The following is a 115,343-nucleotide window of genomic DNA, read 5'->3' as shown; positions in this document are numbered from 1 at the left end:
GAGAGGTCAAAAAAATAGAAGGTGAGTTTTTTTTAGAACTTGACAATATAAAAGATATAATGCACAAGATAAAAGGATTTTCGCACATAAAGATAATATGGTGGTTTGACAAGTTTGATAAGAGTAAATATAGAAAATCAACCGAATGCAATACACCATATGAAGGTAAAAGGAGGATGGGAGTATTTGCAACAAGATCTCCAGTTAGACCAAATCCACTAGCCTCGACAGTTGCCAAAGTTTTTGAAGTAGATAAAGAAAATAGACGTATTAAAATTTCTCAAATTGATTCATTTGATAAAACACCTATAATAGACATAATACCTTATATCCCAGCAAATAATAGAGTAAAAGATTGCAAGGTACCTCAGTGGCTTGAACATTGGCCAAAATGGATAGACGATAGAGGCTTTATAAATAGTGAGGATATACAAATCGAGGAATCAGATATCAAAAAGTTAAGCAAATACCTATCAATACAAAATACACTTACTAATGATGAAACATTAAATGTAGTGAATGAAAATGAATACAATAACACGAATGAAATAATTGTAAGAGGTGTAAAACAAAATAACTTAAAAAATATAAGCTGTAACATTCCTAAAAATAAGATGACTGTTGTTACTGGTGTTAGCGGAAGTGGTAAATCAAGTTTGGTTTTTGATACTATTTATGCTGAAAGCCAAAGAAGATTTATGGATAGTATGCGAAATTCTCAGAAAAATTTATTTAATCAGATGGAAAAACCAGACTATGATCAAATAGAAGGATTAACACCATCTATCGCAATTAAGCAAAAAACAATAACAAGAAATCCTAGATCTACAGTAGGGACACTAACAGATATTTATGATTATTTAAAGCTACTATATGCAAATATTGGAACAAGACATTGCCCGGAGTGTGGCAGAGCGATAACTCCGTTAAAAGCTGAGGAGATAGTGGATATATTGTTTGGACTCAGAGAAGGGATTGCTTATAGTATATATCCATTTAATGATGATAATAAAATAGCAAGCTTTATAGCTTGTGACGATGAGGACTACAAAGGTAATATAAGAAAAGTAGTTAAAAAAGCACTTGAAATCGGTAAAGGTGCTTTAGTAGTCAAAATAAACGATAAAGAAAAGTATATGCTACAAACAAGAGAAATCTGTTATCATTGCGAGAAGATTTTCTTTAAATTAACTACATCAAGTTTTAGTTTTAATAATCCAGAGAGTATGTGTCCTGTATGTAAAGGTTTAGGAGTAAAACTAGAGGTAGATGAAGGGCTGATAGTGTCTAAGCCAGAGTCGTCTATTCTAGATGGGGCATCTACTTGGTGGGGAAATTTAAGAAAGTATAGGCAAAAACCAAATGCTAACTGGATGAAAGGTGAAGTGTTGGCACTAGCCAAAGATATGGATATAGATTTAGAACTTCCATGGAATAAACTTCCCAACGATTTTAAAAAACAAGCCTTATATGGAAGTAATAATAGAAAAGTGAGTCTTAAATATGAAAACTCAAATGGAAGAAAAGGAGAAATAAGTAGACCAGTAGAAGGTGCATACAATGCTATAAAAAGATTATTCATAGATAATAATACAGATACTGGTTTCATGAAAGAAAGTATATGCGATGAATGTTTAGGAGAGAGACTATCAAAGGAAGGTAGACTAGTGACAATCGGAGAGCATAGGTTTCCAAAGGTAGTTGCTATGACTATTACCCAGCTTAAAAACTGGATAGAGAATTTGCCAAGTAAATTAACAGATAAGGACAAAAAGGTAGCAACACCCATATTAAGAGAGTTAAAAAATAGGCTAGATAATTTAATAGAAGTAGGAGTTTCTTATTTGACACTTGATAGATCTGCTTCAACATTGTCTGGAGGAGAGGCTCAAAGAATAAGACTTGCAACACAATTAGCTAGTGGTATAACTAATATATTATATGTTTTAGATGAGCCGTCAATAGGATTACATCCTAGAGACCATGAAAAACTTGTTAATATAATGCATAAAATAAGAGACAGGGGAAATACACTGTTAGTTGTAGAGCATGATGCATATACCATGCTAAGTGCAGACAAAATTATAGAGATAGGGCCAGGAGCAGGAATTCATGGAGGTAAGTTGATAGCTGAAGGTTCAGTAAGTGAAATAGTAAGCAATGAAAAATCTAGCACAGGTAGATACTTGAGGATTTTAGAAAATAAAAATGATACTATTAAAGTTCCTATAAGTAATAATTACAAAATGATAAAAATAAAAAAAGCACATCACAATAATCTAAAAAATATAGATGTGAGTATCCCTTTAGGTGCATTGACCTGTGTGACAGGAGTAAGCGGGTCAGGAAAAAGTAGTTTAGTGTCAAAGACGTTGTATCCAGCTATACAGAAACATTTAAGTGAATCAACCATCTATGAATATGATGGGTTAAAAGGTATAGAAGGTATAGAAGATATTGATAAGATAATAAGTATTACTCAGCATCCTATAGGAAGAACACCACGCTCTAATCCTGCAACATATACAGGTGTTTTTGATGAAATTAGGAGGGTATTCGTTTCTTTAGAAGAATCAAAAAAACAAGGGTACAAACAAAGTAAGTTTAGTTTTAATAGCAAGGCTGGTCAATGTCAAGCATGTAAGGGAAAAGGTGGAGAATACGTGCAAATGCATTTCATGCCAGATATCTGGGTGAAATGTTCAGTATGTAAAGGAAAAAGATTTAACGAAGAAGTACTAAAAGTGAAATATAAGGGAAATAGCATAGCAGATGTACTAGATTTAAGTATTGAGCAGTCATATGAAATATTTAAAGATGATATAAAGATATCTAAGATACTAGGTACACTTTGTGATGTAGGGCTAGGTTATATTAAGCTAGGACAAAGTGCATTAACACTCTCGGGTGGAGAAGCACAGAGAGTAAAACTAGCAAAAGAACTCAGCAAATCAGATACAGGAAAGACTATATATTTACTTGATGAACCAACGACAGGACTTCACTACTTCGATGTACAAAATTTGATTAAGATATTAAAGAATATAGTAAAAGCAGGTAACACAGTTATAGTAATAGAGCACAATATAGACATGATAAAAAATTCAGATTGGATTGTTGACTTAGGTCCTGAAGGTGGAGATTCGGGGGGATATGTAATAGCACAGGGAACGCCACAAGAAATCAAAAAAGTTAAAAAAAGCTATACGGGACAATTTATCTAAGAAATTAGTCATAAAAAATGAGGTGTCTTAAAAAGATATCTCATTTTTTATATTCTACATAGTAGTAATTATTTAGCTTTTTCAATAATATTATTTGTAATAAGGGATAAAAGGAGGGTAATTTATGAGAAGAAAGAAAATATATTTTATACCACTTAAAAAAGTATACATATTTGTATTGGTAGTAGTTATTATGACTGTATGTATATTTAGCTATTTTAGATATAACATGACAAAATCAGTATTTAACCCAAAAGATGAATTATTTTATAAAGGAACAAGCAATGATAACACTATAGCACTGACTTGTAATGTTGACTGGGGAGAAGAACATATACCCACTATGCTAAATATATTGAAGCAAAAAGATTTAAAGATAACTTTTTTTGTAACAGGTATGTGGGCAAAGAAAAACCCACAGGTGCTAAAAAGTATATATAATGAAGGTCATGAGATAGGTAATCATGGATATTTTCACGAAAAGTATGGAAATATGAGCTATGAACAAAATATTAAAGAGATAAAAAAAGCAGAAAAGATAATAGAAGATATAATAGGGATTAAACCAAAGTTTTTCGCTCCTCCATCAGGACATTATAGTAATAACACGATAAAAGCGGCTAATAAGCTAGACTATAAAGTTATAATGTGGAGCATTGATACTATAGATTGGAGAAAAGGTAGTACTAAAAACGTTATAGTACAGAGAGTTTTAAAAAAAGCGTGCAATTCTGGTATAGTTTTGATGCATCCAAAGCCAGAAACTATAAAAGCACTTCCTACAATCATAGATCAATTAAAAGCAAGGGGATACAAACTAGGAAATGTAAGTGATGTACTGAAATAAGTAAATCGTTTGCCTTGAAAATTTACAGATAATGATTTATAATTAACTGTGTCTAGAAACGAGTAAGGGAGATAAGGATGTATAATAAAATAACTTTAGATAATGGACTGAGAGTAGTTATAGAAGAGATACCTCATGTTCGTTCAGTAACAATAGGTCTATGGATAAAAGCTGGTTCTGTTAATGAGAGCGAGAAGAACAACGGTATAACTCATTTTATTGAGCATATGTTGTTTAAGGGTACAAAAAAAAGAACAGCTAAACAACTCGCTCAAACAATAGACGATATAGGAGGACAACTAAACGCATTTACTGCAAAAGAATGTACTTGCTATTATACTAGAGTTCTTGACAATCATATAGATATAGCAGTAGATGTACTTAGTGATATGTTGTTCAATTCTAAATTTGATGAAGAAGATATAAAAAAAGAAAAAAAAGTAGTACTAGAAGAAATAAATATGTATGATGACACTCCAGAAGAAATAGTTCACGATTTAATATCAAAATCTATATACAGTAATCATTCATTAGGTTTTCCAATACTAGGACAAGCAAAAAATTTAGAGGATTTGACAAGAAATCAGATAATAGATTATTTTCATGATAACTATATACCCGAGAATGCAGTATTAACCATTGTCGGTAATATAAGAAGCTCTAAAGGTATAGAGTTAATTAAGCAGTATTTTGGGCATTGGAAAGGAAATAAAAAAGGAAGTATTATCAACACACAGGAAGCGATATTTAACACTAACGCTTTATATGAGCAGAGAGAAACAGAGCAGCTACATTTATGTATGGGTATGCAGGGTATACCATTAGGGGATAAGTACTATTATGCAATGATGGTTCTCAATAACATATTTGGTGGCTGTATGAGTTCTAGGTTATTTCAAAAAGTAAGAGAAGATAAAGGTTTAGCATATTCTATTTACTCATACCCATTGCTTTACAGTAACACAGGTGCATTTATTATATATGCCGGCATCAATCCTAAGTACATGATAGATGTAGTAGAAACTATACTCAAAGAAATAAAAACAATTAAAAAGAATCTTATAGAAGACAGCTTACTACAAAGATCAAAAGAGCAACTAAAAGGTAACTATATAATGGACTATGAAAGTATGTACAGTAGAATGATGAGCATGGGGAAAACAGAGTTACTTTTAGGACGAATAGTTCCGCTTTCAAAAGGATTAGAAAAAATAGATAAAGTAACTTTAGATGATATAAAGTACATTATTGATTTGATATCTGATGAGAATAAACGTAACGTATCATACGTAGGAAACTTAGATGATGAAAAGAGTGAAAAATTATTGAGTATGGTACCAATAGCACAAGAAGCATAATATACTTAAGCAATAAAAAGACAATCTACTAATGGAGAGTCTTTTTTTTTATAACATAATCTTAATTGATATTATCATAAATGATAATAGGGTTTACTGGCTTATAGTTTTTATAAAAACCATAGGATAATGTATATTTGAAAAATTTGCTTCATAATATTTAATATACAAGCTTATATGTAGAAAGGAGGAAAAACATGAGATTAAGTAAAATGGCAGGTAAAGAGATACTCAATATTTTTAGTGGTAGTAGGCTAGGCATTATAGGTAATTCAGATTTGTTGATTGACGAGAAAACTGGCAAGATCATATCATTATTAGTGCCTGACAATGGAGGTCAATTTATCATGTTTAATGATAAATCAGAAATAGAAATACCATGGAATGCTATAGAAAAAATAGGAAATGACATGATTATTATAGACATGGAAGATACACCATAATACAACAATAAATATGAACCAAAACCCCCTCTAGAAGATATTATATATATTAGGATGACTATTCTGATAATATATGATGTAGTGTAAGAGAGGGGAAATTATGAAAATAATTGTTCAGAAGTTTGGTGGTTCATCTCTAGTAGACAAAGAGAAAAGAGAACATGCAATAGACAGGATATTGCAAAGATATAAAGAAGGTTATAGTATTGTAGTGGTTGTATCAGCGATGGGTAGAAGAGGTGATAATTATTCAACAGATTCATTGCTTGATTTAATAAATGAAGACAGTAAAGATCTTAGAAGTAAAGATTTATTAATGTCTTGTGGAGAAGTAATTTCAGCAGTTGTACTAACTAATATGTTAAATGAAAGCAAGTTACCTGCTACTGCCTTTACAGGAGGACAGGCAGGAATTATAACAGATGCTTGCTACTCGAAGGCAGAGGTGCTTTATATCAATACCAACAGAATAGTTAAGTGTCTACAAAAGGGTCGTATTGCAGTAGTCACAGGTTTTCAAGGTATGACTAAAGACAGAGAAATTACAACACTAGGTAGAGGAGGAAGTGATACGTCAGCTGTACTTCTAGGAGAAGCTTTGGGTAGTGAGTTAGTGGAGATTTATACAGATGTTGATGGTGTCCTTACAGCTGATCCAAAAATAGTATCAGACGCTAGAGTGATAAGGACAATATGTTACAACGAATTATATCAATTAGCTGAAGATGGTGCAAAAGTCATACATCCAAAGGCAGTAGAAATAGCTAGAAATAAAAATATGAGGATACTAATAAGAAATACTGTCAAGGATGATGTTGGAACACTAGTTACAAATTCCTTAAATTCAGATTATTATAGTGATGATAAAAAAATCATAAGCGCATTAACACATAAATCTAATAAGGTGCAAATAACAATCTTTACAGAGCAAAGCAAAGATATGGTTAACAAGCTTATGAAAGAAATTGCCCAAGAGGGCATAAGTATAGATTTGATTAATTTCTTTATAGAAAAAATAATATTTACAGTTTGCTTAGATGATTTAGAGAAATTAAAGAAAATATTAAAAAATAAAGACTATAAATATAATATTGTGAGTAACCTGAGCAAACTTAGTATTATAGGTCATAGAATGTGCGGAGAACCAGGCGTAATGCAAAGAATAGCAAAAGCTCTTTATGGTGAAAAAATAGATATATTACAAACCTCAGATTCACACACTACGATTTGGTGTTTAATAGATACTAAATACGTAAACAAAGCTATTAATGCACTGCATAAAGAATTTGAATTAAACATTGATGATTAGTATAAAATATATTATCCTGCAAAAACTAAATTAAACTAATGTCCTAAAAAGGATAATATAATTTGATGAGGTGTTGTATGCAAAATAATGAGTATGGATTTAACAATAATGAACAGGATAATGATAACAACGAAAATCAAGATTTAAGAGAAGAGAAACAGCGATCCAACAATATAAAAGATTTTGGAAATCAAGAACTTCCAATGCCACCAGAAGATATACACTTTATTTCGATAATAGGAGAAATAGAAGGGCATATGGTTTCACAACCCCAAAAAAAGGCTACAAAATATGAACACATCATACCACAACTATTGGCAGCTGAAAGAGATCCTAAAATTAAAGGGATTTTGATATTGATTAATACTGTTGGAGGAGATGTAGAAGCGGGATTAGCACTTTCTGAGATGATAAATAGTATGACTAAACCAAAAGTCTCTTTAGTTTTAGGTGGTGGGCATAGCATAGGCGTACCACTAGCAACATCTTCGGATTATTCGTTTATTGTTCCAACAGCAACTATGACTCTTCATCCAATCAGAATGAATGGGTTAGTTATTGGAGTACCACAGACATTCAGATATTTTCAAAAGATGCAACAGAGAATATTAGATTTTATACTCAGGACATCTAGAATACCAAGAGAATCACTTAGACATCTTATGTATGAAACTGATGAGATTGCAAATGATGTGGGGACTATTCTTATTGGACATGAAGCAGTAGAATGTGGCTTGATTGATGCTGTAGGCGGATTAAGCAATGCAATAGACAAATTGTATGAACTAATAGGAGAATAGGCTCTATTTAAGTTGGGTATATAGATAAAAGTGCTTATTTGTGTTATAATTACTCGTAGGTCGCCAAAGATAGCAAGTAAAATATATATAGATATACTATCTTTGGCAATCTAAGCTTCTGAGGGTAAAGACAAGCACTCTAAATTGTAGGAGGTTTAATATGACTGTATTACAGGCGATATTGCTTGGTGTATGCCAAGGAATTTCTGAATTTTTGCCAATAAGTAGTTCGGGTCATCTAGTTTTACTTCAAAGTTTATTTAATATAACGGAGGGAAGTGTGTTATTTACAGTAATGCTCCACTTTGGCTCGCTTGCTTCAATATTAATATTTTATCACAAAGATGTACTTAAGCTTATAGCTGAATTTATTAAAATGATTGGTGAGCTTTTAACTGGAAAAGGGCTGAACTTAGATAATCCATACAGAAAATTAGATATATTATTAATAGTAGGTAGTGTTCCTACAGCAATAATGGGTGTATTGTTTAAGGATTTCTTTGAGAGCTTATATTCATCTGTGTTCAGCGTTGGGATAGCACTTATTATCACAGGATGTATATTGATGATAAGCGAAAAAATGGCAACAGGGAAAAAAGACATAAAACAATTTAGATACATAGATGCAGTGATTATAGGGACACTTCAAGGATTCGCTATAACACCGGGAATATCAAGATCAGGTTCTACTATAGTAGGAGGATTATTACTAGGGCTTAATAAGGAGTTAGCTACTAAATTTTCATTCTTCTTAGCATTACCAAGTATATTTGGGGCTACTATATTAAAAGTAGGAGATGCTGTGGCTAAAGGTATTGCTATAGATATTCCTATAATAGTCGGTACAATTGTATCAACAGTAGTAGGGTTATTTGCTATTAAGTTTTTGATAACGCTATTAAAAAAAGGGAAACTATATTATTTTTCATATTATTTATGGATAATAGGAGGTTTAATAATTATATATAATTTAGCCCGATAAAAATCAATGAAGGATTTTAGATGAAAGACAAAGAAATACTCATATATGAGGTGGTTTTAAGTGAGCAATTTAGACAAAACTGTAAAAACTAAAAAAAGCAGATCTAAAAGCAAGAATACAAAAAATAAGAATAGTCCGAAGACAAAAAATACTCCAAAGAAAAAAAAGACCTTTAGTAATGAAGCTGTTGGGATAATAGGCATATTTATAGGACTATTATTTTATGTGTTTTTAATAAGTAACTCAGTAGGGTACATAGGAGAAATTACTAAAAAATATATTTGGTTACTGACAGGTTTTGGTGGGTACTTCATACCAATGATAATTATAATAACAGGTATCTTAGTATTAGCAAATAAAATTGATAGTTTTAAGAAAAGTCTAGTGCTGTTGTTTTTGATTTTTCTTTGCTATTTAATGATTATGGATATAACGGCCTTTGGAGATAATACGTCTTTAGGATTTTCAGAAAAAATAAAAGTAGCTAAAGAGGCTGGTATAAACCTAAAAGGTGGAGGAATAGTAGGTGGGATACTGTCTTATGCATTGGTCAATCTATTTGGTGTTATAGGTACATTTGTAGTATTATCATGCATAATAATAGTTACATTTATAACACTTACAAATGTCAGTTTAGTAAAAATATCTAGAGGCTTTTTTAAGACTTTAGGTAGAATGTTTAAGAGGATATATGATTCTATACTAGACTTTGTATTTGTGTACGAAGAAGTGCCAGACAATATAATAGAGGCAAATGTTGTAGATGATGCTACCGATAAAATAGATACAGAGCCAAGTAAAATAGAGCAAATTACAGAAATAGAAAAGAAAATTGAAATACTTGATTATACAAAGGACATGCCTAAGTTCGATATGTTAGCAGAAAATGCTAAAAATAACATAAATAATAATAAGCCACAAATACCAAAGGCTAGTGAAGACAAAGATAAAACAGTAGTTATCAATCCTGCTAATAGTACTAACATCTATGATAACTACCAAAAACCAGATATAGAGTTTTTGGAAAAAACGGATATAAATCATAGTGATTCACACCAAAAATCTATATTAAGCAACGCTAATAAATTAGAAACTACACTTAAAAATTTTGGGGTAGATGCAAAAGTTAAGCAGATAAATAGAGGACCAACAATAACTAGATACGAATTACAACCTGCTCCTGGCATCAAGGTAAGCAAGATTGTAAATTTAGCCAATGATATAGCCCTAAGCTTAGCGGCAAGTGGGGTTAGGATAGAAGCACCGATACCAGGTAAAGCAGCAGTAGGAATAGAAGTGCCGAATAAAGTAAAAGATAGTGTTAGAATAAGAGATGTGATAGAATCAAAAGAGTTCAAATCAGCAGAGGGTAAACTTAGCATAGCGCTAGGAAAGGATATAGCAGGTAAATCCATAATAGCAAATATAGAAAAAATGCCACACATGCTGATTGCAGGAGCTACTGGTTCTGGTAAGAGTGTATGTGTAAATACACTTATAGCGAGTATACTTTATAAAGCTAAGCCAAATGAAGTAAAATTAATGATGATAGATCCAAAGGTAGTAGAGCTTAGTATATACAATGGTATACCTCACTTGTTAATACCAGTAGTTACAGATCCTAAAAAAGCTGCAAGTGCTTTAAATTGGGCAGTAACAGAAATGATAAATAGATATAATAGTTTTGCTGAAAATGGAGTAAGAGATATCAAAAGCTACAACCAAAAAATGAAAGATACAGAAACAGAAAATATGCCACAAATAGTAATAATAATAGATGAGTTAGCCGACTTGATGATGGCTTCGCCAACAGAGGTAGAAGATAGTATATGTAGATTAGCACAAATGGCTAGAGCAGCAGGGATACATCTTATAGTTGCTACACAAAGACCATCGGTTGATGTAATAACAGGAACTATAAAAGCAAATATACCTTCGAGGTTGTCATTTGCAGTGTCTTCGCAATCAGATTCTAGAATAATACTAGATATGAATGGAGCTGAAAAGCTACTTGGTAAAGGAGATATGCTTTATTATCCTGTAGGTTCAGCAAAGCCAATGAGAGTTCAGTGTTCATATATTGATGATAAAGAAGTAGAAAAGATAGTAGAATTTCTAAAAAAACAAGGGCAAGAGGAATACAAAGAAGAAATAATCAAAGATATAGAAACTAATATAGCGTTGCCAGTAAATGAGGATGCAGACGAATTACTTCCAAAAGCTATAGAATTAGTTATAAATGAAGGTCAAGCTTCAATATCCTACATCCAAAGAAAGCTAAGAGTCGGCTATGCAAGAGCAGCTAGAATAGTCGATGAAATGGAAGAGAGAGGAATAGTAGGACCAAAAGAAGGTAGTAAGCCAAGAAAAGTATTGGTTAGTAAAGAAGAGTATGCAGAAAGTGATGCATAAGGACTGTTCACTGTAAAACAGTCAGGGGGTGTCTTAAGAGACACCCCCTTTGGAATGTATTAAGGATAAGACAGATACAATAAAAAAGCAGGTGAAAAAAATGTTGAACAAAGTTCTAATTAGTGAAGTAATTGATAAAGATGATATCGTCTATATTGATGTAAGAAGCCCAAAAGAATATGAGGAGGATCATGTACCAGGAGCATACAACATGCCTATATTTACAGATGAAGAACGTGAAGAAATAGGATATATATATAAACAAGTTGATGCAGAAAAAGCTAAAGAATTGGGGCTAAAATATGCTGCATCTAGGCTATATGATTATTACATGAAGATTAAAGAAATAACAGGTAAAAATAAAAAGGTTGCAATTTACTGTTTTAGAGGTGGAATGAGGAGTAACTCTATAGCTCAAGTTTTAAGTATGATGGGTTTAGAAGTGAATTTAATAATTGGCGGATATAAAAGCTATAGAAAATATGTAAGTGATTGGTTAAGCAAATATAACAAGGATATAAAACTAGTAGTATTGCATGGATATACAGGGGTAGCAAAAACTAAAATATTAAATATCTTAGAGCAAAAAGGATATCCTGTTTTAAATATAGAGAAAATGGCTAGAAATAGTGGATCAGTATTTGGCTCAATAGCATTTGACAAAGACTCTAGTTCTCAGAAATATTTTGAATCAAAGCTCTATAGTGCATTAAAAGAAATGGATAGTGACTATTATTTTACTGAGAGCGAAAGTAAGAGAATAGGTAAGGTAGTAATGCCAGAGTTTTTATATGACAAATTAATAAATGGTAAACACATATTGTTAAAGACGGATATAAATAACAGAGTACAAGTTGCATTAGAGGATTATATTAAAGATGATGAAAATAATGAAGAATTATTGATATCTGCTATAAGCAAGTTGAAAAATAAACTTGGTGCTAATAACTTGTCAGAGTATATAAACAGAATAAAAAGCAAAGATTACGAATATGTTATTAAAGAACTCATGCAAAAATATTATGACCCTTTGTATGATTATTCGATTGATAAAATTGAACAATATGATAAAATAGTTATGTATGATAAAATAGACGATGCGATAAAACAGCTAGAACTATATGCAAGTGAATATAGGCTTTAGAGAGGAGATATGTAAGTGAATTTAACAGCAGCATTGTTGTCATTAGGATGTTCTAGGAATACAATAGATTCAGAAATAATGATAGGGATATTAAAGGACAACAATATACAGATGGTAGATGACATGTCTTTAGCAAATGTTATAATAATAAACACATGTGGCTTTATACACGATGCTAAAGAAGAATCAATAGATGAAATAATAGAGGCTACAGAGCTTAAACAAGAGGGAAAATGTAAACATCTTATAGTATGTGGTTGTTTAGCTCAAAGATATAAAGATGAATTAATGAAAGAAATACCTGAAATAGACGCAATAATAGGAACAGGTAACATAACTGAGATATATAAGGTAATATCAAAGTTGCAAAATGCAGGTAAGTATTTTAATATAGATAACATAAATTCGCAGTACCCAGAAAATTGCAAGAGAGAACTATTAACACCTAATCAATATGCTTATTTAAAGATTTCACAAGGGTGTAATAATCATTGTACTTATTGTATTATACCAAAGCTTAGAGGGAAATATAGAAGTAGAAGCATAGAAGATATAGTAAGTGAAGCTAAATCCTTAGTCGACAGTGGTGTCAAAGAAATTATACTTACAGCAGAAGACACAGGTAAATATGGTATAGACATATATGGAGAGTGCAAACTGGATGGTTTGCTAGATGAGCTAAATAAAATAGAAGGATTAAATTGGATTAGACTACTATATATATACCCAGAAACATTTACAGACGGTTTGATAGATAGTATAAAAAGGAACGATAAAGTATTAAATTATGTAGATATACCTTTACAGCATATAAACAATAGAATATTGAGCAGAATGAACAGGAAGACAACTAAAGAGGATATTTGCAGATTAATTAAGAAGCTAAGAAGCCAGATTAGTGATATAATAATCAGGACTACTTTTATTACTGGATTTCCATCAGAAACAAAAAAGGAGCATGAAGAAGTTGTTCAGTTTATTAAAGAATATAGATTTGACAGATTAGGAGTATTTGTTTATTCTAAAGAAGAAGGAACAAAAGCTTCACTTTTTGATGGTCAAATAGACGAAGAAACTAAAAAAGACCGTTATAATGAAATAATGGAGATTCAGATGAATATATCAGATGAGCTCAACAATAAAAAAGTAGGAAATATATATAAAGTGCTTATAGAAGAAGAAATAAATGGAGAGAATCTGTATGTAGGAAGAACATATATGGATTGTCCAGATATAGATGGAGTAGTATATGTTAACACAAAGGAAAAACTGGCAATAGGCCAATTCGTTGATGTCAAAATAATAGAACACTTTGAATACGATTTGAAGGGAGTAATACCATATGAACTTAGCTAATAAATTAACCATAGCAAGGATTTTTTTAGTACCAATCTTCATGTTTTTTCTTTTAGTTAATATTCCATATGGAGATATAATAGCGGTATGTTTATTTATACTTGCGGCTCTTACAGATAGTTTAGATGGATATATTGCTAGAAGTAGAAATCAGGTAACTAAATTTGGTAAATTCATGGACCCTTTAGCAGATAAATTATTAGTTTCAGCTGCTCTTATATCTTTACTTGAAATGGGTAAAGTTTCAGCATGGGTAGTAATGACTATTATAGCTAGAGAATTCGCAATAACAGGATTTAGAGTTCTTGCAGCTTCAGAAGGAATAACAATCTCAGCAAGTTGGTGGGGAAAGATAAAGACTATAACACAGATAACAGCTATTATAGTACTTTTACTTGATAACTATCCATTTAGACTAATAGGAGTACCTTTTGACAATATAGCAGTAGCATTAGCGGTAATATTTACAATTATATCAGGAGTTGACTATATTTATAACAATAGAAAAGTACTTAGCTCTCATTCAAACAAGACTAATAACTAGGAGGTCAGCGATGAAAGGTGAGATTATAAATGTAGGTACAGAAATACTACTAGGAAATATATATAATACACATTCAAAATATCTATCTGAAAAGCTTTCTAGCTTAGGGATAGATATTTATTATCATACAAGTGTAGGAGATAATCCGGGAAGAATAAAAGAAACACTTAAGACATCATTAGATAGATCAAATTTGGTGATACTCACAGGTGGGCTTGGGCCAACCAAAGATGATGTTACCAAAGAATGTGTTGCAGAGCTTTTAGATAAAAGACTTATATTTGATAAAAATGTCATGGATGATATAGATAAATTCTTTAAAAATAGAAGAAAAAAATATGTAGACTCAGTGAAAAAACAATCTTATATCATAGAAGGCAGTAAAGTACTAAAAAATGAAGTTGGAACGGCACCTGGGTTGTTTTTAGAAGAGAATAGAAAAACTATAATCATATTACCTGGTCCACCAAAGGAATTAGAAAATGTGTTTATTAAAGCAGAAAAAATACTAGCGAGTAGAGCTGACAATATTATAAAATCAAAAACACTAAGATTTACAGGTATAGGAGAATCGGATTTAGAAGAAAAAATTATAGATTTGATAGAAAATCAAACAAACCCTACAATAGCACCATATGTAAAAGAAGGTCATGTAGAAATAAGAGTTACAGCAAAAGCAAATGGAGTAAAACAGGCTGAGGATATGCTTGAAGATACTATCAAACAAATAGAAGATAAAATAGGAAGATACTTATTCAGCAAAGAAGATGAATCAATAGAAGAAGTGGTATACAAGTTGCTAAAAGAAAGAGGACTTAAGATAGGTTTTTGTGAGTCATGCACAGGAGGGCTAATAAGTAGTAGATTAACAAGAATATCAGGTTCATCAGCTGTGTTTGATAGAGGAATAGTAACATACAGCAACACTGCTAAAATCGAAGAAGTGAATGTAAACCATAAAGATTTAGAGGAATATGGGGCAGTAAGCAAACAAGTTGCACTTTCTATGGCAAAAGGACTTTACAATAAAAGCGATATAGACATAGCAGTTTCAGTTACTGGTATAGCAGGTCCAACAGGAGGAACAGATAAAAAACCAGTGGGATTAGTTTATTTTGGAGTAGCATCAAAAGATGTAGAGTACACCACAAAACGAATATTTATAGGCACAAGAGATAGAATCCAAAATAAAACAGCAAATACCGCATTTGAACTTGTGATAAAGTTACTTAAAGAGGATTTATAAAATTATGAGCGATTTTTCTCATAATTTTTTGTTGTACAGTTATTAGACTTATAAGTATTGCGATATAAGGGGGGAAGCAATGCATAGTATAAATGATTATTGCTGGTGTGGTAGTAAAAGGAGCTACAAAGAATGTCATATGGAATTTGATCAAAGATTGAAAGCTTTAAAAAAAAGAAACATTATAGTTCCATCTAGAAAGCTTATTAAAAATGCTAGGCAGATACAGGGAATAAAGAAATGTGGGATTGTAAATAGCGGATTGCTTGATATGGTTGGTAAAAACATAAGAGAAGGAATAAGTACAGAGTGGCTCAATCAGCTAGCATATAAATATACCATTAGTAAAGGAGCTAGACCAGGAGTATTGAATTTTGAGGGATACCCAAAAAGTATATGCACGTCTATAAACAATGTAGTATGTCATGGCATACCAAGCAAAAAAGATATATTAAAAAGTGGAGATATAATAAATGTAGATGTGACTACAGAGTTAAGTGGATATTACACAGATGCATCTAGAATGTATAGAATAGGAGAAATAAGTAAAGAAGCAGAAAAACTAGTAAGAGTAACAAGGGAGTGTTTATATAAAGGTATAGAAGTTGTAAAACCATGGAAAAGTTTTATTGGAGATATAGGTTATGAAGTACAAAAACATGCACGGGCTAATGGGTTTACTGTAGCAAGAGAATTCGGTGGGCATGGAGTAGGATTAGCTGTTCACGAAGATCCATTTGTATTTCATTTTGGTAGAAAAAGAACGGGTATGATACTTGTTCCAGGTATGGTATTTACTATAGAGCCTATATTAAACAGTGGAGGAAATAGAGTGTGTATTGATGAAAAAGACAAATGGACAGTAAGGACTAAAGATGGCTCGCTTTCAGCACAGTGGGAACATACCTTATTAGTTACTGAGGATGGAGTAGAGATAATTTCAATGTAGCTAGAAAATTTGCTTGAAAAGTGTATCCATTTTAGATATTATATTTTAGATTGATATTTATTTACAAAAAAGATTGACCGAGTAAAAGAAGTAGTATATAATGTACATAGAACGTCTGTTCGAGAAATAGAAAAGGTGGTGAACCAGTAAAACTGGGTTTATTATGTTAGAGAAAAATAAAGCATTAGAGATGGCGTTAAGTCAAATTGAAAAACAGTTTGGAAAAGGTTCTATAATGAAATTAGGAGAAGATTCAGTACTTAATGTTGAATCAATTTCAACAGGAGCACTTCAACTTGATATAGCATTGGGAATAGGTGGAGTACCAAAAGGTAGAGTAGTAGAGATATATGGACCAGAATCTTCTGGTAAAACTACAGTAGCTTTACATATAGTTGCTGAGAGCCAAAAAAACGGAGGAACAGCAGCATTTATAGATGCAGAGCACGCATTAGATCCAGTGTATGCTAGAAATTTAGGAGTAAAGACAGAGGATTTAATAGTATCACAACCAGATACAGGAGAGCAAGCACTAGAAATTGCAGAAGCACTTGTTAGAAGTGGCGCAGTAGATGTAATAGTAATAGATTCGGTTGCTGCATTAGTACCAAAAGCAGAGATAGACGGTGAAATGGGAGATAGTCATGTAGGTCTGCAAGCTAGATTGATGTCTCAAGCACTTAGAAAATTAGCAGGTGCTATAAAAAAATCTAATACAGTTGCTATATTTATTAACCAGTTAAGAGAGAAAGTAGGAGTGATGTTTGGTAATCCAGAGACTACTACAGGTGGTAGAGCGTTGAAGTTCTATTCATCAGTTAGACTTGATGTAAGAAGAATAGAGACTCTCAAGAGAGCAAATGAAATGATCGGAAACAGAACAAAAGTAAAGGTAGTTAAGAATAAAGTTGCTCCGCCATTTAGGATAGCAGAGTTTGATATAATATATGGAAAAGGTATATCGCAGGAAGGTTGTATATTAGATGCAGCAGTTGAAACTGATATAGTTAAAAAATCCGGTTCATGGTATAGCTATGATGACAATAAATTAGGTCAAGGTAGAGACAATGCAAAGCTATTCCTTGCAGAAAACAAAGATTTAATGGATGAAATAGAGTATAAGGTAAGGAAAAAGCACGGATTGTTAGAAGAAGATGCTGAAACAGAAAATAATCAAATAAATGCTGAATAAAATAATCTCCTATTGGCTAATAATTAGCTAATAGGAGTTTTTTGGAGGAAAACATGAAAGTTACTAACATAGAGAATAATGAGGTAGAAAATTTAATCTATATTGACGATGAATACAAGTATACATTGAATGAAGAAGTGATTAAGGAATATCAACTTTATGTAGGTAGAAAAGTAGGTTACATGGAGGATATGTACATACAAAAAAAGTCACTTGATTATGAGGCTATAAATAAATCCATCAAGAAGCTATCCTATAGACTTAGAACTAAAAAAGAAATGAGCATTTATTTAAAAGAGGCAGGTTATTCAAAACAATTAGTAGATAGAGTCGTAGCCAAATTAACTGAGATGGGGTATATAGATGATTTGAAATATTGCGAGGTCTATATATCATATTATATAAACAATAAGCTTAAAAGCAAAGCTGTGGCGTTATCCGAGCTAAAAAACAAAGGTGTTAGTAGTGATATAATAAGGAAAGTGTTAAACAGTGTAGACATAGATGATACGAAATCACTTTTAGCTATATTAAAGAAAAAGGTAAAAAATGCTGAGCAGTTAAAAGATAAAAACTATAGAGACAAGATAAAAGCGTATCTCTACAGAAAAGGATTTAATTTAAATCAAATAAATAAGACTATAAATCAGTTAATAGATGATTATTAAAATTTATGATGTTCAAATTAATATTTATTAAATAATTATAGTTTTTTTATCATAAATATATAGTAAACAAAGACATATTAAAGATTGGTAGTTTATTAACAAGAAATAATTGTTTACACTAGCCTTATACCACATAACAGCAGACTTGACAGAAGTCTGTAAAAGTATTAAAATAAAGACGGTATCAGCTTTTAAATATAATTATAATTTATTATATTTATTTATTATTTTAATAGCCGGGTAAGCTCGGTTATATTTGAATTTAGATTATTTATATATAAAATTAACACATATATACAGGGAAAATAATGATGAATCGCTAACATAAATATAAATGTCATTGTATCATAAATACAATAATTAAAAGTAACTGGATTATTATGATAATAAATCATTTCATATAAACTTTAATTTATTCAGCTATTTTATATAATTCATTCTTATAACACGCAATTTTATCAAATATTCTCTGAAAATAAAATAATGTTAAGATTATAAATAGTCAGTTCAATACTATACTTATTAATATGTTTATGTAAATGCAAGAATAATCGAATAATTTAATAGAAAAGGAGGTGCTAGTTAGATTGTTAGAAATGTTGGCAGGAGGATTAATAGGAGCAGTTGTAGGAGTATTCCTTGGTATATATATAAGAAAAAATATTGCTGAAAATAAAGTTATGACAGCAGAAGAACAAGCGAAAAGAATAGTTGAAGATAGCTATAACAAAGCTGAAACAATCAAAAAAGAGTATATATTAGAAGGAAAAGAAGAGGTTCATAAACTTAGAACCGAAATGGAAAGAGAAAATAGAAACAGAAGAAATGAATTACAAAAGCTCGAAAGAAGACTTATTCATAAAGAAGAAGTTTTAGATAGAAAATCTGAATCAGTAGAGAAAAAAGATGACTTCTTATCTAAAAAAATTAAGACTTTTGAAGAAAAAGAAGCTCAAATTAAAGTATTGTATCAGCAACAGGTTGAAAAGCTAGAGAAATTATCAAGCTTAACATCAGAAGAAGCAAGAGAGCTATTGCTAAATGATGTTAAGAAAGAGATAAGTCACGAAGTAGCAGTGTTGATAAAAGAAACGGAAAATAATGCTAAGCTTGAAGCTGACAAGAGAGCGAAAGAAATAGTATCCTATGCGATACAAAAATGCGCTGCAGACCATGTTGCAGAAAGTACTGTTTCAGTAGTTGCTCTTCCTAACGATGAAATGAAAGGTAGAATCATAGGAAGAGAAGGTAGAAATATTAGAACATTAGAGACAGCTACAGGTATAGACTTAATTATTGATGATACTCCAGAAGCAGTTATACTATCAGGATTCGATCCAATTAGACGAGAAGTAGCTAGAATTGCTTTAGAAAAATTAATTGCGGATGGTAGGATTCATCCAGCAAGAATTGAAGAAATGGTTGAAAAAGCAAGAAAAGAAGTTGATAACCATATAAGAGAAGTTGGAGAACAAGCAACATTTGATACTGGAATGCACGGTATACACCCAGAACTGGTTAAACTACTAGGTAGGTTGAAGTTTAGAACAAGTTATGGACAGAATGTATTAAAGCATTCGATGGAAGTTTCTCATTTAGCAGGTATAATGGCTGCTGAGATAGGTGCAGACGTTAAGATAGCTAAAAGAGCAGGATTGTTACACGATATAGGTAAGGCTGTAGACCATGAAGTAGAAGGACCACATGTTAGTATCGGAGTTGATTTATGTAGAAAATACAGAGAGTCAAAAGCTGTTATACATGCGGTTGCTGCACATCATGGTGATATAGAACCAAAGACAATAGAAGCTGTTCTAGTTCAAGCTGCTGATGCTATTTCGGCTGCAAGACCTGGGGCAAGAAGAGAAACACTAGAGTCTTATATTAAGAGATTAGAAAAGCTAGAAGAAATAGCTAATTCGTTTGAAGGTGTAGATAAGTCATTCGCTATACAGGCTGGACGAGAGATAAGAATAATAGTAGATTCTGAGATGATTAGTGATTTAGATATTATTCATGTTTCAAGAGATATTGTAAAACGTATAGAAGATGAGCTAGAATATCCTGGTCAAATAAAAGTAAACGTGATTAGAGAAACAAGAGCGATTGAATATGCTAAGTAGTATATATTAATTGCAACCAAGAAATTTTAAAATTAGACAGCTAAAAGGGTGTCCTTGAAAAATCAGGGAGCCCTTTTTTTAAAATAAACATATATGCAAAAAGTAAAGTATTCTAAAGCATATGATTATTAGTCGTTTACCATATCAACAAATTATACCAAAAAGTATCAAAATACCACCAATAGGCTATTTTACAACGACAAATTATACTAAAATTCATTAATAATCACAATAAAAATAAGATTTATATATTTATTTCTTATTTTTTTATCAATGAAGGAGGATTTTAACAGATTTTTGTTGAATTGTAATATTAGTTTATATATAATATATAATTTTAAAAGGGGGCTTTTATTAATGAATGTATTAAAGGTGTCAGCAAAATCAAGTCCAAATTCTGTAGCGGGAGCATTGGCAGGTGTTTTACGCGAAAAAGGATCAGCAGAGATCCAAGCGATAGGGGCAGGTGCTCTAAACCAGGCAGTGAAAGCAGTAGCGATAGCAAGAGGGTTTGTCGCTCCTAGTGGTGTTGATTTAATTTGTATTCCAGCGTTTACAGATATTCAAATTGACGGTGAAGAAAGAACTGCCATAAAATTAATCGTAGAACCAAGATAAAGCTGTAACTTGGGATATTTGGATGATATGCTAAGAACTAATATTAAATTACTAAAAAATATTAAAAGCATTAATCTCTGAATTTTCATAAAACTTAGAATTATTTGTAATTTAAGTTAATGATTACAGAAAATATATCAAAATAAAAAAAGAGCGATTATCGCTCTTTTTTATTCTTGGAGGGAAGGAAAGCTGTGTTAAGTTCCCTGTAGAATGCTTGAAATTACATATTAACATGAATATAAAAATACCTAAAGTAGAGTTAGAGCGAGCTGTGTATAAAGACTTAGACGCTATACGTACTTGCATAAAGGTAAAGAGGTTAGTGAGATGTTAGGTGTTATGAGCTACCTGCTGAGAATTATTTAAAGACAGAAAAAGCATATGCTATAAAATATTAAATGAAAATAAAGAGTTTATTGGAATAATAGAGTTTTTTTTTAATATCTCATGGAAGAACAGAAGAGCAGAGTTAAGTATTCTTATCGAATCAGAGGAAAGAGGAAAGGGTTATGGATATGAGGTAATAAAAAGTATACTAGATATTGGTTTTGGAGAATTAGGATTTAATAGAATATGGTTAAGAGTATTAAAGTATAATAGCCAAGCTGTTAAGTGTTATATTAATGCTGGCTTTTTGGAAGAAGGTGTATGTAGAGGAGAAAGTATGAGATTTGGTAAATTTAAAGATCAATTACAAATGAGTATATTGCCAAAAGGACTGGATATATGAGTAAATATAGTCTTAATTTATATACTTGCCTAAACGAAGAACGAATATGAAATAAAATAAAAGAAGGATGATTATGATACGGAGGTGGATAAAAGGTGGATAACAAAAATTGTATTGATAAACGCAAAAGATTAGAAGAAAATAATTTTAGCTACAAAATTACTAAGGATAACAAAGTAATGATCTATTGGAAAAACCAACGAATTATGATTCTTACAGGAAAAAAGGCATTAAAATTAATAGCTGAATTAAATAATACCGATGAATATGGAAAACAACTTTTATTGGCAAAGGCTACTGGAAACTTTAAACATGGTAATGAGAAGGTTTCAAAAAATAGTCATAAAAATAGGAAATATTGAGTAGAATAAGCTGTCGAATGTATAAACAGTTATTTACACAAGTTGGCTGTTTGAAATGACAAATACATAGTTTAAAAAAGGCTGTTCATCGTAAACATTTAATAAACAGCCTATCTATTATTTATCTTACTACAATATTAATTATCTTATTAGGTACATAAATTTCTTTAACAATTGATTTACCTTCAATTTTGCTTGCAATGGCTTCTTTTGCTTGCTTTAAGATAGCTTCTTTTGCCCCATCTTTCTCCACTGATATAGTTTCTTTTACCTTACCGTTTATTTGTACTGGTATATCAATCATATCATCTTGAATCTTTGATTCATCATATTTTGGCCAACTATTTTCAAATACACTTTTTTCATTACCTAATCTATTCCATAATTCTTCCGATATATGTGGCGAGAATGGCGCTAGCAATATTACTAACGTCTGGATTGTCTCCTTATCTATATATCCTTCTTTCTTTTTTATATGATTGAGTTCATTTGTAAATTCCATAAATCCACTTACTACAGTATTCAAACGGAGTGTATCTAATCTTTTTGTTATTTGGCAAACCATTTGGTTTCGAACTTTTATCATTTCTTTTGTTGCAGTACCTACATTTTCGTTATTAACAACCAAATTCCACACTTTATTTATGAATCTGTGAACTCCTTCGATTCCTCTATCATCCCATTCAGAATCTAACTCTGGTGGCCCTACAAATAATTCATACATTCTTAATGAATCACAACCGTATTTATCAACTAACTCATCAGGTGATACTACATTACCTTTTGATTTAGCCATCTTAGCACCATTTTTTAAAATCATACCTTGATTGAATAGTTTTTTAAATGGTTCGTTAAACTCAATTACGCCTATATCATTTAAAAACTTAGTATAGAATCTTGCATACAATAAGTGAAGTACTGCATGTTCTATTCCACCAACGTACATATCAACTGGAAGCCATTCTTTTGCTTTATCTGGTGATACTATTTGTTCTTTATTTTTATGGTCTATATATCTTAAGAAGTACCACGATGAACCAGCCCATTGAGGCATGGTGTTAGTCTCATATTTACCCATTTCTCCACACTCAGGACATGGAGTGTTAACCCATTCTTCAATACCTGCAAGAGGTGACTCACCAGTACCTGTAGGTTGATAAGATTCAACATCTGGTAACTTAACAGGCAATTGTTCTTCTGGAACTGGAACAGTTCCACACTTAGGGCAGTGTATAATAGGTATAGGCTCTCCCCAGTATCTTTGTCTAGAGAATACCCAGTCTCTTAATTTATAATTAACTTTCTTGTTGCCTATTCCATGTTCTTCTAGATAATTTGCAACAGCTTCTTTTGCATCGACTGATTTCATATTATTAAAGACATCAGAGTTAACCATTATACCTTCGTCGGTATAAGCTTCTTCTAACTCAGTTAACTCTTCACCTTCTTTTGCTATTACTTGAATTATAGGTAAATCGTATTTCTTAGCAAATGCAAAGTCTCTATAATCATGAGCAGGAACACACATAATTGCACCTGTACCATAATCAGCTAATACATAATCTGATATCCAGATTGGTATTTTTGCGCCGTTAAGTGGGTTTATAGCATAGCTTCCTGTAAATACACCCGTTTTATCTTTGTCTGCCATTCTATCAACTGATGACTTTGTAGATGCCTTATATACGTATTCTTCAACTTTTTCTTTATTATCCCCAGTTGTGATAGTAGCAACATCTTCATGTTCAGGTGCTAATACCATAAAAGTTGCTCCATATAACGTATCAGGACGAGTGGTAAATACACTGATAGAATTATCAAATCCCTCAATTTTAAAATCAAGTTCAGCCCCATAGCTTTTTCCAATCCAGTCAGCTTGCATTTTCTTAACCTTTTCTGGCCAATCTAAAGTATCTAAATCGTTAAGTAATCTTTCCGCATATGCAGTGATTTTCAGCATCCATTGACGTAAGTTTTTCTTAGTAACTACAGACCCACATCTTTCACAGCCACCATTTACAACTTCTTCATTAGCTAAACCTGTTTTACATGAAGGACACCAGTTAATAGGCATTTGCTTTTCGTATGCAAGACCTGCTTTAAACATCTTTACAAAAATCCATTGTGTCCATTTATAGTAATTAGGATCAGTAGTATTGATTTCTTTATCCCAATCATATATTGCACTAATTTCATTCAATTGCCTTCTAAAATTCTTTATATTTTCTTTAGTAGCTATACTTGGATGAACTCCTCGTTTTATTGCATAATTCTCAGCTGGTAAGCCGAATGCATCCCATCCCATTGGATGGAGTACATAATTACCTTGTAGTATCTTATATCTACTCCAAACATCACTTAATACATATCCTCTCCAGTGTCCTACATGAAGACCACTACCAGATGGGTATGGAAACATGTCTAAACAGTAATACTTTTTCTTGCCGGGTTCATCTTTATTAACTGGTTTTTTATCCCAAATACCTTTCCATTTTTGTTCAATTTCCTTATGGTTGTAGATATTACTCACATTAATTCCTCCTAATAAAAAATAATTAATACATTAAAAAAACCTTCGTCTGATTTAGAGACGAAAGGTTTATTCCGTGGTACCACTCTAGTTTATTTAATAGAATAATATATTATTTCTATAAATACACTTAACTCTTTAACGGTGAGTCCGTCTTAGCCTAATAATATTCAGCTAAGAAACTCTAAGGCGAGTTCGGTATTGTCGCTTACTGTTTTACACCAACCAACAGCTCTCTAAAAAGCTCCATAGCACCTACTACTCCTATTCATTGTCTTTAAATTATAATATTAATTGGTATTCTAACATATTACACAGTTAAAATCAAGTATATAGAGCTAGGCTAAATATGATAACTGTATATGAAAGAGTATTTCCAAAACTTAATAGTTTATATTCATGAGTATGGAAGGAATGGCTTATGTTGAAGACTTGACAAAATAAAAGTATTATGAATAGGCAAGTAGGGAAGAGGCCATTATCATATGATAAAATGCTTATCTTAAAACAAAATGATATCAGAGTATTATAAAAAGATTCTTTAATATCTTCATATGTCTTAATCTACTTATCATACTTGCTGATGTAAGAAATTTAGTTTGCTAATTCAAATATGGAAATCTGTTTATCAATTATGATAATTATTATCATTTACATTTTTGGATATATATTGTAAAATATAATCAGTATTAAATATAACGGTTAAAGAAGGTGTGATAATGAAACAATCTTTAAGTGACGTACCTGAAACATTACTTATTCCACTTTGGGCTAGAGCTATCGAAACCAAAAGAGAGGACCCAATAATAAAAGATGAAAAAGCTATTGAGATGATGCAAAAAATTGATTATGATTTCTCAAAATTCTATGGTTCATGGATGTCTCAAACAGGTGTAGCAGTTAGGACGCAAATATTTGACGCAGAGGTTACAAAATTTATTAATGAACATCCATATGCCAATATAATCAATATTGGTTGTGGTCTAGATACTAGGTATTTTAGAGTTGATAATGGTACAATTAATTGGTACGATATTGATTTACCAGAGCCTATAAGGCTAAGAAAAAATTTTTTTACTGAGACATCTAGACATAAAATGATAGGTAAATCTGTTTTTGACTTTTCTTGGATAGATTATATAGATGACATAACTAAAGACACTTTATTTATTACCGAAGGGATACTAATGTATTTTTCCGAAAATGATATACATGTCCTAATGAACAAAATGTCTGAAAAATTCACAGGAGCTACTATACTTTTTGACATTATGGCTCCATTTTATATTAAAAATAGTAAAAAACATGATACTGTTTCTAAAACTGGAGCAGTATTTAAGTGGGGGATAAAAACTGGAAAAGAAATGGAACAAATAAATTCAGATATCAGATTTCTGAAAGAATGGAGTATTTTTGATTTTCATAAAAATCGTTGGAAATTTATAAGGTGGTTATATCTTATACCTTACTTAAAGAATAATTTTAATTGCAGGATTATAAAAATAACTGTGTAAATATAGATTGATTTATATATAAATGAGAGAACTAGTAATACAGGTTCTCTCTTATTCTTAAGTTACAGCTTTTTATATTATAGCTTATAAAAATATTATAAGTAAACAATACAATAAGCTACGAAGCACCAATGGCTTATAAATCAATAGATGAGATCATTAATAATGTTGTATATAAATAAACCATATGAATTTTTCTGGCATAACTTTAGGAGTATTAAAACTTAATCTTTAGCTATACAAATATTCTATATTGTATTAAACTATGATTAGATAACTAATAAAACATAAGGGGCTGTTACAATGATATACGAATTAGAGAAAAATCAATTTGATAAAATAGCTCATTTACTGGAAAATGAACTAATTAATTTAGAAGTTATTGCTGTTGCAAGGGGTTATAATCCTGGTTGGATTTTTGTTGACAATATACAGTCACCCAAAACAGCTATGATTTGGTCAAGAGGTATTGAAGGATTTTACTTCATAGGTGATGCAAATAATACTGATTTTAATAGCTCTGTTAATGACTTTATAGATAAAGTAATAACTCAGAGGGCCAACAAGCTAGGTTTAAATACTTTTGAATTTAGTGGTACTAGCAAAGAATGGGACAAAACATTAAAAAGAGTTTTTCATAGTAGAAATATGTATGAATCTAAACAATATGTATATAAACACAACGGCTTACAAGAGTGTACTATAAAAGAATACGACCTTACTGTAGAATATATCATGAAAAGGGTAGATAAAGAATTACTAGATGATAGTAACTATGATATGTCTTTTGTAAAAGATGCTATACTTGAGTGGTGGGATAGTTTTGAAGACTTCTTAAACAATGGAGTAGGCTTTTGCATTATTCATGATAATAAAGCAGTATGTTCATGTGTAACTAGTTTTACTGATGGTGCAAGCATGGAATCTCATATAGTTACACATGAGAGTTACCGAAAAAAAGGTCTAGCAACTGTGGCTGTAAATGAATATCTTAGAGAATGTAAAATCATCAATATTAATCCTTATTGGGATTGCATGCAAAAAAATTATGGCTCTAGGGCTTTAGCTGAAAAATTAGGCTATACTCTTTCTTTTGAGTATGCATTATATGAATTTGACTTAAAATAATAACCAAGGGTAACCCTTGGTTATTTATCATTTTAGATAAGGAGTTGGTTATTTTGAAAAATAACGATATTAAAGTATTTGCAGGTAGTTCAGGCTATGATTTTGCACAAGGAATTTGTAATCATCTAAATTTAGAACTTGGTAAGTCAAAAGTTATCACTTTTTCAGAAGGCAATATTTATGTGAAAGTAGAAGAAACTGTAAGAGATAGAGATGTTTATTTAGTCCAGTCGATAGGTTTAAAATCAAATGATGAATTCACAGAAATATTATTTTGGATAGATGCCTTTAAACGAGCAAGTGCTAAATCAGTAACTTTGATAATGCCTTATTTCGCTTATGCTAAAGGAGACAAAAAAGACGAGCCTAGAGTTTCAATTAGAGCAAGGGTATGTGCTGAATGTATTGAGTTAGCAGGAGTTGACAGAGTTGTTACTATGGATTTACATAGTCCTCAAATACAAGGCTTTTTTAAAAAACCTGTTGACCACTTATTAGCACTTCCCATACTATGCGAGTATATTAAATCTTTGGACATCCCAAATTTAGTCGTTGTATCTCCCGATGCTGGTTTTGCTAAAGAGGCAAGAAAATATGCTAGATATCTAGATACATCTATAGCTATTGGAGATAAGGAACGTACTGACCACGATGAAAAAGCAAAGATTATGGAAATAGTTGGAGAGATAGATGGTAAAAATGCACTTATAGTAGATGACTTTAGCATATCTGGCAGTACGTTAATAGATATTTCAAAAGAATTAAAAAGACGAGGTGCTAAGAAAATCATGGTATGTCTATCTCACATATTACTTAATGAAAAAGGTGTAAAAAAACTTGAGGACAGTGATATAGAGTTACTTATATCTACAGATTCTATATTAAATCCATATATTATCAATAGTAATAAAATCAAGATAGTATCTGTTGCTCCATTATTTGCTGAGACAATAAGAAGAATACATCAAAGTGAGTCTGTAAGTCCACTATTTGATAAAGTCCCAGATGAAGTACTTACTAAAGAAAAATAAATAGCATTAGTTAAAGTGATATTTTTGATAAAACCTATAGTATACTTATTTGTATTAATTATTAGTTATAGGTTGATTTGGCACTTCAATCAGTTAAAATTATCAGAGTCGCAATAATAGGGAGGAATAGATTTGAATATAAAAATAAGGAAAGAAAATAATATGGATTATGCTAGTGTTAAGGAAGTAATAAAATCTGCTTTTTATAGAGAAAGTATAGACTTAACGTTTAATGAATGGACATTAGTAGAAAACATAAGAAATAGTACTTCTTATATTAACGAGTTATCTTTAGTTGCAGTAATAGAAAATGAAATTGTTGGTCATATATTATTTACTCCATTAAAAATTCATAGTTACTCAGACATACATGATTCATTAGCATTAGCTCCTGTATCTGTACATAAACAGTATCAAAATATGGGTATAGGTAAACTTCTTGTTGAAGAGGGAATTAGTACTGCCAAAAAACTTGGATATAACTCTATAATAGTGATGGGTCATCCAAATTACTATATGAAATTTGGCTTTGAGCTAGCTTCAATATATGGTATTGGGATAAATAATAATTTAGATAGCAAATATCTTTTTGCATTAGAGTTATCAAAAAATTCTTTAATGAATGTTAATGGAAATATTAAGTACTGTAAAGAATTCTATAATAAAAAAGGGGAGTTGTTATAATAAAAAAGCCAAATGAGACTTAATAAGTTTCATTTGGCTTTTTAACACTCCTAATAAACTACTTTATTTTCTTTTTTGTATTATATATTCAATATACCCCTGCTTTATTTTATTACCTTCATAAATTCTCTCATATAGTCTATATTCTTTTGCTAAAATATCCACATCTGTGAAGTATTTTTCAGCTTCATTAATATCGAAATACGTATGTATTACTTCATGCTCTCCTTCACTTTGGAGAAACTCTCCTTGTCCCAATTCTTGACCTTCTCCATAACCGAAATCATCTATCGATAGAAAATTAATATAGCATAATCCTTCTGGTTGCAAAACTCTTTTCATCTCATCTATAGCTGTTTTTATATCAGCTTTTTTCATGTGGAAAATAGTGTTGTACGAATATACCACGCCAAAAGTTTCATCTTCAAAAGGTATAGCTCTCAAATCTCCTTTTGTCATGTTAAGCTTTATATTATGTTGTTTAGAAAATACATTTGCTTTTTCAATTTGTTTTTCACTTAGCTCTATTCCAAATGTTTCATATCCATGTTCATAAAAAAGACCAAGTGGAGGGCAATTACCTCCAGCACCACAGTCAAGTACTTTTTTTTCTATGTCTGCTTTATTGCAATAAATTAAGAATCTGTATAGCTGAGTTTGCCTATAAATCATACATAAATACCTCCTTCAAAATCGTATTTCAAAAGCAATCTGCACCTTTTTAATTATTGCACTAAGCTTATCTTATTATATTGTTGTACTTATTACTAGTCTTATATTTTCTTTGTATTTATGATATAATATATATAGAAAAAACAGTATCTCATAGTATTTATTAGTGATATATGTTATGATAAATAAAGATTTTTTCATACCTTAACAATTTTCATGCAAATATATAGTCGTATCTTTACTTCCTTTATATGTAATTTTTTTTACTTTTGTATTATCTTTTATCTTTTTACCACATTTATAACAAATGTAGTTCGATTTTTTGAGTTGCACAATAGAAACTTCTTTTTCCATATGGTTGTATTTATTCCAACTTTTCCATCCTGTTTTACATAATAAACTTCTATTATCAAAGTCTGCATAAACCCATCTTAGTAGTCTATGAAAATGAAAAGGATACTTGGTGTATGTAATAAATGCTCTAGGAAGTCCTAAAGATATAGTATAATCTTCAAATGCTTTTTCTATCTTAGATTGTAATGGTTCACCTATTTTTACACTATTATAAGTATATTGGTTTTTCTTCATCCATTTTCTTAGATTGTCAAACATATAACCTCTACAAACATCAATAATCTCTTCTTTTGTTACATTTAGTTTATTAAACATATCTTCCACTATATGAATTACATAGTTTAGGTATTCTTTCTTATTAAACATATCACCCATGTAGTATTTTATAGGTATAAAACCGTACTCAAATTCACCAGTTTCAACTCTTATCATGCCTATACATGTTCCACCTATCAAACTCCCGCTTCCTGCATCATCTATCTGTATCAACTAAATTCACCTCGTTATATTTATACCAATGTAAACAAACATATTATTATTATAGTCATAATAAAACATAAAATACTACATTCTACTTGGTATTCGTTTCAATTTTTACCACTAAATAATTGCAAGTTATAATTTCATATTGGCTTATATTATTCATAAATATTAAATGCAAGAAAATAAAAACAGTCCTTCATTTTAATAAAATCGTTTTCCTAATAAATGTATTACGATTTATTTTTTTTAAAATGTTGTCTTAATACCAAGTATTATAAAATAATTTGGGTGGTACAATTAAATAAAATATATCCTTTTATTAAAAGTTTAAAAAATAATATAGAAAAGTATTATTAAAACATATCTTAAATCATATTACTAGTTTTAGTTAATAAAATTAATTCATGTAATTATACTGGTTTATGAGCTTAAGTACAAAACTACAAAAAAATATTTATTTCAACAATATTATTTTATTTATAGAATTTGATTTATAATATGCATTGTTTGAAATTAATCTTGCATGTGATGTTTCAATTTTAAAATAATATGAAATAAAACTTGCAAAATGTACTATCTTTTGTTATTATCTAATTATCCAAAGAAGATATAAAAGGGGGGCCTAATATGTCCGCACAAAAAAGTAAGCAATTAGTGATAAAGCCTGAATGGTGTAAAGGGTGTGGCATTTGTATAAGTTTTTGTCCAAAAAATGTTTTAGCTCTAAATGAAAAAGATAAGATAGAAATTAAAAATATTGAAGATTGTACGAAATGCGGTTTATGTGAACTACGTTGTCCTGATTATGCTATATACTTAAAGGAGGATAAATAATGAGTAAAAATGTTAAACTGATGCAAGGAAATGAAGCGTGTGTGGAAGGTGCTTTAGCAGCTGGAATGACGTTCTACGCTGGTTATCCAATCACTCCTTCAACTGAAATAGCTGAAATATCCTCTTTAAAATTACCCCAAATAGGTGGTAAATTTATTCAAATGGAAGATGAAATCGCTGGTATGGCGGCTACGATAGGTGGTTCTTTAGCAGGATTAAAGTCAATGACTGCTACAAGTGGCCCTGGGTTTTCTCTAAAACAAGAAAACATAGGTTATGCTTGTATAGCTGAAATACCATGTGTTATTGTAAATGTTCAGCGTGGAGGTCCAAGTACTGGTTTACCAACATCTCCTTCACAAGGTGATGTTATGCAAGCTAAGTGGGGAACTCATGGAGATCATCCTGTAATTGCACTTTCTCCAAGCTCCGTAAAGGAAACATTTGATTTAACGGTTAAATGCTTTAACTATGCTGAAAAATATAGAACTCCTGTGATATTATTGTTAGATGAAGTAGTAGCTCATATGAGAGAAAGAATCGAAATTCCTGATGCTAGCGAAATAGAAGTAGTTGATAGAAAAAAACCAAAGAAAAACTTAGATACATATAATCCTTATGAGATTGTTGATGATACTCTAATTCCACCTATGGCAGCATACGGAGAGGGATATCGCTTCCATGTAACTGGGTTATCTCACAATATCACTGGTTTCCCTAGCAATGATAGTGTAATCGCTGAAAATTTATTAAATAGATTAATGGATAAAATAAGTAATAATATAGATGATTTAAGTATATATGAAAATTATAAAATGGAAGATGCCGAAGTTGTAATTGTAGCATATGGTTCTACAGCTAGATCTGCTAAAAGTGCTGTAGATGCTGCAAGAAAAGAAGGTTTAAAAGTTGGTTTATTTAGACCTATGACAATATGGCCATTCTTAGCTAAACAAATTGAAGAAATCGATTCAAAAGTTAAGAATATTGTAGTTGCTGAAATGAATTTAGGTCAATATTCACTAGAAGTTGAAAGAGTATGTAAATCTGCTAAAGTATCTCACTATGGAAAAGTTAACGGTGAGCTTATTACTCCTGATGAAATATTAACAGCAGTAAAGGAGGCTTTATAATGTCAAGTGAATTAATCAGTAAATATTTTAGAATGGATAACCTTCCACATATATGGTGTCCTGGCTGTGGTCATGGAATACTTATGCGTGGGATTGTAAAAGCTATAGATAATCTTGGTTTAAACAAAGATGATGTTTGTATAGTTTCTGGTATAGGATGTTCTTCAAGAGCTCCTGGTTATATGGATTTTAACACACTTCATACAACTCATGGTCGTGCACTAGCATTTGCTACAGGTATCAAACTTGCAAATCCAAAACTTGAAGTTATAGTAGTAACTGGAGATGGTGATGCATCTGCAATCGGTGGTAATCACTTAATCCATGCAGCTAGAAGAAATATCGGAATAACTACTGTAGTATTCAATAACTCTATATATGGAATGACTGGTGGACAATATTCTCCTACAACGCCAACTGGTGATAAAGGAACTACTGCTCCTTATGGAAATATAGATAATAACTTTGATTTATGTAAATTAGCCCAGGCAGCTGGAGCAACTTATACAGCACGTTCTACAGCTTATCATGCAAATATGATAATTAAGCAAGTTGAGAACGGTATTAAAAATAAAGGATTTTCATTCATTGAAGCAATCAGTGTTTGTCCTACTTACTATGGTCGAAAAAACAAAAAAGGCGATGCTGTAATGATGATGCAGTACTTAAAAGATTCTGCTGTAAATATCAACAAAGCTAAAAATATGAACGAAGAAGAATTAGCTGGTAAGTTTGTAATAGGTGAATTTACAAACAATAGTAAACCTGAGTATACTGATCAATATCAAAATATTATTAATAGATTACAAGGGGAGCGATAGTATGGCAAATCAAAAAGAAATTAGATTAAGTGGTTCTGGCGGTCAAGGACTTATATTAGCAGGAATTATACTTGCTGAGGCTGCAATTTTAGACGGTAAAAATACTATACAATCTCAATCATATGGTCCTGAAGCTAGAGGTGGAGCTAGTAAAGCGGAAGTTATAATTAGTGACAATGAGATCAATTACCCAAAAGTTAGAGAATGTGACTTAATGCTTTCGTTGACACAAGTAGCATGTGATAAATATATTTCTCAACTAAACACAGGTGGTATCTTAATAATAGATGATTCTATTGAAACTCCTAATAGAGATGATGTTACAATATATAAATTACCTATTATTAAAACAGCTGTTAACGATATAGGGAAAAGCATGGTTGCAAATATCGTTGCATTAGGGGCTGTAAACGGCATATCAAGTATTGTAAATGAAGAGTCTTTAAAGTCAGCTATACTAAATAGAGTGCCTAAAGGAACAGAAAATTTAAACGAAAACGCATTTAAAGCTGGATTACAGATGGCAAAAGCATTATAATATATATTATATATTATAATGATAAGGGTTGATGTAAAATGAAAAGTACTAATATATTGAAATTGATTCAAGCTAAGTACAATATACTGAGTAAAGGACAAAAGCTCATTGCAGAATATATATCAGATAACTATGATAAAGCAGCATTTATGACAGCTTCAAAGCTAGGGATAACAGTAGGAGTTAGTGAATCTACTGTAGTCCGTTTTGCTATAGCTTTAGGCTTTTCTGGATATCCAAAACTTCAAGAGTCATTGCAAGAGCTTATAAAAAACAAGTTAACTACCGTTCAAAGGTTGAATATGACGGATGAATTATCTAATACTAAGAAATTATATAAAGAAATCCTAAGAGCTGATATGGAGAATATAAAATCAACTATAGATTCTTTAGATGAAGTAACATTTAATAAAGTAGTTGAAAAAATTTGTACAGCCGAAAAAGTTTATGTTTTGGGACTTAGAAGTTCTTCTACTTTAGCAGCATACTTTGGATTTTATTTAGGGTTTATACTTAAAAATGTCAAAGTAGTTGTTTTTGGTACTAGCGATGTTTTTGAACAACTATTGAAGGTAGACAAAAATGACGTGGTAATCGGTATAGGATATCCAAGATATTCTCGTAAGACGCTGGAAGCACTTAAATATATTAGAGAACAAAATTGTGAAATAGTCGGCATTACAGACAGCTACGTTTCACCTATATCAAATTTGGCAGACTACACATTAGTTGCTTCAAGTAATCTCGTTTCATTAGTCGATTCTCTTGTTGCTCCAATGAGTCTGATTAATTCACTGATTATAGCCATAGCAAACAAAAATAAAGAAGAAGTTAGCCGATATTTTACCAAGTTAGAACAAATATGGGATAAATATAATATTTATGATGGTAAAGAGAAATTTTCTCTTTAATAAACAAGGGCGTCTTTAATCATAAGATAGCCCTTGCTTTATATTTAATGCGTATATTAACCTTGATAATATTATACTTGAGGTATGTGGCAATTTAATATATAATTAACAAGAGAGTAAAATTTGATGGACTAATTTGTTATAATAATTGAATATAATATCAAAATATAAACTACTATATATTAGTGGTTTAAGCTTTGTAAAAACATTTTTAGTTTTAAGGAGCGATGCAATGAAAAATATAACAATTGCAGTAGATGGTCCTGCTGGTGCAGGCAAAAGTACTATTGCAAAGATAATAGCTGAAAAACTTAATGTAAATTATATAGATACTGGTGCAATGTATAGAGCTTTTACTTATCTAATTATTTCTAAAAACATTAATTTCGATGCTAAAGACAAAATACAGCATGAACTAAAAAATGCTAAAATTGAATTTAAAAACAATCATATCTACCTAAACGATAATATTATAGATGATGAAATAAGGGCTGATATTATCAATAAAAACGTTTCTAAGTTAGCTAAGTTAGCTTATGTAAGAGAACATTTGGTATTTTTACAAAAGGCTATAGCTGATAAAGGGAATGTAATAATGGATGGCAGAGATATAGGTACAAAAGTAATACCTAATGCTAAGTATAAATTCTTTATTACTGCATCACTAGAAGAAAGAGGTAAAAGAAGATATAAACAAATTATAAAAAAAACTCCGGGTATAGTTCTAGATGAGTTAATAAAGGACATAGCAAGAAGAGATAGTATAGATTCGACTAGAGAAGCTTCTCCTTTACTCAAAGCTGATGACGCTATAGAAATCGACACAACTTACAAAACTCTAGATGAAGTCGTATCAATTATAGTGGATTACATTATGAAAGGGGAAAGCTAATGAGCTTCTACGGGGTTTGTAAAAATATAGCTTGGGGACTTAGCAAAATTATTTTTAGAGTCGAAGTAAAAAACGCTGATAAAATTCCTAACGAAGGAAATTTAATTATATGCGGTAATCATATAAGCTTATTAGACCCTGTAATAGTAGCAACTATATGTCCAAGACAGATTAAGTATATGGCAAAAAAAGAACTGTTTAATATTTTTCTACTCAGAAAAGCTTTTAGGTGGTTGGGGGCTTTCCCAGTGGATAGATCAAAAGCTGATATCTCTGCTGTGAAAAATGCTCTTAAGATATTAAAGAACAAAGAAGTCCTTGGCATCTTTCCAGAGGGTACAAGAGTTAAAAGCCAAGATATCAATAATGCAAAAGCAGGTATATCTATGATAGCTATCAAATCTAAATCCCCTATAGTTCCTGTTTTTATTGATACCAAATATAGATTGTTTGGTAAAATAAGAGTAACTGTAGGTGACCCTATTGATTTTAAAGAGTATTATAGTAAGAGGCTAACTAATGATGAATATAAGAACTTAAGTATTGATGTAATGGACAAACTTTATTCCTTAAAAAATTAAACCAAGGAGTGTTTATTTTGAAAATTATTCTAGCTGACGTTTATGGTTTTTGTTACGGAGTCGAAAGGTCAATAGAAATGGCGTTAGATACAGTCAAAACATATGGTAGTATATATTCTCTCGGCTCATTAATTCATAACGAGCAAGCTATTAATTATTTACAAAAGCAAGGTGTAAATATAGTAGATTGTATAGATAATATTAGCGATACTAAGCTAATAATAAGAGCACATGGCGTACCATTAGATGTATATGAAAAAGCAAAAACTTTAAATATACAAATATATGATTTTACCTGTCCTTTTGTTAGAAAAATTCAAAAGAAAGTCAATAAATATCATTCTGAAGGATATACGATAGTAATAATCGGTGATCCTAAACACCCAGAGGTTATTGGCACAAAAGGATGGTGTAATAATGAAGCTTATGTGGTAAATTCTAAAGATGATATTGATGTTATACCAAAATGTGATAAAATATGTATTGTGGCTCAAACAACCATTAGGGTAGATAAATTTGAATCACTAGTTCAAATCTTGTCTGAAAAGGGGGAAGATGTAAAGGTATTTAATACCATTTGCAATGCAACTAGTTTAAGACAAAAAGCATGTTTGGACGTTGCTAAAAAAGTTGATGCTATGATAGTAATTGGTGGATACCATAGTTCTAACACAGCTAAATTAGTGTCTGTTGCTAGAGAGCACTGTAAAACTTATCATATTGAAACGGTTGATGATCTTAACATCGATGAATTTAAAGATTTAAGTACTATAGGAATAACAGCAGGCGCATCAACGCCTGACTGGATTATTAAGGAGGTTATTGCAAAAATGAATAATTCAGAGGAAATGAAGAACATAATGGAAGAATACGAAAAATCCTTTGTTGAATTAAGTAGAGGAGATGTAGTTGAAGGTACTGTTATTACAGTAAACAAAAACGAAATCATGGTTAATATTGGATATAAAGCAGATGGGATCCTTCCTAGAGAAGAGTATTCAAATGATCCATCTATAGATATAAATGAGGAAGTTAAAGCTGGTGATGCAATAAAAGTATTAATAATGAAGTTCGACGATGGAGATGGCAATGTATTGTTATCCAAAAAAAGAGTTGACGAAATTCAAGGTTGGGAAGATTTAAGTACAGTTTATGAAAACGAAGAAATAGTTGAAGCTAAAGTTGTAGAAAGTGTTAAAGGCGGACTAATGGTAGTTGTTAATAATATAAAAGCATTTTTACCTGCTTCGCATGCTTCAAGCAGATTTATGTCTGACTTATCTTCTTTAGTTGGTACTGTATTTAATGTAAAAATCATTGATTTAAATAAAGCCAAAAAGAGATTAGTAGTATCTAGAAAAGTTGTAGAGCAAAAAGAAATAGAAGCTAAATTGGAACAAATATGGTCAGGTATAGAGAAAGATGCTGTGCTAAAAGGTGAAGTTAAGAGAATCTCAGATTTTGGTGCATTTGTTGATATCGGTGGGATAGACGGACTTATCCATATATCAGAAATGTCATGGGGAAGAATTAAACACCCTAGTGAAGTTGTAAGCATAGGAGACCAAGTTGAAGTAATAATATTAGACTTTGATAAAGCTAAGCAAAGAATATCTTTAGGTTTAAAACAACTTAAAAAACATCCTTGGAACAATGCTACAGAAAACTACAAAATAGGTGATGTAGTTGAAGGTACAGTAGTTAAACTATTAGATTTTGGTGCATTTGTAGAAATAGAGCCTGGACTTGATGGACTTGTTCATATATCTGAAATAAGTAATAAGCACATTGCTAAGCCTTCAGACGAATTAAAATCAGGCCAAAAAGTAGAAGTTAGAATACTTGATATTAAACCAGAAGATAAGAAGTTAAGCCTAAGTATAAAAAAAGTTGATGAGCCTGTAGAAGAGAAAACTACTGAAAATAAACCTAAAAGAAAAAAGGTAGAAGTTGATAATTCTTATAGAGAAGAATGTGATGTTTGCATAGGTGATATATTAACAGATAAAGATGCAGAGTAGATTATAATCACTAGATTTTATTTAATTTATTTTTATTATTATATAAATATTGTTATCATTTAAAATTGTGGCTTTTAGCCATAGTTTTTTTTTGGTACAATATTATTATATAATTATTACATACTTATACAAAGGGGTTAATATTATGGATAAATATGAAGAGTTTAAGAAAAACGTTTATAAGCTTATTAAGCTTGATTTGTCATCTTATAAAGAAAAACAAATGAAAAGAAGAATTACGTCATTAGTAACTAGGAATAATTATAAAGATTTTGACGACTATTTTTTGGCTTTAAAAAAGGATGAAAAATTATTTAACCAATTTCTAAACTACTTGACTATTAATGTATCAGAATTTTATAGAAATGAAAATCAATGGGATATACTAGAGAAAAATATACTTCCTGATTTAGTTAAGAATAATAAAAAACTAAAGATATGGAGTAGTGCTTGCTCAACAGGAGAAGAACCTTATTCTCTTGTTATGCTAATGACACGTTTTTATAAACTTGAAGATATAACAGTCTATGCAACAGATATAGACGTAGAAATTATGGAAAAAGCAAAAATAGGTATATATAATGAAAAAAGTATAAAAAGTTTGCCAAAAGAATTTGTTATAAAATATTTTGAAAAGTTAGGTTCAAATTATAAAATTAAAGATGAAATTAAAGATAGAGTTAAATTTTCAAGGATTAATTTATTAGAAGATAAGTTCTTAACAAATTGCCATCTAGTAACTTGTAGAAACGTAATGATATACTTTACTGGGCAGGCAAAAGATATCATGTATCATAAATTTAGAGAATCTCTTACAAACGATGGAGTGTTCTTTGTTGGTAGTACAGAGCAAATAATCAAACCAAATGAGTATAAGCTTAAACCTATAAAAACGTTCTTTTATACTAGAGCATGATTTTATTACGTAGTTATGTAGTCTTATTGAATGTAATAATAATCCATAATTTTCATATATTAAAAGGAAATTAGATCATCAGTGGGGAATACACTAAAAAATATATATTTTCGGGGTGGTCAAATGTATGATAAAAATAAGATATATAAAATTACGGATATGTCTAGAATAACTGGCTATGATAAGCATGTATTAAGATATTACGAAAAAGAGTTCAACATAGATGTGCCTAGAAATAGCGCAAAGCATCGTTATTACACTTTTAAAGAAATTGATTTATATTTGAGGATTAAAGAATTACAGGAGACAGGGTATACTAATAAACAAATTAAGCTAATAATTGAATCGCCAGAAGTGTTATTAAAACAATCAAGTAATGAAACAGCTGTTACTGTAGCTAATGAAACTGCCTCAATAAGTCAATTACAAGATCTATCTAATTTTATAAAAAATGAAATAAAGGAAGCTCTTTTAGAAAGCCAAAAGCACAATATGAAAACTATAAACAAATTGAATGACAAAATAGAAGCGTTGACTAATGAAATAAAGAGCAAAGAACGAGACGTACTTTTAAGTGAAAATGCTAAACTCAAAATGAAAGTAAAGTCAAAGTCCTATGAAGTTGCGGATTTAAGAGAAAAATTGAAAAGAGTAGAACACAAAAAAGGTTTTCTAAAAAGATTGTTTTCATAATTTAGGAGGAAAAAATGCAATTAGATATTATACTTAAGAAAAAAACTGGCAAACCCCTTTATATACAACTATATAGTAAAATTAGAGAACTGATTCTAGATGGTACATTGAAACCTCATACGAAGTTACCCCCAATAAGAAAATTAGCAGATAAACTAGAAATCAATAATGTGACAGTTGTTAATGCATATAAATTATTACAAGAAAACAACCTCGTATATAAAAAAGTTGGTAGTGGTACATATATTAAAGATACAAATATATTTAGTAGCGACTATATTAGCTCAGATTCAGATGATGTAAAAACAATATACAATTTTGCGAGTACTACTCCTGATTCTGATTTATTTCCAGTTGAGGATTTTAAAACTGTTTTAAACAGTATACTAAGCAGAGATAAAGGTAATGCATTTATTTGCAGTCAATCTCAAGGTTTTGAAAGCTTGAGAATATCTATAAAAAAGTTCTTATACAAATCTAAGATATTTACAGATATCAGTAATATTCAAATAGTATCTGGCGCACAGCAGGGGATAGATATAATATCAAAAGCATTGGTTAATTACGGAGATATCGTATTTTGTGAATCACCAACTTATGCAGGAGCGATTGCAGCTTTTAAATCAAGAGGGGCGAAGATTATTGATATAAATTTAGAGAACGATGGTTTAGATATGAGAACATTAGAAAATAACCTAATGAATTTTAACCCTAAATTCATATATATAATGCCTAATTTTCAAAACCCAACAGGTGTATCTTATAGTAAAGAAAAAAAAGCCCAACTTCTTAACCTAGCAAAGAAATATAATACTTATATAGTAGAAGATGATTTTGCAAGAGATGTTAATTATAATAGTAAAGCGAAAGCCCTACCAATTAAATCAATAGATACTGACAATAGGGTTATTTATATAAAAAGCTTTTCAAAAACACTTATGCCTGGTTTAAGATTGGGATTTATCATATTACCATTAGAAATATATTCCGATGTAATAACCGCAAAGCAAACATCTGATATATCCACATCAGGATTAATACAAAGATGCCTAGATTTATATCTTAGAAAAGGTCTTTGGGAAAAGCATGTACTAAATATGAATAATATCTACTGCAATAAATATAAAATCATGATAGGAGCACTTGAAAAGTATATGCCTAAATCAATTAAATACAATATTCCAAATGGAGGGTTAGGGTTTTGGATTACCATGCCAGAAGGCTTTTCATCAATAAAACTAAACGAAATATGCATCAGACATGGAATAACTATAGTTCCTGGTTATAATTTCTATGTAAATAGGCAAGATAGCAATAATTTTAGATTGAGCATAGCATCTATAAAAGAAGAATTGATAGAAAAAGGTATAAAAAAGCTTGCAGAATTAATAGATGATTTTATACAAAAACCAAGCAATCAATATACTAATAATAATTTTATTTATTCATAACAAATAAAAAAAAGAGACGTTAGTCTCTTTTAGTTTTTTCATTATAAAATATTATTTATTGCATTTACAACCACACTTACACTTTACACTTGTATAGACTTTAAGTCCTTCTTCTAGAATATTCATAGCTGTTTTTAAAGACTCTTGGTTTAGAACATAAGACAATCTAACTTCATTCTTTCCTAAGCCTTTAGTAGCATAAAATCCTTCTGCTGGTGCAAGCATAACTGTTTCGTTATTTACATCAAAGTCTTTTAGTAGCCATACAACAAAATCTTCAGCATCTTCAACAGGAAGTTGTGCTATGATATAAAAAGCACCATGTGGTTTTTTACAATTAACACCTTCCATATTGCTAAGTGCATTATATACTATATCTCTTCTTTGTTTATATTCTTCTACAACTTCTATAAAATAATCATCTGAAACATCTACTAAACTAGCAGCTCCGATTTGCTCAACAGTAGCTACACATAATCTGCTTTGGCATAATTTTAATATTTGCTTAATCAAATCTTTATTTTTACTTGCTATTGATCCTATTCTAGCACCACAAGCACTATAACGTTTGGAGACACTGTCAGTTATTATAACTCTATCTGCAATATCTTCAAATTTAGCAAAACTCATATACTCAAAACCATCGTAAACAAATTCTCTATAAACTTCATCTGAAATAATATAGAAATCGTTTTCCTTAGCTATATCTCTGAGCATTTCCATTTCTTTTATAGTGTATATACAGCCAGTAGGATTCCCTGGATTAGACATCATTATTGCTTTAGTCTTAGGTGTTATCAATTTTTCAATTTCTTCTTTAGGTGGTAAATGGAATCCTTCTTCAGCCTTAGTAGTAATAGGTACAACTTTTATACCAGCCATGTTACCAAATCCATTATAGTTAGTATAAAAAGGTTCAGGAACTAGTATTTCATCACCTCTATCACATGTAGCTATAATAGAGAACAATAATGCTTCGCTTCCACCATTAGTGATAAGCATTTCATCCTGTTCAAAATCAATACCATATTTTTTATAATACTTTCTAAAGCTATCTATTAGCTTTGGTAGTCCCTGAGAGAAACTATAAGCGAGAACGTTTTCGTCAAAGTTCTTAATTGACTCAAAGAAAGTCTCTGGAGTCTTAATATCTGGCTGACCTATATTTAAGTGGTAAACCTTTTTACCTTTATTTTTAGCTTCAACAGCAATTGGCACAAGCTTTCTAATAGGGGACTCTTGCATAGAAGTAATTCTGTTTGAAAAATTCATTATATCGCCTCCTTAACAATAATTGTTAATCATATCACTATTATGATAACATATACTTAAATAAAAATAAACACAAATTATAATATTTAGCCTAAATTAATCATAGAAAATTAGTAACTATACAGTATCCTTCTAAATACAATGCTTACATCAGTTTTTCACCGTACTACCCAGTACGCTAAAATAAAATAAAAATGAAAGGAGATAACAAATGAAAGATAAAAGAACTTTGCTGATAATTGTTATAATCTTATACATAGTTTTAAGTGCTGTAGATAGATTTGTGATAAAGTTACCAACTATCGCATTTATACCTTTTGCCATTTTATTAGTTATTTTAATTATCGTTGCGTTGATAAGATATAAAACTAGATGATTTGTTTTTATGCTATTTATTTGTCTCCTGCAGAAAGTAGGAGACGATGTTTTTTTAAAATATACTTTTCTTTATCGTATTTTTTTGTTACTTTTCTATACTTACCCCAAGGTAATCTTTTTATCATATTATTTTTATAAACAACCCATGTCAATATTATAAATTATCATCTATCAAATATGATATTTAGTATGCCCTGTATACTGTATATCATATTTTCTATTTTTTATTACAATATGCAATATTACATATTATTACAGTTAAATATGTTTATATTTGTTACAATTCACAATAATTTATAAAATTATATACAATAAGGAAAGTATATGGTATAATAAATTAAATTTGGTAATTATATTCTATAAATTATAAATAATAATATATTTTTTAAATTTTATTAATTTTGGAATTATTACTATTTTGTAAATTATTAATGAGAGGAGGAATAGTTTATGGCTGATTGGTGTGCTGGATGCGCTGGCTGTGCTGGCTGTGCATTATGTAAACCAAATCCAAGTTGTAGTTCATGTAGTGGATGTGGTGGATGTATTATTACACCAACTCCAGATGCTGAAATCGCAATCACTGGAGTAGCAGCATCTGCAGCAGCTTATGCCGCAGGAGCTGCAGGAGCTGCAGGATTATTTGCTTGGTAGGTGAGATATTTTTTTACGGTTAAATTTGTTTGGGACAACCTGTGTTGTCCCATTCCTATCAAATATTTACGAGGTGAAAATATATGGAAAATGGTTTTAATTTAATGTTGCATAAAGAAGAGTATGTCAAAAATAAAGAAATTGATGAAATACATGTTTTACCTATTGGGGCTTTGATATATAAAGCTGATACAGAAATGGCAAATAGACTTATGGAATACAATATGTTTAGAGTTGATTCTTGCTATAGAGATATGATTTTGGATGCTCTAAAAGGAGTAAAAGTGCAGGAACTTATAGAAAAATATGGTTACGAGTATGTGAAAATCAAACTAACTCATGCATATTTTAGTAAATTAATTGAATTTACACCTGATAAAAATGATATTGGTAAAGAATTTGAATTGACAGGAAGTAATAAGTTTTTCTATCCACCACACTTGGCCATAGAACTTACAGATGTTTGTAATTTAGCATGTAAGCATTGTTATAGAGAAGCAGGGTATAGTGGAAAGTTCATAGACTTTGAATCATTAAAAACAACTATATTGCAATTAAAAGATAAAGGATTAAAGCTAGTTGAAGTTACTGGAGGGGAACCAACTTTACATCCTCAATTTAATGAAATTGTTCAATTTTTATGCGATAATTTGTCACTAGTAGCAATTTTGACAAATGGAACAAATATTACAGGCGAGATGATGAAAGTATTTAAGAAAAATAAGAATAAATTAATGTTTAATATTAGCTTAGATAGTTCTAGTCCTGTATTTCATGATAAATTTCGTGGAAAGAAAGGAGCATGGGAGACTACAGTAAATGCATTAAAAGATATTTCTGCTATTCCTGCAATGACTAGAATTGCAATGAGTGTTACGCCAGAGAATATGTTTGATATCGAAAATACAATTAAAGTTGCACAAGAAAATGGTGCTAAAAGTGTAGCTTGGGAAGTAAGTAATACAAACGGAAGAGGTAGTAGTATTTCTTGGGGTAGAGTTTCAAAGAATAATTATAATAATTTTGTTCGACAATCTAAAGCATTACAAATAAAATATCATGAAATGATAACATTTATCCCACCTAAATGCACACGTTTAATGCAACAAGGTCGTGACAACTGTGGTGCTGGATGGAGGACTTATGCGCTAGATCCATATGGTAATTTAAGAGCATGTGTAAATGCAAATAATGCAATGTTTAATTTAGGAAATGTTTTTTCGGAAGGATCTGATGTTTTTGAAAGCGAAATAATGTTAGAGCTTGCTAAAGTTGGTGTTCCCAGATACCAAACTTGTAAAAATTGCAAAACTTTTTCATACTGTCAAGGCTGTTTTATAAAGGGCATTGACGGAGCTTTAAACAATGAGAACTGTAGTTGGGAAGGAAAGAAATTGCTTAAATTTATAGATATAGAAAAATATAAAGCTATAGATGTACAAAACTGTATTATGCAAAGATCATTGCGTCAATAAATTAGGTGGAGGAAATGATATGATATATGAAAGTTTAGCATCAATAACAATAAATTGTACAGATAAATGTAATATGGATTGCTCATACTGTGAATTCCATGATGGGAAAAACGAATTAGATATCGAAAAAATTCAATCGATTTATAAGGATACTGTTACTTTGCAAAGTAACTATATTGTAATAGCAGGGGGAGAACCTTTGTTACATCCAGAAATTATGGAAATAATAAATGAAGCAAAGTATTATGGATTATTCACTTACTTATTTACAAATGGTAAAAATTTAACCCCACAAATTATAGAAAATTTAAAAAGCACTGGTTTAGTTGCAATAAGACTTACCTTAGATAGTGTTAATGAAGAAATACAAGATAAGGTCAAAGGAAAAGGAGCTTATGCAGGTATTGTTAATGCAATTAATATGCTAGAGGATTCCGGGATTGGAGTTAATATTAATGTTCCTATTACCGAATATAATATCAGTGAGATAGATGATATAGTGGAATTTTGTATAAAAAACAAAATTAGGAGTTTGAGGCTATCACCATTGACAAGTAGTTCAAAAGAAGAGTGCGAAGCAGTATTAAAGAAAATTATTGAGACACACAGACGATTTTATCAATATATACATTATGAAGATTTTGCTGAGTTTAAAGACTATGGTGATTTCATGAAAATTATTAAAAAATTAAATTGCCCTGGTGGGCTAATATCAGTTAATATTAACCCAGATGGTAATATAACAAAATGTCCATATGTAACTGAATCATTTGGAAATATTAATGAAGAAAAACTGCTAGATGTATGGATGAAAAATTATGAAAAAACACAGTTAAATAATACTGCCTGTCCTATCATGAATTTTGACACTGTAGATTTGTTTAGATCATTAGAAAAGTATTTTGATAAAGACGATACAGACAGATGTCTATCTGCTTGGATAGCACAGTTAAATGGTAAAAAGAAAACTTGTTTCAGAGATATGCCTTGTTGGTATTTTGTCTTTAATAGCAAATAGAGGTGAATATATGACTATATTAGAATTTAAAAATGTTTCTAAATCAATTTCAAAAAAAAATATAATAAGTGATGTCTCATTTCAAGTAGAACATGGAAATGTATTTGGATTATTAGGTCCAAATGGTGCTGGAAAAACTACAATTATAAGGTTAATACTTGGATTACTTAAACCTTCTAATGGAGAAGTTTGCCTTAAAAAAGAAAAAATTGGTGTTATTTTGCATGATAATGGACTATATTTGGAATTGAGTGGTTATGAGAATTTAAAGATATTTGGGCTACTGCAAGGAAATTTTGATAAAACAGAAGTTTATAGTGTTCTAGAAGAAGTAGGCTTAGCCAAAGTTGCTAAAGATCCAGTACGCACATATTCTCAAGGAATGAAAAAAAGATTATGCTTAGCAAGATGCATTTTAAGAAAAGCTGAATTAATTGTATTAGATGAACCTACAGTTGGGTTAGACATAGATGGGAAGAGATGGTTTGTAAATAAAATAAAAGAACTCTCAAAAAACGGAATAACTATTATTATTTCATCTCATGATTTATCCGAAATTAACATAATTTGCACTCATATAGCAATTATTAGAAACGGTAAATTACTAATTAATGATAGTATAGATAAATTACGAAAATCGTTTGATGGATCATTAGAAAAATTATATTTGTCAACAGGTGATAATAATGTTTAAAATTAATATATATAAAGATTTAATACTAATTGTTAAAAAAAAGTATTTTTGGATTGTTGAAATTGCTTTAACGCTATTAATGTTTATGATGGCGTTTATGCTAAACATTGGAATACAAGATATTAAAATTGATGGTACATATTTCATATTATCACTACCGTTAACTATAATCTATTCAACAATGACATTTATACCAATTGGTGATTATTATCGTGAACAAAAAAATGGGGGTTTTACTTATCTCATATCAATAGGTGTTGAAATTAAAGATTATATTCTTTCTAAAGCTTTTGTAATGAGTGTTATCATATATGTGCCTTCGTTAGTTTTTTTATTAGTATCTAAGTCTTATGCAAATATATGGTATAAAATCTTGATTGTTATTTTAATGTACTGGTGTTCATTTAGTATGAGTATATGTTATTCTTATGAAATCATTTATTCTGTAAATCCAGTGAAAACAATGGGAAAAGCATCTATGTTCACAATAATACTAATTATACTAATAGCAATGAGTACTAAGATTAATAAGAATTATGTTAATTTGGATGTAATTATAGCGATTATATATTTAGTGAATATTATAACTGATATAATATTTATCAAAAAAATTAGGAATATCAATAGTGATAGTATAATTTGTAGGAGGTAATTAATATGGCAAATGTATTACAAATAGCTAAATGCTTATGTAAAACTAGTAGGACTTCGTACAAAAATATGCTAAAATCATATTTAAAGCAAATTATCGTTCTGTTTTTTTTCATTTTAATTTCAATCGTTTTTAATATTAGGATAGATAAAAAAACAATATACTTATTAGGAATAGTAGGTGGAGTTGCTAATTGTGCAAATTTCGGACAAATTATTTTAAACAGGAAAAATTGCGGAATATATGAGAATATATTAGGAGAAGGACATTGTTATAATCAAATAGTTCTTGTTGAGTTTTTAACTTTTTTAATAATGACTTTTCCAAGTACTCTCTTCATGATTTTGTCAAATTGCTTATTTTGGTTCGTGATTAATGGTAAGATAAGTATCCTTTTTATTCTTGTTTATGGAGCTCTTATATGTATTACAAGTATTTTATTTGCACTTTTAGCTATACAGAGTAGTATTAGTAATGATAATGCACCGTATTTAATGAGTTTTTCTATATTTGGCATAATAATCATTCTCATGTTATGGCATTTAAAGTATGCTTTAATGCTTATATACTGTATTGTACTTATATTAAATGCACTATTAGTAATAAAACATACTAAGTCATTAGAATGGTTATACAAAAAAAACTAATTATTTTTTTGAATTGACATATATAATTTATTATATTATAATTTAATAAATTTATAATAAAGCGATGAAGAGAAGAGTAGATTGATTAATCCTTTTACAGAGAGCTAGTAACCTTGCTGAAAGCTAGCAAAGAATAATCTTTTGAATAAAGCCTCTGAGCCTGAATTAGTTCTACTATGAACAAAATGCACGGGAGCTCCCGTTATAGAGCTATAGTATCGCATATTTAGCCGTACTAGAGGAGGCAAACATGGTGACATGTTTGTAAACTGGGGTGGTACCACGAAGTCTAATGCTCTCGTCCCCAAGACTATGTCTTGGAGGTGAGGGTTTTTTTATTAACAAATATTTGTATATAAAAAGGAAGGTGGTATCCACATGGAATATAATGATATAGAAAATTTAAAAAACATCATTTATGATGCAAACGAGATAATACTTGAAAGAATCAAAAAAATTGATAAGCTAAAAGATATGGACATAGAAATATACCCATATAGCTACACTAAAAGTACCACAACTAGTAATATAATTGATGACTTTGATAATATTAAAGAAACCGATGAATTTAGTATAGCAGGAAGAATAATGCTCTATCGAAATATGGGTAATTCTTCTTTCATCAACCTAAAAGACCAACAAGGAAGCTTGCAAATCTATTTTAATAAAGGAATTTTAAAAGAAAAATACGACATAGTAAAATTATTAGATATAGGAGATATCATAGGAGTGACAGGCAGTGTCTTTAAAACAAAGACTGGTGAAATTACTCTAAGAGCATCAGATATATCGCTACTCAGTAAATCAATAAGACCGCTACCTGAGAAATATCATGGGTTAAAAGATGAAGATTTAAGACAACGTTATAGATCGCTGGATATGATTATGAACGATGAAGTTAAAAACAGATTTATAAACAGATCAAAAGCTATGTCAGCTATAAGAGAATTTTTGGATAATATGAACTTCATTGAGATAGATACTCCTATATTAGATACAAAGTATGGCGGTGGAGAAGCAAAACCATTTACCACACATATAAATGCCCTAAACTGTGATGCATACATGAATGTATCTCCTGAACTTTATTTAAAAAGATTGATGATAGGTGGTATAGAGAGAGTATATTCTTTTGCTAGATCATTTAGAAATGAGGGTATAGACAGAACACATTATCCTGAATTCACCTTATTTGAATGTTATATGGCTTATGGTGACTATACAGATATGATGTCATTAATGGAAAATCTATATGAATATGTGTTTATGAAAGTAATTAAAACTACAAAGATTACGTATAATGGTGTAGAAATAGATTTCAAAGCACCTTGGAGACGTATAAGTATGTGTGACATTATAAATCAAGAACTTAGTATACCAGTAGAACATCTGTCGAAAAGAGAGATCATAGATTGTATCCATGAAAAAGATTTAACTCTAAATACAGATGTACCTTTAGATGAGTTATTAAAGGGAGATATTATAATGATGTTGTTTGATGATTATCTGGCAGATAACATAATACAGCCAACGTTTATAACAGATTTTCCAAAAGAATCATCTCCATTATGTAAAATCCACAGGAACAATAAAGAGCTTATTGAAAGATTTGAACCTTATGCATATGGAGTAGAGCTAGGAAATGCTTATTCAGAGCTTAATGATCCTATAATTCAAAGGATACTGTTAAATGAACAAGCTGATAAATTAAGAGCAGGACTCGAGACTGCAAGTCCTATGGATGAAGAGTTTGCAAGAGCAGTGGATATAGGCATGGCTCCAGCTGGAGGACTTGGCATTGGAATAGATAGAATGATGATGTTTTTAACAGATGCTAGTTCTATAAAAGAAGTAATACCTTTTCCTATAGTTAAAAAATAACTTAAAAAATGTGGTTTTCATTACATCTAATGAGCCACATTTTTTTTTATTATTAGGATATCCTAAATACAAAGATAAAGAAGGGAGTTTTATTATGCATACTATGTGGAAAGGTTCAATAAGCTTTGGGTTAGTTAATATTCCAGTTAAGATGTTTACTGCAACTGAAAATAAAGACATACGATTTAGATATTTACACAAAGAATGTAATACACCTGTAAGATATAAGAAATATTGTGAATCATGTGGTAGAGAAGTTAAAGAAGAAGAAATAGTTAGAGGCTTTGAATATGAAAAAGGGCATTTTGTAATAATGAACGAAGAAGATTTTGAGTTAGCCAAATCAGAAGTTCTAGATAAAGCAATAGATATAATAGATTTTGTGAATTTAGTTGAAATAGATCCTATTTACTTTGACAAATCATACTATTTATCACCTGATCAGACAGGAAGTAAAGCATATAATCTGCTTAGAAGTGCTATGAATGATACTAGTAAAATAGCATTAGCTAAAATCACTATAAGAAATAAGCAATCATTAGCTGCGCTTAGAGTATACCAAAATACGTTGGTACTTGAAACTTTATTTTATCCTGATGAGGTCAGAGAAGTAAGTAATATACCTAATCTACCAGAAAACATCAATGTAGATGACAAAGAGTTAAAAATAGCTACTCAATTAATTGATCAACTTACTACTGAGTTTAAACCAGAAAATTATAAAGATGATTATAGAGAAGCTCTAAATGAGATCATAGAAAATAAAATACACGGACAGGAAACAATAAAAGCAGAAGCAAAAACAACTAGTCACAATGTAGTAGATTTGATGTCAGCATTAAAAGCAAGTTTAAAAGATAGTAAAGCTAAAAACACCAAAAAACAATCTATCAAACCTAAAAAAGGTGCTAGTTAATGTTGGAAATAATGCCTATGGAGCCTATTAAATCTACTACTATACCACAAGGAAGTGATTGGGTTCATGAAATCAAGTTTGATGGAATTAGAGGTTTATTAATATATAATCAAGATGATTTTAAGTTATATACAAAAAAAGGTTATGATATTACACTTAAGTTTCCTGAAATAACTAACTTTAAGTATGTATTTTCTGGAAAATCATCAATTATAGATGGTGAATTAACAGTGTTTAAAGAGGATAGACATTCTTTTCATGATATATTAGTCAGAGCAAGAAGTAGTTCTGAATTAAAAATAAAGTCAAATATAGCAAAATACCCTTTGACATATGTAGTATTTGATATACTCTCCTACAATGGAGAAGATTTATCTTATCAGCCACTAGCAATGCGCAAAAAAATCCTAAAGGATTCTATAGAGCAGACAAATAATTTTTTATATAGTGATTACTATGAAGATGGTAATGCATTATTCGATAAAGTCAAATCTCTTGGCTATGAAGGGATTGTATCAAAGAAGATCGATAGTCCTTATGTTCCATATAAAAAGCATAGATACTGGTATAAAATAAAAGTAAAGAAAAAAATTCTATGTGTAATTGGTGGCATTAACCTTGAGGGAAATAAAGTAAAATCATTACTTTTAGGTATGTATAACGGAAACAACCTTATATATATAGGAAATGCTTCTTCTGGGCTTAGTCAAAATGATTTGTCATTACTATATGGTAACTTAGACTCTCTTAGGTCTAATCATAACCCATTTAGTAATATTTCAAAAAGCAAATCTATAGTATTTACAAAACCATTATTAACATGCTGGATAAAATACTCAGAATGGACTGATAAAGGTAAATTGCGCCATCCTCAAATAATAGGATTTAGCGACCTGTTACCAAGCAATGCAAATGGAGTTGAGTTTATTTTATGAAAAATATTGATATAACAAATCCTGAAAAACTATTGTGGCCAAAGCTAGGTATAAAAAAAATAGACTATATTAATTTTCTTTATAAATTATCACCTTATATATTAAAATATTCTAAAAATAGAGCGCTTACTGTCATTAGATATCCTGATGGCGTAGATGGTAAAAGCTTTTACCAAAAAAATTTGCCCAAATATGCTCCTGACTGGGTTAAACACTCATTAGATAATATAAACATATTAATGTGGATGGGCAATCAAGCAGCCTTAGAGTTTCACACTAGTTTTAATACTCTAGATGAGATCAATAATCCGAGTAGCCTAGTTTTTGATTTAGATCCATCAAAAGGACAAACGTTTAATCAAGTTGTAGAAGTAGCTCTTTTAATACATGAAACTCTTGAGAAGTTAAAAGTTAAAAGCTATGTTAAAACCTCTGGTGCTACAGGTTTGCAAATTTATATACCAGTAGGAGGTAAATATTCATATGAAGAAGCTAGAAGTATTAACGAGTTTTTTGGTGTTTATTTTTCTAAAGTTTATAGTAATAAAATAACTATTGAAAGATTAGTGAAAAATAGAAATAAAAAGCTCTATTTTGATTATTTGCAGATGTATAGAGGCAAAACAATAATATCTCCATACTCTCCTAGGGCTGTTGAAAATGCACCTATTTCAACACCTATATCGTGGGATGAACTACATAAAGGAATAAATCCAACCGATTTTAATATGCTAAATATCATAGATAGATTAAATAAGATAGGTGATTTGTTTGATAGTACAGATACAGAAATTCAAGATTTGGATTTTATTTTAAAAGCTATTAATGCTGATTGATAATATTTGTTAAAATTATATGAATAATATGGATTAAATTAGTAATAATAATATCGAAAGGAGTGAGTATAGATGTCATTAAAAAATAGAATTTTAATTATGTGTTTAGTAGTAGTTTTAGTACTAGGAGCATTCGGGTGTACTAAAAAAACTGAGCCAAAAGAAGAGCCTAAAAAAACTACAGAGGAAGAAAGCAAAACTCCTACTGAAGAACCAACTGAAAAAGCAGAACCATCTATAATGTGGGGAGATGCTATGTACATCATACAAGATACTGAAACAATGACTGCTACAAAAGACCAGTTAAAAGACAAATTAGGTGAAGTTAGCAAAGTAGTAGATATGGATACTGCGCCTACTGCAAATGGTGAGGCAAACATGTTTACAAAAGGTAGTGCAATATATTCGCTAAAGGATAAAGCAGTAGAGGATGAAATAGCTATAGAATTTGATGCAAAATACTATATAGCTAAAAAGAAAATGTAACATCTAATGAATAAAAAAGAGCATCTTATTTAGAAAAGATAGCTCTTTTTTACTTGCATTTTATTACTACATTTGGTATATTAATTTCAATATACTTTTTTGAAAATTAGGGGGTTTTATCATGATGAGTAAAAAAATAGCAAGCTTGGTTTGTTTAATTGCATTTTCTGTTAATATATAATGTTGTTATCAAGGAATGTAAGAAACGTAATATAGAAAAATAATACTAATCATATATATTACATTGTTTCAATATAAAAGGTTATCTCACATACGATAGCCTTTTAGCTTTATTATTGACTTAGATAAGATAAACGGTATATAGTTTAAAATTATTTTGCCTGCTATGATATATAAATGGTATAATTATATATAGACTAATCTCGGTTATATACTTAGTTAACCGATAACACATAAATTATGTACTATAAGAAATAATATAATAAACACCAAATGAATAGGAGAATCAATCAATGAACAACATTAAAAAGAATATCCCTAATGATTATGATAATCAAAAAGAATATATGGATAGAATCAAAGAAAGAAATGATGTGTTTTTCAATAAATTTGGAATAAGAAGAAAATATATGATATTAACATATGGGTGCCAAATGAATGAGCATGACTCTGAGAGAATGGAAGGGTTGTTAGGTAATATAGGTTATGAAACGACCTCGGATTTAAAAGAAGCAGATTTGATAATATTCAATACATGTTTAGTAAGAGAAAATGCTGAGCTGAAAGTATATGGAAAACTAGGCGAACTCAAGCAATTAAAAAAAGACAATCCAAATTTGATAATAGCAGTGTGCGGATGTATGCCACAAAAGGAAGAGGTTCGGGACTATATAACTAAAAAATATAGACATGTTGATCTAGTTTTTGGTACTCATAATTATTATAAACTTCCTGAAATGATAGAAAGTAAAACACAGACTAATAATAGAGTAGTTGATGTTTGGGAAGATGGTGAAGATCTTATAGAAGGTATGCCTGCTAAAAGAAAATATGGATATAAGGCATTTATAAACATCATGAAAGGGTGTAATAACTTTTGTACTTACTGTATTGTACCTTATACTAGAGGTAGAGAAAGAAGCAGACTACCAGAGGACATCTTAGGTGAGATTATGAAGTTAGCAAAAGAGGGATGTAAAGAAGTCACTCTCTTAGGTCAAAATGTAAACTCTTACGGTAAATCATTAGAGAGCAAAGTAAGTTTTGCACAATTATTATATATGATAAATGACATAGAAGGTATAAGACGTATTAGGTTTATGACTTCTCACCCTAAAGATTTATCTGACGAATTAATAGATGCAATGAAAAACTGCAAAAAAGTAGTAGAGCACTTACATCTACCTTTTCAATCAGGTAGTTCTAGAATACTTAAAAAAATGAACAGAAAATACGGCAAAGAGCAATACCTAGTATTAGTTGAGAAGATTAAAAAGGCTATCCCAGATATATCACTTACTACAGATATAATTGTTGGATTTCCAGGCGAAACTGACGAAGATTTTGAAGATACATTAGATGTGGTAAAAAAGGTAGGATTTGACTCTGCATTTACATTTTTGTATTCAATACGTACGGGTACTCCTGCCGCAGAAATGAAAGATCAAATACCAGATGATATAAAACATGAGAGATTTGATAAATTACTAGCAACTATTAATTCTATTAGTGCTAAAATAAATCAAGATATGATAGGAAGAACATTTGAAGTATTAGTTGAAAATATAAGCAAAAATGATAAATCAATGTTAAGCGGACGAACTAGATCTTTTAAATTAGTTCACTTTAAAGGGCCAAAAGAGTTGATAGGCAAGTTTGCGAATGTTAAGATAACAAAAGCAAAAACTTGGTTCTTGGAAGGAGAAATGGTACAAAGATAGCGTTTAGGGGGATATATACTGATGAAATTAACACCAATGATGCAACAATATATGGAGATAAAAGACAGATATAAAGATTCTATTCTCTTTTTTAGATTAGGTGACTTTTACGAAATGTTTTTTGATGATGCTATTACATCCTCTAAGGTTTTAGAAATAGCTTTAACAGGTAGAAATTGTGGTCAAAAAGAAAAAGCACCAATGTGCGGAGTGCCTTACCACTCCGCTGAAGGTTATATACAAAAGCTTGTAAGTGATGGCTACAAAGTAGCAATATGCGAGCAAGTAGAAGATGCTGCACTCGCAAAAGGTATAGTAAAAAGAGATGTAGTTAGGGTTATAACACCGGGAACTATAACCAATTCAAAATCATTAGAAGATAAAAAAAATAATTACTTATGTTCGTTGTTTGTAAAAGATAACGTAGCAGGTTTATCCTATGTAGATGTTACAACTGGACAATTTTGTACTACAGAAACAAATGAATCAATAGATTCTTTTATAATAGATGAATTAGCAAAGATAAGACCAACTGAAATAATATGCAACCAAGAACTAATGAATAATGAAGATTTGTTATCTTTGATCTCTTACAAGTTTGATGCATATATAAACAAGTATGATACTTATATTTATGATTTAAACAACTCGCTTGATATAATAAAAAAACAATTTAATATAGCAAGTATTGATGGTTTTGGGTTAAAAGAAAGATGTCAATCAATAATATCAAGTGGAGCATTGTTAGCGTATTTAAATGATACACAAAAAATAGGACTCAATCATATTAACAATATATCATATTATTCAAATAATAATTATATGCTTATGGATATCAGTACTAGAAGGAATTTGGAGTTAACAGAAACTATTAGAAACAAAAGTAAACAAGGTTCGTTATTGTGGGTTTTGGATAGCACTAAAACTGCAATGGGTGGTAGACTACTAAAAAGATGGATAGAAGAACCATTGTTGCAAAAGACAGTAATAGAAAATAGGTTAAATGCTGTTGAAACATTAGTAGATAATATATTTTTACTTGATGATATTAGATTACTACTAAAAGAAGTCTATGATATAGAAAGATTAATATCAAAAATAGTATATAGTAGCTGTAATGCAAGGGATTTAGTAGCGCTTAAAAAATCAATCAATATAATTCCAGCTATGAAAAATGTTTTATCAGGTATAGATGATAGGTATCTTTCAAAGTTAGAAGAAAAATTAGATGATTTAAAAGATATTTATAAATTAATAGATACTGCTATAGTAGATGATCCTCCACTATCAACTAAGGATGGTGGGATGATAAAAGAAAGCTATAGTAATGAATTATCTGAGATAAAATCAGCAGCTCTTGATGGTAAACAGTGGATTTCTAATCTTCAAGAAAATGAGAGAAATCGTACAAATATCAAATCCCTTAAGGTGGGATACAATAAGGTATTTGGATATTATATAGAAGTGACTAAATCAAATATAAAGCTAGTTCCTGATAATTATATAAGAAAACAAACGCTTTCTAATGCAGAAAGATATGTTACTCCTGAGTTAAAAGACATGGAGACTAAAATATTAGGAGCTGAAGACAAATATATAAAACTAGAGCTTGAAATATTTAATTCTGTAAAAGAAGACATCAAAGAAAATATTAAAAGAATACAACAATCAGCGACTGTGATATCTCAGATAGATGCCGTTTGTTCTTTGTCATATACAGCTTATAAGAACAACTACATAAAGCCAGTTATTAACACTGACGGTGTACTAGATATCAAGGATGGTAAACATCCAGTAGTTGAAAAAGTACTTAAAGATGATCTGTTTGTTCCTAATGATACTAGCCTCAATAATGATGATAGCAGAATGATTATAATTACTGGACCAAACATGGCTGGTAAGTCTACATATATGAGACAGGTTGCGTTAATATCGTTGATGGCTCAAATAGGTAGCTTTGTACCAGCGGAGCAAGCTAATCTACCTATCGTTGATCGAATATTTACTAGAGTTGGGGCATCTGATAATCTAGCAGAGGGGCAAAGTACCTTCATGGTTGAAATGAGTGAAGTAGCTAATATTTTAAATAACGCTACAAAGAACAGTCTGATTATATTAGATGAAATTGGTAGAGGGACAAGCACATATGATGGATTAAGTATTGCGTGGGCTGTAGTAGAGTATATAAGTGATAATAATCTTTTAGGTGCTAAGACGCTTTTTGCTACTCATTATCATGAATTAACGGAGCTTGAAGGCAAGCTAAGTGGCATTAAGAACTACAAAATACTAGTAAAAGAACATGACGATACAATTATATTCCTCAGAAAGATTGATAGGGGAGAGGCAGATAAAAGCTATGGAATAGAAGTAGCAAAGCTTGCAGGTGTGCCAGATAGTGTTATAAAAAGAGCAGGCGTAATATTGCATGATTTAGAAAAGAGAGATATAAACAACAAAACTGATGAAATAGCTGTTACTGTGAGTAGTGAGCCAGGACAAAACAATAATATATCACAGCAGATTAGCTTTTTTGATAATAAATCTGACCAAATAATAAAAAAGCTTAGTTCAATAGACATAGCAAAAACTACTCCTATTGAAGCTTTAAATATTCTCTACTCTTTAATAGAAGAATCTAAAGACGGTAGGTGATAAACGTGAAAGGTGTTATAAACTTCTTAGATGAAGCTACTATAAATAAAATAGCTGCAGGTGAGGTTATAGAAAGACCAGCTTCAGTTATAAAAGAATTGGTTGAAAACTCAATAGATGCTAAATCTGATTCTATAGTTGTAGAAATAAAAAATGGTGGTAAGCAATATATCAGAATCACAGACAATGGCAATGGTATAAATAGAGAAGATTTAGATATAGCTTTCCTCAGACATACAACAAGTAAAATAGTAAACTCAGACGATTTATATAGCATTAATACTCTAGGCTTTAGAGGTGAAGCTTTATCAAGTATAACAGCAGTGTCTAATGTAGAAGTGATTACAAAGACAGCTAATGTTGACTATGGCATACAGGTAGATGTTTCTGGTGGAAAAATCACAAATAAAACAGATGTAGGATGCCCCAAAGGGACAACAATAATAGTAAAGAATTTATTCTTTAATGTACCTGTAAGAAAGAAGTTTTTGAAAAGTGATACTACTGAAAGTAGCTATGTGAGTGAAATAATATTTAAATTAGCATTATCATATCCTAAAATATCATTTAAGTATATCAGAGATGATAAAATGATATTTAGAACTTCAGGAAAAGGGGATTTGCTCTCATGTATTTATTCACTTTACGGTAAAAGCTATATAACTTCTTTAATTAGAGTTAGCTATAATGACAAAATAAAGATTCATGGCTATGTATCAAAGCCTGAGTTAACTAGAGGAAATAAAAAGCATCAATTTTTCTATGTTAATGGAAGATGTGTACAGAGCAATGTATTATCCAAAGCAGTACAAGATGCATATAAAACACTAGTTACAGTAAATAGTTTTCCAGTGGTATTCTTGTTTATTGAAATAGACGCTGGTAGTATAGATGTAAATATCCATCCTAGTAAACTAGATATACGTTTTGATGATGAAGATTATATATGTGGTATCTTAAAAGAGACTATTAGGAATAGTTTGTTTAAAAAAGATATCATACATACAACTGTTAGTCAAACTGATGACAATAAAAAAAATGAGTATATTGATTTAATTAGTGACTTAAAACCGAGTAATTTTAGAAGTACTTTTAACAATGATAAAATAATTGAAAAGCCAAAAAAGACTCATTCAAATGTGCAAATGAGAATATATAGTGATAAATCACCATTGACATATGATACTAAAGAAAAAAGAGATAATCCAGTTATAACTAGTGATAAAAGAACTAATAAAACTGACGCTGAACCATTAATAAAGTATGAGCAAGAATTTGAAACTTCACCCGTTATAAAAGAGAATGAAGAAAACACTAATTCAAAAGTTATTTTTCCCAAGCTGGAATATATTTGTGCTCTATTTTCGACGTATATTATCGCTACAGATAAAATAACAGGTGAGATTTACATGATTGATCAACATGCAGCTCATGAGAGAGTTATGTACGAAAAAATATACGATGAGTATTCTAAAAAAAATGTATTAAAACAAGAACTACTAACTCCAATAACAATAGATCTTACAAATCATGAGTTATTAATAGTTAACGAAAACAAGACCATTTTAAACAATCTAGGTTTTGAAATAGATGACTTTGGAAACAATAGTATATTATTAAGAAGTGTTCCTGCATTACTTAATATTAAAGGACTTAAAAAATTCTTCATAGATATTATAGATAAACTAAAAGATATATCAAAAAAGCCTCATGAATACAGGCTAAAATACATCATGAAACTATCGTGTACGAGTGCTGTAAAAGGTGGAGATAACTTAAAAGAAATTGAAATAAATCATCTTTTCGAGCAAATGAAACAACTTGATAACCCTTATACATGCCCTCACGGTAGACCAACTATTATCAAAATATCTAAGCATGATTTAGAAAAAAAGTTCAAAAGAATAAACTAACAATTTATGTGATAGGATGATAAAATGAAAAAAAAACCACTAATAATGCTAGCTGGGCCAACAGCGGTAGGGAAGACAAGTATATCAATTGATATAGCAAAGAAGATAAACGGAGAAATAATATCAGGGGACTCTATGCAAGTTTATAAATATATGGATATAGGTACAGCTAAAATTAAACAATCCGAAATGAAAAATGTACCTCATTATATGATAGATGAATTTACTCCAGATGAAGAGTTTAATGTTTCTATTTTTAAAAGTAAGTGCGAAAAATATATAGACTTGATATTGTCTCATAACAAAGTGCCAATGATAGTAGGCGGGACTGGGTTATATCTAAATTCTATAATATATGAGCTTGATTTTACTAAGGCAGTAAGTAACAAAGAACTTAGAGATAAATATACTAAGTTGGCGCTTGAATATGGTAATAAGTATATATATGATAAGCTTGTAGAAATTGATCCTATTTCGGCTGAGCGAATTCATATCAATGATACTAAACGTATAATTCGTGCTCTAGAAATATACTATGATACTGGTAAACCAATGTCTGATTTTTATAAAGATTTTAGAAAATACAATGATAAATATGATTTTGTTTACTTTGCGCTGAATATGGACAGAAAAAAATTATATGATAGAATTAATATGAGAGTAGATATGATGATAGAAGAAGGACTTATCAGTGAAGTTGAGGAATTATTAAATAAAGGGTATGATAAAAACTTAGTTTCTATGCAAGGCTTAGGTTATAAAGAAATGGTATCTTATCTAAATGGTTATATTTCATTAGAAGAAGCTATAGAAGTGTTAAAAAGAGATACCAGAAGATTTGCTAAACGACAATTGACATGGTTTAGAAGAGAGAAATACGTAAATTGGGTAAATGTAGATGACTTTTTAGGTAAAGATGGTATTGTTGATTATATTACTAATAAAATTCATGATAAGCTAAGAAAGAAATAATTTATATTTTAATGGAGGGGATTTTTGTGAAAAATAGTATCAATTTGCAAGATGTGTTCTTGAACAAAGTGAGAAAGGAGTCTATTCAAATAGCTATATTCTTAGTTAATGGCTATCAACTAAAAGGTTACGTTAAAGGATTCGATAGTTACACTATAGTGCTTGAAAACGATGGAAAGCAACATTTGGTTTATAAACATGCTATATCAACTATAAACCCAAGTAAAAATATATCATTTATGAATAAACAAGATTAATTTGACAATTGAAGGTGATGACTTGAACGTGAACATGTTAACTAGAAAAATATTATGTAAACAATTTGGTATTGATCCTGCGATCATTGACTTTGTATTACATGTAGAAACTACTTTAAATAAAAAATTTGAAAAAATAAATAATATAAAAGAATATAATCAATTAAAAGTTATAGATGCATTTCAAAGAGCAAATCTTGCAGCTACTCACTTTAACTGGACTACTGGGTATGGTTATGATGATGAGGGAAGAGATAAGGTTGAAGAAATATATGCAAATGTTTTTAATACAGAAGATGCACTTGTTAGAGCAAATATAGCATCTGGCACACATGCGTTAGCCCTTACACTAGGAGGCATATTAAGACCAAACGATGAAATGTTATCAATAACTGGCTTACCATATGATACTATGCAAAAAGTAATAGGTATTAAAGGTGATATGAAAGGTTCTTTAAAAGAATATAATATATCCTATAACCAAGTAGATTTGATTGATAATAATAAAATAGATATAGATACAGTAATGAGCAATATAAAAAATAATACTAAACTCATACTTATACAACGATCAACAGGATATAGTGATAGAAAAGCCATTGAAATAGAAGATATGAAAAATGCTATTTCTAATATAAAAAAAGAGCACAAAGATATAGTGATTATGGTTGATAATTGCTACGGAGAATTTGTAGAAATGATAGAGCCAACAGACATAGGGGCGGACATAATAGCTGGCTCTCTAATAAAGAACCCTGGTGGAGGACTAGCTCTTGCTGGGGGATATATAGTAGGTAGAAAGAATCTTATTGAAAGCATTGCAAACAGACTCACTGCTCCAGGAATAGGGAAGGACTGTGGTTTGACCTATGGAACATCAAGACTAACATTGCAGGGTCTATTCTTAGCGCCACACATTGTAAGTGAAGCTCTAAAAGGTTCAATACTTGCAGCTGGAGTATTTGACTTATTAGACTTTGAAGTATTACCAACTATAGATGATAATAGAAGTGATATAATACAAGCGATAAAGTTTAATAATCCTGATAAGGTTATTAAGTTTTGCCAAGGAATACAAGCTGCCTCACCAGTTGATTCCTTTGTAATGCCACTGCCTTGGGATATGCCTGGCTACAGTGAACCAGTAATAATGGCAGCAGGTGCATTTATACAGGGCTCATCTATTGAACTAAGTGCAGATGCTCCTATGAGAGAACCTTATTTTGTTTATCTACAAGGTGGCTTGACATACGAACACTGTAAGCTTGGAATCATGAAAGGATTAGATAATTTATTAAAGAATGATTTAATTGACCGTAAATTATTTAACATAAGTACAGAATATGAAAAGTAGTAAAGAAGATTTAAAAAAACGAGGTTATATTGAAGACGACGATTTAGCCATGTATATAAATAAAAATAATGATAAGTTGTTTTCAATACTTAATTCAAATGTTTCTTTCGAAAGATCTATTGCTATAAATATACTATCTAGTCGTAAAGCTATAAAGGATACAACATTATTGAAGATACTCTCTAAGGAAAAATCATTATATACAAAAATAGAGATATGTAACGCCCTCCAAAAAGGTGATGAGGTTACAGCTAGATTAATGATTGATTATTTAGGAGCTATTGGAAAAAATCAATATATTAACTTACCCAAAAAAGTATCTAAAAAAATTAGCTATCCATTACCTAGAGATATTATAGCTAGAACTTTAAGTAGAATGGATAATAAGATTGTAGATGAATTAGTATCTGTTCTTGTTAGTGAAGATACAAGAAAAATATGTGAAGTTTTAGATGCTGTAGGATTTATGCTATTCTACAATCAAGACTGTATTAAAAAAGAAATTTTTGATACAGTAAGTAATATGCTAGAAAAATATTATAACAATGAATTAATAGTTTGGAAAACGGTATTATGCCTGTCATCGTTTTGGACTCAAGATAGTATAGATATTCTTAACGAAGTGCTATGTGGTAAGTATTGTGATACTATAAAACAGGAAGCTCAGCGCAGTATAAAAATAATAAATATGAAAATGAAAAAGTAAGCTAGAAATTAGCTTACTTTAAATTTATGACAAAGTCATCAAGATACAGACCTGAGTAAGCTAGAAACTAACTTACTTAAGTTTTCTAAATAATCCTATAACTTTTCCTAATATATACACGTCTTTAACAATAATTGGCTCCATAGTCTTATTTTCAGGCTGAAGCCTGATAAATTCATCTTCTTTGTAAAAAGTTTTTACTGTAGCTTCATCATCAATTAATGCAACTACAATTTCTCCATTTACAGCATGTCTTTGACTATTCACTATTACTTGATCTCCATCCATTATGCCAGCGTCTATCATACTTTCACCTTTAACAGTTAATATAAATGTAGTATCATTGCCAACATATTCTACAGGTAATGGGAAAGTATCTTCAATATTTTCTACTGCAAGCAATGGTTGTCCTGCTGTTACTTTTCCAACTATAGGTATCTCCACAATCTCTTTTTGAGAGTGTATATAAGTAACATTGTCTAATATTTCAATAGCTCTAGGTTTAGTAGGGTCACGCTTAATATAACCCTTTTTTTCTAGTCTTGATAAATGTCCATGAACAGTAGATGTTGATTTCAGTCCAACAGCTTTGCATATCTCTCTAACTGCCGGGGGATAGCCCTTTGTTTTGAGCTCGTTTTGAATAAAGCGTAGTATCCTTAATTGCTTTTCAGATAAATCTTCATACATATATGTAACACCTCTTACTAGGATATAATCCTCTTTTTTTATTATTATAACATAATTTTATTATTATATCAAACGAATGTTCGCAAAAAACTATTGACAACGAACATTTGTTCCGTTATAATGTAATTAGGAATTAAGAACTTATGTTCCCTAAGAATAAGTGTTCGGGAGGTATATCATGTATACAAGAAGAAGAAAACGAGTAGTTATTGCTAGGCCTATACGCTTTACTCTATTTTTATCGGTAGTAATATTATTATTATTATTTACTTTAAACAACATATCTAGGTCTAATACAGCTTTTGGCTATAGTAAAACTAACAATAAAGAATATACAACTATTATAGTACAAGCAGGAGATACTTTATGGTCAATTGCAACTAATCATTATGATTGTAATATGGATAAACGAAGGATAATATACGAAATCCAAAGAGCTAACAACAAAAAGACTGCTAACCTAAGAATAGGAGAGCAACTAAAATTGCCCCCATTATATTAATTATTTTAAATACATTAACATATAAATATCTACACTCAAACAATGCACCTTTCCCTAAATAGGGAATAGGTGCATACCTCTTTTGTAACATTGTTTTTTACAAATGAAGCCAATGGGATAGCTTAACTTCTAGAAAATATTGTTTAATAATATAACATAGCCTTTTAAATTTTTAACCATTGTAGAATAGATTTATTTTACTATATAGTTTACATAATAATATTATAGTCAAATATATAGTTATTCACTAACTTTGCTAGCTAACGGGTTAGCACTGACAGCTTTTCTTAATCTATCATCATCTAAATGAGTATATATCTGTGTTGTAGCAACACTTGCATGTCCTAGTATTTGTTGTAATGCTCTTATATCAACATTCCCATGTTTATACATAAGCGTAGCAGCAGTATGTCTAAGCTTGTGAGTAGAATATCTTTTGCTGTCAAGACCTGCATTTAGTAAGTATTTCTTAACCAAATGTTGAATAGCTCTTGGGCTAATTCGGTTCTTTCTAGTGCTCAAAAAGAGTGCTCGTTCTTCTGATTGATCTAATTTTGGTCGTACATCTATATATTTATCTATAGCTATAAGACAAGCATCATTTAGATATATAGTCCTTTCTTTATTTCCTTTACCTATAACGGTTAAAGTATCCCCTTTGATTTTGTCTATGTCTATACTAGCCAACTCCGACAATCTAAGCCCACAATTTAGAAATAGGGTAAGAATAGCATAATCTCTAATCCGGTTTCTTCCTTCTATACTATCTAAAAGTTTTAAAGATTCTTCGAGAGTCAAAAAAGCAGGATTTCGTTGCTCTTTTTTAGGTGTTTCTAGATTGATTGCAGGATTTATATCTATCATATTCACAACATTATGGAGATATTTAAAGAATGATCTAATACTAGCAACTTTTCTAGCTTTAGTAGAGTTTTTATTGTTCATATTCTTATCAGCATAGGAGATAAACGAAATCAAATCTTGTATTTTAAGTTTTTTGATAAAATCTATATCAATATCAGATATGGCAATTTCATCAAACAATGTATCTTTTGCAACAAGTTTGTACCTTATTTTTAAAAATCTAAAAAATGATCTCAGATCATAATTATATTCTTTAATTGTATTTTTCGATTTTCCTTTGATAGCATAGAGATAATCAAAGAAGTCATCCAAAATTAACGGCGTATCCATGAAATATCTTCTCCCTTTGTAAATTTATATGTATTTTGTCGCAAAATTTGTATTTTGTGACAAAACTTATATGTACTATTTCTATATTATTACCTCTATTTCCTTCTTTTCTAGTAATTTTTATTAGTTTTATTTGAACTTTGATGTTTTTATATGTTTTGGCATGAAGTTTACATCTTTGAATTGTTTTTACCGAACAAAAGTTCTTTGATTGAATTTTATATAATATTTATGCTAATTGTTGTTTAAACATTCTTCGCATCATACATCGTGTTTCCTAAAATTAGCTACATTATATATTTTAAATTGCACATCTTCCTATAATTTTACATACGTAAACATGTGAATACATTTCATTCAAGATATATAATTATCAATCACTAGATAAACTTATTCTCGCTATAATGCGTTTGTATATTTTTTCTATTTACACATCCTTATTTACTATAATAATATTATGTAAACATATCTCTTGTTATTACATTTTCATGTTGCTTTACTCATTAAATACTTTTATATCTGGTCGTTCATCCAAATAATACTTAAGTCTGTCTGTTCTTGTTTTACTATGTAACTCAATCAAATGTCCATCATAGTCTCTAATATAAAGCGACTTACCTTCTCTAATATTCCTAGGTCTACCTAGTTCGTATTTTATGCCATGTTGCTTTAATTTTTCTATTAGCTTGTCTTGATCTGATTCAGTCATGGAAAATGCTATATGAGTATATGTTTTTTCTCTGTTTTCTCCAGGGATATTTTCTTCTAAATTTAACGCTACCCATATACCTGCTATATCAAAATAAGCTAGTTTATCACCTTTAGCTAATAGCTTTGCACCTAAGACAATTTTATAGAACTCTATTGATTTGTTTATATCTTTAACTGGAAACGTAATATGATTTAATCCAGTTATCTTTATATCTTCATTGCACATATTATTATTCATCCAAATTCCACCTTATTATATATAATGTTATCATTTGATCAAAACTTTTACATATATCAAGTATATCACATTTGTATAATTAGCACTTTTTTATACATCCTAATAATATGAGGTGATTAGATGATTGTTAGATTAGGTTATGTTGCTCTACCATTAGATATTGATGATTGTTCCCCTTCAAGGACTATTACTTATACAAACTACACTAAGATTCCAAATGAAGATATTAGGCAAGACAAAATTCTATCACTTACTAAAGCAAATTTAGAGAACACTATTCGTATATTAAAACACAACATTACAAAAGATATAAGCGTTTATAGAATCACTTCTAAGTTAGTTCCTCTTGTAACTCATGATAACGTAACCAGATGGAACTATATCGGAAAGTTTAAGCATTATTATGACCAAATAGCAAATATAATAGAATCAAATAATCTAAGGATCAGCTCTCATCCTGACATATTCAATGTACTCAATTCACCAAATGAAAATGTTATATATTCTAGCTTAGATACTTTAATATATCAGAATATCATATTAGATGCATTTGGGGTTACTCCTGAGCATGGTAAATTGGTTATGCATATAGGAGGAAGTTATGGAGATAAAAATAAATCAATAAAAAGATTTATCACTAATTTTGCTCGTATCCCAGATAGGATAAAATCAAGAATAATAGTAGAAAACGATGATAAAATCTACAACATAAAAGATACTTTATACGTAGCAAAGTCTCTTGGTATACCAATGGTTTTAGATGTACATCATCATTGGTGCAACAACGACGGCTTAAGACTATCAGATTTTTTATTTGATATATTTTCAACATGGAATAATGAAGTACTATCTCCAAAGATACATGTCTCTAGCCCCAAATCCGATAAAGAATTTCGCTCTCATGCTGATTATATTAATTTTGAAAGTTTCAATGATTTTATCAAGATAGCTAAAACAACAGATATGGATTTTGATGTAATGATAGAAGCTAAGAAGAAAAATCTTGCTCTTTATAAACTTATGGAAGATATAAAAAAAGTACAAATTATACTATAAAAAATGGTGCATCATTTATAGTATAAAATTCATTGCATATACTTGGCTTTTGTTATCCATAATAATTTTATGTAAACATAAGTTTTTTCATATATATATATATATAATTCAACTATACCCCAACCTCTTCAATCTATTTTAGAATATTTTCTTAGCCTTAATAGGATTTTTACACTCTTGTCTAATAAAATTATCACCATTCTTATTTTCTCAAATAGCAATTTACAGCTGTTTGTCCATATAGATATATAAATATCCCAATATAAGTAAAAATAAAACTTAAAATGATATTGCATTACATAGAGATGAAACGTATAATATTCCTGTAAAGTAAATTAATTACAATAAAAGGAGGGAATCAAATGTCTAAAAAATTCTTAATCATAATGGTAATAGTATCAATGTTGTTACAAACAGTAACCGTTAACGCACTAAGTCATAATACAGAACGATTTACTAATTCAAAACCAGAGGAAGTCTTAGAAAAATTTGAAGAAAGTAATTTTTATAAAAGCAACTTTTCTTCAAATTTGAAAGTAATCTGGGATAAGAACAAGAACATTCCGAGTTTTATCAAAAACATTAAATTAAAAGACATCATAACCTCTGAGAAACAAGCAATTGAATTCATTAAAAGATACAAGGGGATTTTCAACATATCCTATTCAGATTTCAATATAAGATCAATTATCAAAGATGACCTCAATATGACTCATTATAAAGTAATTCAAGAAATTGATGGTATACCTGTTTATGGACAAGAGTTAATTATTCATACTGATTCTAATAACAATATTTATGCATTAAATGGTTCATTAGAGCCAGATAATAACATTGGAAATATTAAATGGAGCAAAGCTATAAAAACAAGTGATTCAGATAGTATTTCTTCAGCTAAAAGATTTCTTAACATCGAATCTATAGATTCTAAATTAATATCTGAACCAGATACTCAAAAATATCTATATGAATTTGAAGGCAAATGGTATGTTGTAAATTTAGTCACACTTCAATTCAATAAACCATATCCAGCTAACTATAAAATATTTGTAGATTTAGCATCAGGAACTGTAATAGATTCATATAACGCTATAGCAGATACGCACATTATATGCACTGGAATCAATGGTAATAATGAAACGGTGTCACTAAATGCAGATGAGCAAAATGGTTATTACTATTTGCGTGATATTACTCGTAATGCTACTATCGAAACTTACTCCCTAGACAATGACTTATATGCGCCACAACCTGGTGAAATAATAAAAAACACTATTGGAACTTTCAATAAAGATCATTATGCAGTTGATGCTCATTACAACCTAGGAAAAGTATATGATTATTTTTATGAAACTTTTGGCAGAAAGAGTTTTGACAATAGAGACGGTAAGATAGTAAGTTCTGTTCATTTTGTTTATCGAGATAATTCTGGAAAAATAAATAAGAATAATGCTATGTGGAATGGCAGACATATTTTATTTGGTGATGGTGATGGCGTTTTAGCTGGATCACATTCTAGATCTTTAGATATTGTAGCACATGAATTCACTCATGGGGTCACGCAGTACACTGCTAATTTAATATACAGAAACCAATCAGGCGCTGTAAACGAATCAATCTCTGATGTTTTTGGTGTTCTTTCTCAAGGCCCTACAGAAAAATGGTGGCTATTAGGCGACGATGTCTACACTCCTAATATCCCAGGTGATGCTATCCGTAATTTGAAAGATCCTGGTAGTGACGATGTTTATAAACCTCAGCCTGGACATATGGATGATTATGAGCATACCAATGAGGACAATGGTGGCGTACACATAAATAGCGGTATTCCTAACAGAGCGTTTTATCTGATAGCTAACTCTATAGGATTTGAAAAAGCAGGTAAGATATACTATCGTGCTCTTACAACATATTTATACCCTTCTTCTAAATTTAAAAATCTTAGGAACGCATTATTGCAATCAACTTCTGATTTTTATGGAGAAAGTGGAAATGAATACAATGTAGTTAAACAAGCATTTGATACAGTTGGTATAGTCAATTAGTTGACAACCATACCGCCCTAACTAAGGGATGTCTAAAAAGACATCCCTTAAATTAATTTCTATTCAATTTAATCCATTTGTTAACGCCTAAGTTTTCTTTATGTTATATAAAATATGTTAAACATTTAGCTTTGCACTATATCCTAATTCATCCTTATGTTTATCAAGTATAGGTTTTATATCTTTTGATATGAATTCTTCCACTTGTTTAGCTGATCTGCCAGTATATTTTGTGTAATCCATTATTTTAACTAGCTCTTCTTTAGATAAGCCAAACTTAGGATGCTCAGCTAATCTTTCTATGAGGTTGTTGTCTTTTCCTTCTATTTTAACTCTCTTGCTAACTTCCATAGAAAGCTCTCTGATTATCTCGTGAAGCTCTTGTCTATCTCCACCTTTTTTAACTGCTTGCATTAATATATTTTCTGTAGCCATAAATGGCAATTCAAGTGCGATATGCTTTTTAATCATATTTTCATAGACAACTAGACCATCAAATACATTTATACCTATTTCAAGAACAGAATCACAAGCAAGGAAACCTTGGCCTATAGCTAATCTTCTGTTTGCTGAATCGTCTAAAGTTCTCTCTAACCACTGAGTAGATGATGTCATAGCTGGGTTCATAACATTTGCTATTAAAAACCTAGAAAGAGACGCTATACGCTCACTTCTCATTGGATTTCTTTTATACGCCATAGCAGATGATCCAATTTGTTTCTTTCCAAAGGGTTCTTCTATCTCTTTTAAGTTCTGCAATAATCTTATATCATTAGTTATTTTGTGCATAGATTGACCTATCGATGCTAGTAGCGATAACACTTCAAAGTCTACTTTTCTAGGATATGTTTGACCTGTAACAGCATAAGCGCTATCAAATCCCATCTTTTTAGCTACTAGTTCATCTAGCTTTTTAACTTTGTCATCCTCATTTTCAAACAATTCTAGATAACTTGCTTGAGTGCCTGTCGTACCTTTTGCACCTCTAAGTTTTAAACTATCTATAATAAACTCAAGTTTTTCATAATCTAAGTACACATCCTGTAACCATAAGCTTGCTCTTTTACCTACAGTAGTTAATTGTGCTGGTTGGTAATGTGTAAAGCCCAGTGTAGGAAGATCTTTATACTCCAATGCAAATGATGCTATCTTGCTTATTAAATTTACTAGCTTTTTTCTAACGATAATTAAGCCTTGCTTCATCTGTATAATGTCTGTATTATCACCAACAAAACAGCTTGTAGCACCAAGATGTATTATTCCTTTTGCTGATGGGCATTTTTCTCCATATGTGTGTACATGAGCCATTACATCATGTCTAAATTCTTTTTCTTTTTTTGCAGCTAACTCATAATCAATATCGTCGATATTATTTTTTAGTTCGTCTATTTGACTTTGATCGATATTTAATCCTAACTCCTTTTCTGATTCAGCTAACGCAACCCATAGTTTTCTCCATGTTTTGAACTTGTTATCTGGAGAGAAAACATAAGACATTTCCTTGCTTGCATAGCGTGAAATCAATGGATTTTCATAATTTTCTTTTGTCACTATAACATTCCCCTTTCCTATCACCATTTATATAAAATTTAGTATTCCAAATTAATGTGTTTCTATCATTTATATCACATATATATTATACTATAGTTTTGATAAGTAATACATAGTTAATTTAAATTATTTTGTTTAAACATTCGTGTTTTTGTCTATTTCATAAACCTTTTATTATTTATTAAACATTTCTATGGAATGTATTATGTAGATAATAGGGATTTTCATCATATTTTATGTAGTTTGTTACATAAATTTACTTAACTCAAAATCCACTTCTGCTGATTGATTTATCAGATTTCACGAATTATAAAGGCGTTTTTGTTGTATTTTGTTCATGTTTTTTGGTGCAACAATAAAAGACTTATTGCATTTAAGCAAAAAAGTCTTTATTGAATACTTTTTATTTGTATTTAATTATGAATTTACATTCAGAATCACCTTTGATTATTGATTTTTTTAATTCCACTTTGATTTCACTATTTAAAAACGTTTCAAAAAATTCTTTAAACCAACCTACCGAACAATTGCAATATGTTGCTGATAACTTATTACTATGCTTCACATTAGGACAGTAGCATTGTGTATATGAAGCATATATAACATCATTTTCTTTATACATATTGCCCCCACCTATGCTCTGTTTATTCAAGGCTTCTAATACTAAATCAATATCTTTTAATTCATTCATAAGTGTTTTAGCCTGTTCACCTAATTTAGGATCTAAACACATTCTTCCACAATGTTCTAATGCCTTTGAAATAGCTTTATTATCTAATCTTTTATCTAGCACATTAATCAATCTAGATATATTTTCTTCATTTTCAAAATTACTTTCCGTTACTACTTCTTTACAGCTCTTTGCATCTTCCTTTTCAATGCTCACGCATAGATTATGAAACCAAAATTTTTTAAAATCCATTTTTTCATCCCCTCTATAGATAGTCATGATTCCAAGTGACTTGTTTATAATCTAATAATATCATTCGTATCATGACAACAGTTTGTCATGAATATTATAAAACCATACAAAATCTATAGATAAGACTAATTTTATTCATTAAAAATGCTCTTTGATTAGCAAGTAAATATACTAGCTATTCAAAGAGCTTATTTTTTATTCTTCTACTAATTCTTTAATTCTCTGTATCCCATTCTTGATGTTATCATATGATGTTGCATAAGACATTCTTATATAATCATCAGTACCAAATGCACTTCCTGGTATAGTTGCAACTTTTGCTTCATCTAGTAGCACATTGCAGAAATCTAGTGATGATTCTATTTTCTTTCCTCTTATAGAAGTTCCTTTCATGTCTTTTATATTAACCATAACATAGAATGCTCCAAGAGGTTTTCTGCAAGATAGTCCTTTTATATCATTTATTGCATCTACCATGTACTTTCTTCTCTCATCAAAAGCTTTTCTCATCTCTTCTATCTTGCTTTGATTTCCATTGAGAGCCTCTATACTAGCATATTGAGATATAGTACACGCATTTGATGTAGTATGGCTTTGGAAGTTATTTATGAGCTTGATTATATCTTCGTGAGCTGCTACATAACCTAATCTCCAACCAGTCATTGAGTATGCTTTAGACATACCATTTATAACTAATGTATTATCCTTGTATTTATCAATTGAAGCAATGCTAAAATGTTTAGCTCCATCATATATTAGTTTTTCATATATTTCATCTGCTACTATGAACATATTATTTTCTATAGCTATATCTCCTAAAGCTATTAGTTCTTCTTTGCTATATACTGTCCCAGTAGGATTATTTGGTGTATTGATAATCATAGCTTTTGTTTTGTTAGTTATAGTTTTTTTAAGGATTTCAACTGTAGGCTTAAAATCATCTTCTTCCTTAGTTTCAATGATAACTGGTTTTCCGCCAGCTAACATTATCAATTCATAATAACTTACCCAATAAGGCGCTACAACTATAACTTCGTCACCCTCATTAAGTATTGCACATAACGAATTATACAAACATTGCTTAGCTCCATTAGATATCAATATATTTTTAGGCTCATACTTTATGTTATTATCTTTTTCCAATTTATTGCATATAGCCTTTTTTAACTCTAATAATCCAGAAGCAGCTGTATATTTAATTTTCCCTTCTCTTATTGAAGATATCGCTTCATCTTGAATATTTACTGGTGTATTAAAATCCGGCTCACCTGGAGCAAAACTTATTACATCTACACCATTAGCCTTTAGTTCTTTAGCTTTTGAACTTATAGTTAATGTTACTGATGGATTGATACTACTTAGTTTTTCTGATAATTTTAGTTTCATAATATATCGCCTCCACTATATGTTTATATTATTTTTTATAAATATCTTTCATTATTGTATTTAGTATAGCCAGTGAATCATAAAAGCTCTTTTCATAATAAAGTCTTAGATGTTCGTATTGTTTATGTCCTTTATCTGTTATCTTGTAATGTCTTATAGTTCTTCTTTCTGGCTCTTCCCACCAACCTAATAAATACTCATCTTGCTCTAATTGTCTAAGAAGTGGATAAACCATGCCAGGACTAGGCTCCCATTTGTAATTTAATCTAGTTTTGATTTTTTCTATTATTTCATTCCCATAACAACTTTTTTCTGACAACAGATGTAGTATATAAAGCTTTACAAATGCTGTTGTACTTATCTTTGTAGGGAATTGTCTATTCCTTTTATCAGTCATACTACACCTCTTTCTATTTATATATTTCTACACAAATATTATTTTCTATCTTACATCTTTTTTCTAAATCTACAGTATAGTTTCCCAAGCTAGGTTCATCATCAATAAATACATCATGAAAATCTGAACCGCCTGTTATTATCATGTTTTTTCTTTTTGCTATATGTAATAATTCATTCCTTACACGCTTATTGTTCTGTGGATGATAAATTTCTATGCCGTCAATATTAAATCTGTTTAGTAATATACTATAGTCTATCTCTAAAAGCCCAGGATGAGCTAGAACTGCAATTCCACCATCATTATGTATCAAATCTATGCCATCTTGTAATGAAAGCTTATACCTTGGTACAAAAGCCTTTTTTCCTTCAAGTAAGTATTTTTTAAACGCTTCATCTACATCCTTTACATATCCTAAACTATGTAACTCTCTTGCTATATGTGGCCTTCCTAAAGCCGTAGACGGATCATATTTTGCCTTCATAGTTTTATAATCTATGTCTATACCTATATCCTTTAGCTTATTTACCATTTTGACTGCTCTACTAGCTCTTGCCTCTCTTATATTATCAAGCACGTTTTTTATTTTAGATGATTGGTAATCAAAACAATATCCTAGCAGATGTACTTCATATCCATTATATATACAACTAAGTTCTACACCCGGTATTAAGATCATACCATCTCTCTCGATATATTCTAAAGCTTCCTTTAATCCTGCCAATGTATCATGATCAGTGATAGATATAGCATTAATATTTTTGTGTTTAGCCCATGATATAATTTCTTTTGGATTTAATATTCCGTCTGACATAGTACTATGTATATGCATGTCCGCTTTAATCAATCAACCACCTCCTATTCCACTTATTTTAACTATACTTATTTTACAATAAATAATCCAATTTTAACAGTATAAATAGTATATTTTTCTAAAAACATATAAAAAAATGTTATATTCTAATGTGCTTAATAATATTAGAAAAAATTAATGTACTTTAACTATATTATTTAATAAAATTAACTAATGAGAGTAAATTTATTTACATCGAATTAAATTTATTATAACATTATGTTAATAAATATTATGGAGGTGTTTTATGAGTAAAATAAAGCTTTACAATGTTATATTTCCACTGTGGATGATATTATTTTTACCGCCAGTTATCTTTGTTACTATATGCGGAAATTTTATAATTGATTTGTTAGTGCTAATATTATGTTATTACATATACAAGGTTAAATGCCAATATCCTTTAAAAACCTTCTGCTTTAAGAATATATTTAAGGTATTTATATTTGGCTTTGTTGCAGATTTTATTGGTGCGTTATTATTGTTTGTTACTGTAACGTTATTTGATGATTACTTGCCTAATGGTATCACTAACTCTATAATGATTAATCCATTTAGTAATATATATGGTTTTATGATAGTCGCATTAGCTATGCTTATAGTTGGTTTTTTAATCTATATCTTAAATCATCGCTTTACCTTTAAGTATATAGAAGATGCAATGCTTAGGTTTAAGTTATCTCTTACTATAGCAATTATAACAATACCTTGGACATTTATGATACCTATGAAAAAATTCTTTTAAAATTATTTAAATTCCTTTTTAAATCTCCTAGCAAACAATAATGGTATTGGTATAAACATCATACACCATGCCATTAGAGCTAGTGTGCCTATTGTCTGACTATCGTTATCTCCTACAAATAGTTTAGTCATAGGTAGTGCTATACATACTACAAATATACCATGTATTTGTAGTATCAATTTCAAAACACTATCACACTTATTCTTTGGCTGTATTGATACTCCTACAAAGTATGTCGATACTGCCATTATCCCATAACCAATAAGATTTATACTAAACATCCAATTGCCTGTATTTGTGTAATCAAATAGATTCATGAGTTCACTTGATAAAGTACCATTATTTATAATAGTTAGCTGTGTAAAATATGTCAAACTTACGAACACAGAATATATAATACCAAAAGATTTACCTACTTCACTTGCTACTTTATGCTTTTTTCCACAAAGATAACTAGAGACTATTGTTACTATGATATATGACCATGACAATAATATACAAGTAGCATATGAGAGCATGTCAATCATTTGTGTCCTATTTATCAACGATAGTAATAAAGTACTGAAAAAGATTATTATCGTCAATGTAAGTATATTCGCTGAAAAAATGCCAATCTTTTTGTTCATTTAAATTTTTCCCCCTTTATTTACAAGATACTTTATTATATCATCTAAACTATAGCTGTTATACGAAGTTGTATCTACTATCATATAATTATATTTACTAGGTCTTATTGATTTATTTGAGCTTTTATTATATCTATCTAAAGATGTTGTATCAATTTGGCTGATATACTTTTCTCTATTATATATACGGTGCTCTATAACCTTGTAATCTTCTACTCTACATTCTATATACTTATAAGTAGCTCCATTATTTTTTGCTATATTAATACCACTAATCAATGATTCTTCGTAGTAACATGGCGTATCTATTATAACGCTCATTCCTTGTCTTAGATATTGATTAGCTAAATCAAACATCACTTTGTAAGATGCTTTATTAATAACACTATCGCGAACTCCTTCATCCATCATAGCTGATTTTATGATATCTCTATCTATTACTACTACAGAACTAAGTTTATCTGCAATCTTTATAGCTAACGTAGATTTTCCACTAGCTGGATATCCTGCCATCTGTAAAAGAAACATACTTACCTCCTACTCATTTTATATAAACCACCTTTTAAACTTTTCCTTCTTAATTCAACATATTGTACCTACCCCTACTTAAAAAAATAAAACTCATCAAGAGTTTTATTTCTAATAATTTTTTACTTAATATTGTTTCAAAATGTTACAATCATTTTCTTTTCAATATCTAATAACAATTTACCATCGTAGCTTTCGATAAAGAGTTTGACGACTGATTCCCAATCTCTTAGCTGCAGCTGTAATATTTCCTTGCTCTTCTTCTAAAATTTTATTAAGCAAGAATCTCTCAAACCTATAGTACAAACCCTCTTCTTTATCCTGTTTTACTATTTGTTTTTCTTGATCTATAATCTTACGAAACATATAATGACTAACTATATCATCCGTAAGGTGATCTAAGGTCAATATTTCTTCATTTTCTTTGATGATCAATGCTCTTTCAACGATATTGCTGAGTTCACGTACATTCCCTGGCCAATCATAAGCAATTAAAGCATCCATGAAAGTATTAGACCAGATTACAGGCTTTAAGTTTAAGTTCTGCGAAAATTCTCTAACTAAATGCCTTGTAATCAAAGGGATATCCTCTTTCCGATCACGTAAATGAGGAATTTTTAGTTCTATAATTTGAATTCTGTAATATAAATCTGCTCTAAATTTACCCAAGGTAGATTCTTTAAGTAAATTTTTTTTAGTAGCTGCTATAATCCGAAGATTAACTGGTATCTCATCTACACCGCCTAAACGAGTAATCCTGTTAGTTGAAAGCACTCGTAATAGCTTAATTTGGACACTTAACGGCATACTCTCTATTTCATCTAAAAATAAAGTTCCACCTGATGCGAACTCTATCTTTCCGATTTTACCACTTTTAGATGCACCAGTAAATGTTCCAGCCTCATAACCAAAGAGTTCGCTTTCTATTAATTCCAATGGCATAGCTCCGCAGTTGATAGCAACAAATGGACGTTTTTTCCTTAAGCTTGCATTATGAATGGCTTGTGCTAAAAGTTCCTTACCAGTTCCACTTTCGCCATATATCATAACATTAGAAGATGTCTCTGCAACACGCTTTGCCATAGTTTTTAGTTGTGTCATTACTTTAGTATCGCCAATAATATTCTTAAAGTTATAGGTTGCTCTATTACCTTTTATTTTATTATGCCATTTGGACATACCTTCAATGTCCATAATAGATACCAAAGTCCCTACTGGCCGATTTAAAAGAGTTATTGTTTGATTAGATGCTAAAAAAGATTTTCGTCTTTTTTCAGTCTGCAAAAACACAAGTTGCTCTTCAAAATCAACAGCTCTGTATGCGTTCATCTTTTTTAGCTTATTAAGAATTTCCTTTTTAAAGTTACTAGATGACTTATCAATGTCCAACATTTCCAAAGCTTTTTGATTGTAACCGTGCACTACATTAAATTCATCTATAAAAAACGTGCCCTCATGGGTGTGTTCTGTAATTCCTTCTAAAATCTTTATATATAGCTGAATAGTATTCAAAGTTTCATGTAAAAAACCGTGTTTATCGAACAATTCTGCCAATTGCTTAGCAACAATCATCATTTGCTCATCACAAGCTTCAACATCTGCTACTACATAGATTACCCCTAATAATCGTCCTTCACCATCAGTATAGGGTGCTGCATATCCTGCAGTGTACTTCAAGCTTGAAATATAATGTTCTCCTCCAATGACACTACAAGGTATCCTTTCATTAACACAACAAGCTACAGCATTTGTACCAATCACAGCCTCAGACATATTCTCAAATACATGCTTTTTATCCTTCATATCATTGCCTTGTGCATAGAGACAAGCTATATATAAACATTGTTCATTGTATATAGTAATAGTACAATTAAGTTGCTTTAAATAATCTAACAAATTTTTTAGTTTTTGGTTACTAATTAAATGTAAAAATAAGCGCCGCAATTCTTCTTTGCTAAAAATCTGTGTCATGAATGGAATATCTCTGCCTTTGTGATTATGATGAATACCCATGGTTCGTGATCTATTCCAGGAGGATTTAACATAATGAGATAAATCAGCCTGCTTAATTGGGTTATTGTTCATAAAATTCTCCCATAAAGTCTGAAGATATATGTCTCTTTCATTTGAATAGCCATGTTTCATGAACTTGCCTCCCATTCTTCACTTTTCCTATATCCATTATAACACATACTATCCTGCTACAGTAACCACATCATACTCTTGATTAAACTGTTTGAGAAAAAACTTATAGATTATTATTCAATGTAAAATATTTCTTTTTAAATCAAATCCTTAAAACTACTATCATCATACTGCTCATTATTTTTCTTTTTAGCCAATGCTTCCTTTAGAGCATCAAAGGTTTTACCGTCAAGTTTATACAAAGTCATAATAAGTGCACTTATTATAAAAAATGCTGGTGCACATACAGTTGCAAGCATTTTTATACCACGCACAGCTTCGGATGTTTGTTGTGTAGCATCTCCAATATATCCAGTAAGCTCCATAATATAACCCATTAACCACATACCTAAAGCAAACCCTAATTTCTGAAAAAGGAAGATGATTGAAGTTATAACCCCTTCTTTTTTTAATCCTGTCCTATACTCATATGCCTCACAACAATCATACATCATGGATTGGAATAATCCAAAGTAGTTATTATGCCCAAAAGATGCTACAACACAAAATACGAGTAATAATGCAAAAGTAAAATCAAAGAAAGAATAAAGCATCTGTATAGCTCCAGAACAGACAATTAAATAAATATAAGCTTTACGCTTACCCATTTTAATCCCTAATATATTACTAATTGGAATAATAATTAAACCAACTATCGACATAAATGTAAAAAAGACAACCTGATTATCTCCATCAAGATGCATAACACTATTCATTAAATACATATAAATACCACTTGTGATTGAAAATCCTATACCATAAATTGCTACAGCAATAGCTAGAAATCTAATAGAGCGAATTTTAGCTACATCTGTAAGTGTTTTTAGGATAGACTGACCTTTTTCTTCTTCTGGTTCCATTACTATAGATTCTTTACCTCTAGTATAATTCCAACTAATTAATGCTGCTACTGTAGATGCTGCACCAAAAATACCAGCAGCTATTGACCATGCGGTTTGAGTAGATCCAGTAATTGCAACAAATTTATCAACAACTACCATCGTACCTGTACTAGCCACAAATACTCCTAATAATTGAAATGCAAGACAGTAGAATCTTACTGAAGTTCGTTCATTATAGTCATCAGTTATTTCTGCACCTAAAGCCATAAATGGCACGTAATAACATGTATACGCTGTATAAAAAAACATAGAAACGCCTATATAATACACAGTTTTAGTAGTTTCAGGAAAGTTTACTGCCGTAAACAGTAACCATAAAGCAATCCCTATTGGTACTGAGGCTATCAATATAAATGGTCTTCTACGACCACATTTCCATCGTATCTTATCAGAATAATATCCTATAATTGGATCCGTCACTGCATCCCAAATACCTGCTATAAGTGAAACTAGTCCAGCTGTTGCTGGCTTAACTCCTGCAATATCGGTGAGGAAGAATATAAAGAAAAACACAAATACATTAGCTGATATAGAATCAGTAAGTTGTCCTACCCCATATAATAACTTGGTACTCAAAGAAAGTTTTCTTAACTGTTTGTGACTATTTGTTGCTACTTTTTCACTCATAATTACTCTCCCTTCTTTTTATTATATAGTTTCTAAAAATTTCTGTAACCTAGGATAATAATTCTCTACATCATCTAGAAAAGCAAAGTGACTTCCTTTTGGACAAATTAATAATTCGGCATTTGGAATCCTACTTGCCATTTCTTCCTTATCTTTAGCATTCATAGTATCATATTTTGCACCTATTATCATGGTTTTAACGCTGATATCTTTAAGATCGTCCCATCTATCCCATGATTTTAATGTGCCAGTAACAATAAATTCATTGTTGCCTTGAAATTTGTTGTATACATTATGTGCCATTTTTTCTGGTGCAAAAAATGCTGGCCATTCTTCTCCTCTAAATATACATTGTGGATAGAGTTTTTGAAAAATAATCTCTTGGTAGCGTTTATCATCATAATCTTCTTTAGCTTCTATAGCCTCTATATAAGCAAGCTCTTCAGGTTCAAGCATATCCTTTCTAACCTCAGATAGACCCTTTTCATAGGAGTCATTACTAGCTGTCATATTAGAAATTATTACCCCCTTTAGATATCCCTGATTTTGATACTTCAAAGCATATTCGATTGCCAACATACCTCCCCATGAATGTCCAAGCAGAGCAAAGTACTCTAGTCCTAATCCAGCTCTAACCTGCTCTACTTCATCAACATAACGCTCTAGAGTTAACAGACTATCATCTTCCACTGGATCTGAATAATATGATCCTAACTGATCATAATAAATCAATGTATATTTCTCCAAATCCATATACTGTTCCATAGCTTCAAAACATTCGTGACATCCTCCTGGGCCTCCATGTAGCAATAGGATTGGTAATTTTCCTTTTCCGACACTTCGGGTGTAAACTTCATAGCCTTCATTTAGTTTGATTTTTTTCACGTTACCATTTATCATAGATATACCTCCCGTAGTTTTATTTATCAATGTAAAAAAACATTATAGTTTTATATAGCAATTTTTATTCCAAAATTCTACAATAAATATATTAGAACTATATTTCATAAATAATATTGTTCTTGAGAGCCTTAGTATACTAACTCATTTCATTTAATAATTCTAATATTTAATTTTCTAAAAAAACAAAGAGTGTTTTATTACCACTCTTATGTGTAACTTTTTGTTACTATGAATTAAAGTGTCACTTTTTGCAACACTTTTATGTTCATAGTTGTAATTCTTATATTACTAGAATAGACAAACCTAATACAGTACTATAACTTTTATAATATATTGATTAAAAAAAGCGTCAAAACCTATATGGCCTTTACGCTCTATCATTTTAAATATATTTTTCAATAATTGCTTTAAGTCTTTAATTACAGGACTTTTAGTAAATTAAAGTATGAAATTATAAGATCTATATTTATCAGTTATCTCAAACCCTGCTTTCAACGCTGCATTCAATTCATCTGCTGAATTTTCATCAATAAAATATACAATTTCCTTTACCATGCCAAACTCATTATACAATGTACTTAACATTTCATTAATCAGAATACTTTCAATACCCTTATTTCCATATTCTTTATCAATAAATAGACCAAAAACTTCTGTGCAATATTCGTTTTTCCTAACAAAAATACTTGCATGAATTGCTCCATCTTGTCTAAAGGCAAATATTCTAAATCTCTCTATATCTTTTAACAGGTTTGAACTATCATAATACATCTCTAAAGGAATAGCATGTATGTCATGAAACTTAGCATAATCTCTAAAATTACTTTCATTAATATTTTCTATGCAATCATGGTTTTGATTTATTGGAGACTCTAAATTATATAATCTTGTAACAATACTAGATTCATTGCACTTTAAGTTCTTTTTCTTAAAATATTGTTTTGCATTTATATTAGTAGTAGGTACACCTATAAATAGCTCATAACCAGATAAATACTCTTTTATATAACCTATAAATTCTTCTGCAATTTGGTCAAAATTTTCTTTTATTAAAAGCCCTGTAGTTTAAACATATTTTTCATCATCGATCCAATAATAAATACATACCCCACATAATACATCATTATGATAACAAGCTATTATGTTTTTATTATCTGATTTGATAGTTCTTTCAATGTTTTCTTTAATATCTACCTTTGACTCCATTCTTGGATAGCTAGCATATAAATCATTCTTACTTAATTCCAATACAAAATCAATTACTTCATCTACTTTATGTATTGTTTTTATCATGTCTATACCTCTTTTATCATTAATTATTCTGTTCTTTTAAGTTATAGGTTAGGGTTTCTAATATATCCCTATTCACATGTATAATAATTTTATATAATATTACTAACCATAACTAAGCTTGTATAATTATCATTTATAGTTATAATTTAACTCTTACCACATGCCATAATAGGGGTCATTTCCTTCTAAATACTCTTTTAATCTTCTTCTCGTCCCTGGAGATAAACCTTTTAAAGTATCATCTATCTTACAAAACTTATATTCTTCAATCTCTATACTAATTTTGTCATGGATTTCAAATTTTTTAGATTCAAACATTATAATATTATCATTTTTATTTTCATAAAAATTGTTATAAACTCCGAATAATTTCATATCATATATTTCTATTCCTAGCTCTTCTTTTAATTCTCTACAAATTGCTTTTTCAAAAGATTCTTTCTTTTTTACTCCACCTCCAGGCAAATACCAATAATTATCATAAGTATGTCTTACTAAAAGAACTTTGTTATTTTTAATTAATATTATTCTTACTCCAACTGTAGTAGGTTTAAGGATTTTATTCTTAATTTCAAAATTTTAAGGACAAATTTAATAATTACTTTTATAAACTTCATACTTACAATATTTCCTCCTTTTACTATACAGCAATTTGCTCTAGAAGTTTTATTGTATAGAGAATTACTATGAATTGTTTGTGTTTAGTGTATGATAGACTGTCTCTACTCCACTATATCATAAATTCTTGTTATAATTCTATCGGGTACTATGTTTATATCTTCCGTAAGACCTATTTCCTCAAAATCATTCCAAATAGAATAAATCCCCAATTCTTGTGGTGCTTGAACATCCCAAATTAGATTATCACCTATAGACCATATTTGATTAGGTTTAACATCCATATAGTCCATAACTGTCTTATATATTCTTATATCAGGTTTACCATACCCTACTTCCGTTTCAATCAGTATAATATCAAAGTATTTTTCTAACTCAAATTTTTCTATTTTATATCTTTGAATCTTCGCTTCTCCATTTGTTATAAGAGCTAATTTTATACCTTTTTTCTTAAGTATTTTTAGCGTTTCTTGTGCCATTGGAAAGAATCTAAGTGCTTCAAGTCTCTTTTCTGAAAATATATCTGCAATTAAAATGCTATCTTTTCTTGGCAAATTTAACTTATCAAATACATTACTTATTATTTCTCGTCTTGCTTCCTTGTGGTTTTTTCTTCCTCTATCATTCTTATTTTTATCGTTCCAATATGCAAGTCTAATATCAGTTATAGCTGTATAAAGAGTTTGAGAATCAACAACATTATTAGTCTTTGCATAATCATCACATATCAATTTCCACGTCTCATTAGCTGTACCCTTTAATGATATAATTGTATCATCTAAATCAAATATAATAGCATTTGGCAACATAGATTAAATCTCCTTTATAAATATATCTAAGTCATGATGCTTGTCCCAATATATTTTATTAAACTATAATCTGCATTTATACATTTTGAATTTATCAGTGATCTCAAATCCAGCTTGTAAAGCCGCATTTAATTCATCTGTTGAGTTTTCATCAATAAAATATGCAATATCTTCTATCTTGCCAAATTCATTGTATAACTCTATTAGCATTTCATTGATTAAAGCACTTTCTATACCTTTTTGTTCATATTCTTTGTCAATAAATAAACCAAAAACTTCTACACAATATTTGTTTTTCCTAACAAAAATACTTGCACAAATCTCACCATCTTGCTTAAAAGCAAATACTCTAAATCTGGTTAAATCTTTTAGTAAACGTTCGCTATTATACCACATCTCTAAAGGAATAGCATGTTTGTCATGAAACTTAGCATATGCTTCAAAATTACTTTCAATAATTTTTTCTATACAATCATGGTTTTGATTTTTAGGTGATTCTAAATTGTATAAAAATGTGACAGTACAAGAATCTATACATCTAAAATGTTTCTTCTCTAAGTATTGGTTTGCATTTATATTGCTGGTAGGTAAACCTATATAAAGTTCATATCCAGCTAATTGCTCTTTTATATAACCAATTAGTTCTTCTGCGATTTCATCAAAGTTTTCACTTATTAAAAAGCCTGATGTTTGGGTATATTTATCGTCATCAATCCAATAATAAATACATACTCCACATAATACATTATCATGATAACAAGCTATAATATTTCGGCTATCTTCATTTATAGCTCTTGTAATATCTTCCTTGACATCTTCCATTGAATTATTTCTTGGATAACTAGCGTGTAAGTCATTCTTACTTAATTCCCATACAAAATCAATTACTTCATCAACTTTATATATTGTTTTTATCATGTTTATACCTCTCTTATAATTGATATTTAAATTGACATAGCTATACATCTATATATTTTGAACCCTTGAATAATATTTCTACATACATCTTGCAATTCCTTCAAATTATGGAGTAATGACACTAATTATGTTGAAAAAAGCGATGTTGTCTAAATATATTTTGATTTATTTAACTTAAGTAAATTATATTATAATTAGGTTACTCTGTTAGATATTAAAGTTTGTATTTGAAATAGCACTAATAAAAAAATACTATTAAGGCTGACATCAACTATCATAAAAAAGTTTAAGCAAATACATCACTGTACCTGCCTAATTTTTTTTTGATATTCTTTTCTGTTTTTTGGAAATATAATACCTGCTAAAGGGGAAATACTTAGAGTTTGGCTAAACTACTCTTTAGGAACAACATGAAAATTACAAACTTCATCACCATTCCCTATAGTCTTTGTACGAATCAATTTTCCACCCATCATATCAGTAAATGGGTAATCCATCTTACACATATATTTAACCAATTCAAAGCAACCTTCTTTTTTAGCTAGTTCACATAATCCACACTGGGTATATGTGGTGTAATATTCATGCTTGAGAACTTGGTGGGTAAATACCCATCTCATCGGAGAGGTCATTTGCTGTGATTCAAGGGCTAAACGTGACTTCATCTCATGGTCTTTTACTGAGAACGCATCTTTCTTTGTGTAAATCCTCTTTACAAACGATGCATTAGCAAAGTTTATTACCATTTTTTCAAACATTGGTTCATCTACTAATTCAGAATCTGCTTTATGTGCTGAAAACATCACAGCACCACCAAGTAATGCGCCTGTCATTGTACTATCTTCAACTGCTGGTGTTCTTCTTAGTATGGCTTTATATTCTTTTTTCATCGCACGTTTAAACACCTTTAGTCTTTTACTATCAATTTTTTGTTTTAGAGTATTATGCACAATTCCTCCAACCATCTTGTAGGTAAACATTGCTCTTAAGTTGTATTGAAGTGTCTTTTTATTCATAATATATACCTCCTAAACTGACCAAGGTTTGACCCTTTGTTGGGCTGCCCACATTTTATAGTATTTTCCTTTAAGAGCTATTAGGTCATGATGTTTGCCTTTTTCAATGATTTCCCCGTTGTCCATGACTAGAATCTGATCGGCTCCAACAATGGAGGATAATCTGTGTGCTATCACGATGACCGTTTTGTCTTCTACTAGTTTATCAATAGCTTGTTGAACCGATACTTCACTTTCTGTATCAAGTGCAGCTGTAGGTTCATCAAGTATAACAATTGGCGCTCTTTTAAGTATAGCTCTAGCGATACTAATTCTTTGACGTTCTCCACCAGAGAGTGTCCCTCCAATATCTCCAATTGCTGTATCATATCCTTTTGGAAGGCTACTGATAAAATCGTTACAATGGGCAGCCTTAGCAGCAGCAACAACTTCTTCATCTGCAACATTAGAATTATCCATACGAATATTATTCATCACTGTATCGTCAAACAAATAAACATCTTGGAAAACAACTGAAATATGTTTCATTAATTCTACTTGAGACATGTGACGAATATCCGCACCACCTATACGAATACTTCCTTGTTGAATATCTGCGTAGCGCATAAGTAACTTTGTTAATGTAGTTTTTCCACACCCAGAATGACCTACAATGGCAGTCATACTTTTTTCCTTTATCTGAAAACTAACTTCTTTTATTGTTTTTTGATTTTGTCCTGTATAACTGAAATCAACTTTATCAAAACTAATTTCATAACCCCTAGAATGTTCTAACGGTATCAAAGTATCAAGAGCTTTGATGTTTAAAACATCATTTACATTGTTTAGTGCAATATCTGTCATTTCAAATATATTGATAACTGAAACAAATAATGACATTGGTTCAACTAATCTAGCTACAATTAGTAGGCATGCCGCCAATGTTAGTAATTCCAATGTATTTCCCAAAACAAAAGATGCTCCAAAGAATAGTAACATAAGAAGAATTGCTTGAATCATAAGACCTAAAGTAGCATAAGGAAACTGTGTTCTACTTAATCCAGACACCTGAATACGTCTTACATCATCAATAGATAATCGCAGTTTCTTTGCATTAGCACCAGTACGATTTACTGCTTTAAGTACGGGTAAACCTTGTATATATTCAATGAAGCTTGCTTCTAAATCTGCATTTGCATTACTTAACGCTGACTTTTCAGAAACATTTGTATTTCTGATTTTATGATACAGAGGTAACGCGAGTGGGAACATGATTATCATAAACAATGCTAATCGCCAGTCTATTAACATAGTTATTACAGTGATTGTTGTGGGTACAAAAATTAGCTCTATTATCATAGATGCAACTGTACCCATTGCTATAACTGATTCCTCTACGTTATTTGAGAATATAGCATTTAGCTTACCTGTCTTAAAGACAGTTAGTGTTTCTAGAGGCATTTCTCTCAGACTTTTACCTAATCTAATCCTTAGATTATGGGCTATGTCTACAATGTTACCCGAAAAGTCGAAGTCATGTGCCATCCACTTTGCAATTAATGAAACAGTTCCAGTAATTATCATAACTACGAAAATTACCGTTACCTGTTTTTTGTCAGGGTTAGGTGAAAACAGCTGTTTTATAAGTGGATAGAACATCGCAAAGACTGTTCCCTGTGCTATATAAGCGATAATAAATAATCTTATTGATCGTACAAACAGGTCTTTTTTCTCTCCAGTTGCATTAATAGTAAGTCTATAAAGTTGCTTTAGTGGTGTATACGTTCTATTCTTCATACCGCATCTCCTTTATGATGTACATCCCAGTTTTGTGCCAATGTATAATTTCTCCATAAGTTAGCGTAGGTACCACCTGATGCAAGTAATTCATCATGTGTACCAATTTCTGTTAATTTTCCTTTGTCAAAAGCAATTATCTGCTCTACATCTTTAATCGTTGATAGCTTATGTGCAATAACGATAACTGTCTTATGTCTCATAAGATTAGAAAGTGCTTTAACTATTTCTTCTTCGTTTTCAGGATCTGCAAACGCAGTTGCTTCATCAAGAACAATAATAGGTGTGTCTCTAAGAATTGCTCTTGCTATTGTAATTCTTTGTTTTTGTCCTCCAGACAGATTGACACCTCTATCACCTGCCATTGTTTCATAACCATTAGGCAAGCTCATAATAAATTCATGAATTTGAGCTGATTTTGCAGCATCAATAATTTGCTTTTTTGTTGCATCTGTTTTTGCAATACCAATATTGCTCTCTAGTGTATCGTTAAAAAGAAAAGTATCTTGAAAAACAAAGGAAACTGTATTCATCAATATATTTGAGTCCATATCTCTTATATCAATACCACCAATACGAATACTTCCCTCTATGACATCCCAGAATCTTGGAATTAATCTAGCTACCGTACTTTTTCCGGCTCCACTTGGGCCAACAAGTGCAGATGTTGTCTTTTCAGGTACTGTAAAATTTATGTTTTTTAATGCATGAATATGGTCATTGTTATAGCTAAAAGAAACATTATTAAATGTAACATCATAGTTGCTGGGAACCTTTGTTACTTTTGGTTTTGTAAGGATTGGCAAGTTATTTGTTTCATGAATCCGCATAGCAGATGCATAGGCTTTTTTAAGAGCTTGACTAAACCACATTAGTGGCATTAAGGCTTCTGCAAGACCTGTACTGATCATAATAGTTGCTATAAACCCTGATAAACTAAGTTCATTAGAAAAAACAAGTACCATGCCTACACCTGTGACAGCTAATAATGTTGGTAACGGGCTCAAAATGATTAAGGCAATCTTTCCGGGAATTGCTGAGAGATTAATCCAAGTTTTCGTGTAATGTCTGTATCGTTCAAGAGCTACGTTATATCGTTTAGAAGAAGTGCTTCCATCATCAAAAGTTCTTACAACAGGCATTGCTTGGACAAACTCAATAACTGCTTTATTAATATCAGACTGACTTTGTTCATACCTTCCTCTATGTTTTGCATCATCTTTTGTCGCTCCATGCATGAGAATCATACCTAAAATGAGTACACCTATAGCTACAAGAGCTATTCGCCAATCAATAATAAACATTAATATTAAAGATATAATAGGCGTTGTAGCACTTTTGCCTATCATTGGTATACTATCTGCAACAAAAACATGGAGACTTTTAACATCGTCTAAAAGTACTTTTTTTAATGACCCAGTTCCTGTCGTAATCACATAACCTAAAGGCACATCTGCCAAACGACTTGTGAGATTTTTTCTTAATATGGTTTCAAGTTTAAATGCACCAAGGTGTGAAACAATAAAGCTGTAATAACGGATAGTGAATGTGATTATAATTATAGTGGTTAAAATCCAAAACGACTGCCTAAAGGTTAAGTTTAAACCAAACAGCTGAAGTTCTCCTCCAAGAATAATTCCGATAATATTTGCTAATAGCACATTCCCTAAGATCATTAATATTCCTTGGACCATCGCAAGAAATATTGAACCTGCCATATAATTATTTATAGGTTTTGTAATCGCCCAAAGCCCCTTTTTATCTGTCATGTTAATTCCTCTCTTTCTTGTTTTACCCTCTATACTATTTGTATGAGAGATAACTTATAAATTCTATGACCCTGCCAGAAACCTTAGCTAAAAATTTATGCATGGGTAATAACTATGATATATTTCACTTTGTCTTTTTAGATTTTATCTGCTTTTTACTATTGAAAAGCTCCTCACCTCCTAGTTAAATTGACATAACCAAGATAACATGTTAGAATTTAATTGATAAATGTTATCATTTATAGTATAACATTACTATTTTACAAAAACTTCGATTTTATTTAAATGTGGATAACCGCCAAAACATTCTGGACAATTGCCATAATATATTGTGAGGTAAGTAAATGCAGACATTTATTGATAGAGTATATAAAACTTTTTTAAGAGACAATGGATATCATCATATTAAGAATAATATGCCGGGCTATAACTTTAGCCTTGATAAAGACTTAGGAAAAGGACATTATTGGATATATTCAGTTAATAATTGTTTTGCTGTTACATCAAACACTGCACAATACAAGACAGCTTACACATCTAATAACTACACTCCTGAATGTATTGGTATTGGATACTACACTGCTTCAAATCCTAAAGGCTGGTATGGTAGCAGCATAGAATCTAAGCGTCAAAGTATAGCGCTTTATGTATGTGAAACAACTGTGGAATTACAAGTCGTTCCAGGAGATTATATAGCTTCAAAAAACATTGTTATCTTACCAGAATATTACCACAAACGTATCGAACCACTTACTGGTTTAGGTATTGAAGAGTTTGCTAACATAATGACTAACATTTTGACTCCATGGAATGAACCACCTGAATTTACCCAGTTAATTAATAGTATTTCTTCTCTTTTATATGGTAGTAATTATATAGATTTTATATTAGAAAATAAGATTTTAGGAATTATTGAAACTATTCTCACTCATCAAGAATCTTTGAATCTTGATGACTCAAAAGTACAAGCAAATATAGCTGACTTGAATAAATTACAGCTTGTTAGAGCACATATAGATAAACACTTTAACGAAAATATAACCATTGATGAATTAGTTCAATTAGCATGTATGAGTAGAAGTAAACTCCATCAACTTTTTAAAGAAAAAGAAGGAATTACTATAACATATTATATACAACAACAGAGAACTAATTCTGCAAAAAAACTACTGGTAACAACAGACCAATCACTTAGTCTAGTTGCAGAGCAAGTAGGCTATACATGTCATAGTAGTTTTTCTAAAGTATTCAAATCAATAGTAGGAATGACGCCAAGTCAGTTTAGGAAGGCTTTCTTTTTTAATCAGTGAGGTTGTAAATGTTACATATTTTCTTAAGTATCAAGGAATTAATTATTCAATTTTGATAGCTTATCTTTTTGAGTGAACCTTTTGGATATTAATCATGTGTTGCTACTAACTTACACTAAATATCATCATAGCTATACATCAGAAAAGTGTAGCTTGATATAAGCTACACTTTGAGATATGCTATAATTTTGTATATATTAATTAATTCTATGATTTTTTACACTTTTCATAATAAAGTAGATAGGTACTCCTACTACTAATCCTCCAAGTCCCCAAATGATTTTACTTGGATCTGCCATACCTGCTTTGAATAGTAACCATACACTAACTGATACAGCAAGTACAGGAACTATTGGACCTCCCGGAATTTTGAAGTTAACTTCTTTACCTGCAAATTTCTTTCTAAATACTAATACTGCGATACAGGTTGGTATATATTGTATAAATCTTGTTATAACGCTTATTTTTAATAACGTAGTAAATGTACCAGACCATGCAAAGAAACATGAACCTATAACTGTAATTATGATTGCAACATATGGAGCGTCAAATTTGTTTTTTCTTGCTATAAATTTAGGTAGGTATCCTTTTTCTGCTAAAGCTATTCCTGCTCTAGGTGCTGTAAATGAAGCTGCTATATTTATACCACCTACAGATATAACTGTACCAATTGTGATTATATAAGCTCCAAGTGATCCTAGCATTGCTTCTGCTGCATCTGCAACTGGAGTTGTTGCTCCGTGAAGTTTCCCACCTAAAACACCTATACTAATTGCTAATATTAAGAAATATACTATAGATACTATTCCCATAACCATTACTATAGCTCTTGGAAGGTTTTTCTTTGCATTTATCATATCTCTAGCAGGCATTGCTATAGATTCAAATCCTGTAAATGCATAGAATAATGAAATAGATGCTGCTACAAAAGCTGTTGTAGTTGTTTGTCCCTCTGGTATTATTTTAAATGGAGTAAAGTTTCCGCCCTTTATAAAAAATACACCTATTGCTATGAAGAAAATAAGAGGAACTAATTTTCCGACAGTTATAACATTGTTTAGTATCTTTGATCCTTTAACTCCGAGGATGTTAACGATTCCAAGACCAATTATTACTATACTGATGACTATGTTCTTAGGCAACCCACTTCCAACTGATGGCCAAATCTTTGATAATGTAACGGCAAAAAAGTTAGCCATTGCTGACCATGCTATAATACTTATAGCCCATTTCATAAAACCAACTTCAAAACCTACAAAATCACCAAATGCTTCTTTTGCATATAGATATGGACCACCATCTTCGTCGAACCAGCTTCCGGCTTCTGCAAAACAAAGAGCAATAGATATGGCTAAACCCATACAAAATATAAGTACCATCATACTTGCTGGTCCCATTTTAGCATATGCACTACCTGGGAGTCCAAATATTCCTGAACCAATAATAGAGTTAATTCCTAATAGGACTATACTCCAAAAACCTAATTTCACTTTTTTGTCCATTCTTAATCCTCCTAGTATATTATGTTTTATATTCAAATGCTAATTAACGATATTTTTTTATAAAACCTTTTATGAATAAAATTATTATTTCTTAAAATACTCAAACTTATTAATTAGCATTCAAAGTCTATTTTTTTTTTGATTCTTCAATTAGCTTTTCAAACAGTTTTGACATTGTAGGGTAATCTTTTGTCATCATTTCAGGATGGAACTGCACACCTACTACGAAATGGTCACCGTCTTTTTCTATAGCTTCAATAACACCATCATTTGATGTTGCTGATACAATAAATCCAGGGGCTACATCTTTAACTGCTAAATGATGAAAACTATTTGTAATAACCTTTTCCCCTAAGATATCATACAGCTTCGTTCCTTTAACTATATTGACAGTATGTGTTGGTATGTTAGACAGATGACCTTGATTGTGCTTTATATAACATCCATCTATTAATGATAAATCTTGATGGATTGTCCCGCCTTCGGCTACATTTATTATTTGTTCTCCTCTACAGATACCAAGAATAGGCTTTTTAAGTTCAATAGCTATTTTATAAAGTGTAGTATCAAAAGTATCTCTCTTAGGAAGTATTGCTCCTAGTTTTTGTGATGGTTCTTCTCCCCAAAGCAAAGGATTAGCGTCATGTCCCCCAGAAAGAATCAAAGCATCTATGTTTTCTAGTTGCATTCTAATAATTTCTTCATCATAAACTAGTGGTATTATATAAGGTACTCCTCCAGCTCTAACTACTGATTGAACATAGTCATCGTTTACATATGCTCTTTCGTATCCTGGAAACATACCTCCTTCATCTACTATTAAGCTTCCTGATATTCCTATTATTTGTTTTTTTTCATTCTCCATTTAAAAGCCTCCCATTTTTTCTTACACTAATATATAAGCAAAAGGTATGCCAAAAACCGAGATATAAGAGAATTTTTCATTGAGTTTAATTTGTTATAAAAGCAAAGTATAGTTAAACAGACTATCTTTGTTAATTTATTGTCTATGTTAAATAACCATAATTTTAATAAAAATAAATTGAAGTACAAAAAGATTTGTACGGTATGAATAAGACAAGAAATTAATAGGTCAAATAGGATATATAACAAACCTAATAACTAACCTATTAATCTAAACATATAAAAAATCAGACAATCTAAATAGTGTCTGACATTTTATTATCTATATATGTTAAAAATCTTTTTCCTTTATCGGTTATTGAACTTCCTTTTCTTCCAATGTTAGAAGATACTAAGCCAATATCGTTTAATATAGACAGTATCTTTCTGACTTCACCTTCTGTGACGGATGCATCAATTTCTTTGAAGGCTTTAGTTATATTATTTCTCCCAACTGCTTTATTAGCATTGTTGAAACTTTTTATGATCTCTATGACGTTGATTGCTTTATTGGTACATTTTCTACTATCTAAAACTTGTAGCTCGTAATCAAAGTTTTCATTTATATTTAGCAAGTAAAACGGTAAATCTTTCATTGTCACTATATTATTTTCACACATAGTAGAAATATAAGCAGCGACGTTTTTGAGTTCTCTTATATTGCCGGGCCAATCGTAGCTAAAAAGAGTGACTCTAGCTTCATCGCATATTTCATACTTTTCTTTTAAGAAATGTATTAAAAACAAAATGATATCTTTTTTTCTTTGTCTTAAAGGAGGTATATTTATAGGAAGTACATTCAATCTATAAAATAAATCTGCTCTGAATTCACCTGCATTTATTCTATGAGTTAAGTTCCTATTGGTAGCTGCAATAATTCGTACATCTATGTCCATAACTTTATCTGAACCGATTCTCATAACCTGTTTTTCTTGAAGAACTCTTAGTAATTTAGTTTGTAGATGAATTGGCATATCACCGATTTCATCTAAAAATATACTACCATTATTGGCTTGTTCAAATAGTCCTTTTTTACCTTCTTTTAAGGCACCTGTAAAAGCACCACCTTTATATCCAAAAAGTTCACTTTCTAAGAGATTTTCAGGCATAGCTGCACAGTTAACAGCTATGAAAGGTTGATTACATCTATTTGATGCATTGTGTATTGATTGAGCAAAGACTTCTTTTCCTGTCCCACTTTCTCCTGTTATCAAAACTGTAAGCTCTGATTTAGATATCTTGCTTGCGAGTTTTATACTTTGATTCATGTTATCTGATACAGTCTTGATATCATCAAATGTGTATCTAGCTATTTGACCTTTTTCTCTGAGCTTTTTACTTAGATTCTGTTCCATTTGTTTAATATAAGTGATTTCTTGAATATTAAAATACATGCCTGTTTTTTGTCCAAAGTTCACAATAGTTTTTTTGTTTACATTTATATACTTGTTCTCAAATTCAAAAACTTCATCTATTAAATCTTCTTTGTAGATTAATTTTTCTAGTCCTTCTTTGAATAAATCTTTTATGTTTTGGCCTACCATATCTTGCTTTATATCAAATATCCTTAGTAGACTTTTATTGTGAACTGTTATAACTCCATCTTCTGAAGCAAGCATGATTCCGTTTTTTGATAGATTTATAACGGTGTCTAATTCTTCGTTTTTAATATATAATTCCTTATATTTGTTTTTGACTCCACTATCTATGCTGACAACTTGGTCCGAATAAATTATTAACCGTTTACTGATTTCTTTATTGTCTATACTTAGCTTATTGATGATCTTTATAAACGTAGATATATCAATACATCTATGACCAACATCTATAATTTCTTCTATAAAGGATGGTACTTTTTCACATTCGCTAGGAGTTACTGCTATCTTTATATTTGAATAGATATTGTTTTCATTGTATGGTATTAAGTTTAAATGGTTTACTCCAAGTTGGTAAAGTAATGATACCATGTCAAGCGTAGTGTGCATATTATCGTTTACTACAAGTATATCCATATTTCTTGGAAGTGAAAAAATTTTATAGATTTCTTTTTCTTTTATAGTTCTATTTATCACAACCACTTTTTTACTGTCTAAAACGTGTTTTTGAACTCTTAGAGCTCTCTCTTCTATCATTACAAGCACTACATCATCTTTTATCATATCTCCTTCTTTTAAATCTTTAAAGTAATAACTATTTATATTAATATAGCCTTTGAAAACAAGCTCTAAATTTCCCTTCAGGAAGCTTTCTAATCTAGTGTTTATACCATCTGTAACTACAGCTATACTTTTCATCTAAAGTCTCCTTTATATGTATTTTGATTATTTATGATTAAAGCATTTTTTTATAGTATAAATTAATAACAAGCTATGTGCAAGGTGAGGTCTTTAATAACATTAATGTATATAAGTATTATACACATAAAAAAACTGTACTATTAAATTAATAAAGCACAGTTTTTCATTATATATTTTTTTCTTATTATTTGGATACCATTATATCTAATATCATTTTATCAGTTTCCATCATACCACTAGAACCAATTTTTGCGATGTTTCTAATAGTTTTTTCTACACACTTATCTATAATACCATCCATATTAGATATCTCTATACCTTTCATAGCTAATATGGATGATTGTACTGCTGCACTTACACCTGTTGATACTTTTAAAGCACAGCCTGTTTTTGCACCATCACATATCATACCTGAGATATTACCTATCATATTTTTGATAGAGTATTTAATATTTTCAAGCTTACCACCCATAAGATATGTTATACCACAGCTTGCACCTGCTGATGCTACTACGCATCCACATAGAGCTGATAATCTTCCTAGATATGCTTTTATATGGATGGCTACTAGGTTTGCCATTACTAGCGCTCTTGCTAATTCTTCTTCTGTTGCGTTTAGTTTTTCGGATACGGCTACTACTGGGAGTATAACAGTTATCCCTTGATTACCACTACCAGAGTTACTCATAACGCTTTTCATGCAACCAGCCATTCTAGCATCTGATGCAGCAGATGTCATGGCCATAGCGTAACTTTGAATATCATCCGAAAGTATACCTTCCTTAATACTTTGGCTTAGACTCTTACCTACCATCAAGCCATATTCTCCACTTAATCCTTCGTTAGATATTTCTTTATTTAATTTAGCTCCTTCTAGAATAAATTTAATATCTTTAAAATCAACATTCATAGCAAATTCATAGATACCTTTTACTGAAAGTTCTATCAGCTCGTCTGTTTTGTCTATTTCTATATCACATTCAGAGTCTTTTCTTTTATATAATATATTATCATTTAGCTGAACTAAAACAATATTTGAGTGAATATCCTTAATCACAACCCTAGAAGTATCATTCCCATTTAAACAAATTGCTTCTATATATAACTTGTTAGGCACTTCTTTTACTTTAACTTCAACTCTTTTTTCAGCTAGAGATTTTTTAGCATTGGCTATATCTTCACTTGTAACATCCTTTAGTACTTCAAGCTTAGCATTTGCATTACCTCCAGTTGCTCCTAAAGCTGACGCAATATCTAAACCGACCATTCCTGTTCCTGGTATACCTACACCCATACCGTTTTTATATATATTTGGACTTACATATACTTCTACTCTTTCAACATCTTTACCTAAAGTATCTTTAGCTTTAGCTACAGCAAGTGCAACAGCTATAGGCTCGGTACATCCAAGAGCTGGAACAACCTCTTTTTTTAATATGTCAATATATCTTTTTAAATCTACACAACCCAAAACAATTCCTCCTAGCATATAATCTGTATTATCTTTTATATACTAGCAATTTTTATGCCAAGTTAGGGATTATTTGAGTTTTATATTAGAATTATTGTTACAATTTTTAATAGTACATTTATAGAATTCTATAGTTCCATTGTTTTGTGATGTACTATTTATTGTGAAATTATCAATAGATGAGTGCCTAATAAAATAGTTGAGCATTTTATACTTATTTGCATATATCATAATTTCTTTACCTGTTAAGTCTCTTAGATTTGCGCTGTAAGTTTTTTTTGCATCTGTAGTAATTATTTTTATTTTTTGTAGCTTACATTCTCTTATGTTTATATTTTCATTTTCAAACGTACTACCGTCAGCGATAAAACTTTCTCTGATGGATAGATTTTCTCCAATACTTAAAGAATTATTAAGCATATTGCATTTTCTGAGAACTATATCCTTACCTTCAATTGTTAGGATATTACATCCATAAGCTTTAATTAATTTACCATTTACAACTAATGAAATATTTCTAGGTACGTTGAGTTCAAAGTCATATACACCAATTTCTTTATATAGTCTTTTAAAATTAAATAGTTGCCATAAAGATACTTGCTTTTTATTTGTTGAAAGAGTACATTCTATAGTATTATTTTTAGCACTTATAGAATATTTCCTTTTTTGAGATATCAATAAATCATCAGGGATAATTTCTATATAATTATTATCCCAAGCATTCAATTTGATTTTCATGTTTTTAAAGCCCAATAGCAAAGGCCTAGTAACATCAATATCATATTTGTGTGATTTCATATAAAGCCCTCCATTTATATAAATACTTATTACAACAACAATCACAATAACAAAAAAAATAGTTAATAGTAATTTTTTTAACATATTTACCCCCCGTGACTTTGAATGAATAAAATAATATTCATTCATATTGACTTAAAAAAAATACTTTAAGTTTTTAATTTTTCGGCAATAGATTCAATAATAAAATTAAGTAATTGAGGAAAATGATCTTTGCCAATATCTTCTTTATGAGCGTAAACATAAAAGATTGAATTAATAAGAGCTATAAACATATAAAAGTCTATGTCTTTTATTTTGCCCTCTGATTTACCTTTTTCTAAAAATGGATTAAATAATTCATAACAATATTCAAAGTGTTTTTGGTCAACTTCTGGTTTTATTTTCTTTATTATTTTGTTGAACTGCTCTCTATCGAAAAATACTTTTAATATAGGATTTGTATCCATAAAACTAATCATATTATGTAATATTTTAATGATATTTTTTATTGGATCCTCATTGTGGTCTATTAGTAAAGATAATTTTTTTTGCATTATTTTGTTTTCTTCTAAATATATAGATAGAAATAACTCTTCTTTAGAAGAAAAATATTTATAAAAGCTACCAGTAGCTATCCCTGTTTTTTTAGTTATATCACTTATACTTGTTTTCTTGTAACCATTTAAAGAAAATAGTTCTTTTCCTATCTTGGCTATTTGGTTTTGTATATCTATTAATATCACCACCTTTATGAATGAATATTATTTTATTCATTCATATTATAACATCTATGTTTCACAATGTAAATAGTTACTTTCTTTTTTCTATAACAATGAGTATAGGAGGATTATTTGCTTGATTAATGAAATCCATTTTTACTATATTATATTCTTTCTGAGGCAAACTGCTCAAATAGTCCTCTACAGCTTTTTTTTCCTCTATTCCTCCATTGTGACCATAATAAATAGATATAGTAACGATACCATTTGCATTTAACTTATTGAGACATAGTTCAAGTGCTTTGATAGTGGAGGAAGGCTTAGTGACTATTGTATGATCACCTGAAGGGAGATAACCTAGATTAAATACTGCAAAGTCTATATTGCTTTCTATGTATGTATCTATGTTTTCATGTGTATCGTTTATTAACACAACAGTGTCTAAAAGATTATGAGTTAAAAGCTTTTCTCTTGTTTTTTCTATTGCTACTATTTGTATGTCAAATGAATATACTTTCCCTTGATCTTTGACTAGCTTTGCTAATTGCAGTGTATCATTGCCATTGCCCATAGTTGCATCTACAACTAGACTATTTGGTTTTATATTATTAGACATTACTAGTTTAGCTATAGATGTTGCATTATTGAACTTTTCCATGTTATTTGTCCCCACATTTTGTTTTTGTAAAAAAACTATTTATATCACACAGATTATCCTCATCACAGTTAAAAAAACCTTCTTTAATCAAAAATTCACTTTTGTTATCACAGTATATTTTTATTAGCCCTTTGCTTAATGCATAGTTAAGAGATGCTCTTAAAAGGCCATCTCCTATTCTATTTCCTCTATATTCTTTTATGATATATATTTTTTCTAGGATAGCTAGTTCATCCTGTATATTTATGATACATGTTCCTAATAATCTATTATTTTCTTTTATTATATAAACTATATCTTTTTTGCTTGAATCCATGTTTTGGTTTAACTCTGCTTTGTAAAATTCATCTATTTGTTTAAATTCACTGTTATTTTTTGCTAATTTGCTGATTATCATATTAACACCTCTTTATAATTGCTCTAAATATCTAAGTTCTTTATCTGTTAAAAAGCGCCATTCGCCTAGTTCTAAGTTACCAATATGAATATCACCAACGCTTATTCTCTTAAGTTTTTTTACTGGATGATTTATTGCTTCGCACATTTTTCTAACTTGTCTATTTCTACCTTCTTTGATTTGGATTTCTAATACTGAATTCTTTTCTTTTGTTTCTATAATTTTAATTTTAGCTTTAGATGTTGTATAATTGTCTATTTTCAAACCGGTTTTGAATTTTTTCATTTCTTGCTCTGTAGGTATTCCTTTGACTTTTGCTATGTATTTTTTCCAGATGTTATGCTTTGGATGAGTAAGTTTGTAAGTGAGCTGCCCATCATTTGTAAGTAATAATAAACCAGATGTATTGTAATCTAGTCTTCCAACTGGATATATTCTTTTTTCTATCAAATCAATCAAATCAAGAACTGTTGGTCTATCAAATTGGTCTGAAGCACTAGTTATATATTTTTCTGGTTTATTCAGCATTATATAAACTTTTTCCTCGTATATAATGTCCTTATTATTTACTGATACCTTGTCTGTTTGAGGATTTATTTTTGTCCCTAGTGTGGTTACAGTTTCTCCATTTACTTTTACTTTGCCATCTATTATCAATTGTTCACTCTTTCTTCTTGAAGCTATACCACAAAGAGCTAAATATTTTTGTAATCTCATCATTAGTTTATCACCTCTAAATTATTTATATAGTTATATTATCTACAATACAGCTAAGATTTATTTTTTACGTATTTTATCTGTTAGAGTTTTACCTATATAAAAAGCTAAACTAAATGCAATTCCTAAGATTACAGCGTTTATAATTAATGTTTTCATATATAATCCTCCCATAAATAAATACCATTAATAGCATATCATTTTTTTTATTTTTAGTACATAGTATTTATAGATTTTAGGTAAAAACGCAAAGAAACTGTCTCAACAAAACTTGAAACAGCTTATATATCAATAAAAGTAGATAATCTTAATATTAATACAATACTAAATATCTAATTCTTTAAATAATATATCATAAAATTTATCTTTTGCTTGTCTTTCTATCCAAGGAGTATGACCACAGTTTTTTAACTCATAAAACCTAAAATTCTTGATTATTTTAGTCAAGGAATCTCTAATACCTTCAATAGGATGAGAGTCATAATCTCCATGTATTGCAACTACTTCACAATTGATGTTTTCTCCCATTAGATACATTTCACCACTTTTTCTTAATGCATGAGCTTCTGACCATACTTTAGAAAATATTTCATAACTTAGGATATGGTCTTCTTGATTAATTTCAATGGCATCATATGAATCTAATTTCTCCATTAATGCTCCAAATTTTCCAAATATGGCGTCCATATCATCATTTTTATTCGGATTGGAAAACTTACTTCTTAGAATTGATAAATCTTCTCTATCTTGGGGAGACAATTTTTCTTCTCTAGATTTACATAAGTCTGGAAAGAATTTTTCTTCAACTGCTCCACTTGCTACCATTATTACTTTATTTACGAGATGGTCATAACGAGCTGTAAACATATAGATTAACATTGATCCCCATGAATGACCAATTAGTGTGATAGGTGAATCTGTATTTTTTTCAATGATTTCTTTTAGCTCTTGAATCTGCCCCTCTACAGACATTGCAGTTTGAAGAGGTTCAAGTATACCAATTTTTTGAGATAGCTCTAAAGCAACTGGTTTCATGCTCCCAGCAGCTCCTGGACCACCATGTATAACAGCAACTTTAAAAGGTTTATCTCCGTATTTTCTCAAGTTCATATTATCATCTCCTAAGTTTTATATGATGCTATACTGCTATTTTTGTATGCTATCTTCCTGTTCTCTAATTTTTTTCTCATAGAATGCAATCTTTTTATCTAAAAATGAAATACTTTCCTGCAATTCTTGTAATTCGTTTGCTAGTTTTTCACGGCATCTTTTTGTTACGGCTAAACGTTCTCTAAAATCCTCATTTTTAGTATAGTAAAGATTTGCATATTCCATTATCTCAGATAGAGTTAATCTTGAATTTTTCATAGCCGACAAAAATGCAATCCATTTCAAGTCGTCATCTGAATAGTCACGTAATCCTTGCTCATCACGTTTAATATCTCGTATTGCATTTTGTTTTTCATAATATCTCAACGCAGAAATTGATATGCCTGATATTTTAGATACTTCACTTATTTTCATCTTTTCCTCCTAAAATTATAATACAGCCTAAAGTATGGTTTAGGTCAAGTATTTAATAGTTAGATATTTTTGTATCTTTTATTTTATTTGTACAGCTTTTTACAGTCGATAAAAATTATTATATTATATTTTTTGTTATTATCATTGGTGAATTTAATTAGTTGATATTATCTATATGATATCATATAGTGTATAAACTATTTTAAAAAAGCACCTCACATTTGATTAAATGTGAGGTGCTTAATATTAACTCGAATTATTATAATTGCTATATCTAATTATCCCATATAAACATGTATTTGGTCATTCTTAAAATCCTTATAACCATCAGTACAATGACAATTACAAGAAAGATTAACCAATAAAGTTGACTGTTGCGTTGGTGTTTTCTTTAAAGTTTTCATGATATCCCCTCCTCGTGTGTTATATGTTATAATTTATACATTCTATAAATATACAAAAAAACCTTTATAATCCATATTAAGAATTTGTAATATTTTATCAATGATTTGTATATTATTGCCTTTTTTATAGTATAATTTGAACTTAGTTTTTTGGTAGTAGAAACTGCATAGGAGGGTGTAATTTTCAATGATTAATACGATGTTTTATTGTTAATGATTTAGTTTTATTATGCTAATTAATTGTTTACGACTTATGAATTAAAACTAATATATATTTGATTATTTTTAAAATCTTTGTAACCATCAGTACAATTACAATTGCAGGACGAACAAATTAATAAAGTTGAATGAAGTTTTAAGCTTTTCTTTAAAGATTTCATACTGTACCTCCTTTCTTATTTAGTAGTTGTTATTTCTATAGTACTGATTATGAAATGTATAATTGTTAATACACTAAAACCTTGTACATGACAATAATCCCCCAATCTAGTATTGAGAGATTATTATACTTGTTTAGCTATTCCCCCAATTATAATTGGTCAATGCGTTTCGACCTTGTCTGAACTCAAAGATTTCACCTTTACAATCACAACTACAACGACATATGGTATAAATATCTATTGTACCATTTTTTACACATTGTTTTTTTAAAGTTTTCATATAACAAACCTCCTTTTGGAATTATATGTAAATATATAATTCGATAGAGGTTTGTTGATTTCCTTTATTTAACAAAAAATATTCATTTTTTTCTTGAGTCATTGTATAAATTCTATAGTGTTCTTCCACATATTACTTTTATAGCGGTTTCATTGCTACTTTATTTGTTACATTTAGCTAATTGATTACAGGTCATTTATTATTTGCAACTCCTACTCTGCCAGTAATAACTATTATCTGTAACATAACTAACATAGAGCTGAGCTATTTAAAATTTTACAGCTACTTCTACCGTTGGACACATTGGATAAGTGCTTTTTTTATACTTTAAGAATTTTTTTAATTTCATACTTTTCCTCCTATTTTAAATTTTTATTATGTCATTACCTCTATTTAAATATCTGATTATAGAGTTCGACATAATTACATCACTTCCTTTATTTTACATTTATTATATAATTTTAATAACGTAAAGAAGTTATAAACTGAGTGTTAAAATAACTAGTAATTTCCTATAGCTATAAACTACTTTTTAATTTTATAGAGACTATTGATAGTTATAAAAAAGAGCTGTAAGAAAAATATCTCAAGCTCTTTTAGTTTTAGATATAATAAACCCAGGTTAATTTTTAGTGAGTAAAATATTTTATTGTTCCATCATAGTACATTCTATTATATGAAGGAGTTATTAAGTATCGTAATTCATCGTTTTGAAGATATTTAGGAGAACTTAATGTTACATAGCCGCCATTTGACGTCAGTCTGTCTGTTGCTGTAGCAATGGTTTTGAAAATCCATTTACCCGAAGATGGATCATAGTCTTTAACCTGCATTTCTACTTTTACTACATCACCAACTCTTCCAGTAATTCTAAGAGTAAGATAAGGCATACCAGACGTTTTTACTACAGGCGTAATATACGCATTATGAAATGTACTGCTTCCTGAGAATTTTAATGTGTGCCAAGTACCTGCAAAACAAACTGTACTTAAAACTAAAATTACCAATGTTACTACTACAATTTTACTAGTTTTTCTCATTAAATCACCTCTTCTAATTAGATTATATTAAAACAATAACATTAATACCAAATATTGTCAATATAGACTTGCCGAATAATTGATTAATACTAGGTATCCATAAAATATAATCTAATATAAATCTACCTATGTTTGTCTCATTATTATAGCTGATAAAAGAACCTGTAGATTGTGCTAGAAATCTTGCTCGTAACATGAATCTACCATTTATTACTCTTGCTGGTGTATCCATTTCCATATGGTCACCATTGAGATATAATATATTGCTATCTTCTGTAACTTTAATATCAGCTTCTAATGGTTGTAGCGTACAAAAACCACCCCCATAGTTTTTATCTACTCCTTTTACACCTATATCTTTTGTATTAAACTTAATAAGTTCCCATAAAAACAACTCTGTTATTGGCTTATGGAATTGTTCTTTGTATTTACATGCTATTACTGATAAGTTAAGTTTCAATTTATTAATCTCGATAATAATCTAGTGAGTATGGTATAGTTTAGGGTTCTTGACGTTGTTATAGTAAGTGCTACTATAATAACAATTATCTATAAATTCACTAATATCATATATACATCCCTTTTTGTACTACATTATATAAATTCAAATTATTGCTCTATAATAATCATTTGGTTGGTTTATGGCTAAGAAAATAATAACCCTTGCGAGTTATTATAATCTTTTAGGATGTACTTAATTATCTTTATAACTACAAATTTTTTTATTGTTATATCTTTTTCAATACACTAAGATTTGTATTTTCTCCTATTTATTTGCGCTATACTTGTAGATATTATTTATGATACCAATAGGAAGCTTTTGTGTCATACTGGAATGTTTCGTCATCATTAACTCTAGGACAAAGACCACAAGCGCACAAATAAAGCATTAATGGTGTACCTATATCTATTTTCTTCTTTAGATTTTTCATAAAATTCCTCCTCTCTTATTTATTTTATAAATTAATTATGTATATATTTACCATATTCTATATATATAAGGAAATCCCTTTATCTTTTGGATAATAAAAATTTCTATATCTACTTCTATCACATCTATATAATAGTTTTTTTGACTTTTAGTATGATACTGTTTTTAAATTGACATTAAATTCTATGAAGTAAACAAAACAAATCCCCTAATATCCTTTGGATATTGGGGATTAAAATCACATCAACTTAGTATCATATATATTATTCAAGTTTATTTTCTCGATTTTGTTTTTTATTTCTTCTTTATCTATAGTGTAAAGTCCAAGTTCTTTCATTCTCTCAAAATATAGAGAACCAGAGAATGTGAATCGTTTTTTCTTACCGTCTTCAGTTTGGATCTGCTCGTTTGAATATGCTATTATGTCACCGCTAGCTATATTTCGAGGTAACTCTAAAAGTGGCATACCCAGATATAGCCTTACACTATTATGTCCTGCTAGTGAGCCAGTTACTATAGCTTCTGTATGTCCTACAAACAAACCAGATTTTTCACCAGCACATAAAAGGTTATCTACTCCTATTACCTTCATTGAATTACTTCTTGGTGCTATTGAAAGATATCTCACTGAGTTGCCTATACTTCCTGCGTATGGATCAATATATCTTGCATTTTCTAGTCCTTTTATTCTTCTGAGTTTATTAAGTGGATAAAATGGAGTCATTAGTTTTGCATGACCTGTATCTAAGAGTATGATATTTTCTGCAAAATCTTTCAAAGCATATTGCTGACATACTTTTAATTTTAACTTATCAAGTTTTATATCATCTTTTGGTATGGATATTACAACTAGGCCATCTTTATCTAATTTTTCTCTTATTTCATCGCTTAGTGAATCTTTACTTAATTTACATGACCCACTAAATGCACCGTATGACCCATCACCTCTTTGACCTAAAATATCTTCAATTCCTGCTTTACTGCTGATACTTACTCGTGGTCCAAAAGAAGGACATCTTAATATACACATTGAGCAACCATTTCCATATTTGAGGCAATTGCCCATTGGGCCTGTTGATCCTGTCGTTTCAATAAATATATCTCCATCTACGATAGTATCATCAGATAATACTATGCTAGTTATTTTATTACAATCTTTGATAACATTAGTAGCTCTTTTCATGAGTTGTATGTTAATTCCCATATCTTTTAGCAGCCTTCTGATTTCTGGCTCTATAACTGTTACATCATATAATGAAGCATGTTTGTGACCAGGAAAATCAATATCCACATGTCTTGAGACTCTATCTGTTATATTAAAAAGCTCTCTAGCACCAAGGAATATACTCTCTTCAGATGCTGTGTATCTTCCGTTGTTTCTCATGATACCTCCAACATTACCTAACCCTAAGAGCATATCTGTTCTTTCAATTATTGTCACATCTCCACCAGCTTTTTTTGCACAAATAGCAGCTGCACATACAGCCCAGTGTAAATAACATCACTATAATTATGGTCTAAAACTAAAGCATATACTAGTCTTTAATTGCTTTTGAAGTTAGTATTAATAATGAACAAATCTTTGGTTTCAATCCATTCTATATAGTTTAAACTTAAATCTAATTTTCCAATTTTTACTTTTTATCTTTATTTAAGTTTAACATACTACTACCCCCATAGAAAAGTTTTTTTGTAGTTTTTTCATTAAATACATTTGTCCTTTTCCAGTAATAAGCGTTGTAGTCTAACTTTATCACTTTTCAAAGTAAGTTATAAAAGGTTGAATATATATCAACCATACAACCCAATAAAATTGATGTTAAAAAGTTTAACAATCTTTATATTATATATACCAAACAATATAGATTTAATAAGATAGATAAATACAGCTACTTTTTTTTATTTAGTTTTTAAATGATTTTATATTGAATTTAATCAAACAAAAAAAGACTAGCAAACGCTAGCCTAAATAGTCTAAAACATACTTATACCCTATAATAGGTATTTCACCCTTATATTAAATATATAATCCAATTTTAAAGTTTATCCATTCTCCATTGTATACTATAAGGTGCTTTCCACATGCCCCCACTTTTATATTCAGCTTTTACATAATAAACCCTTCCTTTACGAAGTACAATATCACCTATAAGTGCACCATTATTATTACCTGGTGAACTAGTAATTAATATTCCATCACTATTATATAATGATAGATTAGCTCTTACAGTTTCAGAATAGTTCATTAAAAGTGTAGCTACACCAGTTTTTAATGGTTCTAGTTTCCAATAATCTACTGTATCTATATTGTTTATATAACCATACATGTCCATTCCGTCAATGTCATTGTAAAATTTTACATTATTTTTATTTTGTTCTGCTTTACTAATTGTGTCATTATCTTCACGTTCCATACAACTTACCATATCTGCAAAGCAAATACTTGTAGTCATAATAAGTACTAGTAAAAATATAAATACCTTTAATTTTGTTTTCATTGTTAATCGCCTCCTATTTTTGAATCCATTAAAATAATAGCATAATCAATAAAATATGTCAAAAATATTAAATATTATTAATAATTTTACTTTTTTACAACAATTACAAATTGTTACTTATTGTATTTAATAACAGGCATCTCGCCCTTATTCCCTACCTTATACCCAAGCTTCTCAAGAAACCCAACATATATATAATTCTTATCCTCAATAAAGTATCCATCTGCTTCAAGCTCATTATCATGAAAAGCATTTTTATTTTCTGAGGTTGAGGAAAATCTTTAGGTTGCCCTAATCCATCATACACCCTACTCTTGAACTCTGACCACCTACCACTACTCCTGAGTATACGAGGATTACTTACTTCAGTTTATTTGCATGATAATTTGTTAGTATTTTACTATTTCAATCAAATATAGTTTATGATATAATAACTATTATTTAGCTATATAAACAAATATTACTACTATATAAATGATAGGGGTGCTCACAATGGATAACTATAAAAAAAGGATTATTTGCTTATTTGCTCTATGTTTAATGGTATTACATTTAATTGCTTGTGGAGAAATTAAAAAAAATACTATTGTGTCTAATAATAAATTAGAATCGCACACTGATAATAAAAATAATTACTGGGTTACTAAAATTATTGATTATGATATAAGAAATATAATCGATGCAAAAATTGTAAATAATAAATTGTGGCTTATTTTAGGATGGAAAAAGGGAATACATAGATTAAATTTAAATACCAAAGAAGTTAAATACTATGATAATGATGTGAAACTTAATGAAAATATTGGTTATTACAATGCTATATCACATTTTGATGATAATATATGGTTTTATCCAAAACATCTAATTTATAGTGATCCAAAAGTTTCTCAAGCAGTATTGAGATATGATATTTCCAAAAACAAATTCACAAAATACCTAGATGGAAAACCTGATATACATATAAATGCAACTATATATGATAATAATGATGTAGCATGGATTGGGACGCATAAAGGTTTATTTAAATTAGATTTACAAACCTCAGAAGTTGATGTTATTAATAATGAATATATTAATGATATAGTAGGGACAAATACGGATGTATTTATTGGCACAAGTAATAATGGCATATTTAAAGTTAATAAAAAAACATATGAAAAATCTAATATACTAAAATCAAAATTTATATTAGGGCTGAAACTATACAATAACAATAATCATATTTTTGCAAATATTGGAAATGAAGATGAAACAGCTTTTTTTGCATGTTATAATATTCATAAAAATAGTTTTAAATATTATAACGAAAAAGATTTAATTGATGAAAATGTCCAATATATTCATATAGGTAAGGATAATATTGGCTTTATAACTACTAAATTGAACAATAAAATGCTATTTTATCAATTTAATTTTGAAACCGAAAAATTTGATAAACTAGAGACAAATTATGAATTGAATAATAATTTAATATTTGACGCAATTTTTCTAAATCAGTATTTCATTTTAGGTTTGGATAATGGGGTATTAATTTATAACAAATCATCGGAATCTTACGATATTATTTTAAAAAACATTAAAGCAGAAAAAATTGTTAACATAAATGATAGTAAATTAATTGTTTTATCTTCTGAAGGTATCTATAGTGTTTTGCTAAAATAAAAAAATACAAGACTTCTTTTATCACCTAAGAAGTCTTGTATACTTTTTACTCCTAAAAATGAACGTGCAAATGATGTTTATGAAGTTCAGGAGCTTTTTTATAAGGTCTTACTTTAGTATATTTATTATATAGCACGCTGTCTTCAAAGAATATATAATCAACATTTGAATCACTTAAAAGAATTTTAATGAAATTCTCTGTTTTTTCTCGACTATAATTACTATAATCAACATTTGTACCTAAAAATTTATTTATTACATAATTGTAATAAATATTACATTAATTGCCTATTATGCTAAGTAAAACTTAATCAATATCACAGCTTGAACATTTAATATCTGATTAGGTCTACGTTGTTTAGTGCAGTAGTTAAATTCAAAGCTTCTTCTGCTGTCCTTAACTAAGCTTGTACAAAGTTCTTTTATCCATAAAGCACCTTTTGGCTATATTATTGATAGCATGTCCGAATCTTTGACAGCTTGGTCTATTTCATGTACTGTTACTCCTATAATCATCACATGTTATCTAAAAAATTTACTTCTTGTTTTATAACATACTCCATTGTTATAATACTTGCAGTTTTGGTAAGTGCTATCTATAGTAATTACTTCATTTCTTTTTCTATCTCTATCTCAGTTTTCTTAGTACTTTCCAAGTAAGCATGATAAGCAACTCTTGTAATGGTTTCTTTTGCTTTTGGTATTGCTTCTGGATTGACTATAACTACTTTTATATCTTTTTTCTTTCTAGGCATGATACCACCTCCAGATATGATTCATTCATTATATGCAGGTTGCTTGTACATGGTTCTTTCACCGATTACAGATTCTTCACTACTATATGAATTATGTAAATTAAAGAATGTATTTTATGATCTAATTGAATAATAGATCCTTCCACTATTCCATCTACAAAGATGGTTGATATTTCTTATTATGGGATGATGAGGTTTAGGAGGTTTTGAGATTTGTGCAGTTTGTGGGAGTAAAAAAATAATAACCCTTTCGAGTTATTATTTAATCCAAAAGAAAAGCAAGATAAAATTTATCATATTATTTTACCTTGCTTCTATTTCACATTTATGAAGTTTTTCATTTTAAATCATATTAAAAAGTCCTTATATAAAGTCCGTGCTCACATGCAAGAGCAATCATAGCATCAACACATAGTGGATATACTTCATCTTTTTTATATTCTAAAAATCTTTTTAAAACCATTCCGATACCTCCTTTCTAATTTGTTTTGGAAAATTATGTATACATTCTTTATTCTATATCTCTATGGTAGTTCCCTCTAATATCGTTGTATTATTTATATAATACAAATTATAATAACCACATTACCTATTACAACATACTCTATGTAATCCACTCTTAAATCCCCCTACTTCATGAGTCAAATGAAAAAACTGCAACCTATTGGTTACAGTTTATTTTAAAAGAATAGTATATACAAATTTGATAGTTTGCTTCATTTACAAGTTATCTCTCAAATGGTGGAAATGTTTGAGCTATTATATAAAATTTGCATATCCAAGGTATTTCAGCATCTGAATAATTCAAAAAATTAGATAATTTCATAATATACCTCCTTTCCTAATATATTTTTAATTGGTTGCATACTCTACAAATCTCATGAAACATTGGTTTTTAGATATTTAGTCTATTATGTAAGTTTAAAAAATGACCATATGCTAGTAAATCTTCTAACAAAATGATCATTTTTTAGTTCTGTGACAGTCCCCTTTTTATTTTATTGGATTGGCACATATTGAGTAAGCTAATTTATTGATAAGGGTTATAGTATTTTGGAAATTATGAATAGCTCAAAAAATTAAGCAATTCCATAATTTCCATTAATGGTTGTAGAACTCAACCATTAAAATACTGTATTTAAATTGTTTTCAAAAAGATTTTCCCCATAAAGTATAGTTTTTAATTAATACCTATCACAGCATAATAACAAACTACACTAAATCCCATGAAAACATTGTATTAATAAATTCACTTAAGTAAATTTATTTGCAATTTTAAAATTTCAATCTAAACTAAAGCCCATTTACATGTATTATTAGAGAATGTTTTGTTTTGGGTTATTTAAAACTAAAAAATGAATTTATTAACTTATCTATATAACATTTTACCACTATGCTTTTACCCCGTTATGTCACTAAAACATTTTATTTTCAAAAAATATATTTATGACAATAAAAAAGAACTAACTATTTATTTTTAGGTAATCTTAATTATTGTTTAAATGGTAACAGAGTTTGATGTAAAAAAATAATAACTCTATCGAGTTATTATCATTGAACAGTAACGCTTCATACTATTCTGTTTTTACTCCATGATTATAAATAATGGATATGAGTTGGTTGACATGGAATAAGTAATTGTAGTGGATGACTTAGTTTTTCTGCTTTACTTTCATAATTTAAAAATCTTTTCAATAACATGTTGTAATCTCCTTTTTAACATAAATTTAGGTTGATAAAGGCAACCTATAGCCTTTGCGATTTACATAATTTACCACATATATATTATTCTATATTTATTTTGTAAAAACCTTTATGAATTTATATATTTATTTCAGTTTTTGTAATTTAATTCTATTAAATCACATTGTTTATTTCTATTTTCGCTTTCAACATAATCCAAATTATAATAAATCCTCTCCCCTATTACAACATACTCTATGTAATCCACTCCTAAATGCAACCCAGATCCCCCCGCTTCATGACTAATAATCATATGCTAATTACAGTATACAATCACCTTTAAACCTTGTCAAATAGCCATTTGTGCAAATTTTGTCACGCAACTTTGACGGAGGTATTTCTATTTTTTTTTGAGATTGAATCAAGTTTGGTATGAAAATTATACCACTCATTTTTACGTACTCCCTATGTTATAATATTGTGCAAGGAGTGAAATTGCATGTCAAATATAGTCGGGAAACGTCTTTTCAAAATAAGAAATAGTCTCAATATGTCGCAAGAAAAATTTTCAGAAATTCTTGACGTGAAATTTAGAACTTACCAAAGCTGGGAAGAAGGAAGTCGTCTACCCAATATCACTGCTTTGGTTCAAATCGCTGATACTCTCCATGTAAGTACTGATTGGCTTCTTGGTAGGGAAAATAGTTTTATCGTTCATAATAAAAATGACTTGGGTGTTATTAAGATATTGCTAAAATCAGAACAAATAAAAATAGCTATAAATCAAACTCTAATTCTTGATTTATAGCTATTTATGACTTTATATAATTTTATTTATTAGTATTTAAGTTTTTTACATACAAAAACAAATTTTCAGCATTTTCTTGTGAAGTAACATTTGTATAAAGACTATTAGTTAACTTATCTAGTTCTTTAGCTTGATTGCTTTCAATTCTATTTTTTGTCTTAAACTCTTTTTCAAAGTATTGCATTAACTCTCCTATTGCGTTTTTTAAATTCACATTATTTTCAGTATGGGATGTTATGAACACTGTGTTATATGCACCGTATAAGTTGCTAAGTGCATTTTGTTTGAAGTATTGTGCATCTTCTAAATCTATATTACTATCTTCATTTAGAACTCTTATGGCTTCGTTAAAATTAAGTAAATACGTTCTAAATACATTATCTACTCTATCTTGTAGCTTTGTCACTTCACTATGGTTGTCATAGGCATATTTTATTGTCATAAGTAATATTAAAGTCAGTAATACTAATAAAATAATGTATACAAGTTTATTTTTTTTCATGTCTTCTACTCCTTCTTTCTTTGTTTAACTTGTTTATCATACCATATATTATTACATCAGTCAATTTTATTTAAATAATGAAAAATAATTGACATTTTGCAAAAAAATTGGTAATATTGTATATGTTGTTTGGAATTCCACATAACTAAATAAAAGGAGGTTTTTGTATGAAAAAGAAAATGTTTGCAGTTTTGATTTTAGTATTATGTGTATCTTTAGTAACACCTATATTTGCGAATGATGCAACAGAACCTTTATTCAACAATCCAAATATACAAGAAATTTCATATGAGGAATATATAGAAAGCATTGCAGAGTCTTACAATGTTTCTATAAAAGAAGCTATTGAAATGGATAAAGAAGATACAGCAAAGCATTATATGAAATATAATCTTAATAATGCTAAATTAAATCATTTTAGTAGTAAACCATTGGATTATGTTGCAAATTCAACATCAAAAAATACTGGTTATTATACTGCAATTAAGAGAAAGGAGTATAATAAAAACGGTAATTTCGTAGTTGAGATGAGAACTAAATTTAAAGTTTGGAGTAGTGGTAGTTTTGCACAAATATCAGGACTAATAACAAGGCCTAAAGGATATTTACCAGAAGGTTATCACAATTACGAATTTATAACTGAGGATAACTGGATAGATAAAGATGATCCATCTGATTACCCTACTGTTAAAGTTGAATTTGGACTTACTGGATATTTTAAAAAAACATATCAAAATAGTATAGATGCAGGTATGTCTCTCCCTGGTTTTAGCTTTGGAGGTAGCACATCTGGTTATTATTTTTATACTTCAGGAGCAATAGATATTTATCAAACATTTGAAGTTATGCGTTAAATTGAATAAATACTATTATGTAAAAAAGATTAGTAATGTATTACAAATTACTAGTCTTTTTATTTTATTATTGGTAATTTTTATATGTATTTTAGATTTATTGAAATTTGTGGTAAAATTCTATTAAGAATATATTTTAGAAGGTGTTTGTATGAATATTGCTATATACTCAAGGAAATCCGTTGATACTGGTAAGGGTGAAAGTATAAGGAGTCAAATAAATCTCTGTAAGGACTATTTTAGTAAAAGTAATGATGATTGTAATTTTACTGTTTTTGAGGATGAAGGGTTTACTGGTAGTAATATTAATAGACCTGCATTTCAAAATATGATGGAATCAATTAAGCTACATCACTTTGATATTGTGGCTGTTTATAAGATAGACCGTATTGCTAGGAATATAGTTGATTTTGTAAATATATATGATGAACTTGAAAATATGGGTGTACAGCTTGTAAGTGTGACTGAAGGTTTTGACCCTCGTACTGCGGTGGGTAAAATGATGATGCTTTTGCTTGCTTCTTTTGCTGAGATGGAGCGTATGAACATTGCACAGCGTGTCAAGGACAATATGCGAGAGCTTGCTAAGATTGGTCGCTGGAGTGGTGGGACTGCTCCTACTGGTTATACTACTCACAAGGTTATGGAGATGGGTAAAAAGGTCACTTATCTAAAGCTAGATACTGATAAAGGCAAGGATATAAGAAAAATGTTTGAAATGTACAGCTTGGGTTATTCTACATTTAAGATTAGCAAATATTTTGATGAGAAAGGATTACATTATCCTCCTAAGACTATTCAAAACATATTAGGTAATCCAGTATATTTAAAAGCTAATAAAGCTTCTATAAAGTATATGGAGACTAAGGGATATATTGTTTATGGTGAGCCTACTGGTAAAGGCTTCTTACCTTATAATAGAAGGCCTAAGAAAAAAGGTAAAAAGATTGTTGGTAAGGATAAGTTTGTAGCTGTGTCTGCTCATGAACCTGTTGTTGATATTGATTTATGGATAAAGGTTCAGAAAAAAGTTGATGAAAATGCTACTCAACCACATCCTAGAGTTAGTCAGTTTTCTTTTTTGGCTGGACTTGTTAGGTGTAATAAATGTGGTAAGAAAATGACTGTTAGTCCTGGAAGAACTAGAAAGGATGGATCTAGGGTATTTTATTTTAGATGTTATAACAAAGATTGTGATGCTAAGTTTCTAAGGATTGATGTTGCTGAAAGTTGTATTATTGAGGAGATTAAGAGATACATAAATAAGGATCATTTAGTACAAGAGATAACTAGTAAAAATAAGAACATGAACTTAGAGAAAGATATCAAGGCTATCAAGAGAAAGATTAAGGAAAATGATAAGGCTATTGATAATCTAGTTGATAAGCTTGCTATTTTATCTAATGAGGCTTCTAAGGCTATCACTAGAAAGATTGAACAACTTACTAAGAATAATCAAGCTTTAAAGGAAAGCCTTTTAGTCAATGAGCGAAGTAATCTAGTGTATAAGATGAAGAATGATAATATTGATGCTTTACACTCTCAGATTGTTAAGTTTGTTAACTCAAATGATATGGATATAAGGAAGATTATTGTTAAAACTATTATTAAATCTATTGATTGGGATTCGGATAAAGGGACTATAAGTGTTGAATTACTGGGATAATTCCGTGATGGTGTTTATGATGGGCTGTACATCCAGCCCAACCACCACCAATTACAACAATTTTACTCAAGATTAACCCTCCTTTTGATATTTTCTCTAACACTAATTTGTGTTTTGCATGTTTTGACTATACTACCATCTTCTAACCGTTTTGAACAAGCTCCACATATGCCTTCTCCACAGCATATTTCGTGGTTATTTGTTGCTGAAAGTAAAGGGTTAACTTTTAATTCGTCTACAATAT

At 29.9% G+C, this 115,343-nt stretch carries 108 protein-coding genes, 2 pseudogenes and 2 other annotated features (2 of these 112 cut by a window edge); of the genes and pseudogenes, 62 read left to right on the top strand and 48 right to left on the bottom strand.

The window, feature by feature from the left end:
• The 19 genes and pseudogenes from uvrA to P3X86_RS03765 form a co-directional block, all read left to right on the top strand.
• Positions 1-3,224, top strand: partial view of an excinuclease ABC subunit UvrA gene (gene uvrA, locus P3X86_RS03855; RefSeq protein ID WP_483291304.1) — the 3' portion only. Its footprint begins 469 nt before the window's first position; 3,224 of the gene's 3,693 nt are visible here — the last part of the coding sequence; the start codon falls outside the window, past its left edge; it ends in the stop codon at positions 3,222-3,224.
• 124 nt (positions 3,225-3,348) lie between these two features.
• A complete protein-coding gene (locus P3X86_RS03850) occupies positions 3,349-4,071 on the top strand; it encodes a polysaccharide deacetylase family protein (protein WP_483291303.1) in 723 nt (240 codons plus the stop codon).
• Positions 4,072-4,148: 77 nt separating this feature from the next.
• The gene (locus P3X86_RS03845) at positions 4,149-5,429 is read left to right on the top strand and encodes a M16 family metallopeptidase (protein ID WP_483291302.1); all 1,281 of its coding nucleotides are present in this window, start codon (positions 4,149-4,151) and stop codon (positions 5,427-5,429) included.
• Positions 5,430-5,626: 197 nt separating this feature from the next.
• Positions 5,627-5,872 carry a YlmC/YmxH family sporulation protein gene (locus P3X86_RS03840; RefSeq protein ID WP_483291301.1) on the top strand — a complete coding sequence of 82 codons (246 nt, stop codon included), beginning with the start codon at positions 5,627-5,629 and terminating at the stop codon, positions 5,870-5,872.
• Between the two features lie 100 nt (positions 5,873-5,972).
• On the top strand, positions 5,973-7,181 hold the full coding sequence (gene dapG, locus P3X86_RS03835; RefSeq protein WP_483291300.1) for an aspartate kinase: 1,209 nt from the start codon (positions 5,973-5,975) through the stop codon (positions 7,179-7,181).
• A gap of 77 nt (positions 7,182-7,258) precedes the next feature.
• Complete coding sequence (locus P3X86_RS03830; protein WP_483291299.1) at positions 7,259-7,981, top strand: ClpP family protease; 723 nt, start codon at positions 7,259-7,261, stop codon at positions 7,979-7,981.
• Positions 7,982-8,141: 160 nt separating this feature from the next.
• On the top strand, positions 8,142-8,963 hold the full coding sequence (gene uppP / locus P3X86_RS03825; RefSeq protein ID WP_483291298.1) for an undecaprenyl-diphosphatase UppP: 822 nt from the start codon (positions 8,142-8,144) through the stop codon (positions 8,961-8,963).
• A gap of 60 nt (positions 8,964-9,023) precedes the next feature.
• The gene (locus tag P3X86_RS03820; RefSeq protein ID WP_483291297.1) at positions 9,024-11,375 is read left to right on the top strand and encodes an FtsK/SpoIIIE family DNA translocase; all 2,352 of its coding nucleotides are present in this window, start codon (positions 9,024-9,026) and stop codon (positions 11,373-11,375) included.
• 49 nt (positions 11,376-11,424) lie between these two features.
• Positions 11,425-12,519, top strand: a complete 1,095-nt coding sequence (gene mnmH, locus P3X86_RS03815; RefSeq protein WP_483291296.1) for a tRNA 2-selenouridine(34) synthase MnmH — start codon at positions 11,425-11,427, stop codon at positions 12,517-12,519.
• 15 nt (positions 12,520-12,534) lie between these two features.
• Positions 12,535-13,875, top strand: a complete 1,341-nt coding sequence (rimO, locus tag P3X86_RS03810; RefSeq protein WP_483291295.1) for a 30S ribosomal protein S12 methylthiotransferase RimO — start codon at positions 12,535-12,537, stop codon at positions 13,873-13,875.
• A complete protein-coding gene (gene pgsA, locus P3X86_RS03805) occupies positions 13,862-14,419 on the top strand; it encodes a CDP-diacylglycerol--glycerol-3-phosphate 3-phosphatidyltransferase (protein WP_483291294.1) in 558 nt (185 codons plus the stop codon). Before rimO ends, pgsA begins: the two co-directional genes overlap by 14 nt.
• Before the next feature lie 10 nt (positions 14,420-14,429).
• Entirely contained in the window at positions 14,430-15,665 is a 1,236-nt protein-coding gene (locus P3X86_RS03800; protein ID WP_483291293.1) for a competence/damage-inducible protein A, read from the top strand.
• A gap of 79 nt (positions 15,666-15,744) precedes the next feature.
• Entirely contained in the window at positions 15,745-16,614 is an 870-nt protein-coding gene (gene map / locus P3X86_RS03795; RefSeq protein WP_483291292.1) for a type I methionyl aminopeptidase, read from the top strand.
• Positions 16,615-16,777: 163 nt separating this feature from the next.
• Positions 16,778-17,806, top strand: coding sequence for a recombinase RecA (gene recA, locus P3X86_RS03790; protein ID WP_483291291.1), 1,029 nt, complete (start codon positions 16,778-16,780; stop codon positions 17,804-17,806).
• Between the two features lie 53 nt (positions 17,807-17,859).
• Positions 17,860-18,474 (top strand): regulatory protein RecX, encoded by a 615-nt coding sequence (locus P3X86_RS03785; protein WP_483291290.1) that lies wholly within the window; start codon positions 17,860-17,862, stop codon positions 18,472-18,474.
• Between the two features lie 596 nt (positions 18,475-19,070).
• A complete protein-coding gene (gene rny / locus P3X86_RS03780; protein WP_483291738.1) occupies positions 19,071-20,597 on the top strand; it encodes a ribonuclease Y in 1,527 nt (508 codons plus the stop codon).
• 357 nt (positions 20,598-20,954) lie between these two features.
• Entirely contained in the window at positions 20,955-21,215 is a 261-nt protein-coding gene (gene spoVS, locus P3X86_RS03775; RefSeq protein WP_483291737.1) for a stage V sporulation protein SpoVS, read from the top strand.
• Positions 21,216-21,594: 379 nt separating this feature from the next.
• Positions 21,595-21,948, top strand: a pseudogene (locus P3X86_RS03770) (GNAT family N-acetyltransferase); the annotation flags it as partial.
• 95 nt (positions 21,949-22,043) lie between these two features.
• Entirely contained in the window at positions 22,044-22,310 is a 267-nt protein-coding gene (locus P3X86_RS03765; RefSeq protein WP_483291289.1) for a hypothetical protein, read from the top strand.
• A gap of 121 nt (positions 22,311-22,431) precedes the next feature.
• On the opposite strand, the gene leuS is transcribed toward P3X86_RS03765, so the two are convergent.
• Positions 22,432-24,840 (bottom strand): leucine--tRNA ligase, encoded by a 2,409-nt coding sequence (gene leuS / locus P3X86_RS03760; RefSeq protein ID WP_483291288.1) that lies wholly within the window; start codon positions 24,838-24,840, stop codon positions 22,432-22,434.
• A 53-nt stretch (positions 24,841-24,893) separates the two neighbouring features.
• Positions 24,894-25,121, bottom strand: a binding site (T-box leader).
• A 438-nt stretch (positions 25,122-25,559) separates the two neighbouring features.
• On the opposite strand from leuS, the gene P3X86_RS03755 reads away from it, so the two are divergent.
• From P3X86_RS03755 to P3X86_RS03740, 4 genes are all read left to right on the top strand, one after another.
• Positions 25,560-26,354, top strand: a complete 795-nt coding sequence (locus P3X86_RS03755) for a class I SAM-dependent methyltransferase (protein ID WP_483291287.1) — start codon at positions 25,560-25,562, stop codon at positions 26,352-26,354.
• A gap of 303 nt (positions 26,355-26,657) precedes the next feature.
• Positions 26,658-27,482, top strand: a complete 825-nt coding sequence (locus tag P3X86_RS03750) for a GNAT family N-acetyltransferase (protein ID WP_483291286.1) — start codon at positions 26,658-26,660, stop codon at positions 27,480-27,482.
• A gap of 53 nt (positions 27,483-27,535) precedes the next feature.
• Positions 27,536-28,513, top strand: coding sequence for a ribose-phosphate diphosphokinase (locus P3X86_RS03745; protein WP_483291285.1), 978 nt, complete (start codon positions 27,536-27,538; stop codon positions 28,511-28,513).
• Positions 28,514-28,645: 132 nt separating this feature from the next.
• Positions 28,646-29,197, top strand: a complete 552-nt coding sequence (locus P3X86_RS03740) for a GNAT family N-acetyltransferase (RefSeq protein ID WP_483291284.1) — start codon at positions 28,646-28,648, stop codon at positions 29,195-29,197.
• Between the two features lie 63 nt (positions 29,198-29,260).
• On the opposite strand, the gene P3X86_RS03735 is transcribed toward P3X86_RS03740, so the two are convergent.
• Entirely contained in the window at positions 29,261-29,869 is a 609-nt protein-coding gene (locus P3X86_RS03735) for a class I SAM-dependent methyltransferase (protein ID WP_483291283.1), read from the bottom strand.
• Positions 29,870-30,073: 204 nt separating this feature from the next.
• Complete coding sequence (locus P3X86_RS03730) at positions 30,074-30,712, bottom strand: hypothetical protein (protein WP_483291282.1); 639 nt, start codon at positions 30,710-30,712, stop codon at positions 30,074-30,076.
• A 621-nt stretch (positions 30,713-31,333) separates the two neighbouring features.
• Between P3X86_RS03730 and P3X86_RS03725 the strand changes: the two genes are divergently transcribed.
• The 11 genes from P3X86_RS03725 (at position 31,334) to pdxR (ending at position 41,497) form a co-directional block, all read left to right on the top strand.
• On the top strand, positions 31,334-31,540 hold the full coding sequence (locus P3X86_RS03725; protein ID WP_483291281.1) for a 4Fe-4S dicluster domain-containing protein: 207 nt from the start codon (positions 31,334-31,336) through the stop codon (positions 31,538-31,540).
• Entirely contained in the window at positions 31,540-32,673 is a 1,134-nt protein-coding gene (locus tag P3X86_RS03720) for a 2-oxoacid:acceptor oxidoreductase subunit alpha (protein ID WP_483291280.1), read from the top strand. The genes P3X86_RS03725 and P3X86_RS03720 overlap by 1 nt, the downstream gene beginning before the upstream one ends.
• Positions 32,673-33,494 carry a 2-oxoacid:ferredoxin oxidoreductase subunit beta gene (locus tag P3X86_RS03715; RefSeq protein ID WP_483291279.1) on the top strand — a complete coding sequence of 274 codons (822 nt, stop codon included), beginning with the start codon at positions 32,673-32,675 and terminating at the stop codon, positions 33,492-33,494. Before P3X86_RS03720 ends, P3X86_RS03715 begins: the two co-directional genes overlap by 1 nt.
• A 1-nt stretch (position 33,495) precedes the next feature.
• Positions 33,496-34,032: a 2-oxoacid:acceptor oxidoreductase family protein gene (locus P3X86_RS03710; protein WP_483291278.1), complete on the top strand. Its 537-nt coding sequence runs from the start codon at positions 33,496-33,498 to the stop codon at positions 34,030-34,032.
• Between the two features lie 38 nt (positions 34,033-34,070).
• Positions 34,071-34,943 (top strand): MurR/RpiR family transcriptional regulator, encoded by an 873-nt coding sequence (locus tag P3X86_RS03705; protein WP_483291277.1) that lies wholly within the window; start codon positions 34,071-34,073, stop codon positions 34,941-34,943.
• A gap of 232 nt (positions 34,944-35,175) precedes the next feature.
• Positions 35,176-35,835 carry a (d)CMP kinase gene (gene cmk, locus P3X86_RS03700; protein WP_483291276.1) on the top strand — a complete coding sequence of 220 codons (660 nt, stop codon included), beginning with the start codon at positions 35,176-35,178 and terminating at the stop codon, positions 35,833-35,835.
• Positions 35,835-36,416: a lysophospholipid acyltransferase family protein gene (locus P3X86_RS03695; protein WP_483291275.1), complete on the top strand. Its 582-nt coding sequence runs from the start codon at positions 35,835-35,837 to the stop codon at positions 36,414-36,416. Before cmk ends, P3X86_RS03695 begins: the two co-directional genes overlap by 1 nt.
• Before the next feature lie 17 nt (positions 36,417-36,433).
• Positions 36,434-38,437, top strand: a complete 2,004-nt coding sequence (locus tag P3X86_RS03690; protein ID WP_483291274.1) for a bifunctional 4-hydroxy-3-methylbut-2-enyl diphosphate reductase/30S ribosomal protein S1 — start codon at positions 36,434-36,436, stop codon at positions 38,435-38,437.
• Positions 38,438-38,582: 145 nt separating this feature from the next.
• Positions 38,583-39,353 carry a CheR family methyltransferase gene (locus P3X86_RS03685; RefSeq protein WP_483291273.1) on the top strand — a complete coding sequence of 257 codons (771 nt, stop codon included), beginning with the start codon at positions 38,583-38,585 and terminating at the stop codon, positions 39,351-39,353.
• A gap of 123 nt (positions 39,354-39,476) precedes the next feature.
• Positions 39,477-40,046 carry a MerR family transcriptional regulator gene (locus tag P3X86_RS03680; RefSeq protein WP_483291272.1) on the top strand — a complete coding sequence of 190 codons (570 nt, stop codon included), beginning with the start codon at positions 39,477-39,479 and terminating at the stop codon, positions 40,044-40,046.
• Between the two features lie 14 nt (positions 40,047-40,060).
• The gene (gene pdxR, locus P3X86_RS03675) at positions 40,061-41,497 is read left to right on the top strand and encodes a MocR-like pyridoxine biosynthesis transcription factor PdxR (protein ID WP_483291271.1); all 1,437 of its coding nucleotides are present in this window, start codon (positions 40,061-40,063) and stop codon (positions 41,495-41,497) included.
• A 51-nt stretch (positions 41,498-41,548) separates the two neighbouring features.
• On the opposite strand, the gene P3X86_RS03670 is transcribed toward pdxR, so the two are convergent.
• On the bottom strand, positions 41,549-42,769 hold the full coding sequence (locus tag P3X86_RS03670; protein WP_483291270.1) for a pyridoxal phosphate-dependent aminotransferase: 1,221 nt from the start codon (positions 42,767-42,769) through the stop codon (positions 41,549-41,551).
• Positions 42,770-42,980: 211 nt separating this feature from the next.
• Between P3X86_RS03670 and P3X86_RS03665 the strand changes: the two genes are divergently transcribed.
• The 19 genes from P3X86_RS03665 to P3X86_RS03575 all read left to right on the top strand — a co-directional run bounded on the left by P3X86_RS03665 (position 42,981) and on the right by P3X86_RS03575 (position 63,099).
• Positions 42,981-43,145 (top strand): hypothetical protein, encoded by a 165-nt coding sequence (locus tag P3X86_RS03665; RefSeq protein ID WP_483291269.1) that lies wholly within the window; start codon positions 42,981-42,983, stop codon positions 43,143-43,145.
• A gap of 452 nt (positions 43,146-43,597) precedes the next feature.
• Entirely contained in the window at positions 43,598-43,801 is a 204-nt protein-coding gene (locus P3X86_RS03660; RefSeq protein ID WP_483291268.1) for a hypothetical protein, read from the top strand.
• Between the two features lie 83 nt (positions 43,802-43,884).
• Entirely contained in the window at positions 43,885-45,276 is a 1,392-nt protein-coding gene (locus tag P3X86_RS03655; protein ID WP_483291267.1) for a radical SAM protein, read from the top strand.
• A gap of 19 nt (positions 45,277-45,295) precedes the next feature.
• Positions 45,296-46,294, top strand: a complete 999-nt coding sequence (locus P3X86_RS03650) for a radical SAM/SPASM domain-containing protein (protein ID WP_483291266.1) — start codon at positions 45,296-45,298, stop codon at positions 46,292-46,294.
• Between the two features lie 10 nt (positions 46,295-46,304).
• Complete coding sequence (locus tag P3X86_RS03645; protein ID WP_483291265.1) at positions 46,305-46,988, top strand: ABC transporter ATP-binding protein; 684 nt, start codon at positions 46,305-46,307, stop codon at positions 46,986-46,988.
• Positions 46,981-47,640, top strand: coding sequence for a hypothetical protein (locus P3X86_RS03640; RefSeq protein WP_483291264.1), 660 nt, complete (start codon positions 46,981-46,983; stop codon positions 47,638-47,640). The genes P3X86_RS03645 and P3X86_RS03640 overlap by 8 nt, the downstream gene beginning before the upstream one ends.
• Before the next feature lie 5 nt (positions 47,641-47,645).
• Complete coding sequence (locus tag P3X86_RS03635) at positions 47,646-48,287, top strand: hypothetical protein (RefSeq protein ID WP_483291263.1); 642 nt, start codon at positions 47,646-47,648, stop codon at positions 48,285-48,287.
• A gap of 55 nt (positions 48,288-48,342) precedes the next feature.
• Positions 48,343-48,596 (top strand) — a binding site (T-box leader).
• Positions 48,597-48,665: 69 nt separating this feature from the next.
• Positions 48,666-50,168, top strand: a complete 1,503-nt coding sequence (gene lysS, locus P3X86_RS03630; protein WP_483291262.1) for a lysine--tRNA ligase — start codon at positions 48,666-48,668, stop codon at positions 50,166-50,168.
• A 94-nt stretch (positions 50,169-50,262) separates the two neighbouring features.
• Positions 50,263-51,084, top strand: a complete 822-nt coding sequence (gene ku / locus P3X86_RS03625; protein ID WP_483291261.1) for a non-homologous end joining protein Ku — start codon at positions 50,263-50,265, stop codon at positions 51,082-51,084.
• Positions 51,084-52,019, top strand: coding sequence for an ATP-dependent DNA ligase (locus tag P3X86_RS03620; RefSeq protein WP_483291260.1), 936 nt, complete (start codon positions 51,084-51,086; stop codon positions 52,017-52,019). Before ku ends, P3X86_RS03620 begins: the two co-directional genes overlap by 1 nt.
• Positions 52,016-52,855: a non-homologous end-joining DNA ligase gene (ligD, locus tag P3X86_RS03615; RefSeq protein ID WP_483291259.1), complete on the top strand. Its 840-nt coding sequence runs from the start codon at positions 52,016-52,018 to the stop codon at positions 52,853-52,855. The genes P3X86_RS03620 and ligD overlap by 4 nt, the downstream gene beginning before the upstream one ends.
• A gap of 72 nt (positions 52,856-52,927) precedes the next feature.
• Positions 52,928-53,341, top strand: coding sequence for a hypothetical protein (locus P3X86_RS03610; protein WP_483291258.1), 414 nt, complete (start codon positions 52,928-52,930; stop codon positions 53,339-53,341).
• A 527-nt stretch (positions 53,342-53,868) separates the two neighbouring features.
• Entirely contained in the window at positions 53,869-55,242 is a 1,374-nt protein-coding gene (gene miaB / locus P3X86_RS03605; RefSeq protein WP_483291736.1) for a tRNA (N6-isopentenyl adenosine(37)-C2)-methylthiotransferase MiaB, read from the top strand.
• Between the two features lie 18 nt (positions 55,243-55,260).
• The gene (gene mutS, locus P3X86_RS03600) at positions 55,261-57,897 is read left to right on the top strand and encodes a DNA mismatch repair protein MutS (RefSeq protein ID WP_483291735.1); all 2,637 of its coding nucleotides are present in this window, start codon (positions 55,261-55,263) and stop codon (positions 57,895-57,897) included.
• A gap of 5 nt (positions 57,898-57,902) precedes the next feature.
• Positions 57,903-59,810 (top strand): DNA mismatch repair endonuclease MutL, encoded by a 1,908-nt coding sequence (gene mutL / locus P3X86_RS03595; RefSeq protein ID WP_483291257.1) that lies wholly within the window; start codon positions 57,903-57,905, stop codon positions 59,808-59,810.
• Positions 59,811-59,834: 24 nt separating this feature from the next.
• Positions 59,835-60,782: a tRNA (adenosine(37)-N6)-dimethylallyltransferase MiaA gene (gene miaA, locus P3X86_RS03590; protein ID WP_483291256.1), complete on the top strand. Its 948-nt coding sequence runs from the start codon at positions 59,835-59,837 to the stop codon at positions 60,780-60,782.
• Between the two features lie 11 nt (positions 60,783-60,793).
• Entirely contained in the window at positions 60,794-61,039 is a 246-nt protein-coding gene (gene hfq, locus P3X86_RS03585; RefSeq protein WP_483291255.1) for an RNA chaperone Hfq, read from the top strand.
• 34 nt (positions 61,040-61,073) lie between these two features.
• Positions 61,074-62,393 carry a methionine gamma-lyase family protein gene (locus tag P3X86_RS03580; RefSeq protein ID WP_483291734.1) on the top strand — a complete coding sequence of 440 codons (1,320 nt, stop codon included), beginning with the start codon at positions 61,074-61,076 and terminating at the stop codon, positions 62,391-62,393.
• Positions 62,383-63,099: a hypothetical protein gene (locus P3X86_RS03575; RefSeq protein ID WP_483291254.1), complete on the top strand. Its 717-nt coding sequence runs from the start codon at positions 62,383-62,385 to the stop codon at positions 63,097-63,099. The genes P3X86_RS03580 and P3X86_RS03575 overlap by 11 nt, the downstream gene beginning before the upstream one ends.
• A 72-nt stretch (positions 63,100-63,171) precedes the next feature.
• Here P3X86_RS03575 and lexA read toward each other — a convergent pair whose 3' ends face one another.
• The gene (gene lexA / locus P3X86_RS03570; protein WP_483291253.1) at positions 63,172-63,789 is read right to left on the bottom strand and encodes a transcriptional repressor LexA; all 618 of its coding nucleotides are present in this window, start codon (positions 63,787-63,789) and stop codon (positions 63,172-63,174) included.
• A 178-nt stretch (positions 63,790-63,967) separates the two neighbouring features.
• On the opposite strand from lexA, the gene P3X86_RS03565 reads away from it, so the two are divergent.
• The gene (locus P3X86_RS03565; protein WP_483291252.1) at positions 63,968-64,291 is read left to right on the top strand and encodes a LysM peptidoglycan-binding domain-containing protein; all 324 of its coding nucleotides are present in this window, start codon (positions 63,968-63,970) and stop codon (positions 64,289-64,291) included.
• Between the two features lie 240 nt (positions 64,292-64,531).
• Here the strand turns inward: P3X86_RS03565 and P3X86_RS03560 are convergent, their stop codons facing one another.
• A complete protein-coding gene (locus P3X86_RS03560) occupies positions 64,532-65,485 on the bottom strand; it encodes a tyrosine recombinase XerC (RefSeq protein ID WP_483291251.1) in 954 nt (317 codons plus the stop codon).
• A 496-nt stretch (positions 65,486-65,981) separates the two neighbouring features.
• Positions 65,982-66,434 carry a VOC family protein gene (locus P3X86_RS03555; RefSeq protein ID WP_483291250.1) on the bottom strand — a complete coding sequence of 151 codons (453 nt, stop codon included), beginning with the start codon at positions 66,432-66,434 and terminating at the stop codon, positions 65,982-65,984.
• A 120-nt stretch (positions 66,435-66,554) separates the two neighbouring features.
• Here P3X86_RS03555 and uvsE point away from each other — a divergent pair, with 120 nt between their 5' ends.
• Positions 66,555-67,490, top strand: coding sequence for a UV DNA damage repair endonuclease UvsE (gene uvsE, locus P3X86_RS03550; RefSeq protein WP_483291249.1), 936 nt, complete (start codon positions 66,555-66,557; stop codon positions 67,488-67,490).
• Between the two features lie 362 nt (positions 67,491-67,852).
• Entirely contained in the window at positions 67,853-69,535 is a 1,683-nt protein-coding gene (locus tag P3X86_RS03545; protein ID WP_483291248.1) for a M4 family metallopeptidase, read from the top strand.
• A gap of 117 nt (positions 69,536-69,652) precedes the next feature.
• Here the strand turns inward: P3X86_RS03545 and purB are convergent, their stop codons facing one another.
• The 5 genes from purB to P3X86_RS03520 all read right to left on the bottom strand — a co-directional run bounded on the left by purB (position 69,653) and on the right by P3X86_RS03520 (position 74,638).
• The gene (gene purB, locus P3X86_RS03540; protein WP_483291247.1) at positions 69,653-71,113 is read right to left on the bottom strand and encodes an adenylosuccinate lyase; all 1,461 of its coding nucleotides are present in this window, start codon (positions 71,111-71,113) and stop codon (positions 69,653-69,655) included.
• 376 nt (positions 71,114-71,489) lie between these two features.
• A complete protein-coding gene (locus P3X86_RS03535; RefSeq protein WP_483291246.1) occupies positions 71,490-72,008 on the bottom strand; it encodes a DUF6144 family protein in 519 nt (172 codons plus the stop codon).
• A gap of 195 nt (positions 72,009-72,203) precedes the next feature.
• Complete coding sequence (locus P3X86_RS03530) at positions 72,204-73,394, bottom strand: pyridoxal phosphate-dependent aminotransferase (protein ID WP_483291245.1); 1,191 nt, start codon at positions 73,392-73,394, stop codon at positions 72,204-72,206.
• 28 nt (positions 73,395-73,422) lie between these two features.
• Positions 73,423-73,791 (bottom strand): PadR family transcriptional regulator, encoded by a 369-nt coding sequence (locus P3X86_RS03525; protein WP_483291244.1) that lies wholly within the window; start codon positions 73,789-73,791, stop codon positions 73,423-73,425.
• 13 nt (positions 73,792-73,804) lie between these two features.
• Positions 73,805-74,638: a PHP domain-containing protein gene (locus tag P3X86_RS03520; RefSeq protein WP_483291243.1), complete on the bottom strand. Its 834-nt coding sequence runs from the start codon at positions 74,636-74,638 to the stop codon at positions 73,805-73,807.
• Between the two features lie 253 nt (positions 74,639-74,891).
• Here P3X86_RS03520 and P3X86_RS03515 point away from each other — a divergent pair, with 253 nt between their 5' ends.
• Positions 74,892-75,389, top strand: coding sequence for a hypothetical protein (locus P3X86_RS03515; RefSeq protein ID WP_483291242.1), 498 nt, complete (start codon positions 74,892-74,894; stop codon positions 75,387-75,389).
• Positions 75,390-75,391: 2 nt separating this feature from the next.
• Here the strand turns inward: P3X86_RS03515 and P3X86_RS03510 are convergent, their stop codons facing one another.
• From P3X86_RS03510 to P3X86_RS03450, 13 genes are all read right to left on the bottom strand, one after another.
• Positions 75,392-76,015 carry a hypothetical protein gene (locus P3X86_RS03510; protein WP_483291241.1) on the bottom strand — a complete coding sequence of 208 codons (624 nt, stop codon included), beginning with the start codon at positions 76,013-76,015 and terminating at the stop codon, positions 75,392-75,394.
• Entirely contained in the window at positions 76,016-76,543 is a 528-nt protein-coding gene (locus tag P3X86_RS03505; protein WP_483291240.1) for a P-loop nucleotide/nucleoside kinase family protein, read from the bottom strand.
• A gap of 180 nt (positions 76,544-76,723) precedes the next feature.
• A complete protein-coding gene (locus P3X86_RS03500) occupies positions 76,724-78,688 on the bottom strand; it encodes a sigma-54 interaction domain-containing protein (RefSeq protein ID WP_483291239.1) in 1,965 nt (654 codons plus the stop codon).
• A 137-nt stretch (positions 78,689-78,825) separates the two neighbouring features.
• On the bottom strand, positions 78,826-80,256 hold the full coding sequence (locus tag P3X86_RS03495; protein ID WP_483291238.1) for an MFS transporter: 1,431 nt from the start codon (positions 80,254-80,256) through the stop codon (positions 78,826-78,828).
• Between the two features lie 21 nt (positions 80,257-80,277).
• A complete protein-coding gene (locus P3X86_RS03490; protein WP_483291237.1) occupies positions 80,278-81,156 on the bottom strand; it encodes a proline iminopeptidase-family hydrolase in 879 nt (292 codons plus the stop codon).
• Positions 81,157-81,597: 441 nt separating this feature from the next.
• A complete protein-coding gene (locus P3X86_RS03485) occupies positions 81,598-81,930 on the bottom strand; it encodes a hypothetical protein (protein WP_483291236.1) in 333 nt (110 codons plus the stop codon).
• Positions 81,931-82,224: 294 nt separating this feature from the next.
• Complete coding sequence (locus P3X86_RS03480) at positions 82,225-82,452, bottom strand: hypothetical protein (protein ID WP_483291235.1); 228 nt, start codon at positions 82,450-82,452, stop codon at positions 82,225-82,227.
• Between the two features lie 153 nt (positions 82,453-82,605).
• Positions 82,606-83,010, bottom strand: coding sequence for an NUDIX domain-containing protein (locus tag P3X86_RS03475; protein WP_483291733.1), 405 nt, complete (start codon positions 83,008-83,010; stop codon positions 82,606-82,608).
• Between the two features lie 164 nt (positions 83,011-83,174).
• The gene (locus P3X86_RS03470; protein ID WP_483291234.1) at positions 83,175-83,879 is read right to left on the bottom strand and encodes an HAD family hydrolase; all 705 of its coding nucleotides are present in this window, start codon (positions 83,877-83,879) and stop codon (positions 83,175-83,177) included.
• Positions 83,880-83,942: 63 nt separating this feature from the next.
• Positions 83,943-84,797: a GNAT family N-acetyltransferase gene (locus P3X86_RS03465; RefSeq protein ID WP_483291233.1), complete on the bottom strand. Its 855-nt coding sequence runs from the start codon at positions 84,795-84,797 to the stop codon at positions 83,943-83,945.
• Positions 84,798-85,189: 392 nt separating this feature from the next.
• The gene (locus P3X86_RS03460; RefSeq protein WP_483291232.1) at positions 85,190-85,813 is read right to left on the bottom strand and encodes an L-2-amino-thiazoline-4-carboxylic acid hydrolase; all 624 of its coding nucleotides are present in this window, start codon (positions 85,811-85,813) and stop codon (positions 85,190-85,192) included.
• A 12-nt stretch (positions 85,814-85,825) separates the two neighbouring features.
• Entirely contained in the window at positions 85,826-87,589 is a 1,764-nt protein-coding gene (locus P3X86_RS03455; RefSeq protein WP_483291231.1) for an ABC transporter ATP-binding protein, read from the bottom strand.
• Complete coding sequence (locus P3X86_RS03450) at positions 87,586-89,358, bottom strand: ABC transporter ATP-binding protein (protein ID WP_483291230.1); 1,773 nt, start codon at positions 89,356-89,358, stop codon at positions 87,586-87,588. Before P3X86_RS03450 ends, P3X86_RS03455 begins: the two co-directional genes overlap by 4 nt.
• Before the next feature lie 344 nt (positions 89,359-89,702).
• On the opposite strand from P3X86_RS03450, the gene P3X86_RS03445 reads away from it, so the two are divergent.
• Positions 89,703-90,668, top strand: a complete 966-nt coding sequence (locus P3X86_RS03445; protein ID WP_483291229.1) for a helix-turn-helix domain-containing protein — start codon at positions 89,703-89,705, stop codon at positions 90,666-90,668.
• 197 nt (positions 90,669-90,865) lie between these two features.
• On the opposite strand, the gene P3X86_RS03440 is transcribed toward P3X86_RS03445, so the two are convergent.
• The 19 genes and pseudogenes from P3X86_RS03440 to P3X86_RS03350 all read right to left on the bottom strand — a co-directional run bounded on the left by P3X86_RS03440 (position 90,866) and on the right by P3X86_RS03350 (position 107,169).
• Complete coding sequence (locus P3X86_RS03440) at positions 90,866-92,170, bottom strand: APC family permease (RefSeq protein WP_483291228.1); 1,305 nt, start codon at positions 92,168-92,170, stop codon at positions 90,866-90,868.
• A 127-nt stretch (positions 92,171-92,297) separates the two neighbouring features.
• Positions 92,298-93,035 carry a gamma-glutamyl-gamma-aminobutyrate hydrolase family protein gene (locus P3X86_RS03435; RefSeq protein WP_483291227.1) on the bottom strand — a complete coding sequence of 246 codons (738 nt, stop codon included), beginning with the start codon at positions 93,033-93,035 and terminating at the stop codon, positions 92,298-92,300.
• A gap of 295 nt (positions 93,036-93,330) precedes the next feature.
• The gene (locus P3X86_RS03430; protein ID WP_483291226.1) at positions 93,331-95,367 is read right to left on the bottom strand and encodes a sigma-54 interaction domain-containing protein; all 2,037 of its coding nucleotides are present in this window, start codon (positions 95,365-95,367) and stop codon (positions 93,331-93,333) included.
• A 187-nt stretch (positions 95,368-95,554) separates the two neighbouring features.
• The gene (locus P3X86_RS03425) at positions 95,555-96,841 is read right to left on the bottom strand and encodes an L-cysteine desulfidase family protein (RefSeq protein ID WP_483291225.1); all 1,287 of its coding nucleotides are present in this window, start codon (positions 96,839-96,841) and stop codon (positions 95,555-95,557) included.
• 69 nt (positions 96,842-96,910) lie between these two features.
• On the bottom strand, positions 96,911-97,639 hold the full coding sequence (locus P3X86_RS03420) for a hypothetical protein (RefSeq protein WP_483291224.1): 729 nt from the start codon (positions 97,637-97,639) through the stop codon (positions 96,911-96,913).
• 149 nt (positions 97,640-97,788) lie between these two features.
• Positions 97,789-98,364 carry a TetR/AcrR family transcriptional regulator gene (locus tag P3X86_RS03415; RefSeq protein ID WP_483291223.1) on the bottom strand — a complete coding sequence of 192 codons (576 nt, stop codon included), beginning with the start codon at positions 98,362-98,364 and terminating at the stop codon, positions 97,789-97,791.
• A 67-nt stretch (positions 98,365-98,431) separates the two neighbouring features.
• Positions 98,432-98,998, bottom strand: coding sequence for a tRNA 5-(aminomethyl)-2-thiouridylate-methyltransferase MnmM (mnmM, locus tag P3X86_RS03410; RefSeq protein WP_483291222.1), 567 nt, complete (start codon positions 98,996-98,998; stop codon positions 98,432-98,434).
• Between the two features lies 1 nt (position 98,999).
• The gene (locus tag P3X86_RS03405) at positions 99,000-99,395 is read right to left on the bottom strand and encodes a GNAT family N-acetyltransferase (RefSeq protein WP_483291221.1); all 396 of its coding nucleotides are present in this window, start codon (positions 99,393-99,395) and stop codon (positions 99,000-99,002) included.
• Positions 99,396-99,407: 12 nt separating this feature from the next.
• Positions 99,408-100,115, bottom strand: a complete 708-nt coding sequence (locus P3X86_RS03400; RefSeq protein WP_483291220.1) for a pseudouridine synthase — start codon at positions 100,113-100,115, stop codon at positions 99,408-99,410.
• A gap of 321 nt (positions 100,116-100,436) precedes the next feature.
• A complete protein-coding gene (locus P3X86_RS03395; protein ID WP_483291219.1) occupies positions 100,437-101,222 on the bottom strand; it encodes an alpha/beta fold hydrolase in 786 nt (261 codons plus the stop codon).
• Between the two features lie 36 nt (positions 101,223-101,258).
• Complete coding sequence (locus P3X86_RS03390) at positions 101,259-101,636, bottom strand: MerR family transcriptional regulator (protein WP_483291218.1); 378 nt, start codon at positions 101,634-101,636, stop codon at positions 101,259-101,261.
• A 278-nt stretch (positions 101,637-101,914) separates the two neighbouring features.
• Complete coding sequence (locus P3X86_RS03385) at positions 101,915-102,040, bottom strand: hypothetical protein (RefSeq protein WP_483291217.1); 126 nt, start codon at positions 102,038-102,040, stop codon at positions 101,915-101,917.
• Positions 102,041-102,291: 251 nt separating this feature from the next.
• Positions 102,292-102,420, bottom strand: a complete 129-nt coding sequence (locus tag P3X86_RS03380; RefSeq protein ID WP_483291216.1) for a hypothetical protein — start codon at positions 102,418-102,420, stop codon at positions 102,292-102,294.
• A 133-nt stretch (positions 102,421-102,553) separates the two neighbouring features.
• Positions 102,554-102,700, bottom strand: coding sequence for a hypothetical protein (locus P3X86_RS03375; protein ID WP_483291215.1), 147 nt, complete (start codon positions 102,698-102,700; stop codon positions 102,554-102,556).
• A 629-nt stretch (positions 102,701-103,329) separates the two neighbouring features.
• Positions 103,330-103,740 (bottom strand): hypothetical protein, encoded by a 411-nt coding sequence (locus P3X86_RS03370; protein ID WP_483291214.1) that lies wholly within the window; start codon positions 103,738-103,740, stop codon positions 103,330-103,332.
• A gap of 22 nt (positions 103,741-103,762) precedes the next feature.
• The gene (locus P3X86_RS03365) at positions 103,763-104,200 is read right to left on the bottom strand and encodes a stalk domain-containing protein (RefSeq protein ID WP_483291213.1); all 438 of its coding nucleotides are present in this window, start codon (positions 104,198-104,200) and stop codon (positions 103,763-103,765) included.
• A gap of 334 nt (positions 104,201-104,534) precedes the next feature.
• Entirely contained in the window at positions 104,535-104,672 is a 138-nt protein-coding gene (locus P3X86_RS03360) for a hypothetical protein (protein ID WP_483291212.1), read from the bottom strand.
• A gap of 237 nt (positions 104,673-104,909) precedes the next feature.
• Positions 104,910-106,160 (bottom strand): annotated as a pseudogene (locus P3X86_RS03355) (FAD-dependent oxidoreductase); the annotation flags it as partial.
• A 547-nt stretch (positions 106,161-106,707) separates the two neighbouring features.
• Positions 106,708-107,169: a hypothetical protein gene (locus P3X86_RS03350; RefSeq protein WP_483291211.1), complete on the bottom strand. Its 462-nt coding sequence runs from the start codon at positions 107,167-107,169 to the stop codon at positions 106,708-106,710.
• Between the two features lie 492 nt (positions 107,170-107,661).
• On the opposite strand from P3X86_RS03350, the gene P3X86_RS03345 reads away from it, so the two are divergent.
• Positions 107,662-108,831, top strand: coding sequence for a hypothetical protein (locus tag P3X86_RS03345; RefSeq protein WP_483291210.1), 1,170 nt, complete (start codon positions 107,662-107,664; stop codon positions 108,829-108,831).
• 605 nt (positions 108,832-109,436) lie between these two features.
• Here P3X86_RS03345 and P3X86_RS03340 read toward each other — a convergent pair.
• Together P3X86_RS03340 and P3X86_RS03335 are read right to left on the bottom strand one after the other, a co-directional pair.
• Positions 109,437-109,586 (bottom strand): hypothetical protein, encoded by a 150-nt coding sequence (locus P3X86_RS03340; protein WP_483291209.1) that lies wholly within the window; start codon positions 109,584-109,586, stop codon positions 109,437-109,439.
• A 1,834-nt stretch (positions 109,587-111,420) separates the two neighbouring features.
• Positions 111,421-111,549, bottom strand: a complete 129-nt coding sequence (locus P3X86_RS03335; RefSeq protein WP_483291208.1) for a hypothetical protein — start codon at positions 111,547-111,549, stop codon at positions 111,421-111,423.
• A 219-nt stretch (positions 111,550-111,768) separates the two neighbouring features.
• Here P3X86_RS03335 and P3X86_RS03330 point away from each other — a divergent pair, with 219 nt between their 5' ends.
• The gene (locus P3X86_RS03330) at positions 111,769-112,077 is read left to right on the top strand and encodes a helix-turn-helix domain-containing protein (RefSeq protein ID WP_483291207.1); all 309 of its coding nucleotides are present in this window, start codon (positions 111,769-111,771) and stop codon (positions 112,075-112,077) included.
• A gap of 22 nt (positions 112,078-112,099) precedes the next feature.
• On the opposite strand, the gene P3X86_RS03325 is transcribed toward P3X86_RS03330, so the two are convergent.
• On the bottom strand, positions 112,100-112,579 hold the full coding sequence (locus P3X86_RS03325; protein WP_483291206.1) for a hypothetical protein: 480 nt from the start codon (positions 112,577-112,579) through the stop codon (positions 112,100-112,102).
• A 167-nt stretch (positions 112,580-112,746) separates the two neighbouring features.
• Between P3X86_RS03325 and P3X86_RS03320 the strand changes: the two genes are divergently transcribed.
• Both P3X86_RS03320 and P3X86_RS03315 read left to right on the top strand, forming a co-directional pair.
• Positions 112,747-113,433 (top strand): hypothetical protein, encoded by a 687-nt coding sequence (locus P3X86_RS03320; protein WP_483291205.1) that lies wholly within the window; start codon positions 112,747-112,749, stop codon positions 113,431-113,433.
• Positions 113,434-113,584: 151 nt separating this feature from the next.
• Entirely contained in the window at positions 113,585-115,099 is a 1,515-nt protein-coding gene (locus tag P3X86_RS03315) for a recombinase family protein (protein WP_483291204.1), read from the top strand.
• Positions 115,100-115,161: 62 nt separating this feature from the next.
• On the opposite strand, the gene P3X86_RS03310 is transcribed toward P3X86_RS03315, so the two are convergent.
• A protein-coding gene (locus P3X86_RS03310) for a sulfide/dihydroorotate dehydrogenase-like FAD/NAD-binding protein (protein ID WP_483291203.1) crosses the window boundary here: on the bottom strand, positions 115,162-115,343 show its 3' portion. The gene runs 787 nt beyond the window's last position; only the last 182 of its 969 coding nucleotides appear in the window; its start codon lies beyond the right edge, outside the window; the stop codon is at positions 115,162-115,164.

The organism is Abyssisolibacter sp. ZYX002, assembly GCF_056892235.1.
Note: the sequence above shows the minus strand (reverse complement) of the source record. Positions and strands in the feature narration are given on the sequence as shown.

Coding starts and splice junctions, on each gene's coding strand:
- P3X86_RS03850 (WP_483291303.1), top strand. CDS start 3,349: ATGAGAAGAAAGAAAATATATTTTATACCACTTAAAAAAGTATACATA.
- P3X86_RS03845 (WP_483291302.1), top strand. CDS start 4,149: ATGTATAATAAAATAACTTTAGATAATGGACTGAGAGTAGTTATAGAA.
- P3X86_RS03840 (WP_483291301.1), top strand. CDS start 5,627: ATGAGATTAAGTAAAATGGCAGGTAAAGAGATACTCAATATTTTTAGT.
- dapG (WP_483291300.1), top strand. CDS start 5,973: ATGAAAATAATTGTTCAGAAGTTTGGTGGTTCATCTCTAGTAGACAAA.
- P3X86_RS03830 (WP_483291299.1), top strand. CDS start 7,259: ATGCAAAATAATGAGTATGGATTTAACAATAATGAACAGGATAATGAT.
- uppP (WP_483291298.1), top strand. CDS start 8,142: ATGACTGTATTACAGGCGATATTGCTTGGTGTATGCCAAGGAATTTCT.
- pgsA (WP_483291294.1), top strand. CDS start 13,862: ATGAACTTAGCTAATAAATTAACCATAGCAAGGATTTTTTTAGTACCA.
- P3X86_RS03800 (WP_483291293.1), top strand. CDS start 14,430: ATGAAAGGTGAGATTATAAATGTAGGTACAGAAATACTACTAGGAAAT.
- map (WP_483291292.1), top strand. CDS start 15,745: ATGCATAGTATAAATGATTATTGCTGGTGTGGTAGTAAAAGGAGCTAC.
- recA (WP_483291291.1), top strand. CDS start 16,778: ATGTTAGAGAAAAATAAAGCATTAGAGATGGCGTTAAGTCAAATTGAA.
- P3X86_RS03785 (WP_483291290.1), top strand. CDS start 17,860: ATGAAAGTTACTAACATAGAGAATAATGAGGTAGAAAATTTAATCTAT.
- rny (WP_483291738.1), top strand. CDS start 19,071: ATGTTGGCAGGAGGATTAATAGGAGCAGTTGTAGGAGTATTCCTTGGT.
- spoVS (WP_483291737.1), top strand. CDS start 20,955: ATGAATGTATTAAAGGTGTCAGCAAAATCAAGTCCAAATTCTGTAGCG.
- P3X86_RS03755 (WP_483291287.1), top strand. CDS start 25,560: ATGAAACAATCTTTAAGTGACGTACCTGAAACATTACTTATTCCACTT.
- P3X86_RS03750 (WP_483291286.1), top strand. CDS start 26,658: ATGATATACGAATTAGAGAAAAATCAATTTGATAAAATAGCTCATTTA.
- P3X86_RS03735 (WP_483291283.1), bottom strand. CDS start 29,869: ATGATTTATAGGCAAACTCAGCTATACAGATTCTTAATTTATTGCAAT.
- P3X86_RS03725 (WP_483291281.1), top strand. CDS start 31,334: ATGTCCGCACAAAAAAGTAAGCAATTAGTGATAAAGCCTGAATGGTGT.
- P3X86_RS03720 (WP_483291280.1), top strand. CDS start 31,540: ATGAGTAAAAATGTTAAACTGATGCAAGGAAATGAAGCGTGTGTGGAA.
- P3X86_RS03715 (WP_483291279.1), top strand. CDS start 32,673: ATGTCAAGTGAATTAATCAGTAAATATTTTAGAATGGATAACCTTCCA.
- P3X86_RS03710 (WP_483291278.1), top strand. CDS start 33,496: ATGGCAAATCAAAAAGAAATTAGATTAAGTGGTTCTGGCGGTCAAGGA.
- P3X86_RS03705 (WP_483291277.1), top strand. CDS start 34,071: ATGAAAAGTACTAATATATTGAAATTGATTCAAGCTAAGTACAATATA.
- cmk (WP_483291276.1), top strand. CDS start 35,176: ATGAAAAATATAACAATTGCAGTAGATGGTCCTGCTGGTGCAGGCAAA.
- P3X86_RS03695 (WP_483291275.1), top strand. CDS start 35,835: ATGAGCTTCTACGGGGTTTGTAAAAATATAGCTTGGGGACTTAGCAAA.
- P3X86_RS03685 (WP_483291273.1), top strand. CDS start 38,583: ATGGATAAATATGAAGAGTTTAAGAAAAACGTTTATAAGCTTATTAAG.
- P3X86_RS03680 (WP_483291272.1), top strand. CDS start 39,477: ATGTATGATAAAAATAAGATATATAAAATTACGGATATGTCTAGAATA.
- pdxR (WP_483291271.1), top strand. CDS start 40,061: ATGCAATTAGATATTATACTTAAGAAAAAAACTGGCAAACCCCTTTAT.
- P3X86_RS03670 (WP_483291270.1), bottom strand. CDS start 42,769: ATGAATTTTTCAAACAGAATTACTTCTATGCAAGAGTCCCCTATTAGA.
- P3X86_RS03665 (WP_483291269.1), top strand. CDS start 42,981: ATGAAAGATAAAAGAACTTTGCTGATAATTGTTATAATCTTATACATA.
- P3X86_RS03660 (WP_483291268.1), top strand. CDS start 43,598: ATGGCTGATTGGTGTGCTGGATGCGCTGGCTGTGCTGGCTGTGCATTA.
- P3X86_RS03655 (WP_483291267.1), top strand. CDS start 43,885: ATGGAAAATGGTTTTAATTTAATGTTGCATAAAGAAGAGTATGTCAAA.
- P3X86_RS03650 (WP_483291266.1), top strand. CDS start 45,296: ATGATATATGAAAGTTTAGCATCAATAACAATAAATTGTACAGATAAA.
- P3X86_RS03645 (WP_483291265.1), top strand. CDS start 46,305: ATGACTATATTAGAATTTAAAAATGTTTCTAAATCAATTTCAAAAAAA.
- P3X86_RS03640 (WP_483291264.1), top strand. CDS start 46,981: ATGTTTAAAATTAATATATATAAAGATTTAATACTAATTGTTAAAAAA.
- P3X86_RS03635 (WP_483291263.1), top strand. CDS start 47,646: ATGGCAAATGTATTACAAATAGCTAAATGCTTATGTAAAACTAGTAGG.
- lysS (WP_483291262.1), top strand. CDS start 48,666: ATGGAATATAATGATATAGAAAATTTAAAAAACATCATTTATGATGCA.
- ku (WP_483291261.1), top strand. CDS start 50,263: ATGCATACTATGTGGAAAGGTTCAATAAGCTTTGGGTTAGTTAATATT.
- P3X86_RS03620 (WP_483291260.1), top strand. CDS start 51,084: ATGTTGGAAATAATGCCTATGGAGCCTATTAAATCTACTACTATACCA.
- ligD (WP_483291259.1), top strand. CDS start 52,016: ATGAAAAATATTGATATAACAAATCCTGAAAAACTATTGTGGCCAAAG.
- P3X86_RS03610 (WP_483291258.1), top strand. CDS start 52,928: ATGTCATTAAAAAATAGAATTTTAATTATGTGTTTAGTAGTAGTTTTA.
- miaB (WP_483291736.1), top strand. CDS start 53,869: ATGGATAGAATCAAAGAAAGAAATGATGTGTTTTTCAATAAATTTGGA.
- miaA (WP_483291256.1), top strand. CDS start 59,835: ATGAAAAAAAAACCACTAATAATGCTAGCTGGGCCAACAGCGGTAGGG.
- hfq (WP_483291255.1), top strand. CDS start 60,794: ATGGAGGGGATTTTTGTGAAAAATAGTATCAATTTGCAAGATGTGTTC.
- P3X86_RS03580 (WP_483291734.1), top strand. CDS start 61,074: ATGTTAACTAGAAAAATATTATGTAAACAATTTGGTATTGATCCTGCG.
- P3X86_RS03575 (WP_483291254.1), top strand. CDS start 62,383: ATGAAAAGTAGTAAAGAAGATTTAAAAAAACGAGGTTATATTGAAGAC.
- lexA (WP_483291253.1), bottom strand. CDS start 63,789: ATGTATGAAGATTTATCTGAAAAGCAATTAAGGATACTACGCTTTATT.
- P3X86_RS03565 (WP_483291252.1), top strand. CDS start 63,968: ATGTATACAAGAAGAAGAAAACGAGTAGTTATTGCTAGGCCTATACGC.
- P3X86_RS03560 (WP_483291251.1), bottom strand. CDS start 65,485: ATGGATACGCCGTTAATTTTGGATGACTTCTTTGATTATCTCTATGCT.
- P3X86_RS03555 (WP_483291250.1), bottom strand. CDS start 66,434: ATGAATAATAATATGTGCAATGAAGATATAAAGATAACTGGATTAAAT.
- uvsE (WP_483291249.1), top strand. CDS start 66,555: ATGATTGTTAGATTAGGTTATGTTGCTCTACCATTAGATATTGATGAT.
- P3X86_RS03545 (WP_483291248.1), top strand. CDS start 67,853: ATGTCTAAAAAATTCTTAATCATAATGGTAATAGTATCAATGTTGTTA.
- purB (WP_483291247.1), bottom strand. CDS start 71,113: ATGGTGATAGGAAAGGGGAATGTTATAGTGACAAAAGAAAATTATGAA.
- P3X86_RS03535 (WP_483291246.1), bottom strand. CDS start 72,008: ATGGATTTTAAAAAATTTTGGTTTCATAATCTATGCGTGAGCATTGAA.
- P3X86_RS03530 (WP_483291245.1), bottom strand. CDS start 73,394: ATGAAACTAAAATTATCAGAAAAACTAAGTAGTATCAATCCATCAGTA.
- P3X86_RS03525 (WP_483291244.1), bottom strand. CDS start 73,791: ATGACTGATAAAAGGAATAGACAATTCCCTACAAAGATAAGTACAACA.
- P3X86_RS03515 (WP_483291242.1), top strand. CDS start 74,892: ATGAGTAAAATAAAGCTTTACAATGTTATATTTCCACTGTGGATGATA.
- P3X86_RS03510 (WP_483291241.1), bottom strand. CDS start 76,015: ATGAACAAAAAGATTGGCATTTTTTCAGCGAATATACTTACATTGACG.
- P3X86_RS03505 (WP_483291240.1), bottom strand. CDS start 76,543: ATGTTTCTTTTACAGATGGCAGGATATCCAGCTAGTGGAAAATCTACG.
- P3X86_RS03500 (WP_483291239.1), bottom strand. CDS start 78,688: ATGAAACATGGCTATTCAAATGAAAGAGACATATATCTTCAGACTTTA.
- P3X86_RS03495 (WP_483291238.1), bottom strand. CDS start 80,256: ATGAGTGAAAAAGTAGCAACAAATAGTCACAAACAGTTAAGAAAACTT.
- P3X86_RS03490 (WP_483291237.1), bottom strand. CDS start 81,156: ATGATAAATGGTAACGTGAAAAAAATCAAACTAAATGAAGGCTATGAA.
- P3X86_RS03485 (WP_483291236.1), bottom strand. CDS start 81,930: ATGTATTATGATAGTTCAAACCTGTTAAAAGATATAGAGAGATTTAGA.
- P3X86_RS03480 (WP_483291235.1), bottom strand. CDS start 82,452: ATGATAAAAACAATACATAAAGTAGATGAAGTAATTGATTTTGTATTG.
- P3X86_RS03470 (WP_483291234.1), bottom strand. CDS start 83,879: ATGTTGCCAAATGCTATTATATTTGATTTAGATGATACAATTATATCA.
- P3X86_RS03465 (WP_483291233.1), bottom strand. CDS start 84,797: ATGATAAAAACAATATATAAAGTTGATGAAGTAATTGATTTTGTATGG.
- P3X86_RS03460 (WP_483291232.1), bottom strand. CDS start 85,813: ATGAATAAAAAGACACTTCAATACAACTTAAGAGCAATGTTTACCTAC.
- P3X86_RS03455 (WP_483291231.1), bottom strand. CDS start 87,589: ATGAAGAATAGAACGTATACACCACTAAAGCAACTTTATAGACTTACT.
- P3X86_RS03450 (WP_483291230.1), bottom strand. CDS start 89,358: ATGACAGATAAAAAGGGGCTTTGGGCGATTACAAAACCTATAAATAAT.
- P3X86_RS03445 (WP_483291229.1), top strand. CDS start 89,703: ATGCAGACATTTATTGATAGAGTATATAAAACTTTTTTAAGAGACAAT.
- P3X86_RS03440 (WP_483291228.1), bottom strand. CDS start 92,170: ATGGACAAAAAAGTGAAATTAGGTTTTTGGAGTATAGTCCTATTAGGA.
- P3X86_RS03435 (WP_483291227.1), bottom strand. CDS start 93,035: ATGGAGAATGAAAAAAAACAAATAATAGGAATATCAGGAAGCTTAATA.
- P3X86_RS03430 (WP_483291226.1), bottom strand. CDS start 95,367: ATGAAAAGTATAGCTGTAGTTACAGATGGTATAAACACTAGATTAGAA.
- P3X86_RS03420 (WP_483291224.1), bottom strand. CDS start 97,639: ATGAAATCACACAAATATGATATTGATGTTACTAGGCCTTTGCTATTG.
- mnmM (WP_483291222.1), bottom strand. CDS start 98,998: ATGGAAAAGTTCAATAATGCAACATCTATAGCTAAACTAGTAATGTCT.
- P3X86_RS03405 (WP_483291221.1), bottom strand. CDS start 99,395: ATGATAATCAGCAAATTAGCAAAAAATAACAGTGAATTTAAACAAATA.
- P3X86_RS03400 (WP_483291220.1), bottom strand. CDS start 100,115: ATGATGAGATTACAAAAATATTTAGCTCTTTGTGGTATAGCTTCAAGA.
- P3X86_RS03395 (WP_483291219.1), bottom strand. CDS start 101,222: ATGAACTTGAGAAAATACGGAGATAAACCTTTTAAAGTTGCTGTTATA.
- P3X86_RS03390 (WP_483291218.1), bottom strand. CDS start 101,636: ATGAAAATAAGTGAAGTATCTAAAATATCAGGCATATCAATTTCTGCG.
- P3X86_RS03385 (WP_483291217.1), bottom strand. CDS start 102,040: ATGAAAACTTTAAAGAAAACACCAACGCAACAGTCAACTTTATTGGTT.
- P3X86_RS03380 (WP_483291216.1), bottom strand. CDS start 102,420: ATGAAATCTTTAAAGAAAAGCTTAAAACTTCATTCAACTTTATTAATT.
- P3X86_RS03375 (WP_483291215.1), bottom strand. CDS start 102,700: ATGAAAACTTTAAAAAAACAATGTGTAAAAAATGGTACAATAGATATT.
- P3X86_RS03370 (WP_483291214.1), bottom strand. CDS start 103,740: ATGAGAAAAACTAGTAAAATTGTAGTAGTAACATTGGTAATTTTAGTT.
- P3X86_RS03360 (WP_483291212.1), bottom strand. CDS start 104,672: ATGAAAAATCTAAAGAAGAAAATAGATATAGGTACACCATTAATGCTT.
- P3X86_RS03350 (WP_483291211.1), bottom strand. CDS start 107,169: ATGAAAACAAAATTAAAGGTATTTATATTTTTACTAGTACTTATTATG.
- P3X86_RS03345 (WP_483291210.1), top strand. CDS start 107,662: ATGGATAACTATAAAAAAAGGATTATTTGCTTATTTGCTCTATGTTTA.
- P3X86_RS03340 (WP_483291209.1), bottom strand. CDS start 109,586: ATGCCTAGAAAGAAAAAAGATATAAAAGTAGTTATAGTCAATCCAGAA.
- P3X86_RS03330 (WP_483291207.1), top strand. CDS start 111,769: ATGTCAAATATAGTCGGGAAACGTCTTTTCAAAATAAGAAATAGTCTC.
- P3X86_RS03325 (WP_483291206.1), bottom strand. CDS start 112,579: ATGAAAAAAAATAAACTTGTATACATTATTTTATTAGTATTACTGACT.
- P3X86_RS03320 (WP_483291205.1), top strand. CDS start 112,747: ATGAAAAAGAAAATGTTTGCAGTTTTGATTTTAGTATTATGTGTATCT.
- P3X86_RS03315 (WP_483291204.1), top strand. CDS start 113,585: ATGAATATTGCTATATACTCAAGGAAATCCGTTGATACTGGTAAGGGT.